This window comes from Paenibacillus melissococcoides, assembly GCA_944800085.1.
Taxonomy (GTDB): domain Bacteria; phylum Bacillota; class Bacilli; order Paenibacillales; family Paenibacillaceae; genus Paenibacillus_B; species Paenibacillus_B melissococcoides.
On record CALYLO010000009.1, the window covers coordinates 162,672 to 278,014 of the forward strand.

At 49.9% G+C, this 115,343-nt stretch carries 98 protein-coding genes and 5 pseudogenes (2 of these 103 cut by a window edge); 78 read left to right on the forward strand and 25 right to left on the reverse strand.

Annotated features, from left to right (window positions below):
- The 3 genes from OCY70_RS27110 to OCY70_RS27120 form a co-directional block, all read right to left on the reverse strand.
- Positions 1 to 261, reverse strand: partial view of a tyrosine-type recombinase/integrase gene (locus OCY70_RS27110; protein ID WP_213430949.1) — the 5' end (the start) only. The gene continues 657 nt to the left of window position 1, outside the view; only the first 261 of its 918 coding nucleotides appear in the window; its start codon is at positions 259 to 261; the stop codon falls past the left edge of the window.
- Between the two features lie 259 nt (positions 262 to 520).
- Positions 521 to 1,132: a ParB/RepB/Spo0J family partition protein gene (locus OCY70_RS27115; RefSeq protein WP_213430950.1), complete on the reverse strand. Its 612-nt coding sequence runs from the start codon at positions 1,130 to 1,132 to the stop codon at positions 521 to 523.
- Between the two features lie 1,295 nt (positions 1,133 to 2,427).
- A complete protein-coding gene (locus OCY70_RS27120; protein ID WP_261944499.1) occupies positions 2,428 to 3,672 on the reverse strand; it encodes an IS110 family transposase in 1,245 nt (414 codons plus the stop codon).
- A 405-nt stretch (positions 3,673 to 4,077) separates the two neighbouring features.
- Here OCY70_RS27120 and OCY70_RS27125 point away from each other — a divergent pair, with 405 nt between their 5' ends.
- The 6 genes from OCY70_RS27125 (at position 4,078) to OCY70_RS36340 (ending at position 14,553) form a co-directional block, all read left to right on the forward strand.
- On the forward strand, positions 4,078 to 5,703 hold the full coding sequence (locus tag OCY70_RS27125; protein ID WP_249725602.1) for a restriction endonuclease subunit S: 1,626 nt from the start codon (positions 4,078 to 4,080) through the stop codon (positions 5,701 to 5,703).
- A gap of 58 nt (positions 5,704 to 5,761) precedes the next feature.
- Positions 5,762 to 8,182, forward strand: coding sequence for an N-6 DNA methylase (locus tag OCY70_RS27130; protein WP_213430938.1), 2,421 nt, complete (start codon positions 5,762 to 5,764; stop codon positions 8,180 to 8,182).
- Positions 8,175 to 9,656: a type I restriction-modification system subunit M gene (locus OCY70_RS27135; protein ID WP_213430937.1), complete on the forward strand. Its 1,482-nt coding sequence runs from the start codon at positions 8,175 to 8,177 to the stop codon at positions 9,654 to 9,656. Before OCY70_RS27130 ends, OCY70_RS27135 begins: the two co-directional genes overlap by 8 nt.
- A gap of 232 nt (positions 9,657 to 9,888) precedes the next feature.
- On the forward strand, positions 9,889 to 11,028 hold the full coding sequence (locus OCY70_RS27140; RefSeq protein WP_213430936.1) for a restriction endonuclease subunit S: 1,140 nt from the start codon (positions 9,889 to 9,891) through the stop codon (positions 11,026 to 11,028).
- Positions 11,029 to 11,405: 377 nt separating this feature from the next.
- Positions 11,406 to 14,315 (forward strand): type I restriction endonuclease subunit R, encoded by a 2,910-nt coding sequence (locus OCY70_RS27145; RefSeq protein WP_213430935.1) that lies wholly within the window; start codon positions 11,406 to 11,408, stop codon positions 14,313 to 14,315.
- 106 nt (positions 14,316 to 14,421) lie between these two features.
- Positions 14,422 to 14,553 carry a hypothetical protein gene (locus OCY70_RS36340; protein ID WP_373871532.1) on the forward strand — a complete coding sequence of 44 codons (132 nt, stop codon included), beginning with the start codon at positions 14,422 to 14,424 and terminating at the stop codon, positions 14,551 to 14,553.
- A gap of 11 nt (positions 14,554 to 14,564) precedes the next feature.
- On the opposite strand, the gene OCY70_RS27150 is transcribed toward OCY70_RS36340, so the two are convergent.
- The gene (locus tag OCY70_RS27150) at positions 14,565 to 16,046 is read right to left on the reverse strand and encodes an IS5 family transposase (protein ID WP_261945224.1); all 1,482 of its coding nucleotides are present in this window, start codon (positions 16,044 to 16,046) and stop codon (positions 14,565 to 14,567) included.
- 640 nt (positions 16,047 to 16,686) lie between these two features.
- Between OCY70_RS27150 and OCY70_RS27155 the strand changes: the two genes are divergently transcribed.
- Entirely contained in the window at positions 16,687 to 18,771 is a 2,085-nt protein-coding gene (locus tag OCY70_RS27155; RefSeq protein ID WP_249725544.1) for a S8 family serine peptidase, read from the forward strand.
- Between the two features lie 341 nt (positions 18,772 to 19,112).
- Here OCY70_RS27155 and OCY70_RS27160 read toward each other — a convergent pair whose 3' ends face one another.
- A complete protein-coding gene (locus OCY70_RS27160; protein WP_213430631.1) occupies positions 19,113 to 20,051 on the reverse strand; it encodes a helix-turn-helix transcriptional regulator in 939 nt (312 codons plus the stop codon).
- A gap of 108 nt (positions 20,052 to 20,159) precedes the next feature.
- On the opposite strand from OCY70_RS27160, the gene OCY70_RS27165 reads away from it, so the two are divergent.
- The 10 genes and pseudogenes from OCY70_RS27165 to OCY70_RS27205 all read left to right on the forward strand — a co-directional run bounded on the left by OCY70_RS27165 (position 20,160) and on the right by OCY70_RS27205 (position 30,446).
- On the forward strand, positions 20,160 to 20,609 hold the full coding sequence (locus OCY70_RS27165) for a VOC family protein (protein ID WP_213430632.1): 450 nt from the start codon (positions 20,160 to 20,162) through the stop codon (positions 20,607 to 20,609).
- Positions 20,610 to 21,375: 766 nt separating this feature from the next.
- Complete coding sequence (locus OCY70_RS27170) at positions 21,376 to 21,624, forward strand: hypothetical protein (RefSeq protein ID WP_213430633.1); 249 nt, start codon at positions 21,376 to 21,378, stop codon at positions 21,622 to 21,624.
- Between the two features lie 42 nt (positions 21,625 to 21,666).
- Entirely contained in the window at positions 21,667 to 22,197 is a 531-nt protein-coding gene (locus tag OCY70_RS27175; protein ID WP_213430634.1) for a GNAT family N-acetyltransferase, read from the forward strand.
- A gap of 651 nt (positions 22,198 to 22,848) precedes the next feature.
- Positions 22,849 to 23,313, forward strand: a pseudogene (locus OCY70_RS27180) (MFS transporter); the annotation flags it as partial.
- Positions 23,314 to 23,391: 78 nt separating this feature from the next.
- Positions 23,392 to 24,579, forward strand: a complete 1,188-nt coding sequence (locus OCY70_RS27185) for a M20 family metallopeptidase (RefSeq protein WP_213430635.1) — start codon at positions 23,392 to 23,394, stop codon at positions 24,577 to 24,579.
- A 638-nt stretch (positions 24,580 to 25,217) separates the two neighbouring features.
- Complete coding sequence (locus OCY70_RS27190; protein ID WP_213430636.1) at positions 25,218 to 27,485, forward strand: AAA domain-containing protein; 2,268 nt, start codon at positions 25,218 to 25,220, stop codon at positions 27,483 to 27,485.
- A gap of 38 nt (positions 27,486 to 27,523) precedes the next feature.
- Entirely contained in the window at positions 27,524 to 28,942 is a 1,419-nt protein-coding gene (locus OCY70_RS27195) for a DEAD/DEAH box helicase (protein ID WP_261945254.1), read from the forward strand.
- A 50-nt stretch (positions 28,943 to 28,992) separates the two neighbouring features.
- Positions 28,993 to 29,157 carry a phospholipase D-like domain-containing protein gene (locus tag OCY70_RS36345; protein WP_390905309.1) on the forward strand — a complete coding sequence of 55 codons (165 nt, stop codon included), beginning with the start codon at positions 28,993 to 28,995 and terminating at the stop codon, positions 29,155 to 29,157.
- Between the two features lie 444 nt (positions 29,158 to 29,601).
- Positions 29,602 to 30,342 carry a restriction endonuclease gene (locus tag OCY70_RS27200; RefSeq protein ID WP_213430638.1) on the forward strand — a complete coding sequence of 247 codons (741 nt, stop codon included), beginning with the start codon at positions 29,602 to 29,604 and terminating at the stop codon, positions 30,340 to 30,342.
- A gap of 20 nt (positions 30,343 to 30,362) precedes the next feature.
- Positions 30,363 to 30,446, forward strand: a complete 84-nt coding sequence (locus OCY70_RS27205) for a topoisomerase DNA-binding C4 zinc finger domain-containing protein (protein WP_213430639.1) — start codon at positions 30,363 to 30,365, stop codon at positions 30,444 to 30,446.
- A 134-nt stretch (positions 30,447 to 30,580) separates the two neighbouring features.
- Here the strand turns inward: OCY70_RS27205 and OCY70_RS27210 are convergent.
- Positions 30,581 to 31,344, reverse strand: a protein-coding gene (locus OCY70_RS27210) for an IS5 family transposase (RefSeq protein ID WP_390905211.1) whose coding sequence is annotated in 2 segments (ribosomal slippage) — positions 30,581 to 31,008 and positions 31,008 to 31,344 — 765 coding nt in all. Because the reading frame shifts where the segments join, the coding sequence is not laid out codon by codon here.
- Positions 31,345 to 31,381: 37 nt separating this feature from the next.
- Here OCY70_RS27210 and OCY70_RS27215 point away from each other — a divergent pair.
- The 4 genes from OCY70_RS27215 (at position 31,382) to OCY70_RS27230 (ending at position 35,789) form a co-directional block, all read left to right on the forward strand.
- The gene (locus OCY70_RS27215; protein WP_249724892.1) at positions 31,382 to 32,224 is read left to right on the forward strand and encodes a restriction endonuclease; all 843 of its coding nucleotides are present in this window, start codon (positions 31,382 to 31,384) and stop codon (positions 32,222 to 32,224) included.
- Between the two features lie 325 nt (positions 32,225 to 32,549).
- Complete coding sequence (locus OCY70_RS27220) at positions 32,550 to 33,500, forward strand: nucleoside hydrolase (protein WP_261945226.1); 951 nt, start codon at positions 32,550 to 32,552, stop codon at positions 33,498 to 33,500.
- Entirely contained in the window at positions 33,500 to 34,456 is a 957-nt protein-coding gene (locus OCY70_RS27225) for a nucleoside hydrolase (RefSeq protein WP_213427728.1), read from the forward strand. Before OCY70_RS27220 ends, OCY70_RS27225 begins: the two co-directional genes overlap by 1 nt.
- Before the next feature lie 118 nt (positions 34,457 to 34,574).
- The gene (locus OCY70_RS27230; protein ID WP_213427727.1) at positions 34,575 to 35,789 is read left to right on the forward strand and encodes a NupC/NupG family nucleoside CNT transporter; all 1,215 of its coding nucleotides are present in this window, start codon (positions 34,575 to 34,577) and stop codon (positions 35,787 to 35,789) included.
- A gap of 132 nt (positions 35,790 to 35,921) precedes the next feature.
- Here the strand turns inward: OCY70_RS27230 and OCY70_RS27235 are convergent, their stop codons facing one another.
- A complete protein-coding gene (locus OCY70_RS27235) occupies positions 35,922 to 37,451 on the reverse strand; it encodes a flavocytochrome c (RefSeq protein WP_213427726.1) in 1,530 nt (509 codons plus the stop codon).
- Positions 37,452 to 37,701: 250 nt separating this feature from the next.
- Here OCY70_RS27235 and OCY70_RS27240 point away from each other — a divergent pair.
- From OCY70_RS27240 to OCY70_RS27250, 3 genes and pseudogenes are all read left to right on the forward strand, one after another.
- Positions 37,702 to 38,028: pseudogene (locus OCY70_RS27240) on the forward strand (histidine phosphatase family protein); the annotation flags it as partial.
- 491 nt (positions 38,029 to 38,519) lie between these two features.
- On the forward strand, positions 38,520 to 39,746 hold the full coding sequence (locus tag OCY70_RS27245; RefSeq protein ID WP_213427735.1) for a copper amine oxidase N-terminal domain-containing protein: 1,227 nt from the start codon (positions 38,520 to 38,522) through the stop codon (positions 39,744 to 39,746).
- Between the two features lie 253 nt (positions 39,747 to 39,999).
- Positions 40,000 to 41,025 carry a DNA-binding protein gene (locus OCY70_RS27250; RefSeq protein WP_213427725.1) on the forward strand — a complete coding sequence of 342 codons (1,026 nt, stop codon included), beginning with the start codon at positions 40,000 to 40,002 and terminating at the stop codon, positions 41,023 to 41,025.
- Between the two features lie 332 nt (positions 41,026 to 41,357).
- On the opposite strand, the gene OCY70_RS27255 is transcribed toward OCY70_RS27250, so the two are convergent.
- Positions 41,358 to 41,630 carry a hypothetical protein gene (locus OCY70_RS27255; protein ID WP_213427724.1) on the reverse strand — a complete coding sequence of 91 codons (273 nt, stop codon included), beginning with the start codon at positions 41,628 to 41,630 and terminating at the stop codon, positions 41,358 to 41,360.
- 571 nt (positions 41,631 to 42,201) lie between these two features.
- Here OCY70_RS27255 and OCY70_RS27260 point away from each other — a divergent pair.
- The 5 genes from OCY70_RS27260 to OCY70_RS27280 all read left to right on the forward strand — a co-directional run bounded on the left by OCY70_RS27260 (position 42,202) and on the right by OCY70_RS27280 (position 45,381).
- The gene (locus OCY70_RS27260; protein ID WP_213427723.1) at positions 42,202 to 42,942 is read left to right on the forward strand and encodes a M12 family metallo-peptidase; all 741 of its coding nucleotides are present in this window, start codon (positions 42,202 to 42,204) and stop codon (positions 42,940 to 42,942) included.
- 72 nt (positions 42,943 to 43,014) lie between these two features.
- Complete coding sequence (locus tag OCY70_RS27265; RefSeq protein ID WP_213427722.1) at positions 43,015 to 43,653, forward strand: SurA N-terminal domain-containing protein; 639 nt, start codon at positions 43,015 to 43,017, stop codon at positions 43,651 to 43,653.
- Between the two features lie 73 nt (positions 43,654 to 43,726).
- Complete coding sequence (locus OCY70_RS27270; protein WP_261945227.1) at positions 43,727 to 44,194, forward strand: DUF4362 domain-containing protein; 468 nt, start codon at positions 43,727 to 43,729, stop codon at positions 44,192 to 44,194.
- 172 nt (positions 44,195 to 44,366) lie between these two features.
- Entirely contained in the window at positions 44,367 to 44,873 is a 507-nt protein-coding gene (locus OCY70_RS27275) for a ferritin (protein ID WP_213427720.1), read from the forward strand.
- A gap of 64 nt (positions 44,874 to 44,937) precedes the next feature.
- Positions 44,938 to 45,381 carry a serine hydrolase gene (locus tag OCY70_RS27280; protein WP_213427719.1) on the forward strand — a complete coding sequence of 148 codons (444 nt, stop codon included), beginning with the start codon at positions 44,938 to 44,940 and terminating at the stop codon, positions 45,379 to 45,381.
- A gap of 238 nt (positions 45,382 to 45,619) precedes the next feature.
- Here the strand turns inward: OCY70_RS27280 and OCY70_RS27285 are convergent, their stop codons facing one another.
- Complete coding sequence (locus tag OCY70_RS27285) at positions 45,620 to 46,897, reverse strand: hypothetical protein (protein ID WP_213427718.1); 1,278 nt, start codon at positions 46,895 to 46,897, stop codon at positions 45,620 to 45,622.
- Between the two features lie 263 nt (positions 46,898 to 47,160).
- Between OCY70_RS27285 and OCY70_RS27290 the strand changes: the two genes are divergently transcribed.
- The 4 genes from OCY70_RS27290 (at position 47,161) to OCY70_RS27305 (ending at position 50,609) form a co-directional block, all read left to right on the forward strand.
- Positions 47,161 to 47,859: a response regulator transcription factor gene (locus OCY70_RS27290; RefSeq protein WP_213427717.1), complete on the forward strand. Its 699-nt coding sequence runs from the start codon at positions 47,161 to 47,163 to the stop codon at positions 47,857 to 47,859.
- A complete protein-coding gene (locus OCY70_RS27295) occupies positions 47,856 to 49,244 on the forward strand; it encodes a sensor histidine kinase (protein ID WP_213427716.1) in 1,389 nt (462 codons plus the stop codon). The genes OCY70_RS27290 and OCY70_RS27295 overlap by 4 nt, the downstream gene beginning before the upstream one ends.
- A gap of 107 nt (positions 49,245 to 49,351) precedes the next feature.
- Complete coding sequence (locus tag OCY70_RS27300) at positions 49,352 to 49,915, forward strand: PepSY domain-containing protein (RefSeq protein WP_213427715.1); 564 nt, start codon at positions 49,352 to 49,354, stop codon at positions 49,913 to 49,915.
- A 112-nt stretch (positions 49,916 to 50,027) separates the two neighbouring features.
- Positions 50,028 to 50,609, forward strand: a complete 582-nt coding sequence (locus tag OCY70_RS27305) for a PepSY domain-containing protein (protein ID WP_213427714.1) — start codon at positions 50,028 to 50,030, stop codon at positions 50,607 to 50,609.
- A 57-nt stretch (positions 50,610 to 50,666) separates the two neighbouring features.
- Here the strand turns inward: OCY70_RS27305 and OCY70_RS27310 are convergent, their stop codons facing one another.
- Positions 50,667 to 51,695 (reverse strand): LacI family DNA-binding transcriptional regulator, encoded by a 1,029-nt coding sequence (locus tag OCY70_RS27310; protein ID WP_213427713.1) that lies wholly within the window; start codon positions 51,693 to 51,695, stop codon positions 50,667 to 50,669.
- A gap of 244 nt (positions 51,696 to 51,939) precedes the next feature.
- On the opposite strand from OCY70_RS27310, the gene OCY70_RS27315 reads away from it, so the two are divergent.
- On the forward strand, positions 51,940 to 52,989 hold the full coding sequence (locus OCY70_RS27315; protein WP_213427712.1) for a 2,3-butanediol dehydrogenase: 1,050 nt from the start codon (positions 51,940 to 51,942) through the stop codon (positions 52,987 to 52,989).
- A 596-nt stretch (positions 52,990 to 53,585) separates the two neighbouring features.
- Here the strand turns inward: OCY70_RS27315 and OCY70_RS27320 are convergent.
- Together OCY70_RS27320 and OCY70_RS27325 are read right to left on the reverse strand one after the other, a co-directional pair.
- Entirely contained in the window at positions 53,586 to 54,314 is a 729-nt protein-coding gene (locus tag OCY70_RS27320; RefSeq protein ID WP_213427711.1) for a 3-ketoacyl-ACP reductase, read from the reverse strand.
- 59 nt (positions 54,315 to 54,373) lie between these two features.
- Complete coding sequence (locus OCY70_RS27325; protein WP_261945228.1) at positions 54,374 to 54,502, reverse strand: hypothetical protein; 129 nt, start codon at positions 54,500 to 54,502, stop codon at positions 54,374 to 54,376.
- Positions 54,503 to 54,695: 193 nt separating this feature from the next.
- Between OCY70_RS27325 and OCY70_RS27330 the strand changes: the two genes are divergently transcribed.
- The 11 genes from OCY70_RS27330 (at position 54,696) to OCY70_RS27380 (ending at position 65,811) form a co-directional block, all read left to right on the forward strand.
- Positions 54,696 to 55,631 carry a sugar-binding transcriptional regulator gene (locus OCY70_RS27330; protein WP_213427734.1) on the forward strand — a complete coding sequence of 312 codons (936 nt, stop codon included), beginning with the start codon at positions 54,696 to 54,698 and terminating at the stop codon, positions 55,629 to 55,631.
- Between the two features lie 254 nt (positions 55,632 to 55,885).
- A complete protein-coding gene (gene deoC, locus OCY70_RS27335) occupies positions 55,886 to 56,551 on the forward strand; it encodes a deoxyribose-phosphate aldolase (RefSeq protein ID WP_261945229.1) in 666 nt (221 codons plus the stop codon).
- A gap of 58 nt (positions 56,552 to 56,609) precedes the next feature.
- Entirely contained in the window at positions 56,610 to 57,011 is a 402-nt protein-coding gene (locus OCY70_RS27340) for a cytidine deaminase (protein WP_213427709.1), read from the forward strand.
- Between the two features lie 80 nt (positions 57,012 to 57,091).
- A complete protein-coding gene (locus tag OCY70_RS27345; RefSeq protein WP_213427708.1) occupies positions 57,092 to 58,282 on the forward strand; it encodes a NupC/NupG family nucleoside CNT transporter in 1,191 nt (396 codons plus the stop codon).
- 78 nt (positions 58,283 to 58,360) lie between these two features.
- Positions 58,361 to 59,068: a purine-nucleoside phosphorylase gene (deoD, locus tag OCY70_RS27350; protein ID WP_213427707.1), complete on the forward strand. Its 708-nt coding sequence runs from the start codon at positions 58,361 to 58,363 to the stop codon at positions 59,066 to 59,068.
- An 83-nt stretch (positions 59,069 to 59,151) separates the two neighbouring features.
- Positions 59,152 to 60,453, forward strand: a complete 1,302-nt coding sequence (locus tag OCY70_RS27355) for a pyrimidine-nucleoside phosphorylase (protein ID WP_213427706.1) — start codon at positions 59,152 to 59,154, stop codon at positions 60,451 to 60,453.
- Between the two features lie 151 nt (positions 60,454 to 60,604).
- Entirely contained in the window at positions 60,605 to 61,318 is a 714-nt protein-coding gene (locus tag OCY70_RS27360; protein WP_213427705.1) for a response regulator transcription factor, read from the forward strand.
- 20 nt (positions 61,319 to 61,338) lie between these two features.
- The gene (locus tag OCY70_RS27365) at positions 61,339 to 62,454 is read left to right on the forward strand and encodes a sensor histidine kinase (protein ID WP_213427704.1); all 1,116 of its coding nucleotides are present in this window, start codon (positions 61,339 to 61,341) and stop codon (positions 62,452 to 62,454) included.
- A 126-nt stretch (positions 62,455 to 62,580) separates the two neighbouring features.
- A complete protein-coding gene (locus tag OCY70_RS27370) occupies positions 62,581 to 63,522 on the forward strand; it encodes an ABC transporter ATP-binding protein (protein WP_213427703.1) in 942 nt (313 codons plus the stop codon).
- 14 nt (positions 63,523 to 63,536) lie between these two features.
- On the forward strand, positions 63,537 to 64,661 hold the full coding sequence (locus tag OCY70_RS27375; RefSeq protein ID WP_213427702.1) for an ABC transporter permease: 1,125 nt from the start codon (positions 63,537 to 63,539) through the stop codon (positions 64,659 to 64,661).
- 1 nt (position 64,662) lies between these two features.
- Positions 64,663 to 65,811: an ABC transporter permease gene (locus tag OCY70_RS27380; RefSeq protein ID WP_213427701.1), complete on the forward strand. Its 1,149-nt coding sequence runs from the start codon at positions 64,663 to 64,665 to the stop codon at positions 65,809 to 65,811.
- Positions 65,812 to 65,848: 37 nt separating this feature from the next.
- Here the strand turns inward: OCY70_RS27380 and OCY70_RS27385 are convergent, their stop codons facing one another.
- From OCY70_RS27385 to OCY70_RS27400, 4 genes are all read right to left on the reverse strand, one after another.
- Positions 65,849 to 66,010, reverse strand: coding sequence for a DUF3885 domain-containing protein (locus OCY70_RS27385; RefSeq protein ID WP_249724889.1), 162 nt, complete (start codon positions 66,008 to 66,010; stop codon positions 65,849 to 65,851).
- Between the two features lie 28 nt (positions 66,011 to 66,038).
- Positions 66,039 to 66,209, reverse strand: a complete 171-nt coding sequence (locus OCY70_RS27390) for a hypothetical protein (protein ID WP_213427700.1) — start codon at positions 66,207 to 66,209, stop codon at positions 66,039 to 66,041.
- Between the two features lie 269 nt (positions 66,210 to 66,478).
- Positions 66,479 to 66,757 carry a hypothetical protein gene (locus tag OCY70_RS27395; protein ID WP_213427699.1) on the reverse strand — a complete coding sequence of 93 codons (279 nt, stop codon included), beginning with the start codon at positions 66,755 to 66,757 and terminating at the stop codon, positions 66,479 to 66,481.
- Between the two features lie 89 nt (positions 66,758 to 66,846).
- Positions 66,847 to 67,251: a CHRD domain-containing protein gene (locus OCY70_RS27400; protein ID WP_249724894.1), complete on the reverse strand. Its 405-nt coding sequence runs from the start codon at positions 67,249 to 67,251 to the stop codon at positions 66,847 to 66,849.
- A gap of 147 nt (positions 67,252 to 67,398) precedes the next feature.
- Here OCY70_RS27400 and OCY70_RS27405 point away from each other — a divergent pair, with 147 nt between their 5' ends.
- Positions 67,399 to 68,079 carry a YdeI/OmpD-associated family protein gene (locus tag OCY70_RS27405; RefSeq protein WP_213427697.1) on the forward strand — a complete coding sequence of 227 codons (681 nt, stop codon included), beginning with the start codon at positions 67,399 to 67,401 and terminating at the stop codon, positions 68,077 to 68,079.
- Positions 68,080 to 68,149: 70 nt separating this feature from the next.
- Here OCY70_RS27405 and OCY70_RS35885 read toward each other — a convergent pair whose 3' ends face one another.
- From OCY70_RS35885 to OCY70_RS27415, 3 genes and pseudogenes are all read right to left on the reverse strand, one after another.
- Positions 68,150 to 68,269, reverse strand: coding sequence for a tyrosine-protein phosphatase (locus tag OCY70_RS35885; RefSeq protein WP_261949036.1), 120 nt, complete (start codon positions 68,267 to 68,269; stop codon positions 68,150 to 68,152).
- A 101-nt stretch (positions 68,270 to 68,370) separates the two neighbouring features.
- Positions 68,371 to 68,931: pseudogene (locus OCY70_RS27410) on the reverse strand (tyrosine-protein phosphatase); the annotation flags it as partial.
- 82 nt (positions 68,932 to 69,013) lie between these two features.
- A pseudogene (locus OCY70_RS27415) lies at positions 69,014 to 69,082 on the reverse strand (ATP-binding cassette domain-containing protein); the annotation flags it as partial.
- A 171-nt stretch (positions 69,083 to 69,253) separates the two neighbouring features.
- On the opposite strand from OCY70_RS27415, the gene OCY70_RS27420 reads away from it, so the two are divergent.
- Positions 69,254 to 69,469 (forward strand): hypothetical protein, encoded by a 216-nt coding sequence (locus OCY70_RS27420; RefSeq protein WP_213427696.1) that lies wholly within the window; start codon positions 69,254 to 69,256, stop codon positions 69,467 to 69,469.
- A 171-nt stretch (positions 69,470 to 69,640) separates the two neighbouring features.
- Here OCY70_RS27420 and OCY70_RS27425 read toward each other — a convergent pair whose 3' ends face one another.
- Positions 69,641 to 70,741: a Fic family protein gene (locus tag OCY70_RS27425; RefSeq protein ID WP_249724887.1), complete on the reverse strand. Its 1,101-nt coding sequence runs from the start codon at positions 70,739 to 70,741 to the stop codon at positions 69,641 to 69,643.
- A 277-nt stretch (positions 70,742 to 71,018) separates the two neighbouring features.
- On the opposite strand from OCY70_RS27425, the gene OCY70_RS27430 reads away from it, so the two are divergent.
- From OCY70_RS27430 to dhbC, 15 genes are all read left to right on the forward strand, one after another.
- On the forward strand, positions 71,019 to 71,966 hold the full coding sequence (locus OCY70_RS27430; protein WP_213427695.1) for an ABC transporter ATP-binding protein: 948 nt from the start codon (positions 71,019 to 71,021) through the stop codon (positions 71,964 to 71,966).
- 14 nt (positions 71,967 to 71,980) lie between these two features.
- Positions 71,981 to 73,132, forward strand: a complete 1,152-nt coding sequence (locus tag OCY70_RS27435) for an ABC transporter permease (protein WP_213427694.1) — start codon at positions 71,981 to 71,983, stop codon at positions 73,130 to 73,132.
- Positions 73,133 to 73,137: 5 nt separating this feature from the next.
- Positions 73,138 to 73,557, forward strand: a complete 420-nt coding sequence (locus OCY70_RS27440) for an acyl-CoA thioesterase (RefSeq protein WP_213427693.1) — start codon at positions 73,138 to 73,140, stop codon at positions 73,555 to 73,557.
- Positions 73,554 to 74,504, forward strand: coding sequence for an ACP S-malonyltransferase (locus OCY70_RS27445; protein ID WP_213427692.1), 951 nt, complete (start codon positions 73,554 to 73,556; stop codon positions 74,502 to 74,504). Before OCY70_RS27440 ends, OCY70_RS27445 begins: the two co-directional genes overlap by 4 nt.
- On the forward strand, positions 74,497 to 75,255 hold the full coding sequence (fabG, locus tag OCY70_RS27450; protein WP_249724885.1) for a 3-oxoacyl-[acyl-carrier-protein] reductase: 759 nt from the start codon (positions 74,497 to 74,499) through the stop codon (positions 75,253 to 75,255). The genes OCY70_RS27445 and fabG overlap by 8 nt, the downstream gene beginning before the upstream one ends.
- 35 nt (positions 75,256 to 75,290) lie before the next feature.
- On the forward strand, positions 75,291 to 75,578 hold the full coding sequence (locus tag OCY70_RS27455) for a phosphopantetheine-binding protein (RefSeq protein WP_213427691.1): 288 nt from the start codon (positions 75,291 to 75,293) through the stop codon (positions 75,576 to 75,578).
- A 6-nt stretch (positions 75,579 to 75,584) separates the two neighbouring features.
- Complete coding sequence (gene fabZ / locus OCY70_RS27460) at positions 75,585 to 76,070, forward strand: 3-hydroxyacyl-ACP dehydratase FabZ (RefSeq protein WP_213427690.1); 486 nt, start codon at positions 75,585 to 75,587, stop codon at positions 76,068 to 76,070.
- Entirely contained in the window at positions 76,067 to 78,871 is a 2,805-nt protein-coding gene (locus OCY70_RS27465; RefSeq protein ID WP_213427689.1) for a GNAT family N-acetyltransferase, read from the forward strand. The genes fabZ and OCY70_RS27465 overlap by 4 nt, the downstream gene beginning before the upstream one ends.
- Positions 78,861 to 79,910 (forward strand): aminomethyl transferase family protein, encoded by a 1,050-nt coding sequence (locus OCY70_RS27470; protein WP_249724884.1) that lies wholly within the window; start codon positions 78,861 to 78,863, stop codon positions 79,908 to 79,910. The genes OCY70_RS27465 and OCY70_RS27470 overlap by 11 nt, the downstream gene beginning before the upstream one ends.
- Before the next feature lie 11 nt (positions 79,911 to 79,921).
- Positions 79,922 to 82,369: a beta-ketoacyl-[acyl-carrier-protein] synthase family protein gene (locus OCY70_RS27475; RefSeq protein WP_213427688.1), complete on the forward strand. Its 2,448-nt coding sequence runs from the start codon at positions 79,922 to 79,924 to the stop codon at positions 82,367 to 82,369.
- Positions 82,370 to 82,781: 412 nt separating this feature from the next.
- A complete protein-coding gene (locus tag OCY70_RS27480; RefSeq protein WP_213427687.1) occupies positions 82,782 to 83,999 on the forward strand; it encodes a helix-turn-helix domain-containing protein in 1,218 nt (405 codons plus the stop codon).
- 50 nt (positions 84,000 to 84,049) lie between these two features.
- The gene (locus OCY70_RS27485) at positions 84,050 to 85,075 is read left to right on the forward strand and encodes an ABC transporter substrate-binding protein (protein ID WP_213427686.1); all 1,026 of its coding nucleotides are present in this window, start codon (positions 84,050 to 84,052) and stop codon (positions 85,073 to 85,075) included.
- 13 nt (positions 85,076 to 85,088) lie between these two features.
- Positions 85,089 to 85,937, forward strand: a complete 849-nt coding sequence (locus tag OCY70_RS27490) for an alpha/beta hydrolase (protein WP_213427685.1) — start codon at positions 85,089 to 85,091, stop codon at positions 85,935 to 85,937.
- A 13-nt stretch (positions 85,938 to 85,950) separates the two neighbouring features.
- Positions 85,951 to 86,739: a 2,3-dihydro-2,3-dihydroxybenzoate dehydrogenase gene (locus OCY70_RS27495; RefSeq protein WP_213427684.1), complete on the forward strand. Its 789-nt coding sequence runs from the start codon at positions 85,951 to 85,953 to the stop codon at positions 86,737 to 86,739.
- Positions 86,740 to 86,763: 24 nt separating this feature from the next.
- Positions 86,764 to 88,026: an isochorismate synthase DhbC gene (gene dhbC / locus OCY70_RS27500; RefSeq protein WP_213427683.1), complete on the forward strand. Its 1,263-nt coding sequence runs from the start codon at positions 86,764 to 86,766 to the stop codon at positions 88,024 to 88,026.
- A gap of 141 nt (positions 88,027 to 88,167) precedes the next feature.
- Here the strand turns inward: dhbC and OCY70_RS27505 are convergent, their stop codons facing one another.
- Positions 88,168 to 89,412 (reverse strand): IS110 family transposase, encoded by a 1,245-nt coding sequence (locus OCY70_RS27505; RefSeq protein WP_261944499.1) that lies wholly within the window; start codon positions 89,410 to 89,412, stop codon positions 88,168 to 88,170.
- Positions 89,413 to 89,819: 407 nt separating this feature from the next.
- On the opposite strand from OCY70_RS27505, the gene OCY70_RS27510 reads away from it, so the two are divergent.
- From OCY70_RS27510 to OCY70_RS27540, 7 genes are all read left to right on the forward strand, one after another.
- Positions 89,820 to 91,454, forward strand: a complete 1,635-nt coding sequence (locus OCY70_RS27510; protein WP_373871483.1) for a (2,3-dihydroxybenzoyl)adenylate synthase — start codon at positions 89,820 to 89,822, stop codon at positions 91,452 to 91,454.
- Between the two features lie 20 nt (positions 91,455 to 91,474).
- A complete protein-coding gene (locus OCY70_RS27515; protein ID WP_213429257.1) occupies positions 91,475 to 92,455 on the forward strand; it encodes an isochorismatase in 981 nt (326 codons plus the stop codon).
- A gap of 15 nt (positions 92,456 to 92,470) precedes the next feature.
- Positions 92,471 to 99,679: an amino acid adenylation domain-containing protein gene (locus tag OCY70_RS27520; RefSeq protein ID WP_213429256.1), complete on the forward strand. Its 7,209-nt coding sequence runs from the start codon at positions 92,471 to 92,473 to the stop codon at positions 99,677 to 99,679.
- Positions 99,672 to 99,911: an MbtH family protein gene (locus OCY70_RS27525; RefSeq protein WP_213429255.1), complete on the forward strand. Its 240-nt coding sequence runs from the start codon at positions 99,672 to 99,674 to the stop codon at positions 99,909 to 99,911. The genes OCY70_RS27520 and OCY70_RS27525 overlap by 8 nt, the downstream gene beginning before the upstream one ends.
- Positions 99,908 to 101,353: a DHA2 family efflux MFS transporter permease subunit gene (locus tag OCY70_RS27530; protein ID WP_213429254.1), complete on the forward strand. Its 1,446-nt coding sequence runs from the start codon at positions 99,908 to 99,910 to the stop codon at positions 101,351 to 101,353. Before OCY70_RS27525 ends, OCY70_RS27530 begins: the two co-directional genes overlap by 4 nt.
- 379 nt (positions 101,354 to 101,732) lie before the next feature.
- A complete protein-coding gene (locus OCY70_RS27535) occupies positions 101,733 to 102,821 on the forward strand; it encodes a hypothetical protein (protein ID WP_261945232.1) in 1,089 nt (362 codons plus the stop codon).
- 223 nt (positions 102,822 to 103,044) lie between these two features.
- Complete coding sequence (locus OCY70_RS27540) at positions 103,045 to 103,347, forward strand: hypothetical protein (RefSeq protein WP_261945233.1); 303 nt, start codon at positions 103,045 to 103,047, stop codon at positions 103,345 to 103,347.
- Between the two features lie 29 nt (positions 103,348 to 103,376).
- Here the strand turns inward: OCY70_RS27540 and OCY70_RS27545 are convergent, their stop codons facing one another.
- A complete protein-coding gene (locus tag OCY70_RS27545) occupies positions 103,377 to 103,817 on the reverse strand; it encodes an NUDIX domain-containing protein (protein WP_213429251.1) in 441 nt (146 codons plus the stop codon).
- Positions 103,818 to 104,078: 261 nt separating this feature from the next.
- On the opposite strand from OCY70_RS27545, the gene htpG reads away from it, so the two are divergent.
- Positions 104,079 to 105,959, forward strand: coding sequence for a molecular chaperone HtpG (gene htpG, locus OCY70_RS27550; RefSeq protein ID WP_213429250.1), 1,881 nt, complete (start codon positions 104,079 to 104,081; stop codon positions 105,957 to 105,959).
- 194 nt (positions 105,960 to 106,153) lie between these two features.
- Here the strand turns inward: htpG and putP are convergent, their stop codons facing one another.
- On the reverse strand, positions 106,154 to 107,650 hold the full coding sequence (gene putP, locus OCY70_RS27555; protein ID WP_213429249.1) for a sodium/proline symporter PutP: 1,497 nt from the start codon (positions 107,648 to 107,650) through the stop codon (positions 106,154 to 106,156).
- 73 nt (positions 107,651 to 107,723) lie between these two features.
- Between putP and OCY70_RS27560 the strand changes: the two are divergent.
- A pseudogene (locus OCY70_RS27560) lies at positions 107,724 to 107,932 on the forward strand (molecular chaperone HtpG); the annotation flags it as partial.
- Positions 107,933 to 108,225: 293 nt separating this feature from the next.
- A complete protein-coding gene (locus OCY70_RS27565) occupies positions 108,226 to 108,708 on the forward strand; it encodes a hypothetical protein (RefSeq protein ID WP_213429248.1) in 483 nt (160 codons plus the stop codon).
- A 114-nt stretch (positions 108,709 to 108,822) separates the two neighbouring features.
- Here the strand turns inward: OCY70_RS27565 and OCY70_RS27570 are convergent, their stop codons facing one another.
- Positions 108,823 to 109,110, reverse strand: a complete 288-nt coding sequence (locus tag OCY70_RS27570) for a hypothetical protein (RefSeq protein ID WP_213429247.1) — start codon at positions 109,108 to 109,110, stop codon at positions 108,823 to 108,825.
- Positions 109,111 to 109,489: 379 nt separating this feature from the next.
- Between OCY70_RS27570 and OCY70_RS27575 the strand changes: the two genes are divergently transcribed.
- From OCY70_RS27575 to mntR, 4 genes are all read left to right on the forward strand, one after another.
- Positions 109,490 to 110,233, forward strand: a complete 744-nt coding sequence (locus tag OCY70_RS27575) for a metal ABC transporter ATP-binding protein (RefSeq protein WP_213429246.1) — start codon at positions 109,490 to 109,492, stop codon at positions 110,231 to 110,233.
- Positions 110,233 to 111,093: a metal ABC transporter permease gene (locus OCY70_RS27580; RefSeq protein WP_213429259.1), complete on the forward strand. Its 861-nt coding sequence runs from the start codon at positions 110,233 to 110,235 to the stop codon at positions 111,091 to 111,093. Before OCY70_RS27575 ends, OCY70_RS27580 begins: the two co-directional genes overlap by 1 nt.
- Positions 111,094 to 111,139: 46 nt before the next feature.
- Entirely contained in the window at positions 111,140 to 112,126 is a 987-nt protein-coding gene (locus OCY70_RS27585) for a metal ABC transporter solute-binding protein, Zn/Mn family (protein ID WP_213429245.1), read from the forward strand.
- 110 nt (positions 112,127 to 112,236) lie between these two features.
- Positions 112,237 to 112,647, forward strand: a complete 411-nt coding sequence (gene mntR / locus OCY70_RS27590; RefSeq protein ID WP_168179547.1) for a transcriptional regulator MntR — start codon at positions 112,237 to 112,239, stop codon at positions 112,645 to 112,647.
- A 76-nt stretch (positions 112,648 to 112,723) separates the two neighbouring features.
- On the opposite strand, the gene OCY70_RS27595 is transcribed toward mntR, so the two are convergent.
- A complete protein-coding gene (locus OCY70_RS27595; RefSeq protein ID WP_213429244.1) occupies positions 112,724 to 113,287 on the reverse strand; it encodes a DUF1273 domain-containing protein in 564 nt (187 codons plus the stop codon).
- Positions 113,288 to 113,599: 312 nt separating this feature from the next.
- Between OCY70_RS27595 and OCY70_RS27600 the strand changes: the two genes are divergently transcribed.
- Both OCY70_RS27600 and OCY70_RS27605 read left to right on the forward strand, forming a co-directional pair.
- Positions 113,600 to 114,250 (forward strand): hypothetical protein, encoded by a 651-nt coding sequence (locus OCY70_RS27600; protein ID WP_213429243.1) that lies wholly within the window; start codon positions 113,600 to 113,602, stop codon positions 114,248 to 114,250.
- Positions 114,247 to 115,343, forward strand: the 5' portion of a protein-coding gene (locus OCY70_RS27605) for a contractile injection system protein, VgrG/Pvc8 family (RefSeq protein ID WP_213429242.1). Its footprint extends 400 nt past the window's final position; the window shows 1,097 of its 1,497 coding nt (coding positions 1-1,097); the start codon lies at positions 114,247 to 114,249; its stop codon lies beyond the right edge, outside the window. Before OCY70_RS27600 ends, OCY70_RS27605 begins: the two co-directional genes overlap by 4 nt.

Here is a 115,343-nt window from a genome sequence, read left to right on the forward strand (position 1 = left end):
AAGCTGAAAGCGTGGTGAATCGATCTTTGAATGAAGGTACCGGACCGCACTTAGATCATTCTTGATGGTTTTTGGTGAGATACCATTTCTTTGACGATCGATAACGAATGAAGCGAGATGCTTATCGGAAATGTTGCGGATGTTCTGCAGTTTGAATTTTTTACTCACATAATTAGCGAAAACCAGAGACGAAATTTTGTAGCGGGCGCGGGTTTCGTAGCTTAACGGGCGAACATGCTCTGAAGGTCTTCTCGACCTCAACTACAGGTGTAGATTTACCCACGGTTGAGCACCTCCAATTCGCGCTTGATGTTCTCCAACTGAGACAAAAGTAAATGAATAAATGTGGGACTTTCAATAAAAATGTGAGGGTGGAGAATAACCTTTTCATGAAGTTTTTTCAGATTTTTTTCTGCTTCCTTTTTTACTTTTGATTTTATATCGGTAACCTTTTGGGAGGTCGAAACTGATGCTTCAGGATCCAGGGCTCTATCATCCTGTATAGATGTAATAAGCTGCGCTACCTTAGCTTCATCCAATTTACAGTCAATAGTTTGTAAATACAGTTTTTTTGCTGTTCCTCGTCCAGAGTATTTGCGATCTTTTCAATTGACTTGATTCCGACCTCGTTAATCTTGTGTTTATACTGCAGCTCTGGAATGACTTCAAGAAGACTTAAATATCTATACATTGTTCTGGGAGCTATATTGAACATTTTGGCGATATCTTTGGCAGTTACATTTGTGCCCTCGGGGCAGTTTCTCGGACCTGGTTTAATATCGTGATAATCAAGCGCTGCTTTAATCCGCTTTGCTAAAAATAACAACTCCTCCGTAATATTGTTTCTTGCGCAATTGTATGTTGTTAACAGGATGATTGCTTCTTTCTCGGTAACCTTCTTAACCGTCACTGGTACGGTTTCGATACCCATTCGTTTGGCTGCCAAATGTCGATGATGTCCATCGGGAATGACATTTTCTTCCGTAACGATGATCGGGCTGATGTAATTTGACTGCTGAAATAATGTAATAAATCGTTGGATAGTAACATTGACAATTTCAGGGTAGTACAATGGGTACAGCGGGTGTGGCAGCAAGTCGTCAACCTTTCTAATTTCATGCGTTTGACTCATGGTTTGTTCTTACCTCCTTTATTTTTGGACATACCTGTGGCATTAGGAAGAATCAACGATCCTCGTAGATTCTCACTCGCTATAATCTATATAAAGCTCTACAAACAGAAGCGGGATAAGGGTTTAAAAGCAATGAGTGAGTTCCATCTCATTTCTGTTTGTAAGAAGCGGGTTTTCTAAGAGCATCTATAAATGAGTAGTAGGTGAGTGTGAGCGCCAGCCTTAAGTCAGTCATGCCTAAGGTCTAAGCTGCTGAGAATAAGAATCTCAACTCCTGAGGATTGATCAGCCCGGATGGGCGACTTGTAGTCAGATCCCTCGGTTTCTCCGCTTTTTCCAGCCATCCGCGACCGCAAGCGATCTTTGGGGGGAGAGTATGGCTTTCTCAAATTGCAAAATCCGTCAGACGGCCAAACAAATCTATATAAAAAAGCCACAGGCTTTTGATTTTCATCAAAATTCTGTGGCTTTGGATAACAAAAAAAGCCCGATTAGGAAAGTGAAGAGGATCTCACTACCCAATCGGGCCTTTCGGTTTATGCTGATTATTATCAGATTAGGAACGGACAGACCACTGGCCTGAATAATTGGTTAAAAAGAAATTTAAGCTTAGAATGGCCTGCTCTGCGCATGCATCAGGCTAGGGAGAAAGTTAAAAAGTGGTATGGGTGTAGTCTAACCTACGAGTTTACTAGGTGTCAATAGAAAAGTACGGGTGACCTAAAGGTGACCATGAGTTCAACCAAGGGTGACCTTTGGGTCACCTAGAAACAGCGTATAGGGTCGCGTAAAGAAATCATACTCAAATAAGGCAAAACTGGTGCTTTTAATTATGGCTCACCCGCAAGCATACTCCAAAAGAAATGATAAGGTGACTTAGGGTCACCCGGAGGTCACCCAAAGGTCAACCAAAGGTGATTCAAAGGTCACTGAAAGGTGACCCGATATATCCCCATTCATTGTAATTTCGTTTTCCTCTCCAGCTACAGGAGAATATAGATGCTATCCAGAAAAAAATAGTGAATTTATTTTTGGTATTTTCATACCAAAAATAAATAACAATTGACATGAATTTTCTGCGGTGCTACATTTTATATATATGATTAATTGTGAGCTGTTTTGGTAAGTCCAGCGGTATGATGTCAAGTCCCTGATTGATGAGAATTGGAAAATTTCCTTGGCGTGCAGCAGGATCAATCCCAAAAAAGGCATCACCAAACTAGACCCAGTCGAAAATTAAGTAAAATACCATAATTTAACTGGGAATTAGAGAAGAAAATTCATGAGCCAAGGCATTATTGCTCTGTCGGCTTCACCTTCCTTCTGGGCGTATAGAGTTGGTCGTTGCGTAGCAGCACATCGACCAGACGCACAAGTTTTCTTGCCGTTAAGACGAGGGCACGTTTGTGTTGATGCTTAGGGACTTCATTGAATTTCTTCCGGTAGTACTCCCCGAATTCCGGGTCGCGGTTTTTTACCGAGTTGGCAGCTTCAACAAGGTAGTAGCGAAGGAATCGGTTGCCGGAACGAATGCGCTTTGTATCTTCCGCCTCGAAGGAGCCGGATTGGTGCTTGCGCCACGTCAGACCCGCATACTTGGCCAAGGCGGCTTGATCCGTGAAGCGGTCGATGTCGCCGATCTCGGCCAGGATGCCTGCGGCATAGACCCGATCAATGCCCGGAATGGAACGGAGGCACTGGCTGCTGGAAATGCCGTCTAAAATGCGCTCAATCGCCTTGTCGAGCTCTTTAAGCTGACTCTGGATGCTCCGGATCGACTGAATTGAGGTGCCCAGCACCAAATCAATGGAATCCTCGACAACCTTCGAGAGACGGTACGAGGCCCGAGCCGCCTTTTGAATACAGCGGGCGACGTGTTCGGGATCGGGGAAACGATTTCTCCCCTTGTCCTTGAGATAGTCAGCCAAACGGGCGACATCCATATTCGCCATCTCATCCAGACTATACTTTTCCGAGAGCATTTCCATGATGGCATGGCCGAACACGGAACTGTCCACCTCCGCGCGAAAAGCATTGCACTTGTAGAACAGATTTTGCAAAAAGTATTGCTTCTCGCGGGTAAGGTTGTGTACGAGATGGAATCGCATGCGAGTGAGCCGCTGCAAGGCGATGTACTGTTCCTGCATCACGATAGTCGTCGTGAGTCTGCCAAAACGCAGGCGGTCTGCAATGATCCAGGCATCGATGCGATCGGTTTTGTCCAGGTCGGCATAAGCGTCTTTGAATTTGTTAATCAGCTTCGGATTAATGGTGAACACCTTGGCATTCAATTGTTGAAGGGCCTCATCTTCATGCAAGTACATGGCTGGATGCCAGCTGTAGACGGATGTGGCTTCAAGCCCGATATGAACCTCAGAGCAGGCTGTCTTGACCGCAGCAGAAATGATGCGATCCCGCAAGTAAGAGGCGCCGTGCAGATTGTTGGTGGTCTTGAAGGTCTCCAGGGTGTCGCCATCCGATTTCATCAAACAGGCTTCCAGTTCTTCGGAACTGACGTCAATACCGACAAAAAGCTTCAAGAGAATTCCTCCTTTCTATAAGGGATTCAGGGAACGGACTCTCCGGACTGTCTCCGGCGCACTCGCCGATCAATCACCCTCGCATATGAGAACACGCTTCGGTTCATGAGCTGCCCCGACGCTGCTACAGTCGGGCATGAGTTGCCGAAGGGAACAGCCAGCGGGTAAGAAGTGCAAGCGAGTACCGGAGAAACAGACTTAAAAAGTAGATTGGACTACAGGAGGGAGACGAATTTCCCCGAATGGAACCCTAAGTTCCATTGTCCAGAGACATTCCGGAAAGTCCAGTCCCCATATTAATTTTCAATGTGCAAGCTGGAAATTTTGAAGGCATTCTATGTTCCTATAAAGGACTGGAAAAAGACTCAAAACTGCCTTCAGGAAATACTATACGAGGGGGGGATTATGATGCGTAACGACAAGCGGATAAGCCATATTTGGAATCGTTATAATGCTTTGAGGGGATATACTGTTCAGTCTGATCTGCCTGTTGCATCGTTTCTTTTGAAAAAGACTAAAGAGGAGTTTGTATCAAATTCAAACCAACCCACCGAGCACAAAGCTTATGAGGTTATGCTTTCAATAGCAGATACTTACGGAATGAACAATCCATATCCAGATTCGAAGGCTTTTTTTAGTGCTTTTATGGCGATGGATGATGAAGATATTGATTTGGAAATGGTTCTTGCGTCTGTAGATCCTAAAGAGATGTTTTATATACCAAAAGTGTTAATTACAGAATTTGAAAAACACTTTAATCCAAATACTAGAATGGTATTGATACCTGAAGCTGAAAAATTTGTACCTTACCTTACTGAATTAGTAAACCGACATTCTGATTGCGAATTTTCCTTAACTACAATGACTAGTGTGAGTAAAGTTCTTCTTGATGAAATGTTTAAGGAGCACGCGAATGTAATTGTCGAACAGACAAGTATCTATGATTACGAATTTTCAGCAAGGAAATTTGATTTAATTCTGGCGGTACCTGTATTTGGGGCAAGAGAGCGCGGCGAAGATAATGGAAATTTCATTTGTAGGGAATATGAAATGATAGCCGTAGAAAACTTGCTCTTACATTTGAATAGTTCGGGTGTGTTAGTGATTGTACTACCAGCTAGAATAACCTTTGCTACAGGCTCGATAAAGGACTTAAGGGATTTTATACAAGGTATGTATAAACTAGAAGAAATAGCTGAGCTACCAGCCGGGATATTTGCATCTACTGCTATTAAAACCTATATGTTTACGATCACCACAGGCCGAACAGAAGATGTAATGATTAAAAGATATGAAGCTCCTACAAGCAACATAAAAAAAAATGGAATCGATGAACTGATTCTCATTGATGATACATTTGTTATGTTGGACGAGTTAATGGAAATGGGTCATTGGAATGTTGATCATATCTTTGGGATGGTGGATGAGGATTGGCAACGTTATCAGAGATCAAGTGCTAAAAAAGAAGAACTAGGTAATGTTGCTGAAGTTTTTCGCGGAAAGGCGATCAACAAGAAAGATGCTAATGGTAGCATTGGAGTCGTAAACATATCGAATCTAAAAGATTTTGACATTGATTATGAGGGTCTGGATCACATCGAAGAGGAAGAACGTAAAGTTGCGAATTACTTACTTAGAGATGGAGATTTATTATTGCCAGCACGGGGAACGGCGATTAGAATAGCAGTTTTTAAAGAACAGAAGTACCCCTGCATCGCGTCATCAAACATCATTGTAATAAGACCGAATGAAAAACTGCTTTTAGGCACGTACTTAAAAGTTTTCTTAGATAGTCCTATGGGGAACAAAGCCTTAGCAGGAAAGCAGCAAGGTACATTCGTCATCAATATTAGCTATAAAGATTTGAAGTCGCTAGAAATCCCGTTGCTTAAGGTTGAAGAACAAAAAATGATTGCAGAAGAATATGAACAGGAACGTTCTAGATATGTAGAAAGCATTCGTCTTGCTGAAGATAGATGGAATGGAGTAATTGAGAGACTTCAAAATACTATTTTGAAGGTAAAACAATAAACTTAGATAACTGTGATGTAAATAAGTATCAGCCCGGCACCAGGGGAGGAAGCTACACATGATCGGAGCTATAATTGGCGATATTGTCGGTTCCAGATTTGAATGGGATAATCATCGCTCGAAAGATTTTGATTTTTTAACATACAAGTGCTTTTTCACTGACGACTCGGTGATGTCATTAGCTATATGTGATGCACTTATGAGTTGTAAACGTGATTATAGAGACTTGGGCGACCAAGCTGTTAAATCCATGCAAGATATTGGAAGACACTATCCGAATTGCGGGTATGGAGATAGATTCTATAAATGGATGTTTAGAGACGCTCCTGAGCCATACAACAGTTTTGGTAACGGTGCCGCAATGAGAGTTAGCGCCTGTGGTTACATAGCCAATTCCATCGAAGAAGCTAAATTAATTTCGCACAAGGTGACAGCTGTAACACATAACCATCCTGAGGGGATAAAAGGCGCTGAAGCTACTGCGGTTGCAGTCTATCTGGCTCGTAGCGGGAAAAATATCTTGGAAATTCGTGATTATATTGATAAGCACTACTACCCCATGAATTTCTCGCTCGATGGAATTCGGGAAACGTATCAATTTAACGAAACTTGCCAAGAAACAGTTCCGCAAGCACTTGTTGCTTTCTTCGAGTCTTCCAATTTTGAAGATGCAGTCCGTAACGCTATCTCTATTGGCGGAGACAGTGATACGTTGGCTGCGATTACTGGAGGCGTGGCAGAAGCCTACTACGGTGTGCCGACACATATCAGGAAACATGCACTGACATTTCTTGATGAACGGCTTCTGAGGATATTGCTTGAATTCGAAAATCTATATCCCGCAAAGATGGAAAAGATACAGTCTTCAGGGAGTGTCAGCATTAAAGAAGAGTTTGTCGGAGCCAAAATTAAAACTGGAGGTAGAGAAGAAATGATCCAATCAGCAATGGATGCTGCTGACGAAGCACTAAAAAACACTACTTCAGAGCCTGAAGAAACAACAAGCCAAAAGCTCTTTTCTCACCTTTTTGAAGCCTGCAATATTCTGCGTGGTCCAATTAATCAGGATGAGTATAAAGGCTATGTAACGCCAATTCTCTTTTTTAAACGACTATCAGATGTGTATGATGAAGAAACCCAAGCCGCCTTAGAAGAATCCGGGGGCGATGAGGAATTTGCTAGTTTTCCAGAAAACCATCGCTTCATTATTCCTGATGGGTGCCATTGGCAAGACGTTCGCGAAGTTAGTGAGAACGTCGGAATAGCAATAGTTAAGGCAATGAATGGAATAGAACGTGCTAACCCAGATACGCTTAATGGCGTATTTAGCAGCTTTGACGATGCAAACTGGACAGATAAAACAAAGCTTTCGGATGAACGATTGAAAAACCTAGTTGAGCATATGTCAAAAATTAAGGTCGGAAATAATAACTATTCTGCTGATGTTATGGGTGACAGTTATGAGTTCTTAATTAAAAAATTCGCGGACTTATCAAAGAAGAATGCGGGCGAATTTTATACCCCGCGTTCAATTGTAAAACTTCTGGTTATGCTCTTGGCACCACAAGTTGGTGAATCTGTATACGATCCTGCAGCTGGAACTGGTGGTATGCTCATTGAAGCTATCCGTTATATGAAGGGTGATAAACTCACTTATGGTCGTATCTATGGTCAAGAGAAGAACCTTGCAACGTCTGCAATTGCCAGAATGAATCTCTTTCTTCATGGAGCAAAAGACTTCAAGGTTACTCAAGGTGATACGCTGCGATCACCAAATTATTTGGAAGGCGGTAAGTTGAAGACCTTCGATTGTGTCATTGCGAACCCGCCATTTTCTTTGAAAAACTGGGGTGCTACACAGTTTAGTTCTGACATATACGGACGCAATATATGGGGATGCCCTACGGACTCTAATGGTGACTATGCTTGGTTGCAGCACATGGTTAAATCCATGGATCCTAATAACGGACGATGTGCTGTCGTACTTCCTCAAGGTGTATTGTTCCGTGGTGGTAAAGAGGGCGAGATTCGTAAACAGCTTGTCGAGTCCGATAAGTTGGAGTGCATTATTACGTTAGTAGGTGGCGTATTCTACTCAACAGGTGTCTCAGCTTGTATCCTGCTTCTGAATAATAACAAATCGAATAAGCAAAAAGGTCATATATGTATGATTGATGCTTCAAGTATTTATACTCCCCAGCGGGCACAGAACATTATGACTGATGATGATATCCAGAAGGTGTTTAATTACTACACTAATTACGAGAATGTAATCGAACACGTGAAGATCGTCAGTATAGATGATATACGCGGCAAGGACTACTCACTGGCAATCAACAATTATATTGAAAAGAAAGAACAAGAAACTGTACTGCCCGCAGAGGTTCGAAGAGAATATTTTGAAGCTTTTGACGAGATGGTTGCAGCTGAAGAGGAAATGATGAAACTTCTCCTGGAAGGAGGATATGTCAATGAGTGAGCGTATCACAATTGAAGAATTGCAGTCCTACCTTTGGAATTCTGCTGTTCTACTACGAACAAATATTGATGCAGGAGCTTATAAGCAGTACATTTTTCCATTACTTTTCTTCAAGCGTATCAGCGATGTTTATGATGAGGAATGCGAACAAATTCTTGAAGAATACGGTGGAGATGCAGAAGCCCTGGAGTGGGAGGAGAATCACCGTTTCATCGTACCAGAAGGCGCTCACTGGCGTGATGTTCGAGCAGTATCCGAGAATGTCGGTGTTGCTATAGTAAATGCTTTCCGAAAAATCGAAAATGCAAACTCTGACAAACTGCAAGGCGTCTTTGGCGATGGCGCCTGGACAAATAAAAATCGTCTCCCTGATCGGTTACTGAAAGAGTTAATTGAACATTTCAGCACTAAAACACTCTCTATTAAGAACTGCCCGGAGGACGAACTCGGTCAGGGTTATGAGTATTTGATAAAAAAGTTTGCTGATGATAGCGGCCACACCGCGCAGGAATTTTATACGAACCGTACGGTGGTACACTTGATGACGGAAATGCTGAAACCCGAATCCGGTGAATCCATATATGATCCTACATGCGGCAGTGCTGGGATGTTAATTTCCGCGATTGCATACTTGAAGAAGCAGAAAAAAGAATGGCGTAATGTTGCCGTCTTTGGACAAGAGATTAATGCACTTACATCCGCCATTGGAAAAATGAATCTTTTTCTTCATGGTGTGAAAGACTTTGACATCGTCAATGGTGATACATTAAAAGCACCTGCATTTATTGAAAACGGTCAGTTAAGGAAATTTGATTTGATCCTAGCCAATCCCCCCTACTCTATTAGCCAGTGGGATCGTGAAGCATTTGCTAGCGATAAATACGGTCGAAATTTCCTTGGTGTACCGCCACAAGGGCGTGCTGATTATGCTTTCTTGCAGCATATTGTCAAGAGCCTCAATGAGGAAACCGGTCGCTGTGCAATACTGTTCCCGCACGGCGTGCTATTTAGAAATGAAGAGAGTGCGATGCGCGAAAACCTCGTTCGCAAAGATTTGCTTGAATGCATTATAGGGTTAGGTCCAAATCTATTCTATAACTCTCCGATGGAGGCTTGTATCATTATTTGTCGTATGAATAAACGACCAGAACGACGTGGACAAGTTCTATTCATCAATGCAGTTAAAGAGGTTGAACGCAAAAATGCACAGAGCTTTTTGGAGGAAAAGCATATCCAAAAGATAGCTGAAGCTTACCGCGATTATAAAACGGATGGCGATTTCGCTCGTGTTGTAACAATTCAGGAAATGGAAGAAAATAACTTTTCTTTGAGCATTCCGCTGTATGTTAAGCATGCGGGTCAGGATATCGAAGTAGATGAGCGTTCTCTGCAAGAATGCTATGAGGATTGGAGAACCACATCAGAAATCATGAAACAACGCTATATGAAATTAAATGAAATGCTCGGGAATTAGGTCGAAAGTGATGAGTAGAGCGCTCTTAGGTTATTTTAGTAAATTAAGTAGAGAACAACCAGATATGGACAAGCAACGTGAGTTGGCGGAGATCCTGTGGGCTATAGACGCAATTGGAAAGAATGCCAAAATCTGCTTCGGAAGACAGACGAGCTTGTGAAATTTCAATTTATCGGGCTCTCAAAGGGCTGGTTTTACTCACTCGTAGCTCAGATAAATGGAGGTATGCGTTATGGCAAAATATCGCTTTGAAGAGATCGCATATAACAGCACAGAGAAGAAAAAACCTGTTGAAGAAGATCGTTTCACCTATATCGGCCTTGAACATCTCGATCCAGGATCTTTGAAAGTAACACGTTTCGGTACTGATGTTGCTCCAATAGGTGAAAAGCTTGTTATGAAGAAAGGTGATGTTCTTTTTGGAAAGCGTAGGGCTTATCAAAAGAAGGTTGCGGTTGCTCCTTTTGATGGAATTTTCTCTGCGCACGGCATGGTTTTGAGGCCTAAAGAGGATGTCATAGATAAAGATTTTTTTCCGCTGTTTATAAGCTCGGACTACTTCTTGAATGCGGCAATAAAAATTTCAGTGGGTTCACTTTCACCCACAATAAACTGGCGTGATCTAAAGATTCTTGAATTTGAGCTCCCCCCTTTAGCAGAACAAAAAAAACTAGCCAAGGTACTCTGGGCGGTAAACGTTACAAGGGAAAGCTACAGGAAGTTAATAACTGCAACCGAGCAGCTAGTGAAGTCTCAATTTATCGAGATGTTTGGAGAAATCGGAAGCGACATTAAAGGTTGGGGATTAACTACGTTAGGGAACTGCTGTGAACTTAATCCACGAAGACCTAAAGATTTAGATTCTGAAGCTGAGTATTCATTCGTAGCAATGCCTTCAGTAAGTGAAAAAGGAATTGTTGACTCGAGCATTCTGAGACCCTACTCAGAAGTCTGCAAAGGCTTTACATACTTTGCAGAAAATGATGTCTTGTTTGCGAAAATTACACCTTGTATGGAAAATGGTAAGGGAGGCATAGCGGTTGGACTCAAAAACGGGGCTGGATTTGGCTCTACAGAGTTCCATGTGTTGCGACCTATCATTGGGAAAAGCAATCCATTTTGGCTATATACCATCACAATGTTTAGTAAGTTCAGGCAAGACGCAGAAAAGGTCATGACAGGCACCGGCGGGCAAAGAAGAGTTCCAATTACGTTTCTGGATCAATATCCCATTTCCTTGCCGCCAATTGAGCTTCAAAATGAGTTTGAAAAAATCGTTCGCCAGAGCGATAAATCAAAATTTGCACTGGAAGAAGCACTTAAAGAGCTGGATTCCACTTACAAGAGAATTATTTCGGAGAATCTCGGCTGAAAAGTAATTTGATATCCTCCGTATCCATGTTAATACAACATCAAGTAGATTTTGTGGTCCAATAATTAATCGTAAGGAATTAAGCGGGATCTGATAGGAAGAAGCACTGAGAGCTCGCGGCCCAAACGAGTAGAAGACTGCTCAAAAAAACACTCAAAATTCGTCTTTTGGATCAATGAAATATTAACAACTGAAGCCAAAGTTGCAGTTTGATACATCAATATAAGCTAATGGTTTGATTAATCTGCGTGATCATAGTATAGCAAGAATTACTTAACCAGCGTCGTCGACCATAGTGTAGGTTAATATTACTTCGAATACACACTTTTTCCGCGTAATCGTTACCGATATTGTTATTAAGATTGGAGGGGTACAAGATGTTCAATGAAGATAACACGATTGAGCAAATGACGCTTACGACACTTAAGAGCAATGGTTGGAAGTACATTCCTGCCGAAGAATTGCCACGTGAATACTCTGATGTCATGGTTGAATCTAAGGTAAAAGAAGCCCTCATCCGCCTTAACCCTGAAATTGCTGCAGAACCATCGCGTGCAGACGAAGTTATCTATAAACTGCGTACGTTAATATTGACGGTTCAGTCGCCCAATCTAGTAACGCAGAATGAGCTGTTCAAGAAGATGATTTTTGAGGAGAACTCGTACCCGTTCGGCAAAGATGGCCGTATGATTCCCATCCGTTTCTTTGGAACAATGACTAAAGAAGACTTAGCGCTGAACGAATATGTTGTCACAAACCAATGGGTATATCCACAAAAAGAAAATGGTAAAAGGCTTGATATTGTACTTCTGATTAATGGATTTCCTGTAGCGATTGGCGAGTTGAAAACGCCTGTTCGTAATTCTATAACATGGTTGGATGCTGCTGGAGACATAGCTGCATATGAAAAAAGCATACCGGGCATGTTTGTAACTAACATATTCAATTTTGCTACAGAAGGTAAATGTTACAGATATGGTTCCGTTTGTATGCCTATTGGAATGTGGGGTCCATGGCATACTCCGGAACACAAAAGTGAAGGAAGTCTTGCTGATGTGAAAATCAGTGTTGAAGATATGATTACACCTGAAAAGGTCATGGACATTTTTCAGTTCTTTACATTATTTGCAACAGATAAAAAGTACCGCAAATTTAAAGTCATATGCCGTTATCAACAATATGAGGGTGCGAATCTTATTGTGGAACGTGTAAAGGCCGGATACCCAAAACAAGGTCTTATCTGGCATTTTCAGGGTTCCGGTAAATCGCTGCTAATGGTTTTTGCAGCACAGAAACTTAGAATGATCCCTGAATTAAACAATCCAACAGTAGTTATAGTTGACGACCGCATTGACTTAGAGACGCAGATAACTGCAACATTCAACGCTGCAGATATTCCTAATCTCGTCAGTCTTGGCTCAAAGGAGGAATTAGAATCCTTCTTTTTGGGAGACCAGAGAAAGATTGCAATTACAACAATCTTTAAATTTGGTGATATTAAAAAGGAGTTAAACCCAAGAGACAATATCATTCTTATGGTTGATGAAGCTCATAGAACTCAGGAAGGTGATCTAGGTAGTAAGATGCGTCTTGCTCTTCCGAACGCGTTTTTCTTCGGCCTTACAGGTACACCGATTAATCGTATTGATCGAAATACTTTCAATACATTTGGTGCAGTAGAAGATAAGAGTGGTTATATGAGCAAGTATTCCTTCTCGGACTCAATCCGAGACAATGCGACACTGCCGTTGAATTTCGAACCGGTTCCAGTTGACCTGCATGTTGATAGAGAAAAGCTCGATGCTGAATTTGAAGCATTAACAGAGAATTTATCTAAAGAAGATAAAGCAGAGTTATCTCGAAAGGTCAACATGAAAGCAATTATGTATGACCGTAAGCGTATCAGAAAGGTATGCGAGCATATTGCCAAGCATTACAAGGAGAAAATTGAACCGAACGGATACAAAGGTCAGGTTGTTTGTTATGACAGAGAGTGCTGTCTTATGTATAAAGAAGAGCTTGATAAATTGCTAGGTCCGGATGCAACTACAATCGTTATGGACACAAACAATGACAAGGAAGATAAATATAAAGCCTACAAACGTGATAGGGATGCAGAAGGAAAGATGTTAGACAGATTTAGAGATCCTAACGACCCACTGAAGCTTGTAATAGTAACGTCAAAGCTTCTTACCGGTTTTGATGCACCTATTTTGCAGGCTATGTATCTTGATAAGCCAATGAAAGATCATAACTTGCTTCAGGCCATCTGTCGTACTAACAGAACCTATGATCAAGGTAAGACACACGGTTTAATTGTTGACTACATAGGTATTTTTGATAATGTAGCAACAGCATTGGACTTTGATGAATCGAGTATGAAAAAGGTCATTTCCAATATTGAAGAGGTCAAGAAGCAGATTCCGGCACTAATGCGTAAGTGCTTGAGTTATTTCATGGGAGTGGACCGTACAATTGATGGTTGGGAAGGTTTAATTGCTGCACAAGAATGTTTGCCAACGAATAAAATCAAAGATGAGTTTGGAGCTGATTATAAAGTTCTCAATCGAGCGTGGGATGCGCTATCTCCAGATCCGTTTCTGAATCCTATGAAATACGATTTTCAGTGGCTGACAAGAGTGTTTGAATCGGTGAAACCTACTGATGGAAGAGGCGGGTTGATATGGGCTTCACTCGGAGCGAAGACGTTGGAATTGGTTCATGAGAATCTGCAAGTGGGAGAAGTACATGATGATATGGAAATTCTTACGATGGATGCAGATTTAATCGATGAATTTATTCAAAAACAAAAGGACCTGAGAAAGACAACGATCAAAGTTGAAATTGATTTGGTCGCGAAAATTCGCAAACACAGTAATGACGTTAAATTCGTTAAGTTAGGAGAAAAGCTTGAAAATCTCCGTGAGAAACACGAGCAAGGGCTAATAACCAGTATTGAGTTTCTAAAACTGCTATTAGAACTTGCGCGGGAAGCTGCAGAAGCTGAGAAAGAAGTAGTGCCTGAGGAAGAAGTGGATAAAGGTAAGGCAGCATTGACAGAGCTTTTTGATGGGGTGAGGAATTCAAAGACACCAATTATCGTTGAACGAATTGTTAACGATATAGATGATATCGTTAAGATCGTACGTTTCGATGGTTGGCAGGGTACAACTGCAGGAAAACAGGAAGTGAAGAAAGCTCTCCGGAGTGTTGTCTGGGTCAAATACAAAATTAAAGACAAAGAAGTCTTTGATAAAGCCTATCAGTATATTGAGCAGTATTACTAATTCTGTGATGAAGTGTTGCTTAGCTATGACCAGACACTCTTAGGAGGTTAGAAATTTAGCAATTGAAATAAAGACAATAGGAGACCTGAAAGGTCACAATTTTTTCGTGCCTTCATATCAAAGAGGGTATCGTTGGACTGAAGGTGAAGTTACAGCGCTACTTGATGATGTGTCCGAATTTTCCAACGAAGGCGATAAGATGTACTGTATTCAGCCGCTTATAATTAGGGCTTGCTGAATATATTGCCTTTAGGCCCACAGAGGCTGACGGCACAGATTCAGAAGCAGTCTGAAAATCGGCAAAAAGAGAACGCGCAGCTTGCGTTCGAGATTCATAACAAGCAGTTGCAGGGCAATGACCGTTTCGCTTGTCTCTCGAAGGTGTGCTCGAATACGCCCCAGTCCGTAGGAGCGTTTGCCTTCTCCGAATTTTCCTTCGATTGCGTTACGCATTGAAGCATCCTGTCTGGCCTGGTTCCGATCGGGTTCCGCTTCTTTCTTCGGACGCCCTAAGTTTGGACCACTCAAACGGATTCCATGCTCCTTACAATAGCGAAGGTTCTCCCGGTTTCGGTAGATTTGGTCGGCTAGAATGGCTTCCGGATAACACCCATATCGCTGGACGAACGACTCCACGGAAGCTTTCAGTGTCATGCTTTCGTTGAAGTTATCCCAGGACAGCTTCTCCATTCGAGCGTAACCGCCCACCAGACTGATCGCCAGCTTTGCCCCAAACTCGACGGGAGCATTCACTTTCCCGCGTACAATCGGCCGTACATGCGGTTGGGAAAGACTGACGATTCGATCTTCCACCGAGTGTGTCCGTTTGTCGTACATCTCTTGCTGTTGACGATACAGCTCGGAAATGACGAGCACTTGCCGATACTGCTGCGAACCCAGTTGATTCAAGCTGCTTTTCGCTGCCAGCATTTCGATGATGCCAAGATTACGCGAAACATAACGAAGCTGTTTGCCAACCGCTTTCCGGATGGATTTGGCACCCGTTCGCCGTTTCTTGGCGATCTCGAGGTAGCGTTTGCGGGCGGTTTGACGATACGTTCTCGGTTTCTTGGCCTTCCCGACGAAAGGCTCGTGCAGAACATCGATGATCGCTTCGAGTTTTTCCCGCGCCTCGTTCAATAATTTCAAATCGGTCGGATACGAGATGTCGGCCGGTGCGCAGGTCGCGTCGAGCATCAAGGTGCCTTTGTTGCATGGTTTCTCTTTGCTTTTGCCGTCTTCATTAACGGATGTTCCATCAGAGCCATGGCCGCTGCCTGGAGGATCTTGAGGATCGCTCTTGTTTTGTTCCTGCTTCTTTCGCTCTGCGTCCTCTTCCAAAATCCAATCGTTGATTCGTTCAATGACATCCGCACCCAATCGCTTGCGGAAATGGGTCAACAGCGAGTGATGGAACGGAGGCTTATCTTGGAACGCCGGCAGCCCAAGGAAGTACTGGTAGTACGGATTTTCGGCGATCTGCTGGACCGTCTCTCGATCATCGAGCTGCATACGTTCCTGAATGTACAGCGCTCCCAAAGCCATACGAACAGACAAAGGGATCTGACCGCGCATTGATTTCTTGAACGACTTCGCGTAGAATTCTTCTGCCCGCCACCACGGGATGATAGCGGCCAGTTGAACCCAACGGTTCTCCTTATTTAATTTACCGCCAAACGGCAAGTAGAAATCTTCGAACAACTGAGGCTGGCTTTCGGTTCTACGATACATGTTGGTTCACTCCACGTGCACGATTTTTTGCAAGAAATTCGCATTTTCCTTGCATTTTATTTCGAGTTAGAGTCCAGAAATCCTTGTAAAACCTTTGAAAAATGATTGTTCAGCAAGCCCTAAATAACGAGAAAGCAAACTTTTCAGCCCTTTCGCTTCCCAATAGGAGGTCGGAAGGGCATTATTTAAGTTTCGAGCCATTTCCCAAGGGCCGCGGCGGGAATTAGCCATCATGAGGATTCAGCGCGACTTCTCAGCCGCTGTTACGAAGATACTTTGCGTATTCCGCAGGCCCCCCAGATAAGAACTTCATCTTTCAGCCCGCGCTTGCCAACCCCCATTCCGGACTTTCATCGTATAGATGACGATTTGCCTTTTTAAATTTTCTGTTTACTTTTCCAAAAAAGTGATGATAAAATAAAGTCAGTTGGGAAAAAGAGTAATTTATTTACCCAAAATCCCAATTTATTAATGGCGTTAAGAAGGGGGGGATCTAGGAAATCACGGAGAAAGAACCGAAAAAAGGAGGATTGGTAAATCTGAACTTTGAATGCGCTTTCTCAGCATCGTGACGAACTTTATTTCATCATGCTGAACACCAGAAAGCAGCACAAACTATTTATTCCATGGAGGAGGGATAATGATGAAGAAGTTTCTAAGCTCTGTTTTAGCCGCCATTTTGTTAATGGTCACTTTATTAACAGGGGTGTCGTTTGGCAGCCCCGTTCAGGGTCACTCGACTGATTATATTGAAGGTCAACTTGTGGTGTCGCTCGAGGAACCGTTCATGGATTCGAGCCAAAGCGTGGATGATATATTGATGGAAGCGGATTCGCTCACGGAGAGCGGTTTTACGATTGCCGATTCACTGTTCGGGCAGGATACCGGCAGTTTCTCGGTGCAATCGCTGGATAGCGATGTAAGGGCTACGGCGATAGAAAAAATGGGATTGGTCTATTTGGTTGAGTACTCTGTAGAGGACTACAAGTCAATCGATTCCGCCAAAATATCGTTGGAGAAAACGCTAGACAACCTCGGTTTCCATGTTCGGTACGTCACGGAAAACCGCAAAATGTACGCGCTTGAAACCGCACCCGTGCAGGATGTTTCACCTCAAGATATTCACAACAACCAACGTTGGCATTATGAGATGATTAAGGTTCCGCAAGCCTGGGAGATTACGACCGGGTCGAGCTCAGTGCGGATCGGCGTGCTTGACACGGGAATTGACAGCAACCATCCGAGCCTGAAAAATCTGGTGAACACTAGCTTGGGCAGCAGCTTTGTGGGCGGTACCACAAACGATGGTAATGGGCACGGCACTCATGTCGCTGGAACGATCGCCAGTTATGGATCGGTGTCAGGCGTCATGCAGAACGCTACCTTGATTCCTATTAGAGTGCTTAACGACAGCGGTTCAGGTTCGCTGTATGGCGTTCAACAAGGTATTGTTTACGCCGCTAATGTTAGAGCCGATGTCATCAATATGTCGCTGGGTGGCGGCGGTTACGATCAAGGGATGGATGAGGCCATTCAAACGGCTGTCGGCTTGGGCACCATCGTGGTGGCTGCCGCTGGCAATGACGGACTCCCAAAAATCTCTTATCCGGCGGCTTACAGCGGTTCGATCGCGGTTGGTTCCGTGTCCTCGAGCAGAACGCGTTCAAGCTTCTCCAATTATGGACCAGGTCTTGATGTGATGGCTCCTGGGTCGAACATATACAGCACATATAAGAACGGTCAATACACAACCCTGTCAGGAACCTCGATGGCAACCCCTCATGTGACTGGCGTATTCGGGCTGATGAGATCGGTCAATCCGAATCTTAGCCCTGCTGCGGCCGGAGATATTCTCCGGAATACAGCGCAGCCTGCCGGAAGCACTGATCAGTATGGGCATGGCATTGTTGATGCGCACGCTGCTGTGCTGGCAGCAGCCGGCGGGGGCGGCGATACGCCTCAGCCGAATCGAGAAACCACAACAACAGTGCAGACGGACAAAACTGTGTATCAACGCGGGGACACTATCAACATCACATCAAGCGTTACGGATCAGCAAGGCAATGCGCTGCAAGGAGCTTCAGTGAACTTTACCTTGACGCATCCGAACGGCACAACCCTCACCAACGCGGCTACTACAAACAGTTCGGGGGTAGCGACCTGGACGGTAACCTCCAATGTGCAAACACCTCTTGGCACTTATCGAATTTTAGCCGACACCACACTTTCAGGCTATCAGCCTAGCTCATCCAATACGACGATTCAGTTCAGCGACGGCGGCAGTGACGATACGCCAGCCCCGAGCGCACCTGGCGATTTAATATCCACGGGCCAAACTGGCACAAGCGTATCGCTTAGCTGGAATCCTTCCACGAACAACGTGGGCGTAACCGCTTATGAAGTATATAACGGAGACTCGTTGGCCGCCACAGTCACGAATACTTCGGCGACGGTTACCGACTTGACGGCCAATACCACATATACTTTCACAGTTAGAGCGATAGACGCCTCAGGCAATCGGTCCGAAGCAAGCAATGCCGTAACGGTAACGACGGATTCCGATTCGTCACAACCGTCTCCGGCTACGCCTTGGGCTCCGGGGATATCGTATAAAATCGGGGAGGAAGTGATCTACGACGGAGAAACGTACCAGTGTCTTCAAGAACATATTTCGATGGCGGGCTGGGAACCGCTTAACGTACCGGCATTATGGTTAGAGAAATAGGATTGTTCAATTGATCCGGGGGAACCGCCCCCGAACAGAGCGCCTTCGCAGCTCCGTCTGCAAGGCGCTTTTCTTTATTCCGAGCATTAATAATAATTGGAAACGAATTAGTTGGACCGAAAAAATAAGGACTCGGCGAATGAACGTATCAGAACAAGGTGCGGACCTGCTATGCCAAGAAAAAGATGTACATTTACGGATGAATTAAAGAGACAGATGGTTCAGTTAGAACCATCAGTTCCAATAAGCTGAAACGAAACTCGTCGTTGTAAGCGATCTGATGGAAGAGAAGCACAGGCGGGTAAGGAAACCTTATTCCCCTATTGGGGCGGGGAAAACTCTTATAATTTTTGATAGTGATTTAAGAGACTCTCTGCTCTATCTTGGATAATTTGTTTTAAGGATTCAGGCTTCACGGATGCCACATGATGACCATATCTCATAAAATAGTCCGCGATAAACTCCTCTTCTCCTGGATTATAGAAGCCCTTAATCATTGTTTTATGACCATTTTCTATTTTCATCGAAGGATAATGTTCTTTATAAAACAGATCCTTTGCTTGCTCTAAAATCTCTACTTCAAACTCAATACTCCTCTCTGATTGATACATTTCTAATGAACGATGAACGAGTTCATCTATCGAAAAGCGAGGCTTGTTTTCCTCTTCTTCGATCCCGGTTATTCTATCACATCTGAAAACTCGATATGTATTCGTATTTAACTCGATTCCAGCGGCATACCATTGACCAAACTTGGCGGAAATTTTGAAAAATTGAACATGGTAGCTTTTTTTCTGATGATTTTTGACATATTGAATCTTGCAGGTACTCTCATTAAGAATGCTTTTGAGAATCTTATCTAAAAAACGACTCACATGATGATGCTGATATGCTTCAAATTCCAGGATTTTTTTCATTTTGTGAATCTGCTTGATTTGATTTTTGGAAAGACAGTTTTCAAACTTTTCATTAAGTTGAGTAACGCTTAAATGAAACGGGGTTGATTGATAAGATTCTAACGTCAGCATGGCAAAGTACAGCGCATACACTTCATCCATCGTAAAGGTAATGGGGGATAACAATCTGTTTTTTAAGATACCATATCGTCCATGTCTGCCATGCTTCGTATAAATAGGCATACCTAATTGTTCCAATGAGCTAATATCACGCAGAGCCGTACTTTTGGAAATATGGTATTTATCCATGAGGTCCTGTAAATTAAAGAACTCTCGACCGTTCAAGTATCTTATCATGTCATTTAATCTTTCGGATTTCTTCATAAATAAATCCCCTTATAAAGGTGTCATGTTTTGATACCTTTATATATTATAGTAAGCTCAAGGTATATAGCAAATTACCTGCATTATGATACAAAAGGAGAGTGAATAATGAGTGCCACACTAGAAGTTGCTATTTTTTTATCCATGAACGGAAGAGCAAAAGAAGCTGTAGATTTTTACAAAAAGCATTTTAATGCCGAGGAATTGTTGCTTGTTACGTACGAAGACATGGCAAAGCGCGACAGCTCGCTGCAGCTTACCGATGAAAATAAGAATAATATTGCTCACTCTGTCTTATCCATCGGAAACACCAAAGTCATGCTGGCAGAGGATACAATGGATGTCAAAGAAAAATATGCCGTTGGCAACAACATCTCATTGTGCATTCAAAGTGCGGACTTAGAGGAAGTTGAATCTTTTTATAAGAGCTTGACGACAGATGATCGAGTGCGAATCATTTTTCCTTTATCTGCTAACGTGTTTAGCGAGGCATACGGTATTATTGAAGATCCGTTCGGCATTCAAATTCAACTCATGTTCGATGATAGATTACAATAAGGGGATTGGGGTAGAAAGATCGGAGCCAAGGCTCTGGTCTTTTTTTCTGCTACTACAAACTGCTCCTCTTCAAATTCCCCTTCTCGTGCCAAAGGAAAATGGCGGCCTCCGTTGATTCATTGCTATAATGAAAGGAAGGGAAAGTTTTCACATTTATGCACAGGAGGGGGGAGGTATGGACGCAAAAGAAGTCAGACAACGTATTGAACAGATTAGAAACTCCAGAGACTTATGGAAAGAGTTCGAGTATCAATAGCCAGACATAAACCATTCCAAACGACACGCAGCAGCCGTTGCGCTTCAATACAGTTGGAAGCCGGAGGATTACGAGTTCATCCAGTTATTGATGGAAAATGAGGTCGAGATCCGAATTCATGATCCTTTCCAAGGTTATGGGGATTCATTGCTTCTTATTTCTTATCTGTTAGCCAAGTTTCGCAGGCCGGAAACGTGTGGATTTTTGAGAAAACCAAATGCGCGAATTTTGATACGTATTGCGGGTATTTTGCTGAAGTTATTTTTTCTGCCGGAGTTGAAAGGACTTGCAAATACCTTGAAAGGTTTTAGCTTACCGAATCCAATACATATCTGTTCGAGCATAAAAGCCGGTTGGATTCACTTTTTTGAGAAGAAGATATAGAAAATTTCTTTCACAGAATGACTTCCTGGTTTCCGGATAATATAGAAAAAGAAGATACGGAAAGTTTATTAACAAGGGCTATCGAGTTTGATGACCTTGAAGAGGCGGAGAAGCTATTTCATATTCTTGAAAAGCAAGATGAACCTGACCTGCAGAGCTGCTGACGCTCGGGATAAGGCATCATCCATCAGCGCACAACTATGCTACCGGAATGGGGATTGGATGATAAGAAAAACGAATCATTTTTATCTAAACGTTTTGGAAAAGGCGCTTGCTTGCAGCAAAGCGGTTCGGGATAAGAAGGGGATTCGTTTTTATAAAAAGATGCTTAAGAAGGAACAAAAAAGCATTGATAAAATGTTCAAAAACGGATAAGTATTGTAAGACAACTATTAAAATTTCTTGGAGGGAAAAATATTGATTCCAGAGTTACACACAGAACGATTACATTTGAGAAAAATAAAGGTACAGGATTCGTCCAGTTTGTTTAAAATTTGGTCTGATCCAGAAGTTACGAAGTTTATGAATATAAATTGTTTTACTGATGAAAATGAGGCAAAAGATATGATTAAACTCCTTGATGAACTTTCTCAAGCTAACAAAGCTATTCGTTTCTCCATAATTGAAATTGAATCAAATGAGATCATAGGTTCTTGTGGTTACAATTCCATAGATTTTGAAAATGCAAAAGCAGAAATTGGATATGACATTGCTAGAGCATTTTGGGGAAGAGGATACGCTTCAGAAGCTATCTGTTCTTTGTTAGATTACGCATTCTCATCTTTAAAGCTGAATCGAATCGAAGCAAAAGTAGAACCCGAGAACGTGAAATCAGTAAAAGTATTACAAAAGTTAAACTTTACGTTTGAGGGAACACTGAGACAGTATGAAAAAGTAAACGGAAAGTTTAACGATCTCAATATGTATTCAAAATTAAGAACAGATTGATTTGCTTACACCGTTTAGGCGATAATCCGGTTCGATCCTGTTCCTGTACTCATACCATGAGGCCCCGCTTGATGTATATCAATATTGAAGCCGTTGATAGACCACTTGTTTGCGCAAGAAAAGTCAGGCGAGCGTTAGATGCTATTCATGAAGGTTTCAAGCCTTAAAGCTTGAAGCCTTTTTGTTTGGAAAGGGCTGACTGGAGCGTCTGCACTTGTCTGGACAATAAAAATAGGCTCACGTAAACTGAACTAAACCTAATGTTTTTCAACAAATGTGGTCATACTTAAGCCAAGGAGGCGTTCACCATGCCGAATGCAGCAACCAACAACAACTATGAGATAAGCATGGAAAATATTCGGTCGATGCCGCCAACGAGTTATTTTGGAACGAAGATCCTGTTTGTGATCAGCGGGAGCCTGACCGTGAATAGTACATCTCGTGATTATAAGCTGCAGGCTCATGATATCTTGATCCTGAACCGCAATGTCAGGCATGAGATCTCAAGCCAGGAGGATAATATCGTCATAGTGCTGAGCCTGACGGCACAGTTCTTTGCCCAGCATGATAAATCGTACTTCTCCTATCACTTCGACTGCTTCTCGCGGGAGATGGACCGCGGGCGCGAGCAGATGGTCGCCGGCGTTCGTCATGATTCGTGTCGGCGAGAAGCTGCTGCAGAAGCACGGCTCACGCAAGCCAATGATTACGGGCTCGCTCATTACGGCGATTGGGATTGCCTTGATGTCCTTCACCTTTGTCCCCGGCTTTCTCTATACGCTGCTCGTCTTTGTCGGCTTCATGCTATTCGGTATCGGACTCGGCATGTACGCGACGCCATCGACGGATACGGCGGTCTCCAATGCGCCGGAGAGCAAGGTCGGCATTGCTTCCGGGATTTATAAAATGGCGAGCTCGCTCGGCGGTTCGTTCGGTGTCGCCATCTCCGCAAGCGTGTATGGGGTTATCGCCGCTGCCGGAAGTATAGAGCTGGCCGCCATGGTCGGACTGTTAACGAACGTCGCATTCTGTGTGGTATCCTTAATGTCAGTGGTTATCACGACACCGAAGGGCAGCAAAAAAGAGAATGCAGCTCTTGCTCCGGCTGCGAAATAAAAGTGCCGATTAGAGCGCTTGGAAGCTTGGAGGTTTGGGATTAGATAGAGTTATTCAGATTCACAGGAGGATATGAACATGCGTGACCAATTATTAGCGATGCTCGATGAACGTAAGGATGAGATCATTGCGATTCGCAGACATCTGCATGCCCATCCGGAGCTATCTTTCCAAGAGGAACAAACCACGAAATATATTCGAGACTTCTATCAAGGCAAAGAGGTGAAGCTGGATACGGAAGTCGGAAACGGGCATGGCATTATCGTCACGATTCAAGGCGGCAAGCCAGGCAAGACGATCGCGCTGCGGGCTGATTTCGATGCGCTTCCGATTCAGGAAGAGACGGGTCTTCCCTTTGCTTCCGAAAACCCAGGCGTCATGCACGCTTGCGGCCACGACGGGCATACCGCTTACTTGCTCGTGCTTGCGGACTGCTTGATTCAGCTCAAGGATGAGCTTCCTGGCACGATTAAGATCATTCATCAGCATGCGGAGGAAACGCCTCCCGGGGGCGCCAAGAGCATCGTGGAGTCCGGCCTTCTTGATGACGTGGATCAGATCTTCGGTGTTCACGTCTTCCCTACGGGGGATGCCGGCGAAGTGCTGTACCGCAGCGGCTATACGATGGCGGGACGCAGCTACTTCAAGCTCGGCATTCAGGGCAAAGGCGGCCACGGCTCCTCGCCGCATATGGCCAATGACGCGATAGTCGCTGCCGCGCATTTCGTCACGACGGTTCAGACGATCATTAGCCGCCGCTTGAACCCATTCGATACCGGCGTCGTGACGGTTGGTTCCTTCGACGGCAAAGGCAGCTTTAACGTCATCAAGGACTATGTCGAGCTTGAAGGTGATGTGCGTTACATGACGACAGAGACCCAAGCGTTGATCGATAAAGAGATTCATCGTATCGTCAAAGGGATTGAAGAGACATTCGGCGTCCAAGCGACCTTAACCTATACGGCTGATTATCCGCCGCTCTACAATCATCCGGAAGTGACCGAGAACGTCGTTCGTTATCTGGAGCAGGGAGTCGGTGATTATTTAACAGGGATTTATGAAGGCGATATGCTATCCGGCTCTGAGGACTTTGCGTACTATTTGGAAAAAATTCCGGGCTGCTTCTTCTACATTGGCTGCAAGCCGAAGAACGCGCAAGGGGTCTACTTCAATCACCATCCGAAGTTCGATATCGACGAAGACGGGCTGCTCGTAGCCGCGAAGTCTGTGGCGGAAGTGGTGTGCGGGTATTATGGGTTGAAGTAGACTCGTATATAAAGTATCCCCTCCTGGTTAACATCGTGAGATTGTTGGTAGTGATGATCTCGGATGTTGAGCGGAGGGGATATTTTATAGATCGTTCTTTTTATTTGAAATGAGTGGAACACTCTCCATTGACCATCCACTTTTACGAAAATGTAGTTTCCGGTTGATAAAGATTCCTCTAAATTCAGCCATGCCCCTTTTCACAGACTACCTTCTACACTTACATTTTCTAGGTTATCCATTTTAATTTCGCCTTTTCGTTTCCGTTTCTCATCTAACTCAGCTTGTTCTCTCTCCCGGTCAGCCAGAGTGGGCGGTGGGGTTACAGTTACAATGGGGATGTCTACTGTTGTTGAAGGAGCCGTTCCTTCTGTTGGCACCTTTGGAGGAGCTCTTTCTTTTTTGTTTGCTTCTTCTTGTGTCCGTGCATCCAGATAACATACGATCGTTTCTGTCCGATTTGTAGCCAAGATACTTCAAGCGCTGAGGCATGCGTCCCAAGCCAATTATGTACGTATCCGTCAACATTGGCAAACCGTGTACTTTAATTAGGTCATTGGGAGGGAGGGTTTTGTCCTATTTATGGAGAAATATAGTAGTAAATAAGTCGCGTGATTTTCAAAACCGGGGGTTTGTAGATGTCTACGGAATTAAAAGATATTTTGAAATATTTCATGCGTTATGAGGATTATTCGAGGTTCATGAATTCCTCTCTTAGTTCAATAGATGGAGATCACCTTTCTGAAAAAAGTTTGACCACCTTTCAAGACATTCAAGAAACGTTGGAGAGAAAACAAAAAGATGCTGTATTGCGGAAATTAGAAAGTTATCCTGATATTAAAAAAAAATCAAATAAGGAAATACGAGGTAAATGGATTCAATCCATTAGAAGTGTCCTCTCGAAAGAAAAGAAAATTGAGGATTTTATCGCTGATCTTCCTTTCCATTATCCAGATAATCGCGACAATTTCAAATTGTACCTTAATCAGCTAGTCACACAGGAAGAGTTTACGCTTTGCTATCCATTAATGATTAAAGACTTACCTACAGGTAAGAAAAAAAGGATTATCAGACCTGTTATCACTTTTAAAAGCAGATTGACAGACGAAGGACTGCACGTTATTTCTTTTGTCATGAATCGAGCTAGTTTGGAAATTATTTTAGCTGAAGCATTTGATTGCCCAGTTGAAGACGTACGCCTCATAGCAGCACAAGCCTATAATGACCTCTGCACAAAAATTGATAGCATCGAATCGACTCAACTCAAACAGATAATTATTTTAATTGACCAATGCCTAATTGAAGGCATATCGAATTGGAATTATAGGAGTTTACTTGATTTTAAAAATTATAGCGGTTGGTTAATGTCCAGACGATTGTTTGTTACAAAAGAATGCCTCAATGATATGAACGAATCCATATTTCGAAGTGAGCTTGAGCGTCTAATGTCACGACAAAATAGTTGTTCTTCCTCGCTGTTAAAGAAATATATATTTGGGAACAAGCACGCTGTTGACTACGCTTTAGAACCTGAACAAGCTGGATATCATCTGGGGAGCTATACGGCTGATTATCCTGTAAACAATAAGCAATGGAGAATAGTTCAATCTCTGCGAAATTCCCAATTACTTGCAGTCAATGGTCCTCCTGGGACAGGCAAGACGACATTGATTAAAGAGATGATAGCAGATGCTGTAGTTAACAAAGCGCTACTCTTGATAGAGATATGGGATCAACCTTGGCAGCTCATTGATGAGGGACAAATCAGGGCCTATTACCAGTCTCCGCTAGAGGGAAAAAATCCGTTCTCAATGGTTATTACGAGTACAAACAATAAGGCAGTAGATAATATCGGAATTGAATTAATGAACGAAGTAGACTTCCTGACTAGCTTATTATCACTTTACGGTAAGAATACTGATGACGATAATGGGCGTGTAGAGTGCGGCGAAGAATTCGACGACGAGGATGAGGGCATGAATCCAAGTGGATTTATGAGCTCTTTTCAGACTGCAATGGAACAGAAAAAACAAGGGTTATTCTGTGCTCGTCTAGGAAATATGGCTAACATGACGGAATTTCGAAATAAGAAGTTCGAAGAAATTATAAAGGGGCTCAAGCACCCTAACATTGATTCTTTGCAAAATCGGGATATTCAGAATATTTTCATGTCATCAATTACCGATTTGAAAGAAATTCATAAAAACATCAATCATTTCTGGACTTTGCTTCAACTTTGCCTTGAAAGAGGAGAGCTTGATGACAAGAAAGATATTCTTACAAGCATAGAGAGCAAAAAAAAGGAACTTGAGATTGCAAATGAAAAAATCCAGGTCCAAAGACGCAAGCAAGGAGAATTGATTCAAAGCAAGCTTGAAAAAGAAGATGAAATTTCAAAGTTGGAAAAGCTCGTTCGACAACTGGAGTCAGAAATAAAGATTGGCGAGGAGAACCGTCGTCAAGCATATGCGGATAAGGAGGTTTTGTTGAAATGGAATAAATTCCCCACAAATTTACTTAATTTCTTGCCAAAACGTAAGTTATTTTTAACTGCAAATCCGACTGTAGAATTCATACAAGAAACTCGGATCGATCCGCTAAACCAAGATATTAAGAATAATACGGAACGATTAAAGCAATCGAATTTACTGATTACAAGTTATCGGTCCGACTTAAGTGCTGTAATCGAGCAAATAAACGATATAAGTCAGGAACTCCAGGTGCTTGAAAACAGTAAAACTGTGCTACTAACGAGTTTGACTAATCTAGAGGAGTTACTTGAACAAGAGTTAAGATTGAAAAGAGAGTTACAAATAGAGAAAATGTTAACTTCATATTCATATTACGAGTTGGCTAATGTTCCTGTTATTGTACAATTGGGGAACGACTATTTGAGGAAGCTTTAGCTGTTAACGAGCAATACGTTATTAAGTGTCATACTGAGATCGTACATAATTTGGAGAAGATGGGGGAGGAACAAAGGTGGTTTAAATCATTTTATAGTGAGAACGGAAAAAGGCTCGATCAATATCAAAAAGGGATTCGGGCAATATGGGAATCGTTCTTTCTTTGTTTTCCTGTCGCCACGACAACCTTACATTCATTTTCTGAACAGTTATTTCAGCCTCTCCTCGGCTTAATTGATACATTGTTTGTTGATGAAGCAGGGCAAATTATGCCTCATTATTTGTGCGCACCATTATATCGATCCCAAAAGGCAGTTATAGTAGGCGATCCAGAACAACTTGAACCCGTGCGTCCGTTTACTTTAAATCTGATTGAAGAAAGTGATGTAAGGAAAGAGCTCCATGATAATATCTGCATTTTGCAAAATAGTGCTCAAAATTATGCTGATCGTGGCAGTGAGTTCTTTGAGTTCATGGGAATGAAGAAAAAAGGAATTATTCTTAATGAACATAGACGTTGTGAAGCTAGCATTATGCGCTTTTCAAATTTTCATGTTTATAATGAAATGCTCTTATTAACTAAAAAAGATAATTCAGAAAAACTTTTTGGAGCGAATTTAGTGGCTTTCGATATTCGAGGCCTGAAGGAAGTGCATTCACATCATAATTTTTCGGAAATATCTGCGTGCAAAAAAATTGTAAATTTATTGGTTGAGAGATATGGAACTGAGATATTAAAAGACATTGGAATCATAACGCCATTCTCTTCACAAGCCAAGCAATTAGCGGCTGCCATTAATGGCGTAGAGGTAGGAACGGTACACACGTTCCAAGGAAAAGAGAAAAGAATTATTCTTTTTAGTTCCGTTATTGATGGTATTCATGCAAAGAACGCGGGTCTTTCCTTTGTAATAGGCAGTAAACCTAATATGCTCAACGTTGCTTTCTCCAGAGCCAAGGAGCAGTTTATTTTGATTGGCAATATAGAGACAGGATTTGCGAGTGGGAATTACCTTGCAAAGGCAATTCGAGTCATTCAACAACATGGGGTCATATACAGTTTGTATAATGAGGAATACGAAAATCAAAAATACGCTTTAAGTCGAAGCGAAGCTTATACGGTCTATCAAGACGATCGGGAATTGGATGGCGTTGATTTAAGATTTATCAGCCATATGAACGATCTCTTGTATGCTAATGTATTGCTGACCCCTAAACGGCATTATGATCTGATGATGAAATCCTTTGCGTATTGCCGAAGTACGCTTGGCATAGTTTCTCCTTGGACGAGCAGTGATGTACTAAACGAAAAATTCTTTTCATTGTTAAAAGCTGCGAAGGAACGACGCATAGACATTAGAATAAGATTCGGTTACTCAAGGACAAACTATACTCTTAATGACATCGACAAAATTGTAGAGAAGGATAATTTTAATTACAAGAACAAGGAGACCTAAAAGTTGCTTTAAAAGAACTGCACAGTCAGTTGGGACAAAACCTTGTTTATATGCCGCCTCTTCATTCAAAAGTGCTGTTAATAGACAACAAAATTCTTTTTATTGGCTCACATAATTGGTTATCGAATCAAGGTAAGAGTACTCGGGAGGAAATTAGTTATCTTATTACTGACAGACAAGCAATTGCCTATGTGAGAATGAGATTTGACTTGTAAATTGATACTGAAAGTGCAAATTGGTACACGAACGAAGAGATAGCTTCCCTAGCCTATTCGCGATGCATTGGAACGAAATAGGGATGTAGCCGAGCATGATATTGGGTTCCTCGAAACAGGAACGACAAGAGCAGAAATGTTTCTTCCTGGCTTTGCTAGTATGGTGATGCGGAACCGGGTTGCCCCAAAAATGGAAATTGCATCGCATTGCGAGTAGAATGCACTCGTTTAAAACGGCGATTGGCTTGTGCCAGTGAGTTTCTGATCCCTGTGCATCGTTCCTGAAAGCGGCCTTTATGCTGTTAACCGTAGTTGGATCTTCATCTGAAAAATGAACCAAGTAATATTTGACGAAGGCGGGCTAGGGGATTAGGGGGCATCAAATTTAATAGAGATAATCAACACACCTGGATGGACACAGATTTGGAAGGATGAATAAGATTAATGGCAAAAACTTACTATGCAGAAGGAAGACAGCTTGCTTATTTATTGAGGGGCTTATTCATTATTGGTGGACTTGCTATTTATTTCAGCATTCCAGGATTGCACTGGGGGTTCTTCTTCGGCATTCTTATTGGTTCAATCATAGTAGCAGATATCCTTGGGGCCATCTGGACAAGGAAGAGACGTAACAAGAAGAAGCAGAAAACCCAAGCAACGAATAAGCAAACCACTCAGACAACCTCAAGGCGAACAACTAAGGGTTGTAGAGACGATGAGGTCATCTTAACAAGCAGATTAGACGATTTATCTGGAGCAGAATTCGAGCGGTTACTTGCTCTTTACTTCAGAGATCAGGGATACACGGTGAAAGAAGTAGGAGTTGGCGGCAATGATGGCGGAGTGGATCTTGTGATTATCGATGGCCGTGGTGAGAAGACCGCTGTACAGGCCAAGTGCTACGCTGAACATAATCTTGTTCCTGTTATGACTGTCCGTGAACTGGTTGCGGCAAAACGAAATCATGATTGTATTCTGTCGTTACTTATCACGACATCTGATCTTACTTCTCCTGCAAAAAAGGAAGCGGAGCAATTCAAAGTTGACTACTGGCATGGAGCTCTTGTTGACCAGAAGCTAAGGTCATGGGGGAAGTGGCAACCAAGTAAAAAGCGTCGTCCTGTTAACAAGAGCAGCGCGGCAGCAAACCCGGAGATCGCAAAGGCAAAAAAGGAAGTACAGTGACATGCAAGTGTGGTGCTCCCATGACACGAAGAAAGAACAAGCAAGGAGTTGAATTTTGGGGGTGCAGTAACTTTCCAAGATGCCGAAATACGAAATCCATATAAATTAAAATATAGATGATTGGAGGACATAGAAAATGGCAATTCCCGATTTCCAATCTATCATGCTGCCATTCTTGATGCAGGTAAGTGATGAACAAGAACATAGGCATCGCGATACTAGGGCGTGTATGCAAACCTTAAGCCAACCAGATCATGGAAGAGGCCAGCTTTAAGAAGGCAACAAAAGTACAGGCCAATTTATCGTACCGAGTTGCCAGCCGACGATTATGTTTGAGTTTGTTGAACAGGCATTCGACCAGATGACGCTCTTTATACAACCACCAGTCGGTTGTACGTTGGATCGTGCGATTCTTCTTACTGGGAATGACGGAATGGGCCAGTTTCTCTTCCAAAAGCGCAATGATTTTATCGGTATCGTATCCGCGATCCGCCAAAACATGTTTACCTTGTATGTCTTGGGTTTGCAGGATCTCATAACCCGTTACACAATCATTGATGTTGCCTGCGGTTACTTCGAAGCGTAGCGGATTGCCAAGGCCGTCTACAACGGCATGAATCTTGCTGGTTAATCCTCCGCGTGATCGTCCGATGGCTTGGAATTGCTGCCCCCTTTTGCCCCCGCGCCGTGTTGGTGAACACGAACGATGGAAGCATCGAGCATAACACTTTCGTCATCGGGATTGGCAGCCAGAACGTCTAGCATTCGATCAAAGATGCCTGCTTTCTCCCAGCGGCGGAAACGACTGTAGACACTGCTCCAGGAGCCATAATGCTCTGGCAAGTCTCGCCAAGGCGCACCAGAACGAATCACCCAAAGCATGGCATTGAACATTTTTCGGTTATCGATTGCCGGACGTCCACCCTGTGGTTTCCGTTCCGGTGGCAAGAGGTCTTTGAGTCGTTCCCATTGGTCATCTCGTATCTCATATCGTCTTCTCATAGGATAAGTTTACCAGATATTTGGCTATTTCGATAGTTTGCGTACACGCCCTAGAGAACGCCTCGCCAAACATTTCAGATTAACTGATGAAGAACTGGATGAAAAATTGCCTAGTGGTCGGCAGACTATATTTGATAATCGAGTAGGTTGGGCACGAACTTATTTAATGAAGGCAGGGCTGCTTGAGTATCCACGCCGAGGCTATTGCAAGATTACGACGAAGGGTAGAGATGTCTTAAAGTCAAATCCCAGCATAATCAATATCTCCTTTCTTCGTCAGTTCCCTGAATTTCTGGAGTTTCATACCGCCAAAAATAATGATGATCAAAAATCAGATGAACAGCCGTTGCATTCGGAACAACGTACTCCTGGTGAGAATCTTGAGTATAGCTATTTAGTTCTTCGCAAAGAGCTTGCCTTTGAGCTTTTACAGCGGTTAAAAGCGGGCAGTCCACAGTTTTTTGAGAAGGCGGTTGTGGAACTTCTAGTTAAGATGGGATATGGAGGATCAATCTCAGACGCTGGGAAGGCCGTAGGGAAAAGTGGGGATGGCGGCATAGATGGGATTATTAAAGAAGATCGGCTGGGGTTGGATATGATATACATACAGGCAAAACGCTGGGAAGGCGTGGTGGGCCGCCCTGAGATTCAGAAGTTCGTGGGCGCATTACAGGGACAAAAAGCCCGAAAAGGGGTCTTCATTACAACATCCAGCTTTACAAAAGAAGCACTAGAATACGTAACTTTTATCGATAATAAAGTTGTGTTGATCGATGGTGAGCAACTTACCCAGTTGATGATTGATTACGATCTTGGGGTTTCCACCGTTGCGGTATATGAAGAAAAGAAAATAGATCTCGACTTTTTCTCGGAAGACTAACCTCAGTTAATAATCCTGAAATGGAAGCTTTCCGGGTCGGCCCTCTCCTCAAAGAGAGGGCTTTTCCTTTTATCTTGAAAGCCGGAGCCGGATGTGCACATCCGGCACGTCTCTCACTCCCCCCCACCCCACTTTTTGGATTCTAATATTTTTTCATGAAGTATATATTTTTCAGAGAAATTTTAGTATTATTTTTAATTGGAATCCGAATAATAAATGTTGATTTAATATTTTTGTTCGGTTTTACAACGTCTTATACATTGATACAAAACTTACATTTCCTGCAAATGACGTGTTGATGTATGGGGATGGGAATGGAGATAAGATGAAGAAGAACATTTATTTTAACCATGATGGCGGCGTGGATGATTTAATTTCGTTATTTTTATTACTGCACATGGACAATGTGGAGCTGACGAGCGTGTCAGTCATTCCGGCGGATTGTTACCTCGAACCGGCGATGTTTGCCAGCCGTAAAATCATCGATCGGTTCGGCAGCGTCGGTTTGGATGTAGCCGCGTCGAATTCCCGCGGGAAAAATCCGTTTCCGAAGGACTGGCGCATGCATGCGTTCTATGTTGACGCCCTACCGCTTCTCAACGAATCCGGTAAAGTGGTGACTCCTGTAGCGGACAAGCCGGCACATCTTCATATGATAGACACGCTGCGCGCAACGGAAGGCAAGACGACCCTGCTGTTTACGGGCCCGCTTACCGACCTTGCCCGCGCATTAGATATCGATGCGGCGATCGAAGAAAAGGTAGAACGCCTGGTATGGATGGGCGGCACCTTCCGTGAAGCAGGCAATGTGCATGAGCCTGAGCATGACGGAACGGCAGAATGGAACGTATTCTGGGATCCGGATGCGGCTGCACGCGTATGGGACAGCGGGATCGAGATTGATCTGGTTGCCCTGGAGAGCACGAATCAAGTGCCGCTTACGCTCGATGTTCGTGAGCGCTGGGCTGCGGAACGCAAGCATATCGGCGTTGATTTCCTGGGCCAATGCTACGCGATGGTGCCGCCGCTTGTTCATTTCTCGACAAACTCGACTTACTATCTGTGGGATGTATTAACGACAGCATTCGTGGGCAAGAGCGATCTGGTGAAGGTGCAGACGATTAACAGCATCGTGATTACGGAGGGCGCAAGCCAAGGCCGTACCGTTGAGACGGAGGAAGGACGTCCGGTACATGTCGTCTATGACGTCGATCGCGACGCATTCTTTGATTACATTACCGAATTGGCGAAAAAAGCAACGGAGAGGGATTGGTAATGTCCGAGAAAAAGCGAGTCATTCTTGATACCGATACGGCCGGCGACGATACGATTGCCATTTTGACGGCCCTTCACTATTTTCAGGTCGAAGGCATTATGATTACCGGCGGTAACGTCCAGTTCGATCAGCAGGTGGAAAATGCGCTCTACACCGTGCAAGTCGCGGGAAAAAGCGGACAAGTTCCTGTGTACAAAGGGCATGAGGGCCCAATCATGGGGATCGGCCAAAAAGAGCATCGTACGGTCGAGGACGTGCACGGCAAGGATGGGATGGGGGATTCGTTTTTCGAAAAAGCGGTTCAGTCTCCCGAAAAAGGTCATGCCATCGACTTCCTTATCGAAGCGGTTCACAACAATCCAGGCGAAATCCATCTTCTTGCGATTGCGCCGTTAACGAATATTGCGATGGCGATCAAGAAGGATCCGACCATTGTGCCGAAAATTCCGCATCTCTATATTATGGGCGGAACGAACAATGCGCTCGGAAATATTACGCCGAGTGTGGAGTATAATTTCTACGTTGATCCGGAAGCGGCCAAAATCGTGCTTCATTCGGGCATTCCCATCACGATGGTCGGTTGGGAAATGTGCACGCAATATTCCATCATGGACGATAACGATCATGAAGAGATTGAAGCGCTGGGAACGAAGGGCGCGAAGTTTTTCAAAGACGTCAACAAGGTCGTCATGAGATTCAATAAAACGGTTCATCGACTGAACGGCACGACGCATCCGGATACACTGCTCGCAGCCGTAGCGGCGGACGAAAAGATCATGACGAAGTCCAACCTGTACCACGTGGATGTCGAGACCGTCGGTGAACTGACAAGAGGCTACAGCCTTGTCGATATTAACAATCGATTGGAACGCACGCGCAATGTCCGCGTCTGTGAAGCGATTGATCGGGATGCTTTTAAAGACATGCTGTTGGACGTATTGAAGTCTATTAACTAATGCTAAGGACTGCAACTGGCCGCTTTTGTATATAACTCAGCACTAATTTGAAGAGCAGCCGTTTGCCTCTTTCGCTTTACATTCTGGGTCATGGACACGATGAAGAAAGGATAGGTATATGCAATACATTTGGGGACTTCTAGGAATTTTAGGCATTTTTGTGATTGCCGTCGCGTTTTCGAAAAATCGCAAAGCGATTAATCCGAGAACGGTGATTGGCGCGTTTGCGATTCAATTCATTTTTGCATTGATCGTGCTGAAGTGGGAACTCGGCAAAAAGATGCTGAACTACTTGGCTGCGGCCGTGCAGAGCATCATCGATTCCACGAATGCGGGCATTCAGTTCTTGTTCGGCGGGATACTGGGTGCGGAAAAGGCGGGCTTTACGTTCGCGCTGCAGGTCTTGCCGATTATTATCTTCTTCTGTTCCTTGATAGCGGTTCTGTACTATCTCGGCATTATGCAGTGGGCTACGAAAATCATTGGCGGATTTCTGGCGAAGGTGCTCAAAACGAGTGAAACGGAATCGATGTCAGCGGCCGCGAATATTTTCCTCGGTCCGACAGAAGCGCCGCTTGTGGTGAAGCCTTATATTGAGAAAATGACCAAGTCGGAGCTGTTCGCGGTGATGGTCGGCGGACTGGCGTGCGTCTCCGGTTCCGTTCTGGGCGGATACGCGATGCTTGGCGTTCCGATTGAATATTTGCTTGCAGCGGCATTCATGGGAGCGCCGGGCGGCTTGCTGCTGGCCAAAATTATCATGCCGGAAACCGATCATCAGCTTCGAGTGGAACGGGTTAGCATGGTAAAGGATACGGAGTCCCGAAATGTCATCGATGCGGCGGCTCGCGGAGCTTCGGACGGGCTCAAGATCGCTGCCGGCGTAGGCGCCATGCTGCTGGCGTTTATATCGCTCATTTTCTTGGTGAACATGATCATTGGCTGGATTGGCGGCGTGTTCGGAATCGAGGCGCTGACGCTGGAGCAAATTCTGGGCTACCTGTTCGCGCCGATTGCCTTCCTGATCGGTGTGCCATGGAGCGAAGCGCTGCAGGCAGGCTCCTTCATCGGTCAAAAGTTCGTCCTGAACGAATTTGTGGCCTACACTTCGTTTGCGCCTGAGATTGCTCATTTGTCTCCGAAAAGCGTTGTCGTCATCAGCTTCGCGCTCTGCGGCTTTGCCAATCTGGCGTCCATTGCGCTCCTTATTGGCGGCCTGGGCGGGATTGCGCCTTCCAGAAGACAAGATCTTGCCGAGATGGGCTTCCGTGCGGTCATTGCCGCCACATTGGCCAACCTGATGAGCGCGGCGATTGCCGGGATGCTCGTGTAGAAATACAGTAAATCAAGCGGCGATCGCTTCCCTCCATTCAACCGTGGAGCGGTCGCCTTTTTGCTGGCGGGCATAAAAAAACGCTTGGACTATGATGAGCCCAAGCGTTTGTCGTTTACTAAAGCTGATATCTTATTGCGCTTGTACGAATTCAGCCGATTTTATGCCGGCTTGGCGGCCGAAAATGATGATCTCGGCAACGGAGTTGCCGCCGATACGGTTTTGGCCGTGTAAGCCGCCGGTAAGCTCGCCTGCCGCGAACAAGCCAGGAATAGGTTGGCCTTCTTTATTCAATACTTCGGTGTTCGTATTGATTTTCACGCCGCCCATGGTGTAGTGAATCCCAGGGGCGATCTTGATTGCATAGTATGGCCCGCTGGACAGATCGTGGTCCATCGCGGTCGTTCTGCCGAATTCGGCATCCTCTTTATTCTTCACGGCGCTGTTCCATGTATCCAGCGTGGCGGTCAGCTGATCTGCCGGAACGCCAATTTCTTTGGCTAACGCCTCGGTCGTATCGCCCTGAATGACAAAACCCATTTTCTCGTACTGCTCAATTGCTTTCGCGCGGGATTTTACGCCGGAATCAAATACAAGATAAGCTGATTTTTCAGGCAGCTTGTTGATGGCCGCCGTGACATTGTCGCGAGTGTCCAGCTCGTTTGTGAAACGTTTGCCCTCGCTGGAAACCAGGATCGCGCCTTCACCGCGGACTGCTTCCCCGATGAGATAGGATTTCTCCTGCTGTACCGTAGGGTGAACCTGGATTTGATCCATATCAACCGTGACGCCGCCGAGTTTTTCAATCATCTTGATGCCGTCGCCGGTGCTGCCTTCTTGGTTTGTTGTTACAAGACCCTTCAGGTCGGAGCGAACCTCGCCAATCATATCCATGTTAGCGCCATAACCGCCGCTTGTCACCACGACAGCATCCGCGGCAATCGTTTTCTCATCGTTATTATTGAAGAGGACCTTAACGCCGTTTACTTTGCCGTCCTTCTCCGTAATTTCCGTCACATTCGCATTTACGAAAAGAGGAATTTCTTTCTCTTGAATATTTCTCACCAGGCCGTTGACGAGATATTGACCTACCGCTGAGCCGTCTTCCGGACGATGTGTGCGCTTCTCGTTCATACCGCCCGTAATCGTGATATTGTTCAGACGAATTCCGATCGAATCAAGCCATTCGATGGCGCTTGCGGAATTGTCAACGAAGAAACGAAGCATCTCTTTGTCGTTTGTGCCATGACCGCCTTTTAACGTCTCTTCATAAAATAGATCATTGCTGTCCTCAATGCCTTGCTCTTTTTGGAACTTGGTCTGGGAAGCATTCATACCGGAGGATGATTTCATCGTATTGCCGCCGGCAATCGGCATTTTTTCGAAAATCACCGGGTTCATGCCTTTTTCTTTGGCTTCAAGCGCGGCAGACATTCCGGCGCCGCCTGCACCGACTATGATGATATCATATTTATCTTTCAATTGATCGATAGGTGTATAGTTGGTTTGAGAAGCTCCCGACACGGCTTCCGTTTCTTGGGACTCCGCCGGTTTTTCATTGCCCTGAGTCTGGTCTTGATTCTGGTTCCCGCTGCCGCATCCTGCGATGACGAGCATGAAAGAGAGAACGAGAATCAACGTTGCTGCTGCTTTCTTCTTCATGTTAACAACCCCCGTTTTTCTAAGATGTTAGGTACACTTCATTTTAATATAATATCGTCCTCATTAATAGTGATTCTTTTCACAATGTTTTGAATTTCTTGTGACCATGCATCAATTTTCATGGATGATTCGCGCAAGCGATGATTTTATGACAGCTCATATCTTCCAAATCCAGGAACTATATATATCATAATTTAGTTGGAATCGGCGGGGCCATACGATTCCCATCCAACGAGCATGACAGCAATCCAGATTGACGGAGCGGGTCTTATCAGGCAGCAATCATTCCGATTGGCGCGACATGCTGCGGAAGACATACGATGATTTGGACTTATGTTATGAAGGCGGGGAATCCAGCGCTGCGGCGATGAAGCGTGCCAGCAGCGTGATCGGGGAAGCGCTGGAGAGCGGGTATAACAATGTCGTCACTATGTCGCACGGGAACCTGATCTCGCTGCTGCTGAGGCATTTCGACGACCGGTTCGGCTTCAAGGAGTGGGAATCATTGTCCAATCCGGATGTGTATCATCTAACCTTCGACAAGGATGCGCCTGGCATACGTCGAATCTGGACATAATGATGGTAAATGACATGGCTTATGGTGTGTTGCAGAAGTTCTTGATTTTATTGGCTCTCTGAATATGAAGCGAGAACGTGAGGTAATTCGTAATCTAGAGCATGCCAGCGTGACCAGCATGGAGTTCTGGGATAATCCCGTCGACGATGAGGTATGGCTTGGGAGATGGAATGCTTTTTTGTTATCAGACGGTATTCCATTCTGATGACAACGGACGCCATCCCCCTCCGGGTATATAGTGAAAAAGAGTTCATCCTCTGATGGACTCCACACGTAGCCCCGGAGCGGGCTTTTTTGTGCATTCAAGAGTGAGGAGTCCCGCCAGGTCAGAACGAACATCCTGCTTTACAAAATTGCGCAACTTGGTTCATAGGTCGGATGTTCTTACAAATGTTGCATATTATATAATCCCTTTGTGCGACATTCGTTCAAGATTACAGAGAAAAATTCCGAACCGATCGGAGAAACTGAGGTAGTGTCATATGAGCTGTATGAAAAAATTGTTGTTTGGCATGTTAGCTATCGCTTTAAGTTTAGGAATCTGTCTCCCCAATGTGAGTGCGTCCCCCATCCGAGTCACCGTGGACGGGCATGAGGTGGCGTTCCCGGATGAACCTCCGTATGTGGATAAAAAATCCAACCGCACGATGGTTCCCGCCAAATTTGTATCCGAAAAGCTTGGCGCAAACGTAAAGTGGAACGAGGCCTTGAAGCAAGTCGCTGTTACGCATAACCATGACACCATTACGTTGAAGATTGGCGACAATCATGCGCAAGTGAATGGCAGGACGGTAACCTTTGACGGGCCGGCGGCGGTCCACAACGGCCGCACGATGGTTCCGCTTCGCTTCATCAGCGAAGCCTTTCATGCGGATGTAGATTGGAAGCCGGAGAGAAATCAGGTCATCATCACGACTTCTGTACATAACGTCCCCAAAGCCACGTGGATTTGGGATAGCCACATCATCGAGAGGGACCCGGATAAGCTAATCAACTTTGCAATCGATAATCAGGTGACATCCGTATATCTTCAAATTGATGCCGATATCGCTCCGGCGGTATACAAAGACTTTATTCGAACCGCCAAAGAGAAACGGATAAACGTGGAAGCCCTGGCGGGTCGTCCCGATTGGGCCTACAAATCGAAGCAGGATCAAATCCAAAAGTTTATAGCATGGGTCCAAAACTATAATGCTGCCGTTAAAACCGAAGAGAGGTTTGACGGCCTGCACTTTGATATTGAACCTTATCTGTTGCCCGAATGGAAGACCGCCAATAAGGCGATTCTGGCGAGCTGGATGGACAATATGAGCCTGATTGAGCAGGAGACCAGAGGGAGCGGCATCAAAATTGCGTTGGATGTTCCTTTTTGGCTGAATACCATAAAGGTTCCTGGCACGGAATACAGCTTCAGCGCATGGTTGTTGGAGAAGTTCGATTGTCTGGTGATTATGGACTACCGCAATTTTGCCTTAGGCAAAAATGGGATTGTGGAAAACGCAAGCGCGATGATGAGACAGGCAGCGACGTTGAAAAAGCAAGTGATCGTCGCCGTGGAGACCGCGAAAAATATGGAGAGCGATCGGACATCTTTCTATGCCAAGGGCATCGAAGCGATGGAAAAAGAGCTGCAAGCCGCTCATCAAAAGCTCTCTCGACATTCAAGCTATGCCGGGTTTGCGATACATGACTACAAAAGCTGGGCCGCGATGAAATAAGCAAAGCCGGTTACGCGGCATGCTCTATAGCAACTTTGTTAGGCCCAACGACCTTTATGCGCCCTTTTTTGTATATGGACAGGTTCGCTGCCGGAACATTTCCCGCTATACGAAAGGCGCATTTTTCTATTTTTATAAGCAATGAGTCGAAGCACTTGACCAATGGTAAATTTATAAATATATTAGTAGTTGTACTCGTTTACATTACCATCCAAATTTAATCTCTTCTAGTAAATAAATAAGAATAACAAGTTTGTTTGCGGAAGGAAAATGGGAAGAGTCTTTGCCGTATTACGAATGTGTTATTCAACATGAGGCTAACGACAATGGGGCAAACTATCATTACGCCATGAGCAGCTATCGGTTATTCAAGATGTTACGCCTGACAGACGCCAGGAAAAATTTGCGGGCTGCCATCCAGTTCGAACCGGTGATTAAGAAGCTGCCCGCCCACGATCAACTGGATGCCCTCCTGAAAACATTGCAGATCTATTTTACACTGCGCATGTGGGATGAAGTGGAGCGATTCTCCGATCAGTTACATGCCGCCGCTGGCGCCATTTATGATGAGCAGCAGCAGAGACGGGCGCGTAAGCTTGAGGTAATATTTGATGCCGAATTGCCCCTCGTCTACTATTACGGCTTCAGCTATCTGGCCAAATCCACTGCCCTGCAAAAGCAAGGCAACTATGCGGCCGCCAAAGAGTATGTTGCGAAATATGCAGAGCTGGGTTGGTTCAATGATTTGGACGAAGCCGGCCTGGAAGAAGTGGAGCGGTTTCGCCTGTTCGCGAAGGCCAATTCCTATACGCTGGATCTGCTGTCCGGAGCATTTGGGGTCTTGCCGGAGTATGTGAAGTTTCTGGAGGATAATCCCGAAGAAATATTGCCGGGGATGGTTACGATTATGGAATCGGCCAACCTTCATCATTGGGATGTAGATGACATCTTGATGACATTTACGAAGCAAATTGACGAATTTAATGAATATGAGGATCATATAAATAGAACACATAACTTTACTTTCATGTACCAGCTCGCCCTATACTACGTGAAGAAAGCGGATTATCAAAAGGCTCTGGATTATACGGTCCAAGCGTTGGAGCTGTCCCATGCCTTGAACAATGATAGGGATTTTAAAATGTGCACGGCATTGTTTGAAACATTTAGGGATCTTGCAACCCGCGAACAGCAAGAAAAGTATGGAAAAATAATGATTGGGGTGATTAAAAATGAAAAAAGCCTTAATCTCGTTGACCTTAGCGTTAGGACTGCTTAGCGTAAGTGTTATCTCACCGCCCACGGTCTCTTTTAATCATGGTTGGGGAGTAAAGAACTGACGAAAAACTTAGCACTGTCCATTGAACTGAAAGTGGAGTGTGTGGAAATTAGTGGAGGATAGCGAGCTGGAGATAAATGGACAGAAATCGAAAAGAGGGGCAGCCCCCTCTTTTCGCACTCTTCCACCTATGTATTGGACCGTATTTGTCCGTCTTCCGTTCATGAGCCCATTGGTGTACGCTTTGGCGATGTCTGCGTTCTTCGTATCCTGGAAGGGCGCTGTTCCTTGAGCAAGCGGCGTGCCTAAAAAATTTTCGCAGAGCTTCACTGTCAACCTGGCAAAATCGCTCCTGTAATGGGCGATTGGTAAGCATGATCATAGTTCAGCGGAATGAGGCCGTTGCTCTTCGCTTTTTGATAGCCGGGCAACGCCCATGAACTGACGGCATCGCCCTTGGCGGGCTCTCGGACCTCATCCTCGATCCATTGATCCTCCTGGAAGTAATTCGTGATGGTAAGCTGCGTAGTTCCCGGGTTCTTGAGAGCGACCACGGATCGTTCGGCGCGAATATCTCCTCGGGAAAGTACCCCGCAGCGGGCCAACTGATGTACTCATACTTCACCTGCAGCGTGTCGGATTGCAGGTGCGGACCTTGCCTCGATGCCTTAAGGAAAGCCTCTTGAATAATATCCTCGGTCAGGGAATGATCATGCGTCTTGAAATATACGTCCTTGTACACGAATTGATAGAAGGAACGATATACCCATTGTTGCGCGGCAGGATCTAGGCTGGCAAACGGGCTTCGCAACAGATAATACCACTGTTCCATAAAACTCCCCCTATATTGCCATTTTTCCTTATTTTTCGGCTTCCATGTAGTCTATCTAATCGAAGTATACAATAAAAAACGAAAAAGATCATAATTTTTACATAGTTTCTTTATTGTGGTCGATACTTCTGTTTGCTAAAAATAGTAGAAAATTTTGGAGATCTAGCGTTAGTTTTTGCGGAATCCCAACGTTATATAAGTAAGTTGTTGAACAATGGCTGCTTAGACCAGGATACCGGCGAAATCAGCCATTGCTCGCAACATGCCCGCCATGAAAGGAGGGAAAAGCTCGATCCGAGTAGATTGACCGAATCAAAATAGGAAAACAAAAGGAGGAATTTGTAATGAAAAAGAAGCTTGCTATTCTATTTGCGTCGCTCTTGCTCCTTGTGTCAGCCAGTCCCATGTATGCTGCGGGACATAGCGGACAGGATTACGACAACAACGCAGCCGTCAAAGATACCTTGGAAGTAAAGCTGAAGATCCCTGGACAGGCTGCGCCTTATGTCGGGGAGGCCATTGTTGAATATGATAGACCGTCTTTCAGAATGGCGGAAATTACCGTCAATGTCACCTCGCCTGTCGATCAGAAATGGCGCTCTACGTACCAGAACTATGCGCAGGAAGCAAGTCGAGTGGTTGCCCGTGCCGGCACTGCCTTGAAGGAGCAATTCGGCATCAATTTCTTGTCCGTGGCTCAACCTCTATGGCAATCTTCTTCCACGACCAGTTCCGGATTGTTGAACGATGCGCGGAACAAACACGGTTTGACTTACAACGGCAATCAAAAGGCGGATATCATGATTGCGTTCTCGGGCCTCAAACCTAGCGATAATTCCAATATTGCGGGAATCGCTACGCTTGGCAATTCTTATTCCACTATTTTTGACAACGGGTATAGCACGAATGCGGAAACGACCCAGCATGAAGCGGGACATATGTATGGTCTGCGCCACGATGAAGAAGAGAGAGGCTCGAATTATGACGGGAAGAATTGCGTGATGACGGCCGTTGGCTTTGGGTTTATCGATCGGTTCAGCGCCGGGCATCATGCGGATTGGTATGCTGCTAGAAACAAATATTAATAGGAGGCGGCAACGGTTCTTCCTTCTCAATTCTTGGAATTGGGAAGGAAGTTCTTCTCATAAGGGGGTGTGATGATGCCCATCAAGGGAAAAAAGATCGTTCTTTGTCTTTTGATTTTTCTGTTCAGCTTTGTCCTATCCAGTTGTTCGGGCAAGCCGGACTTTTCGCTGATTCAGGTGAATGGCGAGGTCATTTCCCATGAGGATATTCAAAATGTGTTACAGCGCTATGAAGATAAAGGGCAATTCGTCCATGTCTCCGAAGAAGACGTCGTGAAAAGCGCGATTGAAGAGGTGCTTGTGCTTCAGGAAGCCGAAAAACTGGGGATCAAGGTGGATGAAGCCGAATTGGATCATAAAATCGAGGCATTAAAAAACATGAATCATAACTTGTTCTATGATCTGGCCATCAAGCAATATGGAACTATCGACAACTATAGGGAAGCATTAAAGCTGCGAATGCTGTACCAAGGGACGAGAGACAAAATTATGGCTGATTATGTAAAAGACAATCCGATAGATGTTGAACTTGTGAAAGCGCAAATGGTAGCCGAAGGGGTGATTGAGGAACAAAGCGAATATGATAAAGAAGAAAATCGCGCTTTAGTCAGTCAATTTGCGCACAGCTTTGTCCAGAAGAAAGGGAAAGAGCATTTTAATGAATGGGTTCATTCCCTGGTCGAACATGCAAAAATTGAATATGTCCCTTGATCATCCCCGTTTACCGCGGGGTATTTTTACGATGAGAGGTTGGATGTGAATGGGGAAATTATGGGGTGCCCTCATGACGGGCATCGTCATTCTTAACGGGTGCTCCTATTCAGCATCGAATCATGATCTGCCCGGTCGGACGGGAACCGCTTCAAAGCATGATACCGTTGGTGAGACAACACAAGCGTCGAGCGATTCCGAAGCTCAAGATGAGGTTTTCTGGAGCCATCGGGAAATACGTAACCTGCAACGGTTAGATAAATTTGTGGAGAACGTGAAGCAAAAAATAAAGGACGAAATCAATGTTCTAGCAAGCACCAAAGAAGGCGATGTCATCCACACGAATGTCGCATTCGATGGAAATGCCATTCAAGTCACCGTGAACGGCACGCAAGAAACCTACGAGCGGATATCGATCGAGGAACGGTTCAATGCGCATTATAACGGGACTTTCATTGAATACCGGGTTAGGCGGAAAGATGATGAGAGCAAGAAGAAGCTCATTCTCCAAATTCATCCCGACCTTCAGCGCAGCCCATAATCCCCTTTACATCTCCGACTTTTTCCAACATACTGAGAATAGTAGGAAGCAAGCTGTACAAGCTAAAGAAGGTTACAGCCGGCACATCGGGCTTGCACCGAGTGGCGCGTGGCGCTAGTACAGGCGGGAGTGCTTGCTTCTCATCCAGACAAGCTATTAGGGGAGTGATCCGATGTTAAGCGACAAGCTGCTTGCGAAGTTGAACGATCAAATGAATTATGAATTTTATTCTTCCCAGGTGTACCTGGCGATGGCGGCTTACTGTTCGTCGGAGAGCTTTGACGGGTTCGCGAACTTTTTCATCGTGCAGTCGGAGGAAGAGAAATATCACGGGATGAAAATTTTCCACTTCATCAATGCATTGGGCAAACGGGCCATTGTCAATGGCATGGAGCATCCGCAGAATGAGTACAGCTCCTTGCTGGACGCCTTCGAGCATGCCTATGAGCATGAACAGACGGTGACCAAGCGCATCTATGAATTGTCCGATATCGCGTGGGATGAGCGGGAGCATGCCACGATCAATTTCCTCAAGTGGTTCATTGACGAGCAGGTAGAGGAAGAAGCGACCTTCGACAGCATCATTCAGAAGCTGCGCCGCATTGACAATGACAGCAATGCCTTCTATATGCTCGATTCCGAGCTGGCCAAGCGCACCTTTACGCCGGACGAAGCGTAAGCTGCATCCGCAATCAACAAGCTGCTTTCCCTGAGCAAGCTCATGGGAAAGCAGCTTTTTTGGCGTGACCGCTCCTAACATCTTCATGGATAGAATAATGCCTTTGGCAAGTATGGTCAAAATCATGGTGGCCATCGAATATGCGCAGCAAGCGGCAGAGGGGAAAATTGACCCGAATGAATCCGTCAAACTGGCGCAAATAGACAAATACTACCTGCCAAATTTAGACGGTGGGGCGCAGCCCGCGTGGATGGAAATCCTCAAAGCCCAGAAGCTGATTAAGGAGGATGCCGTACCCCTGGAGGAAGTGGCGAACCGGGGATTATGCTCTTCTGCTATCCAAAATGAACAGCCGCACGACCTTTTCTCCCCAAGTTCACAAGCATTTGGATACCCTCCTGGAAGGGCCGATGCAAAGCCCTGGCAACCAGGAATCGTTCCAGCATTTAGGCTTCAAGGGCGGATCCACAAGCTATATGTTAAACACAGCCATGTATGTCTTGGATAAGGAGAACAACTGTACCGAAATAGTCCTATTTTTAAACAATATCGCGAAGCAGGACTACCCGAACATTCAAGAGAACCTGAATGCCTTTTTAAAAGGGGTTCTTGCCAATTCGGAAGTTCGTCGAAAGGTGCATGAACAAATCGGAAGGGCACATTGATTGTTGTGGTATCGGTGGGGAGTGACCCTCCCCAGACACGCAGGCCTCCCTCAGCATGCGAGGGAGGTTTTTCATTTCCCCTTACAAGCTATCCAACTCCACCACATCCCCGCTCGCGGCCATCACGCCGTAGCGGCAATCCAGCTTGCCGCAGAGCAGATACTTGTTCCGCTCCGCATCATACACATAGACCGGCGTTAATTCAAGCCGTCCCTTGAGCTTGTCATAAGCCTCCTCATGGCTGACGGCAACCTTTTCTTCGCGTTGGAACTCATCGAACATGGAGAGCAGCGGCGCGTTGTCCATGTAGTTGATGACTTTGTAGCGATGAGGATCGATGAACAGGAGCAGCTTCCGCTGGAACACACGGTTGCTTGGCGTGCTCAGTCTCAATACGGCTTGAATGTATCCCCTGTCCCGGTGCAAGCTCTTGAGCGCCCACTGTCCAGAATCCTGCGGATAGAGATGGCGCAATGCGGCTTCGATGGCGCCAATGCACTTCGCTTGTTCCGCCTCCGTAATCGGAAAGGAATCGGGATGCGGCTTACGGGCTTCCGCTTGTTCCAGCGTAACGGTCTCGTGAAGATCCAGCTCGATTCTATCAGTAGGTTCCGCTTCCGCAGCCGGCTGCTCCCAAGTCATTGGCTTATCGATATTTACGCTCATTCCCGTATTCCTGTGGATGTCAAACGGGATGGCGGTTAACCCATCATTGGCAATATAGATTTCCTCCAGACCGTACACCGGAATGATCCGCCGCTCCTCCAGCAAGGGAAGCTCCAGCAGCTTCAACTGCTTCTTCGCCAGCGGCTCGACCGCTTCCAGCTTAAGCGTAAGCGAATCGTCCGACTCTTCCAGAAGGGAACGGTTCGGGTATGTTCCGTACACGCTGTAAAAGGTGAGCTTGCCCTCCCCATCGAAGCGAAGCTCGGCCCGCCCGCCGGGTGAGAGGGGCACGCCATCGATGCATTCGGTAAAGTGATATTCTCCATCCTGTTCCTTGTCCAGGCGGAACTGCCGACCATACACGATCCCGGCTTCCGCCTCAATCCACCGGATGACGTCATTCCGGCCTGCATGTTGGAACGGCGTCCCCGCAGCAAATGACTTCCCGCCCACGAAAATGACGCTTTTATATTGGCCGTTATGCAAATTAACCGTAATGACCGCAGTCCCCTCCGGGTTGCCATTTTCTTTCCATTCCGTGATATGGGAAGGGAACCATTCCATGCTGAGAAAATAGTCGGTCTCGTTCAGCGGCGTGACTTCGCGGTACAATTCATGGGAATGCAAGTAATAATGATCCAGTCCGAATTTCTGCTGCGCGGCATCAATCCATTCCTTGATTCGCTTATCCATTTCGGGGTCCTCCGATATTCATTGATGCTTTCATCATACCATTCCGAACCGGTGAACATGAAGCAGAGGCAGACGGGGAGCCTGTTTGTTATGACGGGGTCCTATTTTCCGGGAAATAAAGGCTTCACGTTAGACGGAATACAGGGCACGGTTTATACTAAATTCTGAAGTATGGGAAGAGTTATTTTGAAGTTGGAGACTTTATCGTATATAAGCTGTGTATAAATTAAAAAATCCATTCGCGGAGGAGAGCGAGGCCGATTATGGACAAGCCCAAAATATTGATCGTCGAAGATGAAGAAAAAATTGCCCGCGTGCTGGAGCTGGAGCTGACGTATGAAGGGTATGAGGTCGGCAAGGCGCTGGACGGCCTGGATGGGTTCAGGTTGTTCCAGGAGCAGTCCTGGGACCTGATATTGCTGGATGTGATGCTGCCCGGCATTAGCGGAATCGAGCTGCTGCGCCGCATCCGAGCCCAGGATCCGCATACGATGGTCGTGATGCTGACCGCGAAGGACTCCGTGGAGGATAAAGTATCGGGCCTTGATCTCGGGGCCAATGACTATGTGACGAAGCCGTTTCAGTTGGAAGAGCTGCTGGCCCGCATTCGCGCCTCGCTGCGAATGAGAAAGCTGCCCCCGGCCGCCGAGATCCAGCCCGAGTGGATCACGGTCGCCGATCTGAGCTTGAGCGAGCTGACGCATGAAGTGAAGCGCGGGGAGGACCGCATTGAACTGACGCCCCGCGAGTTCGACCTGCTCGCGTATCTGATGAAGCATGCCCGGCAGGTGCTGAGCAGGGAGCAGCTATTGGATGGAGTGTGGGGATACGACTATTACGGGGATACGAATATTGTGGATGTCTATATTCGCTATCTTCGCCATAAGGTCGACAAGCCCTATGATACGCCGCTGATTCATACCGTGCGCGGAGTAGGGTATGTGCTGAGGGATTCGAGATGAAGCTTAAAAATAAAATCAATCTTTACACCTCGGTATTGTTCATCGCGCTCATCCTGATTGTCAACGCGGCCATTTACTATATTTTCAGCAGCATGATATTGGACAGCGAAGCGGACAGAGTGGCCGCCGAAGCGCAGCAGGCGCTGGCGGGAATCAATCAGGCCGGCACCTCGATTCCGCCCGACGACCTGCTGCGGGCCTATGCGCCGCTCCGCGGCATTCTCCAGATCGTCAATGCGGACGGAAGCCGGGGCGCGGCGGCTGCGCCGCCGGAGCTGAAGAAGCTTCGCGATCTTCCCGTTGCCTATTATCGGCAGGAAGAGCGCAACATTGTGACCTACCAGGGCATTCCGCATGTTTTTGTGTCGCTTCCGATCGTATGGCATGGCGGCGAGGTAGCCAATCTGCAAGTGACGGAAAGCCTGAAGCCAACCGCCGATATGCTCAATATTTTGCGGGTGGTCCTCATTCTGGTGTCGGGGCTTGCTATTCTTCCCGTCCTGATCTCGTCCAAGCTGCTGAGCAACTTCATCACCCGGCCGATCTCATCGATGATCGCGACGATGCGCGATATTCAGCGAAGCGGGCAGTTCAAGCGGATTCCGCTGCCGAAGAAGTCCAAGGACGAGCTCTACCAGATGGGCGATACGTTCAATCATATGATGGATCTGCTTGAGGTGAACTACGAGAAGCAGGGCCAGTTCATTTCCAATGCATCCCATGAGCTGAAGACGCCGCTGACGATTATCGAATCCTATGCATCCCTGTTGAAAAGAAGGGGGAGGGAGCAGCCCGAGCTGTTCGACGAGTCGGTCGAGGCGATTCATTCGGAAGCCATTCGGATGAAGGATCTGACCCAGCAATTGCTGCTGCTGGCGAAGCATGATGAGATGTGGAAGGTCACGATGGAGCCCATCGATCTGGGTTACATGGTTGAAGACTGGGTCCGCGCTTTTGAGAAGGCGTACCACCGGGACATCACCCTCCAGCGGGAAGCGGACGTAATCATCGAGACCGACGTTCAAAAATGCAAACAATTGTTTTACATCGTGATGGATAATGCGCGCAAATATAGCGAGGAAGCGATTGGGGTGTGCATCAAAAAAGAAGGCCGGACGGCGGTGGTCGAGGTTAGCGACAGGGGCATCGGCATCCCGGCGGAGTCATTGGACAAAATTTTCGACCGGTTCTACCGGGTCGATAAGGCCAGAACAAGAGCAAAGGGCGGCTTCGGCCTGGGTCTGGCGCTTGCCAAGGAGATTGCCGACGCGCTGGAAGCCGATATTCGCATCGAGAGTATTGAAGGCCATGGCACCAAGGTTCGAATCACCTTTAAGGAGGCCCCCTCACGCAGTCTTCCCGGTGCTGAGAGCCGGCCTTTTTGAAGTCGCCCATAACGAGTGCCGCAAGGTCAAGCTCAGCGATTTCTCATGTTGCTCATGTATACTGTAGCAAAGCAGGTGAGGGAGTCTGGAAATAGGGAGGCGCAAACATGAAAAAAGCATGGCTAGGCGCAGTCGTCATTGCGTTCTTCGCCATTGTGGTCTGGCAGCTTGTTCGCTTGATTACTTTTGCCGAGCCTTTGTCCGCGGCCGAAGCGGCCAGCAAAGTGAAGGAGATGTACAAGGGCGAAGTGGTGGAAGTCAGCGAGCTTCCGCACGGCTACCGGGTGACAATGGAGCTGGATACGGGAACGTATGAAGTCAGTATTGACAAGGATAAAGGGAAAATCGGCGGGATGACCAGGACAAAGGCGGCACCGGAGCCGGAAACGAAGCCGGAAACGAAGCCGCCCGCTGTGGAACCGGATCAGCAGAAGCCGCCCGCGTCATCAAAGCCGGAAGCGAAGCCGAAGCCCAAAAAACGGCTTACGGAGGACGAAGCGGCCGCTATCGCGCTCAAGACGGTGGACGGTAAAGTCGATGATATCGACCTGATCCAGTCGGGCGGCGTCGCTTATTACCTGGTCGAAATCGATCGGGAAGACGGCGAGGATGGAACGGTTCAGATCAACGCGATCACCGGAGAAGTCAAGTCGGTCACCTGGGATGACTGAGGCCGATCGGGAAGGCCGGCTGCTTCTCAGCAAATTCTCATTTTTCTATCCCCGTATCCTCATTTTCGTTGTCTATAGTAAGGGTAACACCTTATGAAGGAGGCAATAGGATATGAAACGCACATTTATCGCCAGCGTGGCAGGTTTATTATTGCTTGGGGGGGCCGTAGGGGCGGCCGCGGCCGCAGGCACGGCGAACGGCTCCGTTAAGAGCTTGACGAACGGGAGCCCAATCCTGACTTCGAAGCAGGCCGAGGAGATTGCTCTTCGGGAAATCAACGGCGACATCCGAAGCGTCGAGTTGAAAAAAGAGAACGGCCGTACGGTATTTGAGGTCGAAATCATGACGGCAGACGGCCGTGACGACAATGAAGTGACATTGGATGCCGTGTCCGGCAAGGTGCTCAAGGTCGAACGGGATGACGACGATGACGCGGTCGGGCGTCAGCGTGAGCGCCGCCAAAGCCAAGCACAGGAACGCACAGCAACCATTTCGAAGAAGCAAGCGATCGCCATCGCTCTTCAAGATACGCCGGGCAAGGTAATTGAGGCCGATTCCGACAAAAACGTCTACGAAATCGAGATTCGAAGCGGAAATCGCGATATCGAATACAAAATTAACAAGTATACGGGCAAAATTGTGGACAAAGATGTAGATGACGCCGACGATGATGATGAGTGGGACAATGATTAAGGCGGCCTAGGCGGCAGAGGGGACAGGCTCCCCTCTTTTTTTATGGCCGGATCTGCGTCAATCCAACGGCCTGGAGGTCCGGGTCATCGGTACGCTCGACTCCCTCACGATAAGGCGCGGTTCGAATTGAACCCGCTCGTACACGCCCTGCTTCTGCTCGCTAATCCGGTTCAGCAGCAGCTCCGCGGCCACTCTTGCCGCTTCGGCGCCCATAATCGAGACGGAGCTCAGCTTCGGCGTCGTAATCCTCCCCCAAAAGATATTGTCGATCCCGACGACGGCGACATCTTCAGGAACGCGGACGCCTAACTCCTTGAAGCGGTTGAGCAGCCCGATCGCGATCATGTCGTTGCCCGCATACACGGCGTCCGGCATATTCGCCAGTCCGGCGAAGTAATCCGCGGCCTTCATCCCGGTCTGCAGCGAGAAATCGTCGCCGAAATAGACGAGCGAGATATCGACTTGATGCAAAGCGTCCTCATAAGCGAAAAACCGTTCCTCGATAATGTCCTTGGGCGCGCCCGCATACGCGATTCGCGTGCGGCCGATGCTGATGAGATGCTCCATCGCAAGCCGGCCCTCCTGAGCGGACATGCTCACGATATCGGCTTTGATATCCGCGTCCAATTTTTTGCCATAGTTCATGATCGCAATCGGAAGTCCGGATTTGTTGATCCAGTCCTTCAGCGTTTTCGGATAGGCGAGCGGCAGCAGAATCAGGCCATCGACATGCAGCTTTTTGGCTTCCTTCAATATTTCCAGCTCCGCGCGCGCGTTGCCCAGCGTATTGATTTGAACGACGCGATAATCATAATGCTTGGCCGCCTGCTCGACCGCATAGGCGATTTCCGGAACGAACGCATTCCGGATATCCGGCACGGCGAGCGCGATCTGCTTCGTCTGGCGCACCTTCAAGCTTTGGGCAGAAGTGTTGGGAATGAATCCAAGCTCCTCGACGGCGGCCATCACCTTCGCCTTCGTCTTCACGCTGATCCCTTCCGCATCGTTGATCGCTCGCGATACGGTAGCGATCCCGACCCCTGCTCGTGCGGCTACATCCTCTATCGTTACTTTGGTGCGGCCCATTCCTCCATCCCTCCTGCCTTTTCCGGAATTGCTTCCATCTTCATCATGTGAACAAATCAAGAACATCATACCATTAGAATCCCGATTCTTCATTATTATTTCACAAAAACAAAGAACAGATTTGACATTAGCGTGACATTGTGACATATTTAATATCGGAAACGTTTCCGGAATGATTATTCATTTTCCATTCATTCAATCTATCGAACCACTCATTATCTACACGTCCAGGGAGATGACCGCAGTGAAAGCTTTGAGATGGCATGGCGTGAAGGATTTGCGCCTGGAGAATATCGAGGAACCGAAGGCTCTTAAAGGCAAAGTGAAAATCAAAGTCGAATGGTGCGGCATTTGCGGCAGCGACTTACATGAATATACAGCAGGACCTATCTTCATTCCGGAAGGCGCTCCTCATCCCATTACGGGAGAGAAAGCGCCTATCGTTATGGGCCATGAATTCTCGGGGCAGGTCGTCGAAGTCGGGGAAGGCGTGGCCAAGGTGAAAGCCGGGGACCGCGTCGTCGTCGAGCCGATCTACGCTTGCGGCGAATGCGAAGCCTGCAGACAAGGAAAATACAATCTGTGCAGCACGATGGGCTTCCTTGGCCTCGCCGGAGGCGGCGGAGGCTTCTCCGAGTACGTGGCGGCGGAAGAGTATATGGTGCACAAGATTCCGGATAGCGTGTCCTATGAGCAAGGCGCGCTGGTGGAGCCATCGGCGGTGGCCCTGCATGCCGTACGCCAGAGCAAGCTGAAGGTCGGCGATCGGGCCGCCGTGTTCGGAACCGGACCGATCGGACTGCTCGTCATTGAGGCGTTGAAAGCATCCGGAGCGGCGGAAATCTATGCCGTGGAGCTGTCCGAGCAGCGCCGCAAAAAAGCCGAGGAATTGGGCGCCATCGGCATCGATCCATCCCAAGTGGATGTCGTCAAAGAGCTACACGAACGGACCAATGGCGGCGTAGACGTCGCTTATGAGGTGACTGGCGTTCCCCCTGTATTGACGAACGCGATTCATTCCACCTGTCTCGGCGGCGAAGTGATGATTGTGAGCATCTTCGAGCGCGAGGCTCCGGTTATGCCGAACGATATCGTCATGAAGGAGCGGACGATGAAGGGAATTATCGGTTACCGCGATGTCTTCCCGGCCGTCATCAGCTTGATGGAAAAAGGTTATTTCCCTGCCGACAAGCTCGTGACGAAGCGAATCAAGCTTGACGAAGTAGTAACCGAGGGCTTCGACACCCTCCTGGCCGAGAAGAACCAGGTCAAAATTTTGGTCAAAGCGGAATAATAGATACAGGCCGGATCTCTGCGCGAGCGGGGATTCGGTTTTTTTATCGTCAGCTTGAACTATACAGGCGAAAAGCAGCGCGGCTGCAATGCAGGAGCGGGCTGGCGGCCGAAGCGCTGATGGCATGCCTCCCGATCGTTTCTTCTTCCTTTACTTTCAAACAAGTGTCGCGTTGGTAGTACCCCGTTTTGGACAGTCGGTCGTACGGCCGCGCAAAAGGATGTGGGGCAAGACGGACACCAGAGAATATAGAGACGAAAGACGAAAAGTCGGGGGCGGGAAAAGCGGTGGAAGATGGAGCGGGCAGTCAATTCCTGTATTAATGCAGCAATTTATGCTATTTTGACCGACATTTGATGAAATTAATGCAGAAGTACATCATTTCCGCCGATTTTTTCCTTCCGCCTGCTGCAAAGGCTGAAATTGATGCAGTTTTGCAGAAATCCCTGTAACGGAGTAAACACCGTAAGGGAAAACTGTATTTTTACAGCTTTTCGGCCCGTCGAGCTGTGGGAAGAAGGGGTGTCTCACTGCAGCAGCCCAAACTGCTTATGAGACAGCCCCTTTATCGATGGACAACCTAGATGCCGACAGGCCTACTGCGGATTCGTCGTCCAGATGCCTGCGGTCTTGACGAAGACGCGCTGCGGCAGCTTCAAGGCGGCGAGCGCGAGCTCGGCGACATCCTCTGGCTGCATCATCCGGTCCTCATCGCCGATCTTGAGCCCGGCGTTCACGGCCAGCTCGGTATTGACGGTGCTTGGCGTGAGCGCCGTGACGCGAATGTTATGCTTGCGCACCTCCTGCATCAACGCCTCGGTCAAGCCCATGACGGCGAACTTGGACGCGTTGTAGGCGGAGCCGGTCGCGAAGCCGCGCTCGCCTGCCGTCGAAGAAATATTGATAATGCTGCCTTCGTTCTGGGCAATGAGGCCCGGCAGCACGGCGCGCGTGACATAATAGGTGCCCATCAGGTTCACCTGAATGATGCGCTCCCATTCCTCCACCGGCATGTCGGCCAGCGTGCCGAAGGAAGCGATGCCGGCGTTGTTGATGACGATATCAACCGCGCCGAGCTGCTCCTGAATGGAGGCGACAGCCCGTTCGACTTCGGCTTGCACGCCGACATCGGCCGCGGCGATCGCCACCTTGACATCGTATTGCCCGGCCAACTCGGCCTTGAGCGCCTCCAGATCAGACTGCGTGCGGGCAATCAGCCCGAGATGCGCGCCTTCCTTGGCAAGCGCGAAGGCTAATGCTTTGCCGATTCCTTTTCCTGCCCCGGTAATGAGGGCCGTCTTATTCGCGAGATTGTTCAGTTTCATCGTACATCTCTCCTTTTTGGGTTCCTTCCTTGCGCCGATCGCGCATGGTACATGCCAAATCACTTCGAACTGCAGATCCCGCGGAACGCCGCGTATGTATGGTCCGCCGTCTTTGGATGAGCAGGTTCACAGAGCTTGCTCTCTTTATTATAGGTGAACCAGCGGCCAAGATCATATCCATCGTTCATCCTAGTGCATCTTACTAACGGTTATCAACGGCACGGCATAACACGGAGCGGCAGGGGGCCAGGGCCGGTTCCGGCTCCTGCGGATAAATGTTCGAATTTGTATGATAGTATATTGCTATCTGCACTACCGTTTATTTTTGCAGGCAAGAAGCCAGGATGAAGAGACTAATACCACAAGAAGCGGGTTGTCATGATGGATCAGCATAAACGTCGGCTAAGCATCGAAGCCGCAAGAATGTACTACATGTCAGATTATAGTCAAATCGAGATCGCATCCATGCTCGGCGTCTCCCGCCCGACGGTATCGAGGCTGCTGCAATATGCCAAAGATCAGGGCTATGTTCGCATCAACATCGTCGATCCGCTCGAGGATCTGGATGAATTGGGAGAGCGCGTCAAGCAGAAGTACGAACTGGATACGGCGCTCGTATGCTATTCCCCCGTGAATGAATACCACGAAATTCAGAAAAATATTAGCCAAAAAGCGGCCGACTATTTAGTGGAGACGGTCCAGGACACGGATATTATCGGCGTAACCTGGGGGAGAACGATGCATGCCGTCGCGCTTCGGCTGCAGGAGAAGCAGGTGCGGGGAGTAGAGGTTGTTCAATTAAAAGGCGGCATCAGCTACTCCCATGTCAACACGTATGCGGCGGAGACGGTTAATTTATTCGCGGCGGCGTTCCAGACGATTGCCCGATATTTGCCGCTGCCCGTTATTTTCGACAGCGTTGCCCTGAAGCAGATAGTGGAGGAGGATCGGCATATCCACCGGATTATTCAATTGGGGAAGCAGGCGAACATCGCCGTCTTTACCGTGGGCACCGTGAATGATGACGCCCTGCTGTTCCAGTTGGGATATTTGAGCAAGGAAGAGAAGAAGCTGCTGCAGCGCACCGGTGTCGGCGACATCTGTTCGCGCTTCTTCGACAAGGACGGGAATATATGCAGCGAGGATATTAACAACCGGACTGTCGGAATCGATTTGCCGGATCTGCGGAAGAAGGAGAAATCGATTCTCATTGCCGGTGGCCAGCATAAGGTGGAAGCGATTCGGGCCGCGCTCGTCGGCAAATACGCCAATATTATCGTAACGGATCAATTCACGGCGCAGGCGCTGCTGCAATAATGCATAATATGGCAAGACCTATACCCCTTGGACAGAGTGGAGGACAAGCCTCTACGCCTGTTTCTGAGGGGCTTTTTTGTATGCCTATGTCCAAAATATGACAAAATACAGCATGCCGGCATGCAAGTTCACGAATTATGAACATAATTTCTATCAAATGTTTACATCGGTTCAGGCGCGTGTTATGATACCTGTGAAGTCAATATGGTTAATCTATTAGTATGATGACTAATTTGATCAAAGGGGTGTACAGCATGAGCATTGCGCACATGATTGACCACACGCTGCTGCGGGCAGACGCAGTGAAAGACGAGATTACGAAGCTGACAGAAGAAGCGAAACGATACCAATTTGCCTCGGTATGCGTCAATCCCGCATGGGTGGCGTACTGCGCGGAGCAGCTTTCCGGCACCCCGGTCAAGGTGTGCACGGTCATCGGATTCCCGCTTGGCGCTTCGACAACGGCCGTCAAAGCCTACGAGACGGCGGACGCGATTGCGAACGGGGCGACTGAGGTCGATATGGTCATCAATGTCGGGCAATTGAAGGCCGGGAACGATGACTTTGTCGAGCGTGACATCGCGGGCGTCGTGGCAGCCGCTTCCGGGAAGGCGCTTGTCAAGGTCATTATTGAGACATGCCTGCTTACGGAGGAAGAGAAGATTCGCGCATGCGAGCTGGCGGTGAAGGCCGGCGCGGACTTCGTGAAGACTTCGACCGGCTTCTCTACGGGCGGAGCTACGCGGGAAGACGTGGCGCTCATGCGCCGAACGGTCGGAGAGCGAGCGGGCGTGAAAGCATCCGGTGGAGTACGCAGCCTGGAAGATGTCAACACTATGATTGAAGCGGGAGCTACGCGAATCGGAGCGAGTTCCGGAGTAAGCATTATGAATGGCATGGAGTCGTCATCTTCATACTAAATTGCTGTAGAAGAGAGCATACGTTGGCGGAGAAGCGCCGATGAAGGAGGAGCAGATCATGAAGGAGCAATTGATTCAAGAGGCACTGGAAGCGCGCAAGCAGGCTTATGCGCCGTATTCCCGGTTTCAGGTCGGGGCCGCCGTGCTCGCCGGGGGAAAAATATTTCGCGGGTGCAACGTGGAAAATGCGTCCTATGGCTTAACGAACTGCGCGGAGCGAACCGCCGTGTTCAAGGCGGTGTCCGAGGGCGAGAAGAAAATCGAAGCCATTGCCGTCGTCGCGGATACCGAAGGTCCGGTTGCCCCATGCGGCGCGTGCCGTCAGGTGCTGGCTGAATTTTGCGGCAGCGGCACGAGAATCTTTTTGTCGAATCTTCATGGCCATACCGAGGAGTGGACGATTTCCCGTTTGCTGCCGGGCGCTTTTTCCGCAGAAGACATGGAACAGGACAGCCAATAGATTTCCTGTCCTGGGCCATTTGTAAGCGGTAACAGAAATCCGGATTTGTTTTGCATGCTTGAGCTTGGGAGGAACTTGAGATGAAATATGTGATTGCTATTGCCGGATTGCTGGCCGTATTCGGACTGACCTACATGGCGAGCAAGGACCGGGGCCGCATCCGCTATCGGCCGCTGGCGCAAATGATTGTGTTGCAGATCGTCCTGGCGTTCGTCTTGTTGAACACGACGGTGGGCGAGAAGCTGATTCGGGGATTTGCCTCCGTGTTCGAAGCGCTGCTGGCCTATGCCGCGGAAGGCGTTAATTTTGTGTTCGGCGGAATCATGAACGAAGGGCAGGGCACGCAATTTTTCCTGATGGTTCTGCTGCCGATTGTGTTTATTTCCGCGCTGATTGGCATTTTGCAATATACGAAGATTTTACCGTTCATTATCAAATATATCGGCCTGCTGCTCAGCAAGGTGAATGGGATGGGCAAGCTGGAATCGTATAACGCGGTTGCTTCCGCGATTCTGGGGCAATCGGAAGTGTTTATTTCGGTCAAGAAGCAAATCGGGATGCTGCCGGAGCGCCGTCTGTATACGCTGTGCGCTTCCGCCATGTCGACGGTATCCATGTCCATCGTCGGGGCGTACATGACGATGATCGAGCCGAAATATGTCGTCACGGCGCTCGTGCTGAACCTGTTCGGCGGGTTCATTATCGCATCGATTCTGAATCCGTATACGGTGTCGAAGGAAGAGGATATTCTCGAAGTTCAGGACGAGCATAAGCAATCCTTCTTCGAGATGCTGGGCGAATACATTATGGACGGCTTCAGGGTGGCGATTACCGTCGCCGCGATGCTGATCGGCTTCGTCGCTCTGATTGCATTGATTAACGGCCTGTTCGGGACATTGTTCGGCATTACGTTCCAGCAGATTTTGGGTTATATTTTCGCGCCGATCGCCTTCCTTATGGGCGTGCCTTGGGCGGAGACGGTCGATGCGGGCAGCATCATGGCGACGAAAATGGTGGCGAATGAGTTCGTGGCGATGCTCGATTTGTCCGCCATGACGACGGATGGCGCAATGTCTGCACGGACGATTGGCATCGTATCCGTCTTCCTGGTGTCGTTCGCGAACTTTTCGTCCATCGGCATTATTTCCGGGGCCGTGAAGGGGCTGCATGAGAAGCAGGGCAATACGGTCGCCCGCTTCGGCCTCCGCTTGCTGTACGGCGCCACGATGGTCAGCGTGCTGTCGGCGACGGTTGCCGGTCTGTTCCTGTAAGGAATCGCAGAAAAAAAGAATCGCGAGGCCGAAGTTCCTCTGCGGAACGGACTCGATGGCTAACGGAGGAGGAACGGGATGAGCGTTCACATTGGAGCGAAGCAAGGCGAGATTGCAGAGACGATACTGCTTCCGGGCGATCCGCTAAGAGCGAAGCATATTGCGGAGACGTATATGGAGGACATCGTGTGCTATAACGAGGTGCGGGGCATGCTCGGCTTCACCGGCACCTATCGCGGGAAGCGGGTGTCGGTTCAAGGCACGGGCATGGGCATTCCGACGACAAGCATCTACGTCAATGAACTGATTGCGGATTACGGCGTCAAACATTTAATCCGGGTCGGCACCTGCGGCGCGATGCAGGAGCATGTGCATGTGCGCGACGTCGTTCTGGCCCAGGCATCCTGCACCGATTCCAGCATGAACCATCACGAATTCAGCGGGTACGATTATTCGCCGATTGCCAGCTTTCCTTTGCTGCAAGCGGCCTATGAACGGGGCATGGCCAAAGGCTTGAAGCTGCATGTCGGCAACGTATTCAGCTCGGATATGTTCTATCGGAGCGACAAATCCGTCGTGAAGAAGCTGATGGATTACGGCGTGCTCGGAGTCGAAATGGAAACGACGGCGCTGTACACGCTTGCGGCCAAATACGGCGTCAAGGCGTTGACGATCTTGACGGTAAGCGATCATTTGCTGACCGGGGAAGAAACGACGGCCGCCGAGCGCCAGACGACCTTCCATGACATGATGGAGGTCGCGCTGGAGACGGCGATCTCGATCTAGAGTCCGGGTTTTCAGGCAAGCAAGCAGCCCGCCTCAGATGGGGCAGCGCATCAATCAACGGGAGACAGGGAGGAGCATCAACGATGAGAATGGTGGATTTGATTGCGAAGAAGCGGGATGGCAAGGAGCTGACGACGGAGGAGATCAACTTCGTCATCGAAGGATATACGAAGGGGGACATTCCTGATTATCAGATGAGCGCCTGGGCGATGGCCATTTATTTTCAGGATATGTCGGAGCGGGAACGGGCCGATCTGACGATGGCAATGGTGAACTCCGGCGACACGATCGATCTGTCGGCCATCGAAGGCATCAAGGTGGATAAGCATTCGACCGGGGGCGTCGGGGATACGACGACGCTCGTGCTGGCGCCGCTCGTCGCGGCATTGGATATTCCGGTGGCGAAGATGTCGGGGCGCGGGCTTGGCCATACGGGCGGCACGATCGACAAGCTGGAATCGATCGAAGGCTTCCATGTCGAGATTAATACGGACGAGTTCGTGAATCTGGTCAATACGCATAAGATTGCCGTCATCGGACAGACGGGCAATCTGACGCCGGCGGACAAGAAGCTGTATGCGCTGCGCGATGTCACCGGCACGGTGAACTCGATTCCGCTGATCGCGAGCTCGATTATGAGCAAGAAGATCGCGGCAGGCTCCGATGCGATCGTGCTTGACGTGAAGACAGGGGCCGGCGCCTTCATGAAGACGGCCGAGGATGCGAAGGAGCTGGCGCACGCGATGGTCAGCATCGGCAACAACGTCGGCCGCAAGACGATGGCCGTAATTTCGGACATGAGCCAGCCGCTGGGACGCGCGATCGGCAACTCCCTGGAAGTGCAGGAAGCGATCGACACGCTGCGCGGGCACGGGCCGGCCGATCTGGAGGAGCTGTGCCTGGCGCTAGGCCGGCAGATGGTCTATCTTGCGGGCAAGGCCGCATCCTTGGAAGAAGCGGAGGAGCAATTGAAGGAAGTTATCCGCAACGGCAAGGCCTTGGAGAAGTTCAAGGAATTCATCGCGAATCAGGGCGGCAATCCAGCCGTGGCGGACGACCCGAGTCTGCTTCCGCAAGCGTCCTACCTGATCGAAGTCCCGGCACGTCAGGACGGCGTCGTCGCCGAGATCGTCGCGGACGAGATTGGAACGGCGGCCATGCTGCTCGGCGCGGGACGCGCGACGAAGGATTCCGAGATCGATCTTGCGGTCGGCCTGATGCTGAACAAGAAGATCGGGGACCGGGTTCAGGCTGGCGAGTCTCTGGTCACGATTCATGCCAATCGCGAGAACGTCGACGATGTTATCGAGAAGATTTACGCGAACATCCGCATTGGCGGCCATGCCGAAGCGCCGGTGCTCGTGCATGATATTGTAACGGAATAAGCCAATCATCATGCAGCCCTCGTCTTGCTCTAAGACGGGGGCTGTCGGGCGTATAGGGGGTGATTAGAGCGCTTGAAAAAAACTTGCGCAGCGGCGGGGTTATCGGTCATACTACAGAAATGAAGATCGCGCGGCAGGAGGAAGACCGAAGTTGACTATCAAAGTGCTGATCGCAGACGATAATTCGTTTATACGGGAAGGCATGAAAATCATATTATCCAGCTTCGAGGAATTCGAAGTGGCCGGCACGGTCGAGGACGGGGCCGAGGCGGTCGCATTTTGCAAGGGCCACGACGTGGACGTCGCGCTGCTGGATGTGCGGATGCCGAATATGAACGGCGTCGAGGCGGCCCGCCTGTTGACGGAGCAGACCAAGGTCAAGCCGCTCATTCTGACGACGTTCGACGACGATGAGTTCGTGCTGGAAGCCATCCGGGCGGGAGCGCGCGGATATCTGCTCAAGAACAATGATCCCGAACGGATTCGCGACGCCATCAAGAGCGTCTGCAACGACCATCACGTCTTGCAGGATGTCGTGCTGGACAAGATCAAAGCGAACCTTGCCGCATACCATCCTTCTTCCCCGGACGCGGCCATGCCCGATTCGGGAGGGACAACATCGCCGCCAGCAGCCGATCCGGGCGGATGCAAAATCGACCGCAGCCCGTTCACGGAACGGGAGCTGGGCGTGATGGACCATATCGCCCGCGGCTTATCCAACAAAGAAATCGCCAAGAAGCTGTTCATTTCCGAAGGAACCGTCGCCAATTACATCACCTCGATCTTGAACAAAACGGGACTCGAGCATCGCACGCAGATTGCGATCTATTATTTGACGGGCGAAGCGAGAACGTCGGATGAATAGGAGTTAGGAGATTATCGCCTATGGAATTATGGACGATCGGCAATAAAGCGGTGGTGCTCGGCTATCTTGTGATGGCCTCATTTCTGATGAATTTCGCTTCCGCGGCGAGCCCGTGGCATATTCTCTCCTACTTGCTGTATCTCGCCGTGAATATCGCGGTCCCCATTTTCAAAAACATCCGGCTCAAGCAACTCCTGATCGCCTGCTCCGCCGCCTTCGTCATCGTATGCGCGATCCGGCTGGACCCGTTGTTCCTGCTGCTGCTTCCGGTCAATGTGTACGAATTCGTCTCTTCCTGCTCGGATCGGAGGCTGCTCGCCTTCGTGTGCATGCTGCCGCCGCTGCTTTTCATTCCTCCCGATCTGATTCCGCTGTACTTGCTCAGCGCTCTGCTCAGCTACTTGCTGTACGCCTGCGGCAGCGGGCTCAGCGGCAGGCTGGCCAGGCTGGAGAGCGAGCGGGAAAAGATGCGGGCAGATCTGCAGCGGCTGGCCCGTACCTTGAGCGAGAACAACGAATATATCCGCCAATCCGAATATACGATCAAGCTGGAGGAGCGGAACCGTCTCTCCCAGCAGATTCATGACGACGTCGGCCATGCCATGGCAGGGGCGCTCATCCAGATGGAGGCGGCCCGGCGGCTGCTTGCCGCCGACCGGGACAAGGCGTCCGAGCTGTTGGGCAATGCTATCTCGATCTCCAAGGACGGGCTGGAGCGCATCCGCTTGACGCTCAAGGACATGAAGCCGCGGCCGGAGGAGATGGGGATCAACCGGCTCCGCCTGTTCGTCGACGAGCTGGCGGCCCGGGAAGGGGTGGCCGCGACGCTGGCCTACGACGGGGATATCGACGCCATCGCGCCTCTGCAGTGGAAGATCATTCAGCAGAATGCGACCGAGGCGGTCACGAATTCGCTCAAGTATGCGCAGGCCACCGCCATCCATGTTGAAGTTCGGGTGCTGAACAAATTCATTAAGGCAGTCGTCTCGGACAACGGCGTCGGGGCGGCGAAGGTCGTGAAAGGACTTGGGATTGTAGGCATGGAGGAGCGGGCCGCTTCCGCGGGCGGCACGGTGATCGTCGACGGGACGAATGGCTTTACCGTAACGACCCTTCTGCCTTGCGGAGGCCGATGAGGCCGGTGAACATTCTCATGCCGAACAACGTGAATATTCTCATGGACAGAGGATGAACTTATGCACTGACATAAGCGCATCCTTTTTTATTACAATACGGACAGAACCATGGAGGGAGTGAGCCGGATGAGCAACGTACTGGAAATCCGCAATTTGACCAAAAAATTCGGTGATTTTATCGCCGTCGACAATATATCGCTGAACGTGCGCGAAGGGGAGATCTTCGGCTTCCTGGGCGCCAACGGCGCGGGCAAGAGCACGACGATCAATATGATCGCGTCCCTGCTGCGGAGCACCAAGGGGGAGATCAGCCTGCTCGGCAAAAACATCGCGAAGCATAACCGCTTCGCCAAAATGAACATCGGCATCGTGCCGCAGGACCTCGCGATTTACGAGGATATGACGGCCTATGAGAATGTTCATTTTTTTGCCGGCCTGTACGGCCTGAGAGGGGAATTGCTTAAGAAGCGCACCGAAGAAGCGCTGGAATTCGTAGGCTTGGGCGACAAGCATGCCAGCTTCCCCAAAAACTTCTCGGGCGGCATGAAGCGCCGGCTGAACATCGCCTGCGCCATCGCTCACCGGCCGAAGCTGATCATTATGGATGAACCGACGGTCGGGATCGACCCGCATTCCCGCAATTATATATTGGGCTCGGTGCGCAAGCTGAACGAGATGGGCTGCACCATCATCTACACAAGCCATTACATGGAAGAAGTCGAAGAAATCTGCACCCGCATCGCGATCGTCGATCACGGCAAAATTATCGCGGAAGGGACAAAGGAGCAATTGACCGCGACGATTACCGAATCGAAGGAGATCTGGATCGGCATCAAATCATCGGACCCCGCGCTCGAAGTGGATGCAATCCGGCAGATCCAGGGTGTCACCTCGGTGCGGCTTGAGGAGCAGATGCTCAAGATTATATCCAAAGCGGAAATCAACAATCTGAACCGGATTATCCAGCAGTTGATCAAGGATCAGGTGGAAATCCGTTCGGTCGAAGAGCAAGCGCCAAATCTGGAGACGGTGTTCCTGACCTTAACCGGCCGGAATTTGCGGGACTAAGGGGGAACCTCGCCATGAACATTTGGAATATTGCGCTCAAAGAAATCAAATCCAATATCCGCAATACCCGAACCTTTGTGTTTATGCTCGCCCTGCCGATCGTATTGATGCTGATTCTTGGGGCCGCGCTCACGAACGCGTTCACGGACGGCGCAGAGATCGACGGTCTGCGGCTGCTCGTCCGCAATGAATGGACGGATTCGCAAGGAACGGCAGCCTGGAGCCAGTTCGTGCAGGCGATCGAGCAGGAAGGCGTCGAAGTCGTGCAGGCCACCGCCGGCATGAACGGCCAGGAGGAGGTCCGCACGAACCGATTTACCGCTTATGCGGAGCTTGACGGCGGCGGCATCCAGTTCTATGGAAGCAGCAAGAACACGATCGAGAGCAACATGATACAGGGCATGCTGACCGCGCTCGCTGAACGCTACTCGCTGATGGCGGCGGCTTTCCATACCGATCCGGCGGCAGCCCGGGCGATCGTCGACGGGGCCGGGGAGAGCGGCGATTTCATCCGCGACACTGCGCTGAATCCGGATAAGCGCCCGGACTCCTTCGGCTATTACGCCATCGCGATGACGACGATGATCGCGCTCTACTCGGTCTTCTCGGCCGGTTATCTGTTCCGCGGCGAGCGCATCCGCCATACGTCGATCCGCTTAGCGGCGGCTCCTATCGGCAAAGGCGAGATATTCATCGGAAAAGTCATCGGGAGCACGTTCATCAATCTGCTGTGCGTCCTGCTGGTCGTCTTGTTCAGCAAATTCGCCTTCCACGCGGATTGGGGCATGCATTACGGCATGATCTTTCTCGTGCTGCTGACGGAGGTGCTGCTCGCGGTCAGCTTGGGACTCGCGGTCAGCTTCCTGTTTCAGGGCGAGGGCTCTCAAGGCATCGTCATGATGTTTACGCAGGTGGCTTCGTTTCTCGGCGGGGCGTATTTTCCGATCGGCGAGACGGAGGGCTTCATGACCTGGCTCACCAATCTCTCGCCGCTGCGTTGGGCCAATACGGCCCTGACGGAGATCATCTATGCCGGCAATGCGGCCGCAGGGTGGCCGGCTATCGGCTTAAATACCGGCATCGCGGCACTCTTACTCTTCATCGCGGTCATCTCTATGCGCAGACGGGAGGCGTTATAATATGAGCGAAGTGATATGGCTTATCCGCAAAACAATGACCGAGACGTTCCGCAACAAAAAGAACTGGCTCGTCTACTTCGGCCTGCCCGTCGTGGGCGTGCTGGTGTCCATGATGCTGTACGCGAACAATAGCAGCGGGACGCTCCGCGTCGGCATGCTGAACCTGGACGGCAATCAGGCGATTACGCTGGATGCCATCCGCTTCCTGGAAGGCTTGAATCAGATCAAGGTCACGCTCATGGATGAAGCGGCGATGAAGCGCGATATCGCGGCAGGCAAGCTGGACAGCGGCATCGTGTTCGGCGAAGGGTTCGCCGCAAGCGTGCGGGCCGGACAACCGGAACATCTGGACATTATCTCCGTGAAGGGGGCGCAGGTCACCGCCTACGTCAAGGCGATGCTTCAGAGCTATATCGGCAACGTGGCCGCGATTGGCCGCAGTGCGGGAGGCGATCACGCCCGGTTCGACGCCATCTATGCCGCATACAGCCAGCAGCGGTTCAAGGTGACGGCCGAGACGCTGGAGGATACGTCGAACCTGAAGTCCATGACGTATCAATCGATTGGCTTCCTCGTCGCGTTCATGATGTACTCCGCGGTCAGCATGTCGGAGATGATTTTGAAGGAGAAAGAGAACCGCACATTCCTGCGGCTGCTCTCCGGGCCCGTCTCGGCGAGGACGTACGTGATCTCGAACGTGGCCGTCAATGTCGTCATTATGCTGCTGCAGATTACGGTAACGCTGATCGTGATGAAGAAGATTCTCCGTATTGACTCAGGCATCCCATACGGCACGATGATCGCAACACTGTTCCTGTTCGCCTTGGCGGCCATCAGTCTCTCGCTCTTGATCGTCGCGTTCTCTAAGAGCAGCGCGGGCGCAGGCGCCCTGCAAAATCTGATCATTACGCCGTCATGCCTGCTCGCTGGCTGCTTCTTCCCGATGGATATCATGCCGGACACGATGCGCAAAATCTCGCACTTCATGCCGCAGCATTGGCTCTTGGACATGATCAATAAGCTGCAGCAAGGCGTTCCGCTCGGCAGCTTGGCTCTGAATATGGCGATTCTGATTGCCTTCGCCGCGGTCTTCGCGCTCATCGCGATCTTCCGCTTCGGCCGCAACAACGACATCCGGCAGTTCGTGTAAGCCGGAAGCCAGGGGGCGGGACAGACCATCGCAGCGTTCACATCATAACATCGCAAGAGGGGCGGAAAAGCCCCTCTATTTTTTCCCGGTCATATTCCAATATCCAATCGTTGAACTCTTCATAGAGCGGCCGCAGCGGCTCTGCGGCAGCGCAGGTCATTCTTGCGGCAGAGGAGCACAAGGCGGTGAGTGACCTCATTGTTCCCCTCTTCCCCCTCGCCATCCTCTCAAAAAGATTGGGCAGCACTTGATGCCGCAACGTTCGAATCCGCTTTTTGTTCTTTACATATTTGGGATACGCGCTCAAAAATTCCAATGCTTCTTTCTTTGATCTGCGGCGGTGCCAACGTCATGTTCCCGAAATGCTCTTCCATAAAGTCATTCAACAAAGCGCTCACGTTTGTCCTCCAAAGACGGATATTGGTCAAGCCTTCCCTCCATTATAAAAGGAGAAAGCCGCAAAGCGGTAGCAAGTCATAATAACCGGCATACGATATAACTGGATATCCGCCTATCAATTGCCGGGAAGGTGTTAGAATTGAGACAAAATGAGATGTGGCAGTCTGTAGTAACCGAATTATATAACAGTCTATATGGCGAACAGATGGTCTGTTCCATAAGCACGCAGTTGTTTCATATACCCGACACGCAAGATTTAGAAGGAAATTCAGAAATGCATGCCAGTCTTGTCCCCGCGTCTTATCATCGGGTGACGGCAACCGGATCGGCTCAAAGATTGCTGAACGGAGAGAGCGCGCCGTCCCTTGTCGAAACCCTGGTTGCCTGCATCCAAAACGCAGAGCGGCTGGATCGCGAAGTGCGTTCCGGTCTGCTTGTCATGAGAGATGCCGCTCCAGCCGGCTACAAGCCCGTAATCGAAAACATCATACGGTGGCAGGAACACGCGGAATTGCATCTGCAAAAGGCAAAGCAATTGACGAATCAAAACACTGGCCCCTCCCCTCGGCTTGAACATTATTCCGACCTTAGACATGAAAAAAGCCCATGTCAGCGACATAGGCTTGCTTACTGCATTTATTCGCGGGTGATTTGACCGCGAATTTCTCCGTCTGGAAATTGTATGGTGTGGACGTTGACATAGGCGTTCCCTCTTTCGATCTCACGAATTAGATCGCGGATCGTTTTGCCTTTCAGAGGTCCGATTAGATCTCGGCTCGTCAGGACACCGCGGATGACTCCTCGTCTAACGGAGATGCCGAATTTGGACGGACCGAACAGGAAGGCTACGATGGGACCGTTCTGCCCTCTTCTGCCAAGATGAATATGGGCCTGGGTTACCCGGTTAATATTTCTGATCACAAGCCGGAATCTCAACTGAGTGCGATTTCTGCTCAGCTGAAACACCGCATTTCCTGAAGCTATCGTTCTTACAGGAGGCACTTCATTTCGCCCCGATAGGATTGCCCTGAATGTTCTAATAAGTCCTCGCCCCTTTCTTATCGTTCTTACAACGTATTCCTTAAGACACAAATGGTTTGTATGTTTGCCCAGAAATATGATTTCGGAGTCAACAATGATACAATAGTCGACAGACATGCTTTTCGCATCGTAGAGGGGGATACAGCCGTGAACAACTCCGAGAAAACCATTATTGAAAAATTGAATCTCCGCAAATATCCGACGAAGCTGATTTGGGGCAAGCCGGACGATATCGCCGATTTCGACGAACTGGAGTACGACACGTCGGCGGTCAAAGAGAAGTACAGTCTCATTTTTACGTTCATCTTCAACTTGGAGGAGTTCGTGAGCCAGTTGAATCAGGTGATTGAACAGCAGCTGCTCGAAGAGGGCGGGTATCTGTGCTTCGCCTATCCGAAGAAAAATAATCCGAAGTACGCGGAATATATTGAGCGGGACAGCTTCTTCCCCAGCATCGCTATGGATGAGGATGGGTATGTGCAGGGTAGCCCGATTAAGTTCGCCCGCATGGTGAGCATGAATGACGTGTTTACCGTCATCGGGCTGAAATCCGAGCCGAAGAAGGCGGCGAGCTCAGCCAAAACGAAAACGAGCCAGCGCGTGGACGATTATATCGATCGTGTGGAAGATATCAAGGCCTATTTGCAGAGCGACGAGGAAATAGGGGAGCGGTACAATCAACTGACACCCGGCTACCAGAAAGACTGGGCGCGGTATGTGTTCAGCGCCAAGAGAAAGGAAACGCAGGACAAAAGACTCGCGGAAATGAAAATCGTGCTGGCCGAGGGCTATAAATCGATCGATCTGTACAGAAGAGACAAAAAATAAGAGCGGAGGCGGCAAACCAGCCGCCTCCGCTTAACAAAAGGGATGATAATTCGTTTGAGTTCATCCCCCGCTATTCCAAGCAATATGCTTGCAGTTGGGCACGCTTTTCTGCGGTTAAGCCAAATTCGCGCTCCAGAAACGATTCGGCGCTTCCGTAGTTCTCGTCGATCGAGGAGAACACGGCCTCCATGAATCCCTGCGCAGCTTAAGCTTGGCGATGACCTCGGCTGCTTCCTCCGGAGGCATGACCTCGGCAAGCTGTTCTTTCATGTTTTCATTCATCGGATGGAGCGTCTGATTCGAGAGCAGATAGTCCTCGATAATCGTTTCTCTGGGCACGCCAAGAGCGAGCAGGATGAATGCCGCCCCGATCCCGGTCCGGTCCCGGCCGGCCGCGCAATGATGGAGAATCCCCAGATTGTCTGGATTCATGATCATGCTCATCAGCCGCTGGAAGGACGGATTGTCGATGGCCATCTGCACGTACATCGCCGCGAACGATTCGGCGGTCAGCTTTTTGAAGAAATTTCCCCGGATGAGCTCCCGCATGTCGGCGGGAACTTCTTGCCGCATGGCAGGGACGCGAATGTTGTTGATCCCCGGGATTACAGGATCCGGCTTCAGCGCGGCTTCTCCATCATCGCGATAGTCAAAAATCGTTCGAATTCCTAACGATTGGAGCAAGCTCAGATCCTGTTCCGTCATCCCTGTCAGCTCGGCCGAGCGGAACAAGATACCGTATTTCACCTTGCGCCCATCTGCGGCCTCATAACCGCCCATATCGCGAAAATTGAACACCCCTTCAAAAGGAAGAACGCGATGCCGGAGATGATCGGCAAGTTGCAACGTCATAGGGGATGGCACCTCTTTTCCTATGTTGTAAGCCTACATGGCTTCTTTGGTTTGATGGAACAAGGACATTCTCCAGCACGCTGAGCCGGTTAATGCAGCGAAGGAGCGTCGATTTCCCGGCTCCGCTCGGGCCAATGACGGCGATGAATTCGGCGAAAGATTACAAAGCGGGGGGATTATGGAATTTATGACTTCTACTTCGTTAATACAGACTGCATATGAATATATCCGGGGACAAAACGAGGGCTTGGCCGTTTCACTGAAAAAAATCTGGGCATCCTATTCAAGGAGCTGCTTTATCGCGGTTACGAACAATAACACGATGTTGAAAATTCTGGAAACCCATGCAAGCAAGCTGGTGCTCTATTCAACCATCAATTATAAAATTACGCCGCATGAACCGCACTATTCCGGGAACAAGGTCAATCAATCCGTCTATGATGCCTTGCTTGCGGAGGACTATGAGCGAATCCGGACGATTTTTGAAGAAGCGGATACGTATAACAGGGAGCGTATTCTCCGTTCGGGCAGAATCTAGCATGGAAGTTCATAAAACCTGATGACTGCTTTCCTTGATGCCGAAGGAGGGCAGTTTTTTTGTTGTAGAAGCTCCGGCAACGCGAGGAGGAATGAGCCTTCCGACTTCCCGGAGGTGAAAGGCCCTCCAACATTTGCCTTCTTGTTGTCCGGAGCGTTGTTTCCTGTCCGATTATGAGATGGTTGTGTTTTTTATCCATTTTGCATTGCGCCCCCGGGATAGGAGTTTTATGGCGTTTTCTTTCTGGAGACATTCAAACACTTTGTTAATCGTACTTTGCGACACATCGGCAAATACGGTTCGTATATCTTCTTTTGTAAAAGGGGCTTCCTGCTTCATAATATAAACTTTAATTTTATCACTTTTATTTTTTTTCATTTGATAGTCGGCATCCAGCAGTGTATAGGCTTCTAAAATAATACTCAACAGACAATGCAATATGAAGGTTATATTGTACTCTTGAAAATTCCAGTTGGCGGAAGATTTTGTGAGCGATTCAAAGTAATCGGTTTCGTATTTTTTTATTAATTTATCTAATGAAATGTATTTCACCAAGGAATGTTTACTTTTCAAGAGTAAAAAATAAAGAAGCAGGCGCGCAATTCTTTCATTTCCGTATTCAAAGGGGGAGATACAAATAAAATGGAAAATAAAATGAGCAATTAATATTAAAGGATCAATCACTCCCTCCTCTATTAACTCATTATATTCCCGGCAAAGCTGTTCCATGTATGCTGGTATTTTTGCAGACGCTACGGGTTCATGACAACAATAAATAGGTAACTTTAGGTCCAGATTATCGGGAATTACTTTTTCATTCTTTCTCCATGTTCCGCTATCCGATGAAGCATATTTGAATAGTTGAAAGTGAATTTCCAGTATAAAACTTGGGTCGATAGAACTGTATTTACATTTATTATGGATAAAGGTTAATGTATCATAGCAACACGATATTTCATTTTCTATCGTAGTTTTTGGCGCTTTGTTATATATTAATAGTTCTTTTAAGCGTTTACTGGTTATTTTCAGGTGTTTATGCATAGAAAAAAAATCCTGCGCCTGTTGAACTTTTATTGCTTTATGCAGATTTTCCAAAATGCATGGAAATTCTTTTTCGTATACTTCCAGCCATCCTTTATAATAGTTAATTCTTCCTATTAAGCTCACCGTTTCTAAATCGAGTGATAATTTTTTGAACTTTTCGTCAAAAAAATACATTGTTCTACCCTTATTTTCCATCCAATTATACAATAACTCCGTTTTTTGTACCATTTTTTTACCTCCCGACGAATTAAAGAAAAGATTTATACGTGAAATTTAAGAAGAAAAGTGTAATTTTGCGTTTTTTTGGCTTGTTTTCTGCCATTGTGTATGATAACGGTAGAAAATGCTTATAAAGAAGTTTCCAAGTAAAGTTTTTCAAATGGAAATGCCAGTGTAACTCATCATGGAGAGGAGTGTGCCTAGGCATCAAGACCATACCTCACGCATCTGAGGCGAATTTGTCATCAATCGAGTCCTGCTTCAGAACTAGAAAGGAGGAAAGGATATGGACCGCAAGAGTCCTATCATTTCTATTAAAAGCATCAATAAGTCGTACGGCGATTACCAGGTGATTAAAGATTTAAGTTTAGACATATATGAAGGAGAAGTTATCGGGTTATTAGGACCGAATGGAGCAGGAAAAACAACCCTTATATCTATATTATCGACACTGCTGCTCCCTGATGAAGGGGAAGGAGTAATTTGCGGGCGCAATTTGGTTAAAGAGCGGCAGGAAATAAAAAAAGTTGTCAGTGTTGTACCTCAGGATTTAGCTTTGTATCCTACTTTAACGGCCTATGACAATCTATCCTTCTACGCGGATTTGTATGGCTTAAAAGGGAGCAGAAAAAAGAGCCAAATCACTAAAGCGCTTCAGTTCGCGCAATTGGAAGACTGGGCAAACAAGAGAATTGATTCTTTTTCCGGCGGAATGAAAAGACGGATTAACTTGGTGATTGGTTTGTTAAATGAGCCCAAAGTGGTCTTTTTAGATGAACCGACAGTCGGGATTGATCCCCAATCGAGAAATCATATTTTTAGCTGTATTCGCCATCTTGTAGACGATCTGGGTATTACCGTCATTTATACGACTCATTATATGGAAGAAGCGGAAATGCTCTGCGACCGGGTAGCCATCTATGATAAAGGAGAAATTTTAGATCTAGATGCTCCTAAAAATCTAATAAAAAAATATGGTGAAAATGATGTGGAGTTTGTCGTGCAGGATATCTCCGGGAGCTTTATTGAGAAAGTGGAATCGATTGAAGAGGTCAAGTCTTTTACCCGGATGGATCAGAAAATCATGATCCAATGTGCAGACAGTTTTGCGGTGACACAAAAAGTAATAGGTCTTGCTCAGCAGGAAGAGGTACAAATTGATTCCTTACTTGTGAAAAACTCCAATCTGGAACATGTCTTTTTGCATCTGACCGGAAAAACACTGAGGGTTTGAGAGGAGGAGATAAGATGAAATCTTGGTACATAGCCAAGAAAGATTTATTGATCCAGCTAAAAGATATCCCTGGTCTAATCTATTTATTCATTACTCCAATTATCGTTATTGCTGTTGCGAGTTTTGCTTTATCGAATGTGTTTGACAGCAAGACAGAAAAATTCAAAATTCCGATCGTTGTCCAAGATCAGGGTGAATTAGCAGAGAAAGTCGTTACCGAATTAAAAAAGATACCGGCACTGGACATTCAAGAAACTTATAAAGCGGATGGTGCAGATAAACCTTATACAGAAGAAGAGGCAAAAAAAGAAGTTCAGACCAAAAAAGCGGCAATCATCATTCCGAAAGACTTTACGCAAAATGCCTATTCGGGCATGGAGACGAAAATTGTCATTATCGAGGACAAGGTAGACCGCATCATTCCAAGCATTGTTTTCAATGCGGTTACTCAAATCATAGCCGATTTGGAAAAAGGGATAACGCAGCAACAAACTGCTGCAGCAACGCCGGGGAATCTGAAAGTAGAGTCTAAGGAATTAACAGATGAAGGCGAACATAAGCCCACTCCATTTGAATCCAATGTTCCGGGTTATGCGGTTATGTTTGTCCTTCTGGGAACGGCATCAGCAGCGGGTGCCTTCGTAGAAGAACGGGAGAATGGGACGTTACGAAAAATTCTGACTTTACCCGTAAACTCCTTATCCATCATTTTAGGGAAGATGTTATCTTGTTTTATTACGGCTATTGTTCAATGTGCCGTGCTGTTCAGTGTAGGCCATTTTGTATTTGGCATGTGGCTCGGAAAGAGCATTCCGGCATTAGCCCTATTAATCGTTTGCACGGCATTTGCGTCTTCCAGTTTAGCTATTCTGCTGGCTTCCATCTGCAAGTCCAGATCGCAGGCTAACGGGATTTCCATTTTAATTGTGTTATCGATGTCTGCCTTGGGCGGCTCGTGGTGGCCGTTATATATCGAACCGGAATGGATGCAGAAGTTGGCGCACATTACCATTACGGCCTGGGCGATGGGAGGCTTTAACGACCTGTTGATTTATAATAAAGGATTTTCGGCTGTTCTAGGTTCAGCCGCTGTATTAATAGGCATGGGGATTTTGTTCTTATCCATATCTATCCGGAAATTTCAGGTTTCCGCCAAAAGCAGGTGAAGCAGTTGAATCCGGTAAGAGTTGAAATCAAAGTTCGGTTCGGGGAATGTGATTTTATGGGAGTCGCCCATCATTCCCACTACTTTCATTGGTTTGAGCTGGGAAGGTTTGAACTCCTGCAGAACTCAGCCATAGGAGAATATATAAAAACGAATGGATTTTATTTTCCTGTCATTGATATTGGCTGCAAATACCGAAAAGGGGCCGTATTTAACGATATTGTCATTGTTGAGACCTATTTGAGAACGAAGAGCAAAGCTTATTTGGAATTTGATCATAAGCTGTTTAGAAAAAAAGGCCGTGTCCTCTTGGCAGAAGGGTTTTCCAAGCATGTATTGACAACCGCGGACGGCCAAATGTTATACCGGCTCCCGGAAAAACTGTTGGATATGGTTTCATTACTTTGCGAGGAGGGAGTTTCATGATTGCTTTTATTTTCCCGGGTCAGGGATCGCAAACCGTTGGCATGTGTAAAGGCTATTATGATAAGTTTCCTGAGATTTTCAATCCGTTATTTGAAGAGGCAAGCAATACATTAGGATTTGATTTGAAAAAAATATGTTTATACGGCCCGATGGAACAATTAACCGAGACAAGTGTAGCACAGCCGGCTATTTTAACCGTGAGTACCGGGATATCCAGGGTTTTGGCATCCATGAATATACGCGCATCGGTGGTTGCGGGGCACAGCTTCGGACAATTCTCGGCTCTGGTAGAGGCTGGAGTATTGCAATTCAATGACGCATTGCGCATTGTTCGCAAACGCGGACAAGCTATGAGCCAAGTGAAGATCCCGGGGTCCATGCTCGGGGTTGTGACCAATACAAGCGAAAAGATCTCAGAAATTATTGATAAATCCAGACCGTATCAAATTGACGTCGGGGCTTATAATTCCCCGACGCAGGTTGTATTTTCAGGTGCCAGTGCCAATGTCGAACAATTCCAGAAAGACATCTCCCAGCTACCCGGCGTAAAAGTAAAAATGCTGGCCACCAGTCAAGCATTCCATTCCCGCTTAATGAGCGAGATGGTGTCAGAGTTCATGGAGTATGTACAATCATTTTCGATGCATCAGGCCCGTATTCCTATTATTCTTAACTGTTCGGCAGAAAAAACGGTGGATGCAGCGGCGATTTTGGAAGATACAAAGCTTCAGTGTACAGAAACCATTCTATGGGAGACAACGATAAATTCCCTCCTGGATGCCGGAAGCGAACACTTTATCGAAGTTGGTCCGGGAAATACGTTAACAAAGCTATGCTGGTTATTCCAGCGGAATATATCCGTTTCTTCGACCGAAACCCCCATGAAGCTAAAGAAATTGGCCGAATCATGGAAAAAGGAAGGTCAGGGGGAATGCACAGATGTTTAACGAAATGTTTAACGGGAATGAAGTGGCGCTCGTAATCGGAGGATCAAGGGGAATAGGGAAAGCCATTGCGAAAGATTTGGCCAGGTACGGGCTAACTGTCTATTTTACCTATCAAAGCAACCGGCATGCTGCCGAAGAAGTGGCGGCAGAAATAGGGAAAGAAGGCGGTAAGGGAATTGCTGTCCAGGCCGATCTTGCCGACCAACTGTCTATTCAGGCTTTATACCAACAGATTCACGCTCAGGAAAAAAGAATAGATATTGTGGTAAATAATGCGGGTGTGACCAACGACGGATTCGCCGCGATAATGAGCAAAGAAAAATGGAGCGGCGTGCTGGATGTAAATTTAACGGGGACATTCTTATCCTGCCGCCAGGCATTAAAAATAATGATGAGACAAAGAAGCGGGGTGATTGTAAACGTCACCTCCACAAGCGGAATAGCGGGAGCAAAAGGACAGAGCAATTATTCCGCTTCCAAAGGAGGCATGATTTCCTTAACAAAAACGTTGGCGCTGGAAGCTGCAGAATACGGTATCCGCGTCAATGCAGTCGCACCCGGATACATTAAAACGGATATGACCAAAAGCATGAATCAGCAAGTGTTGCAGAAAATGCTCAAGTTTGTTCCGCTTGGACGAATGGGGGAGCCTGAGGAAGTAGCACATTTAACAACCTTTTTATGTTCCAATTATGCAAGTTATATTACGGGAAAAGTATATACGATCGACGGCGGGCTCATTCATTCTTAATTCGAGGAAATTTAACTAAAGAGAGGTCAAGAGACATGCTTACGTATGAAAAAACAATAACCCAAGCTGAAGAGAGAAAGCAACTTACTAATAGAATTAAAGAAATTATTATAGACCGGTTAGATTTGAACATTGAACCGCATCTTATTACGGACGACCAGCCATTGTTCGGAAGAGGATTAGGAATAGATTCATTGGATGCATTAGAGCTTTTATTAGCGATCGAAGAAGAGTTTGGAATCGCTTTATATGATGAAAATATGGTCGTGCTGGGTTCTATTAATAAAATTGCGGATTTCATTGAAGAAAATAAGGAGGGGTGATGCGGGGTGAGGCCAGTGCTAACTGCAGATCAAATTCGGGATCTATTGCCCCACAGATGGCCGTTTCTTTTACTGGATAAAGTCATTGAATTGGAGCCGGGAAAACGGGGAATCGGCATTAAAAATGTGACCATTAGCGAACCTTACTTTGAAGGCCATTTTCCGAATGAGTCGATTATGCCGGGGGTTCTTATTATTGAAGCTCTAGCGCAAATGACAGCGGTTGTCTATGTAACCGGAGAATTGGAGAAAAAGGGCGGGCAAATGAATGGTGAATTGGAAGTAGACCCGAGTGCATATGTTGGGTATTTAGTATCTCTGCGCAACATGAAATTTTTAAAGCCCGTTGTACCCGGAGATCAACTGCAATTACATGTTCAAATCGGACGGTCACTAGGATTAATCTCTCAAGTGGAAGTTGAAGCTTACGTGGAAAATAAGAAAGTGGCCGCAGGAAGCATTCAAGTATCTAAAAGGGCTGAGCCGGTATGATTTCTCATGAGCCTATTGGCATTCGCGAATGTACAGAGAGTGACAGTTATCATTTGGCGCAATTTTACAATAAGTATCAGTACGGGCCTGTCCGGTACGGGTATCCGTTAACAGAGAAGGATATAAAGCAGCTGTTTCAAGAACGGAAAATCAATTTATATCTTGCGGCAGAGTATAAGGGAGACATCATTGGAACGTTATTATTCTCGAATTTGTCAAGCCAAAGAGCGGCTGAACCGGATGCAGCATGGGCCGGATACTTTTTAATTCACCCGGAGTTTCGTTCGGGAAGCATTCCGGATAAATTTTTTACTTATGCTATTCGGAAACTGATTCAGCAAGGCATCCGATACATTGATACGGAAGTGAACCCGGAAGATAAGCTGGCCATGTCTCTCTATAAACGGGTTGGACTCTATCAGACGAGCAGGTCTTACATTAATTACGACGGCTATTTAAATTTACGAAGTTATTTGCCGTATCTAATCCGTTATTTTGTGGAAGCTTTCCAACCGCCTGACCGGGAAGCCTTGGTGTCGAGGGGATGGAAGACGATCAAACCCGTACAGTCCATGCGGAATCTGAACAGTAATGCCATCGTAGAAAATGGTATTGAAACGGTCAAGTATTCCATTGACCTTGGTTCAAGAGAGGCAAACGGGTGGATTGACGTAAAAAGCCAAAAAATGACAAAGGTACAAACGAAGCATGTTTTCTTTACAAGCTACATCAAGGAAGGGAACAATCTGGCGGCAGGACAGGAAGTACATGTCCATTACGTATTTCAGCATCATTTTAAAGAAGCTGTCACAGCCGATATCTCGGCATTTTTGGGTCAACAAGCCATCTCGGAAACCACCCAATCCTTTGATCCGGATCAGCTATATGAATGGGAAGATGTAGTCCAATTAACCGATACCTTTGATGGTGAACTGGTTACAACGTTAAAAACGAAGGATTTTCAGCTGGAACTCTTTTTTGGAGTCACCATTAAAGCCTCTTTAGAAGTGTATGTGAAGGAAGCGCCCAAATTAGTAAGCGGCAAGGAAACTGTTTATCCTGTCATTGTAAAAAATAATTCCGGCGAAAGTCTGATATATAGATTACAAGTTCAATCTGATAATCCAGAAGTATTGGAAGCTGCGGTCTTGAAACCAGTTGAAGAGTTCGTTGTGGAGTCCGGTGCAAAAGTCACGCATGAACTTCAATTAAATGCCCGAAAGAACGGGGTTGCCAACCTGCTGATTTCGGCCGCGGGCCGGCAACACAACGATTCAGATACGGTGAGTATACCAGTTCCCGTCCATACATATGGGCACTGCAACTCATACGAGGACGAGCAGCATCTGATCCTGGAAAGCATGTATTTAAGCGCGAAAGTAAATAAAAAAACAGGATGCTTGTATCTGTACGATTTTAAAACAGGACAGCAGTTAGCTCAAGAAGCTTGGCCGGATCTGGATTATCCTTTTTGTAATGCCGTGAAAGAACCGAAGCTGAATGATCTTACATGGGGAAAGGATTCGGAAGACCGTATACACATCTTTCACCGGCGGACAGGCTTGAAGCGCCATATCTCCTTTTTCTCGGAAAAAACGTTGAAAATAGAAGATGATGCCGAATCAGGAGAAAGAATAAAGATTTATCCTTGGTGTATGCTCTATGCCGCTCAAATGACCGTACCTTTGAAAACGCAGGATATAAAATTTCCGATGATTTACGGGGAAAAACCGTTTTCCTTGCATGACTTTGAATATGTGGACGGGTTTGATTTACCGGCTCAAAGCGAAGAATACCGAATGAACTATACCGTATTTGAAGATCAGAATGTGACATTAGGAATGATGTGGGAGGGCGCGGTAGAACGTGTACTCTACGGGTTGCGATGGATGCCCGCACTCGTATTTACGAAAGGCCCGAATGACAAATATATCAGCAAAACTCATTATTATACGGTTGAAGAAAAGGTAGGAGAGGTCTACGCGAATATCGTGGAGAGTAAAAATGTTCTCGCTCCATTTGCCGGTCCGGACGTCGTTCGGGCGGATGAAAAAATCATCACTACGAAAGAAGAACAGCATTATATCATTCAAAATAATCGGTTTGCTATCAAAATCGGGAAGCAGCAGGGAGCAATCACCTATGTTGCTTATCAAGGGAAGGAGATTGGAAAAGCAAAACCTGCCTTGGAGGGATGCTTCTTTTTACCCGGTTTCATGATTCCCGATAATATCCCGTATTCATTCAATGATAAGGGACTGGTTTTTCAATCTATGGCCGAACACCCCCGGGTTAAAGACGTACAAACAGCTGATAAATATGTGAACGGCCATGTTCTAAAGCTGCTTTCCTGCGACATGGGAGCTTGGCAAGTTGAATATTTAGCGAGTTATCATCTTCCGGTACTGCAAGTCAACATGAAAAAAAACAAAGATGATAAACATTTTGTGTTTCACTTTTTCTGGGGGCGGCAGGGGAAATCGTCTATTAAAAAAATGTATGGTTGGCAAAATGGAAAACAACTCGTTATTTTACCAAAAAACCAAAATAGAAAAATATACGCAGACAGTAAAATGACTATCGAATTCGTTAATGGCTTATTTGTGACTATTTTCGTTACATCGGCCAATACAAAAATGGCTGTTTATGAATGGTTTAAAAAAGGAATCCAAGTTGGACTGTTTACCTGTGAAGAGGGGGAAAATCTGCAATTTCATTTTGTTGTCGGAGAAACCATGCAGGAGAGTCTCTCTTTTTCACAAATGCTACTAGAGGAACTGGAGGAATCACATGATGAATAATCAGACAGGTATCCAAACAAGGGAAAGAAGTGCGTATGAGGCCATTCGGAGCGGTATTGGCGTAATAGAGTTGTCTTCCGCCGGAAAGATTGTAGTCAAGGGCGATGAGCATGTGGAATTTCTGGATGGGCTTGTGACCAAAGATATTCAATTTATGGAAGAAGAGAAAACCGCTTATGCGCTTCTGCTGCGGGAAGATGGAACGGTGATTGATCTTGTCAATCTCTTTAAAAACGAAGACTCTATTACTATCATTACGGCATCCGATAAGAAGGAGCAAGTTCTCGCCTGGCTGCAAGAGAATCGGGAAAAGCAGGAAAATCAGGTGGAGATTGAGGATATCAGTGAAAGCCACTCCTTAATTGGATTTGAAGGACCTTATGCCTGGAAGCTTGCCCAGCAATTTTTGCACTTCGAAATCTCATCGCTTCCGTTTCAGTCGTTTGCCCCGACTACCTTCCAGGGGACAGAAATCATATTGGCAAGAACCGGGGTTACCGGAGAGTACGGGTACCAGCTTTTATTTGAAAGAGAGCTCAGAGACGCTGTTCTGGAGATGATGAATTCTTTTGAAGAAATCGCTCTTCAGGACGTAGATAAAGAGGCGCTGGAAACAGCCATGCTAGAGATTCGCCACCCTTATTTTGAATTTAAACAAGGACAAGAACTGTCTTTATTTGAAGTTTGCCTGGAGTGGTTTGTTGATTTTTACAAAGATGCTTTTATTGGAAAAGAGTTTCTGGAACAGCAATTGGAGAAAGGGATTAGCCAAAGAATCGTCGGATTCACGACGGACAGCGAAAATCCCGTATCGTTGGATGATGAAATCTATGTGGGCGAGCATGCCATCGGAAAAGTCATAGAATTCAAAGAGAGCCCGGGATTACATGCCAAGCTTGGGATCGGATTATTACGCGAGCCATTTGCGGTTTCCGGAATTCACTTCCAAATCAAAGACAAACAAAACCGGATATTTGAGGCGACAACGCAATCTTCCCCATATATTCTTTGCAAGTCGTGGGAAATGAAAACAATATAAGGGTGACAGCTATGAATACCAATAAGCAGCGCATTGTTGTAACCGGAATGGGGATTATGTGTCCGAACGGGAAAAACCTGGATGAGTTCTGGGAACGGGTAAAAACCGGAAAATCCGGCATTAAAGTCGTAAACAATATTGATATGTCCGATATGCTAACGAATTTGGGCGGAGAGATTGCTGATTTTCATCCGGAAGACTATTTTTCAAAAGAAGAGCTCAATGAGATGGACCGCTGCGGCCAATTAGGCGTTGTTGCAGCCAGGGAAGCGGTGACCCATGCGAATCTGCAGATGAAATCGCTCGATCCTTACCGGGTCGGAATTTCATTGGGAACCTCTCTGGGCGGGATGCTGAGCGGAGAAGAATTTCATGAGCAGTGGCTGAAAAAGGGCATTCAGCATGCGGATGAAGCTTTACTTTATAAATATCTCATTCATACTCCCTGCGATAATATTACGCGCGCATTAGGAATAAAAGGACCCAAGATGGTTATTTCCAATGCCTGTGCGGCGGGAACGAATTCCATCGGGTATGCATTGGACATCATTCGGAATGATAAAGCTGACGTTATGATCACGGGCGGGGTAGATCCGTTATCCAGATTATCGTTGAGCGGCTTTAACAGTTTGCAGGCGTTAGTCCCGACTCCTCCATCTCCATACAGCAAAAGCAACGGGGTAGTTATTGGAGAGGGAGCGGCGATCCTTGTTGTAGAAAAGCTAGAGCATGCTTTGGAACGCGGCGCTTCTATTTTGGCAGAAGTATTGGATTACGATTTATCTTCCGATGCGTACCACCAGACGGCACCGGACCCGGGAGGGGAAGGGGCGTTACGTTCCATGCAGGGGGCGTTAAGAAAAGCCAATGTCGAGAGTAACGCAATTTCTTATATTAATGGACACGGGACAGGTACCCCGGCTAATGATATGTCTGAACCAAAGGCGATTCTGGCCTTAACGGGCGACCATAAGGTACCGGTCTCATCTACCAAATCCATGATTGGCCATATGTTGGGAGCAGGGGGAGCGGCTGAAGCCGTGACGAGTATTTTAGCCATTCAGCATGGCTTTTTGCCCCCGACCATTAATTTTGACCTAGCAAGTCAGAAATTTGATCTTGATTTCGTTCCGAATGAAGGAAGAGACGAGCATCTGGATTACGTCTTGTCCAATTCGTTTGCTTTTGGGGGGAACAATGCCAGCATTCTATTCCGGAAATACCAGGGTGGAAACGAACGGGCCGCAGAAAAGCCGGTGAAGAAAGTGGTAATCACGGGCATCGGAGCTCTTGCAGGAAACGCCGCCAGCCTGGAGGAAGTGAAGGAATGCCTGCTTCAGGGGAAAAGCGGTATCTCTCCGATTGAAAAGTGGGAAGCGGAATCCTCCTCTTGTGTGAAGGCAGGTCAAATCCCTGAAATCAATTTCCGGAAAATGATTCATCCCAATTTATTACGTAAAATGGATGCGATCAGCCGGAATGCGGTTGTATCCGTCAAAATGGCATTAGAACATGGAAAACTGAAGATTGACCGTGATAATAGGGAGAAGATTGGCATCATTTTCGCTACGAGTACAGGCCCTATTGAAACCGTGGAAAGCTTTAACCGGATTATTATCCAAGAGGGGGTAAAATCAGCAAATGCCAAATTATTCCCAAATACAGTCATGAATGCAGCCGCCGGCCATATTTCATTAAATTTTAAAGTGAAAGGCCCTACATCAACGGTGTCGTGCGGCAATGTTTCCGGGATTAGCGCCCTGTATTACGCCTATTCTTTGATTCAGTCCAGTGATTACGACACGTTTATTGTTGTGGCTTCGGATGAAGTCAACAAACCGATCGTAGAGGGACATTCCAAAATCAACAGATTTTTAACATCGGACGAAATTCAACCGTTTGGCTCTGCTAGAAGCGGGACGATTCTCGGAGAAGGCAGTGTCGCTTTTATTATAGAAAGCGAGGAAGCGGCCTTACGAAGAAAGGCAAGTATTTTTGCAGAGCTCAAAGGGTTCGGGTTGACCTCGGATGACAGCAAAATCGGAAGCGTAAACCATACGGGGAAAGCCTGGAAAACATCTATGGAAATGGCCTTGCGCGAAGCGGGAATAGGTGCCGATGATATTGGCTATATTGGCGCGGCTGCCAATGGACATCCTTATTTTGACAGTGTGGAAGAAAGGGTCATTCACGGCCTATTCCGAGACAGGGTGCCCGTAAGTGCTTCCAAGTCCGTATTTGGAGAAACCTTTGCCAGTTCGGGACTTCTTTCCTTGATTAGCGCTTTATGTGCTTTCGACGGAAAAATTCCTCCGACCCAAAATGTAACCTGTCATAACGGAAGAATTGATTTTGTCACAGAAGAAGCCCGTGATGCCAAGATAGACCATGCTTTAATTAGTGCGTATTCTTATGGAGGCAACTATAATACCGTCGTCATTGGAAAGTACGAGCAATGAAAGTATAAAGCAAGCCTATCACGCGAGAGCAAGTTCTCTTGTTGTGTTATGGAAAACCTGCCTAACAGCGGTTTTTTAACCATAAATCAAAATTAATAGGGAGAGAGAGAAATGAAAGGTAGCGAAACTATAAAAATTGAGGCTACTGTATTACCCTGAGAGCAACTTTTGAAAAAAAAGTTTTACCTATAGTTGGCGCTGGGATTGTGCCGGGAATGCTGCCATAACAAACACCGCCCCATCGAGCAGAGGCAAACGCTGCGCTCGATGGGGCGTTTCTTCCATAATTTTCTTGACTGGGGTAAATTCTTATGGTAACTTAATTAACGATAATGATAATCATTATCATTGAAGAAGGCGGCTTTCATCCCATGCTTCATGCACATCTTATATTAGCAAAAGGAGGTTCCTCGTGGTTTCAAAAAAAGAGCTGCCGACAGACAGAAGCTTGCGGACGCCTGACCGGGGCCGGAAAACCGACTTGAATGAGATCAAAGAATTTATGGATCGGCATTATGATGAATCTCTGTCGATCGGGCAACTGGCTCGGATGGCCAATATCAGCCCCAAATACTTTGTCGATCTCTTCAAGAAAACCTATGGCCTCAGCGCTATGGATTACTTGACGGCCGTGCGCATGAACCACGCGAAGCGATATTTGGCTGAAACTGGAGAGCGTCTGCGGGATATTGCCTTGAAGGTAGGGTATAAGGACGAATTCTACTTTAGCCGCAAATTCAAGAAAGAAGTCGGCGTGTCTCCGTCCGACTTCGCGAAGAACGCGAGGCGGCATATCGCCGCCTGCTCCTCTGCGTTGATCGGGCAATTGCTTGCGCTGGATGTCATGCCGGTGGCGGCGCCGCTCGATCCGAAGTGGACGCCTCATTACTATCACGCCTTGCGAACGAAGATTCGATTCCATCTGATGCTTGCCGCTCCTTATGCCTATCGCCCGTTCGAAGTGAATCTGAACCAGCTGATGCAGGCTCGTCCCGATGCGATTATTGGCACTGATCATCTCACTTCCCTGGAGAAGACGAAAGTGAAGGAGATCGCTCCCTCTCTCATTCTGTCGGCGCAAGACGGTTGGCGAGATCAACTGCGGAAGATTGGCCGTTTTTTAAATAGAGAGGACAAGGCGGCGCAATGGATAGGCCGGTATGAGCAGAGGGTTCAGTCCGCCCGGAAGCAGATTGGCGAAGTGTTGGGACAGGACAAGATACTCGCTCTGCGCATCTATAGGGACCGAATCCATATATACGGGAACCGCGGACTGGAGGAGGTGCTCTATCACGACCTCAAGCTGGAATCCGCGTGCCGGCGCGGCGCGTCCAGCGGTCCGCCGTTGACATTGGAGCAATTGGCGGAGCTTGCCCCCGACCGAATTCTGGTCCTGGTATGTCCCGAAGCGTCGTCCCGCGCCTTCTGGCTGGCGCTGCAGCATTCGCCCGAATGGCGGAAGCTGAGAGCGGTAAAGAACCGGTATGTCTACCCCATTGCCTCCGATCCGTGGTGCGAATATTCGGCCGTCGCCATCACGCGGATGCTGGATGAAGCCTTGCTGCTGTTTACCGGAAATTGTCCAAATGGTTTTCTGGATAATGGCTATGGTGAATCCTTCGCCACCTGATCTATACTCAGTTCGAATGAGAATCATTATCACTTAGGGGGAGATTTACCGTGTCAAAATCTCTAATTCATGCCAAGTCCGGCTTCATGGCCCGTATGTCGGGATTACTGTGCTGCGTGCTTCTGGGAAGCGTCCTGACGGCCTGCTCGATGGCGGAGAGCGAAGCCGCGCCGACCGGCCAACCAAGCTCCGCAACCGCCTCGGAAGTGTCTGCCGCAGCGGACGACGGCCGCGCGAAGCCTTCCGGGGAGCGGACGGTAACGGACGAGCTTGGACATGAAATCACCATTCCTGCCGAGCCGAAGAACATTTTCGCTCCCAACATGGAAGACTCCTTGCTCAAGCTGGGCGTCAAGCCGGTGGCGCAATGGTCCAACGGAAACCTGGGACATGATTACCTGCAAGAGGAATTGAAAGATGTGCCGAAGCTTGATTTCTCGGCCGGGCTGCCATCGCCGGAGACGTTAATGTCTTACAATCCGGATCTGATTATTTTGCATACGGAAACCTATGCCCAGAACGGGAACTACGAAGCCTACTCCAAGATTGCGCCAACCTATGTATTCAAAAATGCTTCCGGAAATATTGAGAAATCCCTCGCTGCCATAGGAGACCTGCTCGGCAAAACCGAGGAGGCCAATCAGGCGCTGCAGGCTTATCAGCAAAAAGTGAAGGAAGCCCAGGAAAAGCTGAAGGAAGCGGTCGGAGAGAAAAAGGTGGCGATTATCCGCTTTGCCCGCAAAGGCGTCAGCCTGATGGGCGGGCAGTACTTGTGCGGTTATGTCGTGCACCGCGATCTGGGGCTTGGCATATCCGATCTCGTAGGGAATGAGAATAGCGCCAACATATCCATGGAGATTCTTCCGGAATTGGACGCGGACTATATTTTTGTCATCAATGCCTATAACCAAGGGACGGAGCGCATGAAAGAAATGATGGAAAGCCCGATCTGGAAGAGCATTCCTGCCGTCAAGCAGGGCCATGTGTACGAAGTCAGCAATAAATACTGGCTTGGCAGCGGGCTTATCGCTTACGAGAAAATTGTTGACGACACGGTTCGGCTGCTGACGCAATGAGCGGGGGGATGACATGAAACGGAACATGATTGCGCTTGAACATCTTTCGCGCCGCCAGGTCGGCATTCCCCGCGCGGAGCAATGGACGCTGCGTTCGCGGGCCGAGAACCGCACCTACCGGATTATCGTGGCGCAGCCGGAGGGGGAGCCCCCTCCTTCGGGATATCCGGTCATCTATTTGCTGGACGGCAACTCGGTATTCGGAACGATGGCCGAGGCGGTGCGCTTGCAGAGCCGCCGTCCCGACAAGACGGGAGTGACTCCGGCGATCATTGTAGGAATTGGCTATGAGACAGAGGCCTCCTATGCGCCGGATCGCTTTTACGATTACACGCCGGTTCCGAATACGGAGTACAGGTGCAGATCCGATGGAGCAGAGCTGCCTGAACAAGGCGGGGCAGCGGCGTTCCTCCAATTCATCGAGGAAGAGCTGAAGCCGCAGATCGCGAGCGAGTTCCGGATTGACCGGAATCGGCAGACGATTTTCGGGCACTCTCTCGGCGGTCTGTTCGTGCTGTATGCGCTGTTTACGAAGCCGGACGCGTTCCGGCACTATATTGCAGGCAGTCCGTCCATCCATTGGAGCAAGGAATATTTACTTGAACAGGAGCGGACATTCACGGCCCGTGTGCGGGAGGAGCCCGTCAACGTCCGGCTGCTGCTCGGAGTCGGGGAGCAGGAGAAAAGCCATGTCGCGCGCAATTGCGACAGCGCCAGGGAGCTTGCGGAACGTCTGTCTTCTCTTTCCGATTCGGGAGTGAGCGCCGTATACAAAGAATTTGAAGATGAAGGGCATGTCTCGGTGCTGCCGATTCTGATCAGCCGGGCATTGCGGTTTGCCCTGCATCCGGAGCAACAATGAGGGGTTGAGTAAGGTGGAACATGCAGGAATCAAGGGAAAAGTCGCATTGGTTACCGGCGCTGCCCAAGGCATCGGGGAAGCGGTGGCCAGAGGGCTGGCCGGACTCGGAGCCATCGTTGCGGCCGTCGATCGGAATGCCGCGGGCGTCGGGAAGCTCGCCGCCGAGCTAAGCGGCGCGGGGAATCTCCGTGCCGCCGGATACCCGGCAGACGTGGGTGACCGGGCGGCCGTGGAAGAAACGGTGGAGCGAATCGAACAGGAGCTGGGTCCGATTGAGATTGCCGTCAATGTGGCGGGGCTGCTGCGGCCAGGGCCCATCGAGTCGCTTAGCGATGAGGATTGGCAGGAGACTTTCAGGGTCAATGTCAACGGCGTATTTTATGTGTCCCGCACCGTCGTCAGACGGATGGCGCTCCGCGGTTCCGGCTCCATCGTGACCGTGGGGTCGAACGCGGCCGGAGTGCCGCGGATGCATATGTCCGCCTATGCGGCTTCGAAGGCGGCCGCAGCCATGTTCACCAAATGTCTCGGACTGGAGTACGCCTCGAACCGTATCCGCTGCAACATCGTTGCGCCCGGATCTACGGACACGGACATGCAGCGGGTTCTATGGAACGGCGAGGACGGATCCGCTGCAGTCATTGCCGGCTCGCCGGAGGCGTTCCGCTTGGGAATTCCGCTTCGCAAGCTGGCCATGCCCTCCGATATTGCCGATGCGGTGATCTTCCTCGTATCCGACCGGGCGCGGCATATTACGATGCATGAATTATGCGTCGATGGCGGTGCGACCTTGGGGTGCTGAGATAGATGGAAGGAGAAGGTTGAAATGCTGAAATATGAAGATGCGGCTCTTGCGGCGTCTGCCGCGGATCTGCTGGAACAATACCGGACGGGAACGTCCTTCTTTTTTTCTTCGCCGGAACGGACCCTGCTCGCACAGGGAGAATGGGCTCGGGTGCCGGATCAGGAGGGGCTGGACGGCTGCCATTGCCTGCCCGAGCGCGCGGCGGCGCTTCTGGCCGTGGCCAGACAGGCCGGGCATGCCATGCCGCTTGTCGCGGGCGCGATTCCATTCGCTCCTGCGAAGCCCGCGCAGCTTATCGTGCCGAACGATGTGCAATGGGCAGGACCATTGCGCCGCAATGCCAGCATGCCGGGGCAACGGCCCGTGGCCTCCGCATGGGAGGTACAGCCGATTCCGGAGCCGGAAAGGTTTATGGATGGCGTGAATGAAGCGCTGGCCCGCCTTGGCGAAGGAGCGCTTCAGAAGGTGGTGCTGTCCAGAACATTGCTCATGACGGCGCCGGAAGCTGTCGATGTCCATCAACTCCTGCGCAATTTGGCTTCCCATAATGCCCATGGCTATACGTTTGCGGTCGATTTGGCGGCGGGAGATGACGGAGCGGCGGAAGCGCGCACGGGCCCCCGCACGCTGATCGGGGCCAGCCCGGAGCTGCTTGTCACGAAGACGGGGTTGCGGGTTACGGCCAATCCGCTGGCAGGCTCCGCGGCCCGCAGCGATGATCCGAACGAGGACAAGCGCAGGGCGGCCGCGCTGCTGGCCTCCGGCAAGGACCGACATGAGCATGAAGTCGTGATTGATGCGGTCACCGCCGCCTTGCGTCCCTACTGCCGGGCATTGCATGTTCCTGCCGGGCCGTCGCTCATCCGGACGAAGACCATGTGGCATCTCTCCACCAACATAACCGGGGAGCTTGCCGATCCTGCGGTCTCCTCGCTGGAATTGGCCATGGCGCTTCATCCGACGCCCGCCATATGCGGAACGCCCACCGATCTGGCCCGCGTCGCGATTAGCGAGATCGAGCCCTTCGATCGGGGGTATTATACGGGCGCGGTCGGTTGGTGCGACGTGAATGGAGACGGGGAGTGGGCCGTCACGATCCGGTGCGCGGAGGCGGAAGGACGGACGCTGCGCCTGTTCGCCGGAGCGGGAATCGTCGCGGGCTCGAACGCGGCTTCGGAGCTTGCGGAGACATCGGCCAAGTTCCGCACGCTGCTGCTTGCCATGGGACTGGATCAAGAACAACTGTCGACGGTGAAGTCCAGCGGTATGATGTCAAGTCCCTGATTGATGAGAATTGGAAAATTTCCTTGGCGTGCAGCAGGATCAATCCCAAAAAAGGCATCACCAAACTAGACCCAGTCGAAAATTAAGTAAAATACCATAATTTAACTGGGAATTAGAGAAGAAAATTCATGAGCCAAGGCATTATTGCTCTGTCGGCTTCACCTTCCTTCTGGGCGTATAGAGTTGGTCGTTGCGTAGCAGCACATCGACCAGACGCACAAGTTTTCTTGCCGTTAAGACGAGGGCACGTTTGTGTTGATGCTTAGGGACTTCATTGAATTTCTTCCGGTAGTACTCCCCGAATTCCGGGTCGCGGTTTTTTACCGAGTTGGCAGCTTCAACAAGGTAGTAGCGAAGGAATCGGTTGCCGGAACGAATGCGCTTTGTATCTTCCGCCTCGAAGGAGCCGGATTGGTGCTTGCGCCACGTCAGACCCGCATACTTGGCCAAGGCGGCTTGATCCGTGAAGCGGTCGATGTCGCCGATCTCGGCCAGGATGCCTGCGGCATAGACCCGATCAATGCCCGGAATGGAACGGAGGCACTGGCTGCTGGAAATGCCGTCTAAAATGCGCTCAATCGCCTTGTCGAGCTCTTTAAGCTGACTCTGGATGCTCCGGATCGACTGAATTGAGGTGCCCAGCACCAAATCAATGGAATCCTCGACAACCTTCGAGAGACGGTACGAGGCCCGAGCCGCCTTTTGAATACAGCGGGCGACGTGTTCGGGATCGGGGAAACGATTTCTCCCCTTGTCCTTGAGATAGTCAGCCAAACGGGCGACATCCATATTCGCCATCTCATCCAGACTATACTTTTCCGAGAGCATTTCCATGATGGCATGGCCGAACACGGAACTGTCCACCTCCGCGCGAAAAGCATTGCACTTGTAGAACAGATTTTGCAAAAAGTATTGCTTCTCGCGGGTAAGGTTGTGTACGAGATGGAATCGCATGCGAGTGAGCCGCTGCAAGGCGATGTACTGTTCCTGCATCACGATAGTCGTCGTGAGTCTGCCAAAACGCAGGCGGTCTGCAATGATCCAGGCATCGATGCGATCGGTTTTGTCCAGGTCGGCATAAGCGTCTTTGAATTTGTTAATCAGCTTCGGATTAATGGTGAACACCTTGGCATTCAATTGTTGAAGGGCCTCATCTTCATGCAAGTACATGGCTGGATGCCAGCTGTAGACGGATGTGGCTTCAAGCCCGATATGAACCTCAGAGCAGGCTGTCTTGACCGCAGCAGAAATGATGCGATCCCGCAAGTAAGAGGCGCCGTGCAGATTGTTGGTGGTCTTGAAGGTCTCCAGGGTGTCGCCATCCGATTTCATCAAACAGGCTTCCAGTTCTTCGGAACTGACGTCAATACCGACAAAAAGCTTCAAGAGAATTCCTCCTTTCTATAAGGGATTCAGGGAACGGACTCTCCGGACTGTCTCCGGCGCACTCGCCGATCAATCACCCTCGCATATGAGAACACGCTTCGGTTCATGAGCTGCCCCGACGCTGCTACAGTCGGGCATGAGTTGCCGAAGGGAACAGCCAGCGGGTAAGAAGTGCAAGCGAGTACCGGAGAAACAGACTTAAAAAGTAGATTGGACTACAGGAGGGAGACGAATTTCCCCGAATGGAACCCTAAGTTCCATTGTCCAGAGACATTCCGGAAAGTCCAGTCCCCATATTAATTTTCAATGTGCAAGCTGGAAATTTTGAAGGCATTCTATGTTCCTATAAAGGACTGGAAAAAGACTCAAAACTGCCTTCAGGAAATACTATACGAGGAGGGATGAGCATGCTGCTGCCAGGATGTTCTGCATGGCCGGAAGAATGGGCCGAACGGTACCGCCAGCTGGGATGCTGGCGCGGAGAGACGTTCGGCCGGATGCTGCGGCAGCGCGCCTCGGCTCACGGGGATCGCGTTGCGATCGTCAGCGGCGATCGGCGGATAAGCTATGCGGAGCTTGACGCCAGCGCGGACCGGCTCGCTGCCGGATTCCGCAACATGGGGATACGGCCGCGGGATCGGGTTATCGTTCAGTTGCCGAATATTCCGCAATTTTTTGAAGTTATTTTTGCGCTGTTCCGGTTGGGCGCGCTGCCCGTCTTTTCCTTGCCGGCCCATCGCAAGAGCGAGATCGTCTATTTGTGCGAATTCACGGAAGCGGCGGCTTATATTATCCCTGATATCGACATGGGATTTGATTACCGCGAGCTTGCCGACCAGGTGCGGGAGGCGGTTACAGGCTTGCGCCACGTGATTGTGGCCGGGGATGCGGGAAAGTACGCGGCGCTGGACGATCTGTATGCCGAGCCTGCGGACGACATCGAGGGACCGCGGCCCGGGGATGTTGCCTTTTTCCAGCTTTCCGGCGGGACGACCGGGCTTCCTAAGCTGATTCCCCGCACGCATGATGATTACATCTACAGTCTGCGGGTGAGCGCCGAGATCTGCGCTTTGGATGAGAACAGCGTCTATTTGGCGGTGCTTCCCGTCGCCCACAATTATCCGCTCAGCTCGCCGGGAACGCTGGGAACGCTCTATGCCGGCGGCAAGGTCGTGCTGGCGCCTGGAGCGAGTCCCGACATCGCCTTCCCCCTTATCGCGCAGGAAGGCGTCACGATTACGGCCGTCGTGCCGCCGCTGGCCTTGATCTGGCTCGATGCGGCGGGCTCCCGCCGTGATGACCTGTCTACTCTTCAGGTGCTGCAGGTAGGCGGAGCCAAGTTCAGCGCGGAGGCGGCCAAGCGGGTACGCGACGCGATGGGCTGCACGCTGCAGCAGGTCTATGGAATGGCGGAAGGGCTGGTGAATTATACGAGGCTGGATGATCCGGAAGATATCGTCGTGAACACGCAAGGACGGCCGATGTCGCCATATGATGAAATCCGGCTGGTCGATGACGATGACCGCGAAGTCGGGCCGGGCGGCACGGGGCATCTGCTGACGCGCGGACCTTATACCATCCGCGGCTATTACAAGGCCGAGAAGCATAACGCCAGGGCGTTCACGACCGACGGATTTTACCGTACGGGCGACCTGGCCCGATTGACCCCATCCGGCTATCTGGTCATTGAAGGCCGCGCCAAGGACCAAATTAATCGCGGCGGAGACAAGGTGGCGGCAGAAGAGGTAGAGAATCATCTTTTGGCCCATCCCGGCGTGCATGATGCGGCGGTGGTGGCGATGCCGGACGAGTTCCTCGGGGAGCGCACATGCGCCTTCGTTATTCCTTATCCGTCCTCGCCGCTGACGGCTGCTGAACTGAAAGCCTTCCTCCGGGAGCGAGGGTTAGCGGCATACAAAATCCCCGATCGCGTGGAGTTCACGGATTCGTTCCCCAAGACGGGGGTTGGCAAGGTCAGCAAAAAGGTGCTGCGCGAGTTCATTGCCAATAAGCAGAACACGCTCGCCAATCTGTCAAAATAATGATGAAAAGAGGAGATGTTATGGCTCTTCCTTCTATATTGCCTTATCCGATGCCTGCGGAACCGGACCTGCCGGCGAACAAGGCGGCCTGGACGCCCGATCCGAAGCGGGCCGTTCTTCTGATTCATGATATGCAGCAATACTTCGTCGACGCTTTCAACGCGGATGAATCGCCTGTTCCGGAATTGTTGGCGAACATCCGGAAGCTTCGCACGCAATGCGCCGCTCTCGGCATTCCTGTCGTGTATTCGGCGCAGCCCGGCGGACAGAGTCCCGAGCGGCGCGGATTGCTGAGCGATTTCTGGGGGCCGGGCATGAACGACGGGCCTTATCAGAAAAAAATTGTGGAAACGCTGGCTCCCGGCGAGCATGATATCGTAGTGACGAAATGGCGCTACAGCGCGTTTCAAAAGACAGAGCTGCTCGATATCTTGCGCCAGCGCGGCCGGGATCAATTGATTGTGTGCGGCATTTATGCGCATATCGGATGCCTTATGACCGCATGCGAAGCATTTATGCAGGATGTGCAGCCTTTCTTCGTCGCCGACGCCGTCGCGGATTTCTCGGCGGACAAGCATCGGATGGCTCTCGCTTACGCGGCCGAACGCTGCGCGGTCCCGATAACGACCCGGCGTCTCCTCGAGGAACTGGCTCGCCTGGGGGATTCGGCGTACGAATCGGACTCCGCACCGGGGTCTGAACCGAGCCTTAATAGGCCCTCTGAAGGCGGACCCCGGCCATTGACGCGGCAAGCGGTGCGCGTTGAAGTGGCCGGACTGCTGCAGGAGCATCCGTCCAGAATTGCGGATGATGACAACCTGATTCATATCTGGGGACTGGACTCGATCCGGATTATGAGCCTGATCGAACGGTGGCGCCGCGGCGGAGCCGAGGTAAGCTTCGCGGAGCTGGCCGAACGGCCCACATTGGCCGACTGGTGGCAGCTTCTCTCTTCCCGGATGAGCCGCTCTTTGCCGAACCGCGATTATTTTACCGTATAAAAGGAGGCGATGCTCATGCATGATCTTGATGATGGCCGCTGGCCTTTATCGGGAGCCCAGTCGGGCATCTGGTTCGCGCAGCAGCTTGATCCGGACAACCCGATTTTCAATACCGGAGAATACGTCGATATCCGCGGACCTGTCGACCCGGATCGCTTCGAGACTGCGGTGCGCCAGGCCGTGATGGAGGCGGAAGCGCTGCACGCGCGCTTCGGCGAGAATCAGGACGGTCCTTGGCAATCGATCGTCCCGTCATCCGATTGGACGATGCACAGAATCGATGTCAGAGGCGAGGAGGATCCGCATGCGGCGGCGGAAGCCTGGATGAAGCAGGATTTGGCTCAGCCTGCCGACCTGCGCCGCGGTCCGCTGTTTACCGAAGCGTTATTCAAGCTGGCGCCCGACCGATTCTATTGGTACCAACGCATTCATCATATTGTCATCGATGGTTACGGCTTCTCGCTGTTGACGCGAAGGGCGGCGCAAATTTATACGGCGCTCGTTCATGATATGCCGATCAGCGAAGGGGGATTCGGTTCATGGCGGTCGGTCCTGGAGGAAGATGCGGCTTACCGCGCATCGGATCGGCTGGAGCGGGATCGGCAATTTTGGCTGGCCCGCTTCGCCGATCATCCGGAAGCGGCCAGTCTGGGCGATCGGGCTCAGCGCACGTCGCGAAGCTTCCTGCGCGAGTCCGCGGAGCTGCCGCCAAGCGTCATGGACGCTTGGCAGGCGGCCGCGAGCGGAATGGGTGCAAGCTGGACCGACGCCGTGATGGCCGCCGCCGCGGTCTACGTGCATCGGCTCACCGGCACGGACGACGTCATCCTCGGCGTGCCGATGATGTGCCGTCTCGGCTCCGCGGCGCTGCGCGTTCCCGGCATGGTAATGAACCTGCTGCCGCTGCGCATCGCTGTTCGGCCGGACAGGAGCGTGAGCGAGCTTGTGCGCCAGATCTCCGAGAATATGCGCGAGATCAGAAGGCATCAGGACTACCGGCATCAGGATCTGCGGCGCGATCTGAAATTAGTGGGAGATAACCGGCGGCTGTTCGGACCTCTCATCAATATTATGCCGTTTATCGAGGAGCTGAACTTTGCCGGATGCCGCGGCAGCATACGCAATCTGGCGGCCGGGCCTGTCGATGATCTGACGATTCATGTCTCCTGCGGCTCCGGCGGAAGCGGGCCGCGCATCGACTTCGATGCCAACCCCGCGATTTACGATGCAGGCGAGCTGAGCGCGCATCTGCGCCGCTTCCTGCATGTGCTGGACAAGCTGGCTGCATCCGATCCCGGCCAACCGATCGGCCGCCTGGAGCTGCTGCTGCACGAAGAACGCCTTCAGGTGGTGGACGAATGGAATGACACCGCCCACGCGCTGGCGCAATGGAGCGTGCCGGCGCTGTTCGAGGAGCAGGCGGCGAGCACGCCCGATGCAGTGGCGGCGGTCTTCGAAGATACGGCGCTCCGTTATGCGGACTTGAACGCGCGCGCCAACCGGCTGGCGCATCTGCTCATTGCGCATGGCGCCGGCCCGGAGCGGATCGTGGCTCTGGCGCTCCCGCGTTCGTTGGAGATGGTGATCGCCATCCTGGCGGTGCATAAGGCGGGAGCGGCTTATTTGCCGATCGATCCGGAGTATCCGTCCGCCCGGATTGCCTATATGCTGAATGATGCCGCTCCGATGTGCCTGATCACGCTCCGGGAGGCGGACTCCAGGCTGCCCGGCTCCGGCGCGCTTCCGAAGATCTTGCTTGATGAGCCTGCGACCATGAAGCGCCTGGATCGGCAAGCCGAGCGCAATCCGAGCGACGCCGACCGGTTATGCCGTTTGTCGCCGCTCCACCCGTCTTATGTCATTTACACCTCCGGATCGACGGGCAGGCCGAAGGGCGTCTTGCTTACCTTTGAAGGGCTGGCCAACCTGCTGCTGTGCATGCGTGAGCGGTTCGCGCTGGATGGCCGGGATCGGCTGCTGTCTGTGACGACGATCTCCTTCGATATTTCCGTCATGGAGGTGCTGCTGCCGCTCACGACGGGAGCAAGCATCGATATCGCCCCGAAGGAGACGATCCTGGACCCGCAAGCGCTGGCCCGGAAAATCAAAGACACCGGGGCGACCATTATGCAGGCGACCCCGACGCTATGGCAGGCGCTTGCCGCCAGCCATCCCGGCAGCCTCGGCGGGCTGACGGTGATCACCGGGGGCGAGGCCCTGCCGATCGGGCTCAAGCTCGCCCTGCAGGATCTGGATTGCGAGGTGAACAACCAATACGGCCCGACGGAGACGACCATTTATTCGACGGCAGCCTTGCTCGGACGGGAGCGCACGGGGAAGCCGTCTATTGGGGGGCCGATTTGGAATACGAGGCTATATGTGCTCGATGCGGCGCTGCAGCCGGTTCCTCCGGGGGTGGCAGGGGACCTGTACATTGCGGGCGCCGGGCTGGCGCGCGGCTATCTGGGGCGGCCGGATCTGACGGCGGAGCGGTTCGTGGCGGATCCGTTCGGGCCTCCGGGCACCCGGATGTATCGCACGGGCGATCTCGCACGATGGCTGGCTGACGGCTCCATCGATTACTTGGGGCGTGCCGATCACCAGATTAAGCTGCGCGGCTTCCGCATCGAGACGGGCGAGATCGAGGATCTGCTCGCCCGGCATGCCGACGTCGCGCAAGCCGCGGTGATCGTCCGGGAGGATCGGCCGGGGGAGCGGCGATTGGTCGCTTATGTCGTTCCGGCTTTGCCTTCCGGTATCGATCCGGACGCGCTGCGCCGTTATGCTGCCGGCCAACTGCCTGACTATATGGTTCCCGCGGCCATCGTCACGCTGGATGCCATGCCTTTGACGCCGAACAAGAAGATTGACCGCAAGGCGCTGCCTGTGCCCGATTCCGGACAAGCGGCCGCAGGGCGCGGACCCCGCACCCCGCAGGAGGAGATGCTTTGCGCCTTGTTTGCCGAAGCGCTCGGACTGCCCCGCGTGGGCATCGATGATGACTTTTTCGCGCTGGGCGGCCATTCCCTGCTTGCCGGACGAGTCATCCTCCGCATACGCGAGTCGTTGGGCGTCGAACTGAGTATTGGCAGTCTCTTCGAAGAGCCTACGGTGGCGGGGCTTGTCCGGCGGCTGGATGATTCGCGAGACACCAGACCGGCTATCCGGCCGGCCCGGCGGGCGGACGATATTCCGTTGTCCTTCGCCCAACGGCGCTTATGGTTCCTGTATCGACTGGAAGGACCGGCCCCGACTTATAATATCCCGCTGGTCGCCCGCCTGTCCGGCGAGCTGGATATCCGGGCGCTGGAGGACGCCCTCGGCGACGTGGCGGCCCGGCATGAGACGCTGCGCACCGTATTCCCTGATGACGCGTCCGGCGCCTCGCGCCAGCTAATTCTGGACGCCGGCGAGGCGCGCCCAAGGGTGATCTTGACGAAGACCAGCGAGGCGGAGCTGCCTGAACGGCTCCAGGAAGCCGTACGCTACCGCTTCCGGCTATCGGACGAGCCTTCGCTTCGGGCGGAATTGTTCGAGCTTGGGCCGAATGAATATGTGCTGCTGCTGCTCCTGCATCATATCGCCGGGGACGGATGGTCGCTGTCTCCGTTGACGCGCGATCTGTCCGCCGCCTATGCGGCACGCTGCCGGGGCGAGCATCCGGCATGGCCGCCGCTGCCGGTTCAATATGCCGATTACGCGATCTGGCAGGAGCATTTGCTGGGAAGCGGCGGCGATCCCGGCAGCCTGATGGCCCGCCAGCTTGAATTCTGGACGCGGACGCTAGCCGGCTTGCCGGAGCAGTTGGAGCTGCCGGCCGATTATCCGCGTCCGGCTGCGGCCAGCCATCAAGGCGGCACCGTCCATTTCCATATCAACCAGGAGATCCACGGCCAGCTATTGGATCTGGCCCGCGCCGGCAAGGCGAGCCTGTTCATGGTGCTGCAGGCCGCGCTGGCCCTTCTTCTGACGCGGCTCGGGGCGGGCACCGATATTCCGATCGGCAGCCCGATAACCGGGCGGAACGACGATGCGGTTGACGGTCTTGTCGGCTTGTTCATCAACACGCTGGTGCTTCGCACCGATACGTCCGGGGACCCCAGCTTCCGCGAGCTGCTTGCCCGGGTGCGCCAGGTGAATCTGGACGCGTATGCGCATCAGGATTTGCCGTTCGAGCGTCTCGTCGAAGCGGTGAACCCCGTTCGCTCCCGTTCCCGGCATCCGCTCTTTCAGATTATGCTGGTGCTGCAAAATACGCCGGCTCCCGAGCTCGATTTGCCGGGTGTAGAGGCCAGCGTTCAATTGGAAAGCACGGGCGCGGCGAAGTTCGACCTGACCGTGGAGCTGCAGGAACGCCGCGATGCGAAGGGCGGACCGGACGGCTTGGACGGAATCGTCGAATACAGCGCGGATTTGTTCAAGCCTGGCACGGCCGATGCGCTGGCGGCCCGCTATGTGCGCGTGCTGGAGTCGGCTGCTGCCGCACCGGACAAGCCGATGGGCCAGCTTGATATTTTGATGCCGGAAGAGCGGCGCCGCATCTTGACGGAATGGAGCGCTTCGGAAGCCGCAGGACAGCCGCTGGTCACCATTCCGGAGCTATTCGAGGCACAGGCCAGCCGTTCGCCGGAGGCGGCAGCTGTCATTCATGAAGGCAGCGCATTGAGCTATGAGGAGTTGAACCTGCGGGCGAACCGGCTCGCGCATCTGCTCCTGGCGGAGGGGGTGGGTCCCGAGCAGCTTGTGGCATTGGCCTTGCCTCGTTCTCTCGAGATGGTTGTCGGCGTATTGGCCGTGCTCAAGGCGGGCGCCGCCTACCTGCCGCTCGACCCGGATTATCCCGCCGAGCGGATCGCTTATATGCTGAAGGACGGGGCGCCGGTCTGCATGGTGACGATCGCTCAAGTGTCTTCCAGGCTGCCGGATACCGGAGGCCTTCCGCGGATCGTGCTGGATGAGGCCGCTGTCCGGGAACGGCTGCGGCAGCAATCCGCTGCCAATCCAAGCGCGCGGGAACGCAGCAGGCCGCTGTCTCCGCTCAGTCCGGCCTATATCATCTATACGTCAGGATCTACGGGCAAGCCCAAAGGGGTCGTTATCCCCCACCAAAATGTCGTGCGCTTGTTCGCGTCCACCCGGCACTGGTTCCGCTTCGGTGCGGAGGATGTATGGACCTTGTTCCATTCGTACGCGTTCGATTTTTCGGTGTGGGAAATCTGGGGAGCGCTCCTGCATGGAGGGCGTCTCGTCGTGGTGCCTCATGCGGTAAGCCGATCGCCGGGCGAGTTCCTGCGCTTGCTCGCGCAAGAGGGCGTGACCGTCCTGAATCAGACGCCGTCCGCCTTCTATCAATTGATGCAGGCCGATCGGGAACAACCCGAGCTGGGGCAGACGCTTTCGCTGCGGTATGTCATATTCGGAGGCGAAGCATTGGAGCCGGGCCGGCTGGAGGACTGGTACCGCCGCCATCCGGATCATGCTCCGAGATTGATTAACATGTACGGCATTACGGAGACGACCGTGCATGTCAGCTACAAGGAGCTGGATCGGGATAGTGCCGCCTCGGGAGCCAACAGCGTAATCGGCGGGCCGATTCCGGATCTGCGAGTGTATGTGCTCGACGAGGCGCTGCAGCCGGCTCCGCCCGGAACGGCGGGGGAAATGTATGTGGCCGGCGCCGGTCTGGCCCGCGGCTACTGGGGCCGGCCGGGCTTGACGGCAGAGCGGTTCGTCGCCGATCCGTTCGGCCCGCCGGGCAGCAGAATGTACCGCACCGGGGACGTGGCGAAATGGCTCGCTGACGGCACGCTGGATTATGTGGGCCGCGCCGATCATCAGGTGAAGATTCGGGGCTTCCGCATCGAACCGGGCGAGATCCAAGCCGCGCTTGCCCGTCATCCCGAGGTCGCCCAGGCGGCCGTCGTGGTGCGCGAGGATCGGCCGGGAGACAAGCGGCTGGCCGCTTATGTGGTGTTCGCCTCTGGCGCAAGCCTGGAGCCGTCCGAATTGCGCCGCTATGCAGCTTCCATACTGCCCGATTACATGGTTCCGTCCGCGATTATCGGCATCGACGCGCTGCCGCTCACCCCGAACGGCAAGCTGGATCGCCAGGCGCTGCCAGCGCCTGAGCTTTCCCTGGAGCTGGACGGCCGCAATCCGAGAACGCCGCAGGAGGAGGTGCTGTGCGATCTGTTCGCCGAAGTGCTCGGGGTGCGGCGCGTCGGGATCGACGACAGCTTCTTCGAGCTGGGCGGCCATTCGCTGCTGGCGGTTCGCCTCATTAGCCGCATCCGCGAGGCGCTGGGCCGGGAGGTTGGCATTGGCAGCCTCTTCGAAGCGCCGACGGTGGCCGGGCTTGCGGAGCGGCTCGATATGGACGGGGGGGACAGCGCCCTGCAAGTGCTGCTGCCGCTCCGAACCCATGGCGCGCAGCTGCCGCTGTTCTGCGTGCATCCTGCGGGCGGGCTGAGCTGGTGCTACGCCGGCCTGATGAAGCATCTCGGCATGGACTATCCGATCTACGGCCTGCAGGCACGCGGCATCGCGCAAGCGGAAGAGCTGCCGAAGACGCTGGAGGAGATGACGGCAGATTATATGGCCGCCATTCGCTCGATTCAGCCACACGGTCCTTATCGCCTTCTGGGCTGGTCCCTTGGGGGAAATGTGGCGCATGCGATGGCGGTGCAGCTCCAGGAAGAGGGGGAAGAGGTCTCGTTTTTGGCTATGCTTGACGCCTATCCGAGCCATTACCTCCCGATTCGGGGAGAACCGGATGAAGAGGAGGCGTTGACCGCGCTGCTTGCCTTGGGCGGCTACGATAAAGACAGCATTGGCGGCGTTCCGCTTACAGTCGCGAACGCGATCGAGATTCTTCGCAGCGACAGCAGCGCTTTAGCTACGCTTGACGAAGCAACCATTCTGAATTTGAAAAAAACGTATGAAAATTCGGTCCGCCTTCTGGGAGCTTATACTCCGCGGCGATTCGAGGGGGATCTTCTGTTCTTCCGCTCGACGATTATACCGGATTGGTTCGATCCGATTGAACCGGAGATGTGGATTCCCTATATAGGCGGACAGATCGATCGGCATGATATCGCCTGCCGGCATAAGGACCTGTGTCAGCCGGGACCGCTTGCCGAGATCGGCGCGACTCTTTTGGCCAAGCTGAATTCGGCGAACGGCGCGGCCGCCAGACAAGATGGGAGGGAGCTAATCCATGAGTAATCCTTTTGAGCAAGCGGACGGCGCTTATCTGGTGCTGATCAATGAGGAAGGGCAGTATTCGCTGTGGCCTGCCTTTGCCGCGGTGCCGGATGGATGGAATACGGTCCTGGGCCCGGAGACGCGACAAGGGTGCCTGGACTATATCAACCTGCATTGGACCGACCTGCGGCCCCGCAGCTTATGCGAGTCTTCTTCGGATCTGGTGCATGGAGCAAATGGAGCAGCGCAATGAGGGAAGGCTTGAACCCGAAAACGGCCGTATGTATCGTATACGTCGCGGCCATGTTCACGGTGGCCATGGACGCCACCGTCCTGAACGTTGCGCTGCAGACGATCAGCCAGGAGCTGCAAGTGCCTCCGGCCGCATCGGGAGTGCTCAATGTCGGCTACCTGGTAAGCCTCGCTGTCGTCCTGCCAGCGGCGGGCTGGTTAGGCGACAAGTGGGGGACCAAACGCGCCTTTTTGCTCGCGCTCGCCTTGTTCACGGGAGCCTCGGCACTGTGCGGCTTCGCCGACAGCTTGACGGCGTTGACCGTTTTTCGGGTCGTGCAAGGCATCGGCGGCGGCCTGCTTACTCCGATCGGAATGGCGATGCTGTTCCGCATGTTTCCCCCGCAGGAGCGGGCCAAGGTCTCCCGGGCGCTCGTTCTCCCGATCGCGGTTGCTCCCGCGGTCGGGCCGATCATTAGCGGGCTCCTGATCGAGCATCTTTCATGGCGCTGGATATTTTACGTCCATTTGCCGATCGGAATTCCCGCTTTGCTGTTCGGAATCGTCTTTTTGAAGGAGCATCGGGAGCAGGAGGCGGGACGCCTCGATGTTCGGGGCCTCCTCCTGTCGGCGCCCGGCCTGGCGCTGCTGATGTATGCCCTTAGCCAAGGTCCGGTGCAGGGCTGGGATTCTCCCGCGATCTGGGCGACGGGAGGGATGGGCCTCATCCTGGTAGCCGCCCTTGTCGCCGCCGAGCTGCGGGTGAAGCAGCCGCTGCTTGATCTGCGGCTGTTGGGCGACCGCCTGTTCCGCACGGCAGGTCTCGTCGCCATGTGCTCCGCGGCGGGCTTGCTGGGCATGCTGTACGTGTTCCCGTTAATGTATCAGAATGCGCTGCATGCTTCGGCGCTCGATACCGGCTTGACCACCTTCCCGGAGGCGCTTGGCCTTATGCTTGCCTCCCAGCTTGTCCCCTGGACCTATCCGAGGCTGGGTCCGAAGCGCGTCATGGTTATGGGGCTATTGTGCACGGCGATTCTCTTCGTGATGCTGAGCACGGTCGGTCCCCATACGAATCCATGGCTGATTCGGAGTCTGCTGTTCGGTGTCGGCGTCTTTTTGGGCCATACGGTCGGCGCCGTTCAGATTGCGGCTTTTGCCAACATTCCGCCAGCATCGATGGGGCGCGCCTCGACCTGGTTCACGGTACAGAACCGGCTGGGGCCGGCCATAGGCTTGGCGCTTCTGTCCGGCATTCTTGCCGTGACGGGAACCCACACGATAAATGCCGCCGGAGGCATCGAGCCTAACATCATGGCGTACCGTGCCGCTTTGCTCGGGGCCGCAAGCTTCCTGCTCATCGGCCTTTGCTGTGCGCTGCGGCTTCGCGACAGCGATGCGGCTGCCACCGTTGCGAAGCAAGCCCCGGCGAAGCCGGACGGGGAAAAACCGGCTCAAGCTTGAAGGTTAGCGGTGATTAAGAAAGCGGTTAGGCGTACCGGGATGCGACTCCTATTGAGAGACGTCTCCCGCAAACCGTTCTTCGGACTCAACAGACCTCGGTTCAGCACTCTGAACTGAGGTCTTTTTTTTCGTTGTCTTGGTTTTGTGGATCGACCCTTGCGCATAAAGATTTGCCGCACGCGAAACGATCCAAAATCATTTTTTCACGCCACCCGGTTGTACTTATTCCTTCCGGATCTCCTCTATATATGAAAGAACACATCTCGCGCAGGGCAGCACAGTCATCATAACCGGGAAGCCGCCGCGGGGGATGCGCGCCGTTCTTCCTTCTCCCGATGATGATTCCGGCCTGCGCGGCCAAATTTGAGGAGGTGTAATGATGATTCGATGTTCGCAATCCGACAAACCGATCGTGACCGTGCCCAATGTTGTTCCCCAGCTTCATGTTTACGGGAAAAAAAGCGGAGCCACCCGCTTCTTCCTCTCGGACAATCCGGAGACGATCAGCAGCGCCACGACGTCGTTCACGAACGGCTTCGCCACGCTATGGCATGATGCCGTCCGGGGAAGGAAGCGCGTGCACTACCGGCTGTTCGTGTGGCATCTGAACATGACGGGAGCTCCGATTACATTCGGCGTCACGGTCGAGAACGCATCCTGCGGCAGCCCGATACGCGTTCGCCAAGTCAAGCATTCCATCGGCGTGATTGCGGACTTCCCCGCACTCGGCAGATGCTCCGCCAAGGCGCTGCTCGGGCGTACGCTCGCTCCGCTTATGCCCGACGACCGCTCGATCCGCGGCGGGCAGACCGGGCTGGTGAAGGAGTGGCTCGTCCCCGACGGGGAACTGGTAGGCGGCGTGATGGAATTTACGCTGTCCAGCCCGAAGGAGCTTGACTATCGGGTGCGCACCGTGGCCGCCAATCGTCCGGGGGCCGATTTGAGGCTCAATCATACCCCGGTCGTGCCCGCCTATCGGACCGCTGAGGGCAAGTCGTATCCGCGCGGCTCCTGGGATTTCGCCGACATCGAAGGCTTCGCGGATCCGGCGTGCTCGCAGCCTGTCACGTATGTCGCCGGAAGCGGGAGCATGAGCTTCGCCATCCATAACGGCGGCAACGATAACCTGATGACGGCCGCTTCCAGCTATGATCCGGCGAATGCGGAAACGTCGAACAAGGGGCATTACGGCGTCATCTACAAGCTGAACCTGGCGCTGCGCAATCCGCATCCTCGCCGCAAGACGGTGACCGTCTACTTGACGGGGCGAGGAGGGCCTTATGCGGGAGCCGTTCGCTGGAACCGGGGACGAACCTATGGAGTGCCCCGGCTGTCGCCCGCCGTCGAAGCGGTCGAGGCCGCGACGGTCACCATTCCGGCCCGGCGCACCGTAACCTGCGCGGTCTATGCATCGACCGCAGGCGCATACAGCACGCCGGCCGTAGTATTATGCGTCACGCGCGAATAAGAATCCGACACTGCGCCCTGATCGCCGATCAGGGCGTTCTTTTGCGGGAAGAATTGGGTTATAATTTTCGTAAATAATGGAAGATAAAGGGGGAGATAAAATGAGCGGCAGCGCGATCAGGTTGACGGTCTGCCTTCTTATCGCTAACGCGTTACAGGGTTGTCACCCAAGCGGCCCGCAGGAAGCGGACCTGTCTGCGCGACCTGCGTTACAGGGTGTACAAATGGAAGAAATGCAATCCAAGAACGCGGATGATTGGAATCTCGGCGTAGAGGCTTTTTGGGACGGGACCGAGTGGTTCTATGATCTATCCGTGGATTATACGGGGGAGAAGCCTGTGAGCCGCCTCCGGGTACAGGTGCCTGGCCATGAATCCGAGCGGGAGGCGGACTTGAACGGGGGCATAACCATCCGGGGGATAAAGCTTGATCCGTCCAGCGCAGAGCTGAAGACGGATTTGACCTGGTGGATAGACGGCGAAGCTCATCATGGCTATCGGATGTACCGCGTCACCTGGAAGCGTTAATCAGGCGGAGGCGCTCTCCAGCCGGGGCATCATTCGTTCCGGCTGGAGCATGCGGCAGCGCCGGGGGGGCGCAAAGCTTGAATCGCGGGCCAGGTGAAGGAGGCCAGATTGTCCGGCAGCTCCGACAGCGGGAACCAGCGCACATCCCGCAGCGCTCCGCCTTCTTCCCGGTTGCTGGCTTCGCCCGAGATGACGCGGGTCTCGAAGATGACCGAGATCCAATGCTCGCCCCGGCCGGGATTGATCGTCTCGGCGGTGCAGAGCAGCCGCTTCACCTGGATATGAAGCCCGACCTCTTCCATTACCTCCCGGACGGTCGTGTCCTCCAGCGTCTCGTATAAGTCCACTTTCCCTCCGGGAATGCTCCATTTGTCCTTCTCCGGCTGGCGTCCCCGCAGCACAAGCAGAATCTCGTTCGCTTCATTCCTAATGACGGCGCCGACGCCGATTCTTGGCAAGGATGTTTCCATGTTTATCTCCTATGAATCTGTATTTTGAAATGATTACCGAGGCTTCGGGAATTAGCCTGCCTCGTGTTTACTATACAACCATGCGTCCAAGCGGGCAAATGAGAGGTGCATGGAACAACAGCAAGCACCGTAAGGAGGAGAAGTTGCTCCTCCTATGCTTGAACATATTGACATCCAAATTTAGTATATGATATATAAAAGGAAGTGTTAGCACTCGTTCGCCTAGAGTGCTAAAAAAGTGTTGTCGAAAGGAGACCCATCATGGCGAAAAAACAATTTAAAGCAGAGTCGAAACGACTGCTCGAGATGATGATCAACTCCATATACACCCAGAAGGAAATCTTTTTACGAGAATTGATCTCCAACGCCAGCGACGCGATCGATAAAATCTACTATAAGGCGCTGACCGACGATCAGCTCGTCTTCGACAAGGACAGCTATTACATCCGAATCACTCCGGACAAGGAGAACCGGACGCTGACCATCTCCGACACCGGGATCGGCATGACGAAGGACGAACTGGAGAACAATCTGGGCGTCATCGCCAAGAGCGGATCGTTCGCCTTCAAGAACGAGAATGAGCTTAAGGATGGGCATAATATTATCGGGCAGTTCGGGGTCGGCTTCTATTCCGCATTCATGGTGGCGGATGTCGTGACCGTCATCAGCAAGCCGCTGGGCGGCGAGGAAGCGTACAAATGGGAGTCGAAGGGCGCCGACGGATATACGATCGAGCCGTGCGAGAAGGATTCGGTTGGAACGGACATTATTTTGAAAATCAAACAAAATACCGAGGATGATCGCTACGATGAGTACCTGGACGATTACCGCCTGAAATCGATCATCAAAAAATATTCCGACTTCATCCGCTATCCGATTAAGATGGATGTGAAGGGCCATCGGCCGAAGGAAGGCGCCGAGAATGAATTCGAGGAATATACGGAAGAGCAGACCGTCAACAGCATGGTTCCGATCTGGCGCAAAAATAAAAATGAGCTGACCGCGGAAGATTACGAGAACTTCTATGCCGAGAAACGGTACGGCTTCGACAAGCCAATCACGCATGTCCATATCAAGGCGGACGGCGCGGTCGTCTACAATGCGATTCTCTTTATCCCGGAGAAGACGCCGTTCGACTATTATACGAAGGAATACGAGAAAGGGCTGGAGCTGTACTCCAACGGCGTCCTCATCATGGATAAATGCGCCGATCTCCTCCCGGATTATTTCAGCTTTGTCAAAGGGATGGTCGACTCCGAGGATCTGTCGCTTAATATTTCCCGAGAAATGCTGCAGCATGACCGTCAGCTCAGCCTGATCGCCAAAAATATCAAAAGCAAGATCAAGAGCGAGCTTCAGCGCCTGATGAAGGAAGATCGGGAGAAATACGAGCAATTCTATGAATCGTTCGGCCGTCAACTGAAATACGGCGTCTACAGCGATTACGGCATGAATAAGGAAGTGCTGCAGGACCTGCTCTTGTTCCACTCCTCGAAGGAGAAAAAGCTCGTCAGTCTGGATGAGTACATCTCCCGCATGCCGGAAGATCAGAAGTACATCTATTATGCTTCCGGCGAATCGATCGACCGGATCGAGAAGCTGCCGCAGACGGAACTCGTGGCTGACAAGGGCTATGAGATTCTGTACTTCACCGATGATATCGACGAGTTCGCGATCAAAATGATCATGAGCTACAAGGAGAAGGAGTTCAAATCGGTCTCCAGCGGCGATCTCGGCATCGACGCGGACGAGAGCGAGAAGGATGCCGCGGCGGAGGATAAAGATAATCAAGAGCTGTTCGATGCGATGAAAGAAATTTTGAAGGACAAAGTGAAAAACGTGAAGGCATCGAAGCGGCTGAAGTCCCATCCGGTCTGCCTCTCCAGCGAGGGCGAATTGTCCATCGAGATGGAGAAAATTTTGAAGGCGATGCCGAACGGCCAGGATGTCCAGGCGGACAAGGTGCTGGAGATCAACGTCAACCATGATGTGTTCCAGTCGCTGAAGGACGCCCTCGCGAACGATCGCGAGAAGCTGAGCCTGTACACGAACCTGCTGTACAATCAGGCGCTGCTGATCGAAGGGCTGCCGGTTGGCGATCCGGTGCAATTCACGAATGATATTTGCAAAGTGATGGTATAGTTTGGGGAAAGAAAAAACCCGATGCTGGCGCAGGCCGGTGTCGGGTTTTTTGCGTACGCCCAGCATGGCGTCATCTTTAGGCTGAACGTCCCGAACGGGGACTGGCTTCCTCCATCTGAGGATCGTTTTCACATACGGTGATGTGTATACAGAGGCGGGGGAAAACTCCGGGGAATCCCCCCTACCCGCAATGATCATGCTTCTTCTACATTTGTATGCAACAGTTTCAAGCTGGTATCAAACTCTTTTTCGATAGCTTCGTCCCGTTGATAGGTAAACAGGCTTATGACAATACTGACGATAAGGTTGACGATAAATCCGGGAATGATTTCGTATATATCTTTAGTAATTTGCAAATCAATATTTTTCCAAATAATTACTGTTGCTGCGCCTGCTAACATTCCGGCAATGGCACCCCAATTGGTCATTTTTCTCCAGTACAGGCTTAACGCGATAACGGGGCCAAAGGAAGCGCCAAAACCGGCCCAGGCATAAGCGACAAGACTTAAAATGGTTTTATTCTCACCGCCCAACGCGAGCAGGCAGGCGATGGCTGAAATCGTTAGAACGGCCATTCTTCCAAAGAACACAAGTTCTTTATCCGAGGCATTTTTACGCAGAAGCAGCTTATATAAATCTTCTGTTAATGCACTAGAGGTTACAATGAGCTGAGAAGACACCGTGCTCATGATTGCAGCCAATACAGCAGCAAGGACTATTCCGGCAATAAACGGATGGAATAAAATTTGTCCAAGTTGAATGAAGACAGCTTCTGGATTAGACAATGTATAATTTGTTTGGGTAAAAAAAGCAAGACCAACCAATGCTGTTAATGAAGCGCCAAGTAATGAGGCAACCATCCAGCCCATACCAATACGTCGCGCAGTTTTGGTCTCCTGTACAGAGCGGATGGCCATAAAGCGGACGATAATATGTGGTTGTCCAACATAGCCAAGTCCCCAGGCAACTGCGGAGATGATGCCGAGCGCAGTAGTGCCGGTAAATAAATCCAGGAGGGACGGATCTATGGATCTGATTGTATCAACTGTGTTAGCCAACCCACCTGTCTCGCTCATCGCTAACAACGGTACGAGGATAAGGGCAAGCAGCATGATAAGCCCTTGGACAAAGTCCGTCCAACTGACAGCAAGAAAGCCCCCAAACAATGTATAGGCTACAACCACTCCGGAAACGAGGAGCAGCCCCGCTATGTAGGGAAGGGAGAAGGAATTTTCAAAAAAGACGGCTCCGGCCACCATACCTGAGGAAACATAGAATGTAAAGAAAATAAGGATAACCATGGAGGAAACGATCCGCAGAAGTTTGGTGCTATCCTTAAACCGATTTTCCAAAAACGACGGAATGGTAATGGAATTCCCGGAAACTTCCGTGTATGTGCGCAAACGTGGGGCAACAAATAGCCAGTTAAGATAGGCGCCAACGGCTAAGCCAATGGCAATCCAGGCATTTGACAGTCCCGTCAGGTAAATCCCTCCCGGAAGCCCCATTAACAGCCATCCGCTCATATCGGCAGCGCCAGCACTTAAAGCGGTTACAGCAGGCCCTAAGGAACGTCCCCCTAACATATAGTCCGTCAAGTTTGTCGTTTTGCGGAAAGCATACCACCCTATACCTAGCATAGTTGCCATATATATCACGATGGCAATCATTTTCAGGGTGTTTTCTGACATTTTTCCACCTCGCTTAAAAATGATTATTATTCAATGTATGACCATCACAATAACATATTGACCTGAATTTCGAAACAGCCAGGATGTCCAGGCGGACAAGGTGCTGGAAATCAACGTCAACCATGACGTATTCGAATCGCTGAAGGACGCCCTCGCGAACGACCGCGAGAAGCTGAGCCTGTAACACGAACCTGCTGTACAATCAGGCGCTGCTGATCGAAGGGCTGCCGATAGGCGATTCCGGTACAATTCACGAATGATATTTGCAAAGTGATGGTATAGTTTGGGGAAAGATAGAACCCGATGCTGGCGCAGGCCGGTATCGGGTTTTCTGCTTATCTTAGAGTATTTTGGCACTGTAGCGACAACACCTCTATCTTATAAAGCAAAAGCAACTACTAATCACCAGCATCTTACTCCAAACGTATGGTAATGTGGGAAATAGTGGAATGAAGCGGCGAAAAAATATTTCAAAAGAGGGAGGTGAAATACAATGGAGGATGTGCAGAAAGTGGATTTTTCGGAATTGACATCATATTTTATATCTCAATAAACCAATGAAAGGGAGGGGGTTTTTGAGTAGCTTCATGAAAAAATACGGGAAAGCCACACTTCTTCTTGTCGTTGTGTTCATCATTGGTGCACTGTATATTCCCAAGCTAAATCATACGGCCGAAGTGATTTCATTTAATCAATTCGTTAAAGAGCATGTCAAAGAAGAAGAGATCGAGTATCTCTTCCTTAGTAAGGCGATTCAGGGCGAGTCTTCTAGAGATTCAAGCTTTAGAATATATGATAAAGAAGAGAGGGAACGAGTACTCCAGATTTACTCCAAAATTGAAATGAAAAGGGAGGATAGCCCCGAACGCCTGTCACAGAAGGAAAGGGTTTACTTGAACTTTGGGAATGTGTATGGACTGCAATACGTGATAATGGTTACCGACCTTGGAATCGTGGATACGTTCCATTATAAGACAAATAAAGGGAGAACTTATAGGATTACAAACGATTTTGATTTTGGAACCATTAGTCACTTGTTTGAAACAGAGAGTAAATAAGTGCATCTTGCAGTCTCTTTTATTTCAGTTGTTACATATCAGAAATCCAGCCACCATTTTTGTAACGAGCACCCGTAATGAGTCCTTCACCAATGACGAATCGAATCTTGCCATCTACCGTATTATATTCCGAACAAGCGTCTTCAATCGGCTTTTTTCAGTACTAGCTATTCCGGCTCTTACATTGATGATCCCTGTTGCTATCCCAACTGCGGTGTATCTAAGAAAAATGAACCCTACAGCTGTTGCTTTGTCACCAATTTGATCCGCAATATATTTTACGGAATTTGGATTATTTTCTTTCCCGAAGCCTCCTTCAAAAATGGCGTACTGTGTAGCTCGCATGTCTTGAATTTCTGACATGTTTAGATCTAACTCAGGGACGTATTCTCTAACTTCCATAGTAAATAACCTCCCGATTTTATTTATGAATTGTGAGAGGAAGACTCAGCGCTGAACTTTTTCCTTTTCACTTATTAAAGTGACTTGTAATCCTTTTTTAACAACCGTAACAAGATGGAATCCTTATGAAATTGCATGTCGCAAGTGGAAGGTTTTTTGGAAGTGAACCCGAACCCGGTGCTGGAAATGCCAGTGCCGGTTTTTTTGTTACGCCTTCTGCACCGCAGAGGAAAGGACCCTGCATTTTTTACGAAACTCTTTCCCTCAAAAAAACAATAACCAGCCTTTACTTTTTCTACGAGATGGTCTAAGATAATAAATAAGTTTCTCTAGGCAAACATTTTTGTATAAATACATATTTTATGGAGGAGAGAAAAACATGCCCCGAACTATAGATGTAAACAATTTGCACATATCGTATTACGGAAAAGAGGTTATCAAAGATGTAAGCTTCTCGCTGCAAACCGGCAAGCTTATCGGCATCCTGGGGCCGAATGGGGCGGGCAAGTCGACATTGATGAAGGCCATGCTCAATCTCATTCCCCGCGACGGCGGCGAGATTACGCTGGGGGGAGAGCCGCTCGCTTCGATGCGCAAAAAAATCGCCTATGTGCCGCAGCGCTCCAATATCGATTGGGACTTTCCCATTATCGTGAAGGATACGGTGCTATTGGGGACGTTTCCGACCCTCGGCCTGTTCCGGCGGCCCGCCAAGCAAGATAAAGAATGGGCGCTCGAATGTCTCCGCAAGGTCGGCATGGAGAAATTCAAAAACAACCAGATCGGCGAGCTGTCCGGCGGCCAGCAGCAGCGGGTGTTCCTGGCGCGCGCGCTTGCCCAGAAGGCGGAGTACTTTTTCCTTGACGAGCCGTTTGTCGGAATCGATGTCGCCAGCGAGAACGTCATCATCGATATTTTGAAGACGCTGCGGGATGAAGGGAAGACGGTGTTCGTCGTGCACCACGATTTGAGCAAGGTGGAAAGCTATTTTGACAATCTGATTTTGATGAATAAGGAATTGATCGGCTGCGGGCCTATCGATCGCGTCTTCCGCCCGGAATTGATGCAGGAAGCCTATCAGACGCCGTTTGCGATGATAGGGAAATTGGGGGTTGGAATGTGATGGAATTTATACATGATTTAATGGCCTACGAGTTTTTGCAGCGAGCCTTTGTCACTTCGATTATTGTGGGCATTATTTGCGGCGTTATCGGCTGCTTTATCGTATTGCGCGGAATGGCGCTCATGGGAGACGCAATTTCGCACGCCGTGCTGCCGGGTGTGGCCATCTCCTATATGCTGGGGATCAATTACTTCTATGGGGCGGTCGTCTCGGGAATATTGACGGCGGTCGGGATCGGAGTCATTAACCAGAACAGCCGCGTCAAGAGCGATTCTTCCATCGGGCTGGTGTTCTCCGCCGCTTTTGCTCTTGGCATCATTCTGATTACGAGCGCCAAGAGCGCTACCGACTTGACGCAAATTTTGTTCGGGAATGTCCTGTCGGTACGGGCATCGGATATGTGGCTGACGGTCGCCGTCGGAGGCATCGTACTGCTGGCGGTCCTGCTCTTCTACAAAGAATTGCTGGTCTCGAGCTTCGATGAGACGATGGCCGCGGCCTATGGGCTGAAGACGCGCCTTATCCACTATTCGATTATGGTTCTGCTCACGCTCGTCACGGTAGCGTCCCTGCAGACGGTTGGCGTCATTCTGGTTGTCTCGATGCTGATTACGCCGGCATCCACCGCGTACTTGCTCACGAACAGACTGTCCACGATGATTGGGCTCGCGATGTTCTTCGGCGCCCTGTCCTCGATGATTGGCTTGTATGTCAGCTTTCTCTACAATCTGCCGTCCGGCCCGGTTATTGCGTTGGCGACGACGTCCATCTTTTTGCTCGCGTTTCTGTTCTCTCCGAAGCAAGGAGTGATTCGGCGCATGCTGAAGATGAACAAGCGGAGAATGGCCGTCGGGAAGTAATAACGGGATAAGGATAAATCATGATATGAAAAAGGAGTCCAGGAAAATGAAAATGGTAAGAAAATTCATGTTATTGTCGGCGATGGCGGCACTGCTGGTGCTGGCTGCTTGCGGGCAAGCGAATTCGAGCAACTCCGGGGCTGTTCCCGCCTCTTCGGATTCCGCTTCCGAGCCGGCCAAGGAAGGGCCGCTCAAGATCGTCACTTCCTTTACGATTCTCGAGGACTTCGCCCGGGAAATCGGCGGCGAAGATGTCGAGGTTCACAATCTGGTGCCAACGGGCACGGATCCGCATGAGTATGAACCGCTGCCGGAGGATATTAAAAAAGCGACGGATGCGGATGTTCTTTTCTATAACGGCTTGAATCTGGAGGGCGGCAAAAGCGGCTGGTTCTTCAAAATGATCGAGTCCGTCGGCCAGAAAGAGGAAAATGTGTTCAACCTGACGGAGCGCGTAGAACCGATGTATATCGGCGGCAAAGACGGCCATGAGGAAGAGATTAACCCGCACGCATTCATCGACCCTGCCGTCGGCATCAAGATGGCGGAGGATATGCGGGATGCTCTCATGAAGAAGGACCCTGCACGCAAAGAGAATTACGAGAAGCGGGCAGACGAATATATCAGCAAGCTCAAAGAGATTGATAAGGAATACGAAGAAAAAATCAATTCCATCCCGGAAGAGAACCGCATCCTCGTTACGAGCGAACGCGCATTCCAATATATGACGACGCATTATGGACTGAAGGAAGCGTATATTTGGGAGATTGACACGGAAGAGAACGGCTCTCCAACCCAGATTAAATCGCTGGTTGAATTTATCAAGGAGCATAAAGTGCCGGTTCTCTTTATCGAATCCAATGTGGACCCGCGCCCAATGGAGACCGTCGCGAACGAGACCGGCGTCCGCATCGCCGAGAAGCGGATTTACTCCGATGAAATCGGGCAGCGGGGAGCAGAAGTCGATACGTATATCAAGTATTTGGAATATAACCTTGAACTCATTCATAGCGAATTAAGCAAATCATCATAGTAAGAACTTGGCTAGTGCGGTTTCGATTCCATCGGGAAGAAGAACGCGCTGGAAGCCTCAACTGCCGGTAGGCAACGAGCCTGATCGCGATTCAGAAAAGGGGGGAGGGCATGCGAACCCCGGGTATGGAGGATCATCTCGAACAGATCTACCTGTTGACCAGAGCCAAAGGGTTCACAAGAGTATCGGATATCGCGCAAGCACTGTCCATTCATGATTCTTCCGCTTCCAAAATGGCGCAGAAGCTGGGGAAATCGGGATATGTGCAGTACGAGAAATACGGGAGAATCTGCTTGACGGAAAAAGGGTTCCAGGTGGGGCGCCAACTGTTCAACCGCCATCAATTGCTGGAAAAGTTTTTGCGCCAGATCGGCGTTGAGGAAGAACAGATCCACCAAGAAGTCGAGCAGATTGAGCATCATTTCAGTTGGAGCACGATCGCCCGGATTCAAGAGCTTGTCCGTTTTTTTGAAGAAGAGCCGCTCGTGTTGAGGGAGTTCCATAAAAGGCAAACGCTCTAGCCTCTATGCGGAGCTGTGGAGGGAGGCCCGGCTCCAGCAAGATATCGTGCCGCTTGCGGCACGATGCAGCCGGATTTCAGCATCCGCCGAAAGCGTCGAGCTGCTCTTCTTCCGCGAGTGCCTGTATTTCTTCGGCTCCGATGCGGAGGTACATATAACCGTCCCGGGCCTGCTTCTGAAGCGCGCGCTCCTGGACGAAGCGGGGGCTCGCCTCCCCGGCGTCTTCATCGTAGACCAGAAGAATGCCGTCGGTCTTGCGGAACAACAGATCGTCTCTGGCGACGAACTGCCATTTCCCGATGTAAGGGCCATTGCTGACTGAGCCGTAATAATCAACCTGCTGCACAAGCTGATCGAAGTATGCTTGTTTCTCTTCATTCCATTGGTCCGCCTGCTGACTGTAGGCCGTAATGATTGAGCATTTCAGATGCGGATATTGCGCCTTCAGCGCGATCGCGGCTTCGCAGGCCCACAGATCGACCCCGTATTGACCCGGAGTAATGATCCATTCGAGCCCTTCCTCCAGCAGGGGGATCAGCCGGGCTGCGATCGCTTTGCGAATGTAATGGATTCCTTGATGCTTATTATTGTAAATGCCGAGCTCATGGGCGCGGTAGCCGGTAACAAGTAAGTTTCTCAAGTGAACTGCCTCCAAGTATGGAATCATGTCAATCGTTCGTTCTCATCCACCATTATACATGAGCCGGCATGAATGTGCCGGAGGCGGGGCGGCATGCGCCGCCGCCCGTGCCAGCAGATGGCTTCTGAATCATCGGGAGCCATCTTTTTTATTCTTGTACGGCAATTTATTAGATACAAGAAACTGAAAAATTTACCCAAATATGCCGATATCATTAGTAACCTTCAATGGATATTTATTCAAGTTTGTCAAAGCTGGAAAGTCGGCAGCACGAGCATCCAATCAGGCGACGATTCAAGGAGGAGTCAGGCGATGACGCATCTGGACAAGAAGATTATGGAGCTGGAACAGGCGAAGAGAAGGCTGGAGGAGCAAAACAGCCGCAGGCAGGAGGATCAGGAGGACGAAGAGCGCAGGGCGCAGGCCGAACGAGCGCGAGAGGAGAGGGATGTGCAGTGGCGGCAGGAGATTCGGGAAGGATTGCGGAGCGGCCGCATCGATATTGCCGGCGCTTCCGTTGAATTCCAGCCGGCAAGCTTTTTTCATCCGGGAATTCGTTTCTTGTTCCCCGGGGAATTTCTCGTCTGCGCGCTCGATACCGCGCAGCAGAAGGTGTACCGGAACGAAGCTCACGCGGTCAATATCATCCTGCAGTATACGGATCATCCCGGGCAGCCCATCGATATGAAAGCGATGAAGGACGAGATGATTCGCAATATGAAGAGCATGGAGCTGAACACCGAATGGGTGGAGGATGGCGTGAAGGAGGTGAACGGGCGGCCGGTTCACTATTGCGCGTTTTTGAACCCGGTGGCGCAGGGCAAGGTATTTAACTTTTTGTTTTTTGCGGATGCGGGGCGCAAGCGGCTTATCGGGAACATCAATTGCAGCGGGAAGGACAGCAAGCTGTGGTCCTGCATTGCCCAGGAAATGATTGCTTCGATGGAGGTGGCCCACGGATGAGCGTATCCCAATTGTCTTATCAAAATGTGAGAATTGCCCCTTTTCCCCATATGCAGTTGCTGGACATGTCCATCGTGCAGGAAGTGAACGAGCATGGGAAGCTCACGTTCACGGGCCGGATGCCGGAGGATCATAAGGACAATGATCTGTTCGCCATGAATGAACAGACGCCGGTTCAAGTCGTGCAGATTACGGATCAGGGCGAGGAGCGGGTCTTGTTCTCCGGCATTTTATCGGAAATGCGGATCGAGAAGTCGCGGGAGGTCTATTCCGTCTATGCGGAAGCGCTGACAAGCACGGTCATGCTCGATATTCGCGTGAAGAACCGATCGTTCCAGGACGCGGCGATGACCTACAACCAGCTCGTCCGCCATCTGGGCGGCGAGTACTCGAATTACGACGTGAATTATACGGCGGAACAAAATCCCCCTCTCGGCGCCTTGGTCGTGCAGTACAAGGAGACAGACTGGGCCTTGCTCAAAAGACTGGCCTCCCGTCTCGATACGGTGGTCGTGCCGGCCGAGAACTTCAAGGATATTAAGTTCAGCTTCGGTCTCCCCGATACCGGAGCGGTCAAGAAGCTGTCTCCTTCCAGCTATGTCATTACCAAAAAGCTGGCCGACTATATGAGCTATCACAAAAATGTCCGGCGCAATGCGATGGAGAGCGATTTTATTTTCTATGAGATTACGACGGATCAATGGCTGCATCTGGGCGATGCCGTCGATTTCCAAGGGGCGAGGCTCTATGTCGGCAAGGCCGTGTCCATGATGGACCGGGGAAGCGTCAAGCACACGTACACGATTACGACCCGCAAAGGCTTGAACCGGCATTCGCCGTACAATGACGCGATCCGCGGCGCATCGATCGGCGGGACGGTGCTGGCCATCCAGCGTGACAAGGTGAAGGTGCGGCTTGATATCGACAAGGAGCAGGATGCCGGGAAGGCCTGCTGGTTCCCGTATTCGACCGTCTATGCCTCCGCTGACGGCAGCGGCTGGTACTGTATGCCCGAGGCGGGCGACAGCGTCCGGGTCACGTTCCCGAGCGATCGGGAGGAGGAAGCCTTCGCCATCAGCTCGGTCAACTCATA

What these genes read in the sequence shown, in the direction of transcription:
- OCY70_RS27115 (WP_213430950.1), bottom strand. Translation starts at nt 1,132, where the DNA reads ATGAGTCAAACGCATGAAATTAGAAAGGTTGACGACTTGCTGCCACAC.
- OCY70_RS27125 (WP_249725602.1), top strand. Translation starts at nt 4,078, where the DNA reads ATGATGCGTAACGACAAGCGGATAAGCCATATTTGGAATCGTTATAAT.
- OCY70_RS27130 (WP_213430938.1), top strand. Translation starts at nt 5,762, where the DNA reads ATGATCGGAGCTATAATTGGCGATATTGTCGGTTCCAGATTTGAATGG.
- OCY70_RS27135 (WP_213430937.1), top strand. Translation starts at nt 8,175, where the DNA reads ATGAGTGAGCGTATCACAATTGAAGAATTGCAGTCCTACCTTTGGAAT.
- OCY70_RS27140 (WP_213430936.1), top strand. Translation starts at nt 9,889, where the DNA reads ATGGCAAAATATCGCTTTGAAGAGATCGCATATAACAGCACAGAGAAG.
- OCY70_RS27145 (WP_213430935.1), top strand. Translation starts at nt 11,406, where the DNA reads ATGTTCAATGAAGATAACACGATTGAGCAAATGACGCTTACGACACTT.
- OCY70_RS27150 (WP_261945224.1), bottom strand. Translation starts at nt 16,046, where the DNA reads ATGTATCGTAGAACCGAAAGCCAGCCTCAGTTGTTCGAAGATTTCTAC.
- OCY70_RS27155 (WP_249725544.1), top strand. Translation starts at nt 16,687, where the DNA reads ATGATGAAGAAGTTTCTAAGCTCTGTTTTAGCCGCCATTTTGTTAATG.
- OCY70_RS27160 (WP_213430631.1), bottom strand. Translation starts at nt 20,051, where the DNA reads ATGAAGAAATCCGAAAGATTAAATGACATGATAAGATACTTGAACGGT.
- OCY70_RS27165 (WP_213430632.1), top strand. Translation starts at nt 20,160, where the DNA reads ATGAGTGCCACACTAGAAGTTGCTATTTTTTTATCCATGAACGGAAGA.
- OCY70_RS27185 (WP_213430635.1), top strand. Translation starts at nt 23,392, where the DNA reads ATGCGTGACCAATTATTAGCGATGCTCGATGAACGTAAGGATGAGATC.
- OCY70_RS27190 (WP_213430636.1), top strand. Translation starts at nt 25,218, where the DNA reads ATGTCTACGGAATTAAAAGATATTTTGAAATATTTCATGCGTTATGAG.
- OCY70_RS36345 (WP_390905309.1), top strand. Translation starts at nt 28,993, where the DNA reads ATGCCGCCTCTTCATTCAAAAGTGCTGTTAATAGACAACAAAATTCTT.
- OCY70_RS27200 (WP_213430638.1), top strand. Translation starts at nt 29,602, where the DNA reads ATGGCAAAAACTTACTATGCAGAAGGAAGACAGCTTGCTTATTTATTG.
- OCY70_RS27205 (WP_213430639.1), top strand. Translation starts at nt 30,363, where the DNA reads ATGACACGAAGAAAGAACAAGCAAGGAGTTGAATTTTGGGGGTGCAGT.
- OCY70_RS27220 (WP_261945226.1), top strand. Translation starts at nt 32,550, where the DNA reads ATGAAGAAGAACATTTATTTTAACCATGATGGCGGCGTGGATGATTTA.
- OCY70_RS27225 (WP_213427728.1), top strand. Translation starts at nt 33,500, where the DNA reads ATGTCCGAGAAAAAGCGAGTCATTCTTGATACCGATACGGCCGGCGAC.
- OCY70_RS27230 (WP_213427727.1), top strand. Translation starts at nt 34,575, where the DNA reads ATGCAATACATTTGGGGACTTCTAGGAATTTTAGGCATTTTTGTGATT.
- OCY70_RS27235 (WP_213427726.1), bottom strand. Translation starts at nt 37,451, where the DNA reads ATGAAGAAGAAAGCAGCAGCAACGTTGATTCTCGTTCTCTCTTTCATG.
- OCY70_RS27245 (WP_213427735.1), top strand. Translation starts at nt 38,520, where the DNA reads ATGAAAAAATTGTTGTTTGGCATGTTAGCTATCGCTTTAAGTTTAGGA.
- OCY70_RS27260 (WP_213427723.1), top strand. Translation starts at nt 42,202, where the DNA reads ATGAAAAAGAAGCTTGCTATTCTATTTGCGTCGCTCTTGCTCCTTGTG.
- OCY70_RS27265 (WP_213427722.1), top strand. Translation starts at nt 43,015, where the DNA reads ATGATGCCCATCAAGGGAAAAAAGATCGTTCTTTGTCTTTTGATTTTT.
- OCY70_RS27270 (WP_261945227.1), top strand. Translation starts at nt 43,727, where the DNA reads ATGACGGGCATCGTCATTCTTAACGGGTGCTCCTATTCAGCATCGAAT.
- OCY70_RS27275 (WP_213427720.1), top strand. Translation starts at nt 44,367, where the DNA reads ATGTTAAGCGACAAGCTGCTTGCGAAGTTGAACGATCAAATGAATTAT.
- OCY70_RS27285 (WP_213427718.1), bottom strand. Translation starts at nt 46,897, where the DNA reads ATGGATAAGCGAATCAAGGAATGGATTGATGCCGCGCAGCAGAAATTC.
- OCY70_RS27290 (WP_213427717.1), top strand. Translation starts at nt 47,161, where the DNA reads ATGGACAAGCCCAAAATATTGATCGTCGAAGATGAAGAAAAAATTGCC.
- OCY70_RS27295 (WP_213427716.1), top strand. Translation starts at nt 47,856, where the DNA reads ATGAAGCTTAAAAATAAAATCAATCTTTACACCTCGGTATTGTTCATC.
- OCY70_RS27300 (WP_213427715.1), top strand. Translation starts at nt 49,352, where the DNA reads ATGAAAAAAGCATGGCTAGGCGCAGTCGTCATTGCGTTCTTCGCCATT.
- OCY70_RS27305 (WP_213427714.1), top strand. Translation starts at nt 50,028, where the DNA reads ATGAAACGCACATTTATCGCCAGCGTGGCAGGTTTATTATTGCTTGGG.
- OCY70_RS27310 (WP_213427713.1), bottom strand. Translation starts at nt 51,695, where the DNA reads ATGGGCCGCACCAAAGTAACGATAGAGGATGTAGCCGCACGAGCAGGG.
- OCY70_RS27320 (WP_213427711.1), bottom strand. Translation starts at nt 54,314, where the DNA reads ATGAAACTGAACAATCTCGCGAATAAGACGGCCCTCATTACCGGGGCA.
- OCY70_RS27325 (WP_261945228.1), bottom strand. Translation starts at nt 54,502, where the DNA reads ATGAACGATGGATATGATCTTGGCCGCTGGTTCACCTATAATAAAGAG.
- OCY70_RS27330 (WP_213427734.1), top strand. Translation starts at nt 54,696, where the DNA reads ATGGATCAGCATAAACGTCGGCTAAGCATCGAAGCCGCAAGAATGTAC.
- deoC (WP_261945229.1), top strand. Translation starts at nt 55,886, where the DNA reads ATGAGCATTGCGCACATGATTGACCACACGCTGCTGCGGGCAGACGCA.
- OCY70_RS27340 (WP_213427709.1), top strand. Translation starts at nt 56,610, where the DNA reads ATGAAGGAGCAATTGATTCAAGAGGCACTGGAAGCGCGCAAGCAGGCT.
- OCY70_RS27345 (WP_213427708.1), top strand. Translation starts at nt 57,092, where the DNA reads ATGAAATATGTGATTGCTATTGCCGGATTGCTGGCCGTATTCGGACTG.
- deoD (WP_213427707.1), top strand. Translation starts at nt 58,361, where the DNA reads ATGAGCGTTCACATTGGAGCGAAGCAAGGCGAGATTGCAGAGACGATA.
- OCY70_RS27355 (WP_213427706.1), top strand. Translation starts at nt 59,152, where the DNA reads ATGAGAATGGTGGATTTGATTGCGAAGAAGCGGGATGGCAAGGAGCTG.
- OCY70_RS27365 (WP_213427704.1), top strand. Translation starts at nt 61,339, where the DNA reads ATGGAATTATGGACGATCGGCAATAAAGCGGTGGTGCTCGGCTATCTT.
- OCY70_RS27370 (WP_213427703.1), top strand. Translation starts at nt 62,581, where the DNA reads ATGAGCAACGTACTGGAAATCCGCAATTTGACCAAAAAATTCGGTGAT.
- OCY70_RS27375 (WP_213427702.1), top strand. Translation starts at nt 63,537, where the DNA reads ATGAACATTTGGAATATTGCGCTCAAAGAAATCAAATCCAATATCCGC.
- OCY70_RS27380 (WP_213427701.1), top strand. Translation starts at nt 64,663, where the DNA reads ATGAGCGAAGTGATATGGCTTATCCGCAAAACAATGACCGAGACGTTC.
- OCY70_RS27385 (WP_249724889.1), bottom strand. Translation starts at nt 66,010, where the DNA reads ATGAGGTCACTCACCGCCTTGTGCTCCTCTGCCGCAAGAATGACCTGC.
- OCY70_RS35885 (WP_261949036.1), bottom strand. Translation starts at nt 68,269, where the DNA reads ATGGAGGCCGTGTTCTCCTCGATCGACGAGAACTACGGAAGCGCCGAA.
- OCY70_RS27420 (WP_213427696.1), top strand. Translation starts at nt 69,254, where the DNA reads ATGTTGAAAATTCTGGAAACCCATGCAAGCAAGCTGGTGCTCTATTCA.
- OCY70_RS27425 (WP_249724887.1), bottom strand. Translation starts at nt 70,741, where the DNA reads ATGGTACAAAAAACGGAGTTATTGTATAATTGGATGGAAAATAAGGGT.
- OCY70_RS27430 (WP_213427695.1), top strand. Translation starts at nt 71,019, where the DNA reads ATGGACCGCAAGAGTCCTATCATTTCTATTAAAAGCATCAATAAGTCG.
- OCY70_RS27435 (WP_213427694.1), top strand. Translation starts at nt 71,981, where the DNA reads ATGAAATCTTGGTACATAGCCAAGAAAGATTTATTGATCCAGCTAAAA.
- OCY70_RS27445 (WP_213427692.1), top strand. Translation starts at nt 73,554, where the DNA reads ATGATTGCTTTTATTTTCCCGGGTCAGGGATCGCAAACCGTTGGCATG.
- fabG (WP_249724885.1), top strand. Translation starts at nt 74,497, where the DNA reads ATGTTTAACGAAATGTTTAACGGGAATGAAGTGGCGCTCGTAATCGGA.
- OCY70_RS27455 (WP_213427691.1), top strand. Translation starts at nt 75,291, where the DNA reads ATGCTTACGTATGAAAAAACAATAACCCAAGCTGAAGAGAGAAAGCAA.
- OCY70_RS27465 (WP_213427689.1), top strand. Translation starts at nt 76,067, where the DNA reads ATGATTTCTCATGAGCCTATTGGCATTCGCGAATGTACAGAGAGTGAC.
- OCY70_RS27470 (WP_249724884.1), top strand. Translation starts at nt 78,861, where the DNA reads ATGATGAATAATCAGACAGGTATCCAAACAAGGGAAAGAAGTGCGTAT.
- OCY70_RS27475 (WP_213427688.1), top strand. Translation starts at nt 79,922, where the DNA reads ATGAATACCAATAAGCAGCGCATTGTTGTAACCGGAATGGGGATTATG.
- OCY70_RS27490 (WP_213427685.1), top strand. Translation starts at nt 85,089, where the DNA reads ATGAAACGGAACATGATTGCGCTTGAACATCTTTCGCGCCGCCAGGTC.
- dhbC (WP_213427683.1), top strand. Translation starts at nt 86,764, where the DNA reads ATGCTGAAATATGAAGATGCGGCTCTTGCGGCGTCTGCCGCGGATCTG.
- OCY70_RS27510 (WP_373871483.1), top strand. Translation starts at nt 89,820, where the DNA reads ATGCTGCTGCCAGGATGTTCTGCATGGCCGGAAGAATGGGCCGAACGG.
- OCY70_RS27515 (WP_213429257.1), top strand. Translation starts at nt 91,475, where the DNA reads ATGGCTCTTCCTTCTATATTGCCTTATCCGATGCCTGCGGAACCGGAC.
- OCY70_RS27520 (WP_213429256.1), top strand. Translation starts at nt 92,471, where the DNA reads ATGCATGATCTTGATGATGGCCGCTGGCCTTTATCGGGAGCCCAGTCG.
- OCY70_RS27525 (WP_213429255.1), top strand. Translation starts at nt 99,672, where the DNA reads ATGAGTAATCCTTTTGAGCAAGCGGACGGCGCTTATCTGGTGCTGATC.
- OCY70_RS27530 (WP_213429254.1), top strand. Translation starts at nt 99,908, where the DNA reads ATGAGGGAAGGCTTGAACCCGAAAACGGCCGTATGTATCGTATACGTC.
- OCY70_RS27535 (WP_261945232.1), top strand. Translation starts at nt 101,733, where the DNA reads ATGATTCGATGTTCGCAATCCGACAAACCGATCGTGACCGTGCCCAAT.
- OCY70_RS27540 (WP_261945233.1), top strand. Translation starts at nt 103,045, where the DNA reads ATGGAAGAAATGCAATCCAAGAACGCGGATGATTGGAATCTCGGCGTA.
- OCY70_RS27545 (WP_213429251.1), bottom strand. Translation starts at nt 103,817, where the DNA reads ATGGAAACATCCTTGCCAAGAATCGGCGTCGGCGCCGTCATTAGGAAT.
- htpG (WP_213429250.1), top strand. Translation starts at nt 104,079, where the DNA reads ATGGCGAAAAAACAATTTAAAGCAGAGTCGAAACGACTGCTCGAGATG.
- putP (WP_213429249.1), bottom strand. Translation starts at nt 107,650, where the DNA reads ATGTCAGAAAACACCCTGAAAATGATTGCCATCGTGATATATATGGCA.
- OCY70_RS27570 (WP_213429247.1), bottom strand. Translation starts at nt 109,110, where the DNA reads ATGGAAGTTAGAGAATACGTCCCTGAGTTAGATCTAAACATGTCAGAA.
- OCY70_RS27575 (WP_213429246.1), top strand. Translation starts at nt 109,490, where the DNA reads ATGCCCCGAACTATAGATGTAAACAATTTGCACATATCGTATTACGGA.
- OCY70_RS27580 (WP_213429259.1), top strand. Translation starts at nt 110,233, where the DNA reads ATGGAATTTATACATGATTTAATGGCCTACGAGTTTTTGCAGCGAGCC.
- OCY70_RS27585 (WP_213429245.1), top strand. Translation starts at nt 111,140, where the DNA reads ATGAAAATGGTAAGAAAATTCATGTTATTGTCGGCGATGGCGGCACTG.
- mntR (WP_168179547.1), top strand. Translation starts at nt 112,237, where the DNA reads ATGCGAACCCCGGGTATGGAGGATCATCTCGAACAGATCTACCTGTTG.
- OCY70_RS27600 (WP_213429243.1), top strand. Translation starts at nt 113,600, where the DNA reads ATGACGCATCTGGACAAGAAGATTATGGAGCTGGAACAGGCGAAGAGA.